The organism is Pseudomonas sp. GL_139_B, from assembly GCF_057834475.1.
Genome location: NZ_CM174403.1, coordinates 3629019 through 3744361, shown reverse-complemented (window position 1 = coordinate 3744361; position 115343 = coordinate 3629019). Strand labels below are relative to the sequence as shown.

Genomic DNA, 115343 nt, shown 5'->3' with positions numbered 1-115343 from the left:
GTAACTGTTGGTCGGCCGCTGGCTGCCACCAACACCCAAGTGACCATCGAGAAGCCTTGATCATGAACGCCTCGCAACGCGGTTTTACCTTGATCGAGGTTGTCGTGACGCTGGCCCTGATCGGCCTGCTGGCCGGTATGGCGGCGCCGCTGACCGAGACGGTGGTGCGCCGGGGCAAAGAGCAGGAGATGCGCACCGCGCTGTACCAGATTCGCGACGCCATCGACGCCTATAAACGTGCCTTTGACGCCGGTTATATCGAGAAAACGCTCAACAGCAGCGGTTATCCACCTAACCTTAAAGTACTGGTGGAAGGCGTGCGCGATGTGCGCAGCGCCAAAGGGGCCAAGTTCTACTTTCTGCGTCGTGTGCCTCATGACCCGCTGACCACGGTCAAGCGTGACGACGAGGGTGGCTGGGGCTTGCGCTCTTATGACAGTACGGCTCAAAACCCGCAGGAGGGTGAAGACGTCTTTGACGTTTACTCCAAGGCCCGCGGCAAGGGGCTCAATGGCATCGCCTACCGGGAGTGGTGAACTTATGCGTCGGGAAAAGGGGTTTACCCTGTTGGAACTGATGGTGGTCATGGCAATCATCGCGACGTTGATGACGATCGCCTTGCCTCGCTATTTCAACAGCCTCGAAACGTCGAAAGAAACCACGCTGCACCAGAGCCTTTCGGCCATGCGCGAAGCACTGGATCACTACTACGGCGACACCGGACGTTACCCCGATTCGCTCGATCAACTGGTTGAGCAGCGTTACCTGCGCAACGCGCCGATGGATCCGATTGCCGAGCGAAAAGACACCTGGGTGCTGGTCGCGCCACCGGATGGCGTGGCGGGCGGGGTGGCCGATATCAAAAGTGGAGCCACGGGGAGGGCGCGTGATGGCAGCCTTTATTCCGAGTGGTAAGCCAGCCGACGAGGCCGGGTTCACTTACCTGGGCGTGCTGTTTCTGATCGTGGTGATGGGCATGGGCCTGGCCAGTGCCGGCGAGTTGTGGTCAACCGCCTCGCGCCGTGATCGGGAACGTCAGTTGCTGTGGGTCGGCACCCAATACGCTCAAGCTCTTCGCAGCTATTACCGCAGTTCGCCAGGCTTGGCCCAGTACCCGAAAGAGCTGGCGGACCTGCTTCAGGACGAGCGTTTTCCATCGCCTAAACATCATCTGCGCCAGCTGTATCCGGACCCGATTGGCGGCGCAGAATGGACATTGATGCTCGGTTTCGACGGGCGTATCACCGGAATCCACAGCCCCTCCACCGAAATGCCGCTCAAGCAGATCGACTTCCCCAGCCAGTGGTCGGATTTTGCCGGTATGGCGAGCTATGCAGACTGGCAGTTCGTGGGGGAGAAGGCCTTCATCGATGGCGCGTCGGGGCCCAAGGCTCAGTCAGCAACGCCTGAGGCGTTAACGAAATGAACAGGCGCTGGTTGGCGGCTCTGCTCCTCACGTGCGTGGCGTCCTTCGCCAGTGCCGGTGAAGAGGACGAAATGCTCGGCTTCATTGTCGATGACACGATCTCGCACATCGGCCACGACTTTTACTACTCGTTCAGTGAACGCCTGCGCGCCACCAGCCCGATGGATTTCAACCTGGTGGTACGCGAACGACCTTCGGCCCGCTGGGGCAGCCTGGTGACCGTGGAATATCGGCAGAGACTGGTTTATCGGCGCTTCTTGCCGCCGAACACAGTGGACCTCCAGGACGATGCCTACCAGGCAGCCGACGCGGTTCGCGGACAGATTGCCCAGCAGAAGCTGGAAGCCTTGTTGCAAGACACTACGGACCTGGAGAGGGACGAATTATGAAAACAAAAATGTTCTTGCAGTGCACCGGCATTTTACTGCTGGGGCTTGGAAGCGCAGGCCTGACCCAGGCAACGGAGCTGGTTTACACGCCTATCAACCCCTCGTTCGGTGGCAACCCGTTGAACGGCACCTGGCTGCTCAACAACGCGCAGGCGCAAAACGACTTCGACGATCCAGACTTGAAAGACCGTACCGCGGTGGCCGGAACGTCAGCCCTGGAGCGGTTCACCAGTCAGTTGCAATCACGATTGTTGGGGCAAGTGTTGGACAACATATCCTCCGGCAACTCGGGGAGCCTTTCTACCGACGCTTTTATTGTCAACGTTGTTGACGATTCCGGTGCACTGACCATTGAAGTGACGGACCGATCGTCCGGTGAAGTGTCGGAAATCAAGGTGAACGGCCTGAACCCATGACGGGAAATTGGATGGATGGGGAATTAAGGACATGAAAAAAATAATAGCGCTAGGGCTGATGTTGGCGACATTGCAAGGTTGTGGTCTGCGCGAGCCGATGTCGGCCGAGCAGGACTCCAAAACTCCGACCCTGACACCACGGGCGTCGACCTACTACGACTTGCTGAACATGCCACGACCCAAGGGCCGGTTGATGGCGGTGGTGTACGGTTTTCGGGACCAGACCGGGCAATACAAACCGACCCCGGCCAGTTCGTTTTCGACCAGTGTGACCCAGGGCGCGGCGAGCATGCTGATGGATGCGATGCAGGCCAGCGGCTGGTTTGTGGTGCTGGAGCGCGAAGGGCTGCAGAACCTGCTGACCGAGCGCAAGATCATTCGCGCTTCGCAGAAAAAGCCCAATACACCGGTGAACATCCAGGGTGAACTGCCCCCGCTGCAAGCGGCGAACATGATGCTCGAAGGCGGGATCATTGCCTACGACACCAATGTGCGCAGTGGCGGGGAAGGGGCGCGCTATCTGGGGATCGATGTCGCCCGGGAATACCGGGTGGACCAGGTCACGGTCAATTTGCGGGCGGTGGATGTGCGCAGTGGTCAGGTGTTGGCCAACGTCATGACCAGCAAGACGATCTACTCGGTGAGCCGCAGTGCCGGGGTGTTCAAGTTTATCGAGTTCAAGAAGTTGCTGGAGGCGGAAGTCGGTTACACCACGAACGAGCCGGCCCAATTGTGCGTGTTGTCGGCTATCGAGGCGGCCGTTGGGCATTTGCTGGCGCAGGGGATTGAGCGGCAAATGTGGCAGGTAGCGGGGGATAATTCGCCTGGTAACAATGAGACGCTCGACCGTTATCTGACTCAGAACAAGGTGGTTCCTGAGGGTGGGGGTGAGGAGGAGTGAACCGAGGCGGCCTTCGGGCCGACCAATCTCCCTCAGATGTACACAGTCCACCTGTAGGAGCTGGCTTGCCAGCGAAGGCGGCCTGATAGCCGACCATACTCTCGCAGAGTGTGCATATCCATTCCTGCGGTAACGACGGCTGGCGGTTTCGCTCTTACAGCGAGTCCCTTTTGTCAAACGCCACAAAAGGAACCAAAAAGGCTCGCCCCGAGCGTCCGGCCCCTCGCTAAGGCTCGGCGTTCCTTCGCTCCGGTATCCATCCGGGGACACTGCCTTCCGGTCGGCTTCGCTTCGACCTACATGCAGCGTGTTCGACTGCGTCGAACGGCGCTACGCGCCACTCCCCGGATGAACACCTCCACTCAGCCTCCCGAAGGGGCGGGCAGATCAAGATCAAAAGCTGCAGGCGAGCTAACGCTCGGCCTGATGAGCGGTGAAGAGCGGCGGGTATACGCCGATCTATTGTAGGAGTCCGCCCAGCCTACGATGAGGCAGCGCTGTCGCGCAGAGAACATGCCGATAAATCGGCAAATAATTTATCTTTAAAATCAATGAGATAAATTTTGTTCTATAAGAGCTGGCTTGCCAGCGAAGGCGGCCTCACTGCCAACTCATTTCCAGCAGAATCAGACAAACAAAAAAACCGCGACCTTCCCCCAAAGGTCGCGGTTTTTTATGCCGCGCGATTATTGCTGTAGCACTGTTGCCTGGTTGCCATTACCGATTTGCTGCACGGTGGCCATTTGGGTCATGCCGCTTTGATCAACACTGGCAATGTTGCCGTTGCCGCCCTGGGTCACATAGGCCACGTTCATGCTGTCCGCCTGTTTGACGGTGATCGTGTTGTCGCTGCCATACAGCTGTGTGGTGTACGCCTGGTTGTCAGAGCCGGACTGGGTGAACTCGGTGCTGTTGCCAGAACCATTGCTGCTGCCTTGTGCCATGTTGGTGGTGCCGCGCTGGTCGGCGATGAGGATGTTGTCGCTGCCGTTCTGGTCGAAATACAGCTCGTTGTAGGAATCGGCCTGGGTGACCGTGGTTGTGTTGCCGGTGCCGGTCTGATGGGTTGTCATGAGTTGGCCAACGCCGTCCTGGGTGAAATTGGCGACGTTGTTTTTGCCGTTTTGATTGACGGTTGCAGTTTGAGTGCTGCCGAATTGGCCACCCGATTGCGGGCCTTTCCAGTTGCTGGCGTAGACTTTGTTTTCAGTACCGACGGAGCTGGCGTTGAGTACATGGCCATCGCCGCTTTGGTAGGTGAACTGCACGTTACCCTTGCCCTCTTGGTACAGCCCGAGGGTCGACCCGATGGACTCGTACTGGTCGGCATAGATTGCGTTGAGTCTGCCGACTTGCGTCACCGTCGCCTCGTTGCCTTGGCCGAAGCTCTGGTCGACTACGGTTTCGTTGGTATTTCCGTTCTGATGGATGGTGGCGTAGCTGACAAGCTGGGTGTCCTGCCAGACTTCGGTGCCGTTGCCATTGCCGACCTGGTCGATGGTCAGGGTGCCGCCCTCGCCGTTGCGCTGGTCGCCATAGGCATAGTTATTATTGCCATTCTGGTTGATGTCGATCTGGCCGCCAATTTGGAACACCTGTTCGGCGGTGCCGTAGTTGGTATTGCCGTGTTGGTTGATCGTCGCGTTGTTGCCGACGCCTATTTCCATTTGTTCGATGTTGGCTTTGTTTTCATTGCCTTGCTGGAAGGTCGTGGCGGTCGAGCCGTCCTGACTGTCCTGATAGACAAACGAGAAGTTGCCGTTGCCTTGCTGTTGTTGCAGTGCCTGGCTGCTACCTACGCCAATCGACTGGCTGGCATGACTGGTGTTATAGGTGCCGGTTTGTTGCTGGGTGATGGTGCTGCCGTTTTCGAACAGTTGCTCACCGTAGCCGGCGTTGTATTTGCCGTCCTGGGTCTGTTCGATGGTGCTGCTGGCGTTGTCTTGCACCGTCATCGCATCGTTGCCCGTTCCTGTTTGTTGTTGAGTGGACGTGCTGAAACTGGCGACGGTCTGTGTCACGTTGGCGATGTTGGCAGTGCCGTTCTGGTTCTGGTTGGACGTGCTGTCGTCGGCCATCGCCTGGGCACTGACCATGACCAGGATGGCGGCGGTAAGGGGTTTCAGTTTGAACATGATGGAACCTCCAAAGTGGTGCAGTGCTTAGCGATATTGTTTGACCGAGACACTCATGCCGTTTCCGGACTGGGTCACGGCGCTGGAAAGCCCCGTGCCGGCCTGGTCGATGCTGGCGTCGTTGTTATTGCCTTTCTGGGATATCTGCGCGCGGTTATGGCTGCCGGTTTGGGTGATGTCGGCGTTATTGCCGGAACCTTGCTGGTTGATCGATGCCATCAGGTCACTGCCTTGTTGCAGGATGTAGGCCTCTTGATTACTGCCCGACTGCACAATGGTGCCGAGCAACGACTGGCCGTTCTGTTGCAGCAGTGCCACGTTGGCCTGGCCGTTCTGGTCGATCAGCGCGTGCTGGCCAACCGGGGGAGTTAACTCTCCCAGGTCGCCACCGGGACCCAGGTCGTCGTTTTCCATCAAGTCATCGGCGCGCACACCCGCACTGCTGCAAAGCAGAAGCAGGCAGAGCAGGGTGGCGGTCGAAATTTTCATGGTTCAGTCCTTTGCGATGAGGCCGGCCCCACCCACCATCTTGGCGGGTGGGGCGGGGGCTCAGTTCGAGATCACCGGCACCGTGCGTACGGAGCCTTGGGACGAGCTGATGGTGGCGGTCGGGTTAACCGACGGGATCACCGTGGTGATGTTGTTCACCGTCAGCTTCCAGCGACCGGTCACCGGCACCGTGGTGGTGCCCAGGGTTTGCAGCCCGGTCGGGGTGGTCACCTTGATGGTGATGGTGTTGCCGGTGACCACCGATGAGGTGCCCGCAAAGTCCCAGGTGTAGCGGTTGTTGGAGCGAGCCGACACTGTCGCCGTGGTCACCGCGAAGGTTTCCGCAGCAGGTTTTGGCGAGACTTGCACCGTGACCGTCGCCGGCGTCGACTGGGCGCCGAAGCTGTCCCGGGCGGCATAGGTGAAGGTGGTGGTGAAGGCCGTGGTCACCGTGCCTGGTGGGGTGTAGGTGATGACGGTTCCGTCAGGGCTCAGGCTGACGGTGCCCTGATTGGCCGCCGGTGGGGTCAGGATGAAGGCGCTGAGCGGCACGTTGCCTTCCGGATCGGTGTCGTTGGCCAGCACGTTGATGGGAATCGCCACGCCCAGGGTCGTAACGGCATCGTTGACCGCAGTCGGTGGCCGGTTAGGCGCCACAGTGATGGTCACCGTCGCTGGCGTGGTCGAGGCCAGGCCTTTGGCGTCTTGAGCCTTGTAAGTGAAGGTAGTGGTCAGCGTTGTGTTCACGGTGGGTGGCGGGGTGTAGACCACCGCGGTTGTGCCGCTCAATGCCACAGTGCCTTGCCCGGCAGCCGGCGGGGTTAGCGCGGTGATGGTCAGTGGCGTGTTGCCGTCCGGGTCGTTGTCGTTGCTCAGCAAGTTAAGGGTGACCGGTACGCCGAAGCTGGTGCTGCCGGTGTCGGCGACGGCGATTGGCGCCTTGTTCTCGCCCGTGTCCGGTGCCTTGCCAACGACTATGACCGGCTCGGTGTCACTGCCGCCTGCGGCGGATTTAACCGTCACGGTGGCTGGTGGCTGGGGCAGGTCGGAGACGGTCAGGTTTTGGTCAATGCCAGACTTCGACAGACGTCCGTAGCCCTGAGCGACCATGTCCGGCACTGACACTTCGTCCGAGGAGGTGGCCTTTATCGTCAGGCTGTGTTTGCTCCAGTCGTAGCTAGCGGTCTGGATTTTCACCTGATCGGAGAGCTTGCTCGATACGGAGGTCGGGCGGGTATCGTCGTTCGGACCTTTGGCAGTTACCACGATCACCCGTGGCACGTTTCCATTGAACTGTCGCTGACCAAAGAATAAGCCGCTGCCGTTACCCGTCAGGTCAGTCAGGCATGGCGACGGGGTTGTGCCTGGCACGAGGGCAACGGTTTCGCGAAAGCACAGGGTCGAGGTGCTATCCGCCTTGGCAAAGATCTCGATCTGGGTGTTGTTTTGACCGCCTGAAGTGGTGCGGCGGTAGGTTGCGCGGTCAATGTCGACATGTTGTTGAGTGCGTTTGTCGAATACTTTCCCGGCCACCGTGAACAGAAAGGTATCGATTTTCCCGGGCGGCCCTTCAATGCGTACAAAGTTGTTGCCGGTGGGGCTGCCCGTGACTGTTTCGGGGGTGTTCGGATCACCGATAAAGGTTTCGACAGCGAGGGTGTCAGGGTTCAATTCGGTGTAGGGAGCCTTGGCACCGTGCAGGAATGGCCCGATTGCACCATTCAATGCGCCAGTGAAGTTGCCCGCTGCGCCGATGCCAACGTCTTTGGTGATGTTGATTGCTCGACGTCCCGGGGTTTTGACAGTCACTTTTTCCACGCCGTAAGGGTGGGTGATGGTGTAGTCCCCTGCGACGGGTACGTTCACACGGATGCGAATCCGCGCGAAGCTGATTTGATCACCATCGACAGGGTTACCGCCGCTAAATGCAGCCTCTATCCCGGCGACGTAAGCGTCCATGCCATAGCCTGCGACGGTAGGGATATTGGTCTCGGCGAGGAACCAGAAGGCTTCGTCCGGCCAGTTATCCGGGAACACCATTGGCTGGGTGTCGTCGAAAATGCCTGGTGTGGGCAGCAGGGTACACATGTAGGCCGGTGGTACGGTGGGAGGCACCACCCGCGAACTGGTGGCCCGGGATTGGCACAGTTCCATCGCCAGTGGCGACGGCAGAGCAGGCGGCGTTGCGGGAGGTTGCGCAGGCGGCGAAGAATCCGGGGTTTTCTCCTGATACCAGATCGGGAATTTCCCGCTGGCAAAGGTGTAGGGGCCAGGGTCTACAGCCCCGAGTTGCGCGAACGCGCTGCCCGACAGCGAGAGAGTCATTCCCAAGGCGTTGAGCGCCAGGCGTGGCCAATTGTTCATGATGCCTCCTGATGAGGATCTGGTCATGTGAGCGTTCATTGCGCGACAACCGGTGGTTTGGTGTCGCTGCCGGGCACGAGGACCACATCTTCTGTATCGGTGCCACCATTGGCTGACGTCACCGTGATCTTGGCTGGCGGAATCGGCGGTACGCCAGTTGAGAGGGTTTGCAGCGTACTCGTGCCGGCCGGGGTGCCGGGCGGGCTGCCACTCGGGGGCGGAATCGGGGTGCCAGCCAGGGTGCCGATGGCAACACCTGTGCTGGTCGTGCCAAGTGTGGCTTTGAGCGTCGGTGGCGACACTTCATCACTGCTCTTGGCCTCGATGGTCAGCTCCGAGGTTTTCAGGTTGTACTCGGCGCGGGAAATCACCACCAGGTCGGTCAGAGGAGGGTGCAGAACGGTTGGCGTACTGGTGGGGATGGCCAAGTGGTTGTCGGCGGTCAATTGCAAGGTATTTGGCAACGACGGGTTGGTCGGAGACTGTGCATACCAACTACCGGTGGAGTCGCCTTCGGTGAGGCCCAGCGCCGGACTATTGCTGTCCAGCGTCACCGTGGCTGGCGCGGGTGGGGCCAGGGCGAACACGTCCTGCTGGGCCACCACCGGATCGCCTGCTTTGCCCGTGCGCGAGTAGGTGCTGCGCTGGGTGATCATCGGCGTTGGCCGCACCACGGTCGATAATTTTCCGGATACAGCGAAGACGGACGTGCGTAAGTCCAGATTCTTTGGCCCTCCTTCAATGCGCACGAAATTGGTGTTGAAGGGGCTGCCGGTGACCGCCTCATTGAGGTTCGGATCACCGATGAACTGTTCGGCTGTGCCGGTCACCGGGTTTTTCTCGGTGTAGGGGCCGTTGACGCTACGCAGAAATGGGCCGATGTCACCTTTGAGCGCGCCGTCGTAGGTTTTCGGTGCGCCAATACCGATGTCCCGGGTCATGTTGATCGCCTTCCGGCCAGGCGTGTCGACGGTGAACACTTCGACGCCGTAAGGGTGGGTGATGATGTAGGTGCCCGCGTCAGGCACATCGACGCGAATGCGGATGCGGGCAAAGCTGATCTGGTCGCCCTCGGCGGGATCACCTCCGCTGAAAGCCGCTTCAATAGCTGAACCGTAGGACAGATTAATGCCACTAGGATCCGCGATGGCAGCGTCGGCGGTGAACCAGAACGCTTCGTCGGGGAAATTTTTCGGGAAATCCAGCGGTTGGTTATCGTCAAAAATACCGGGGGCTGGGAGCAGGGAGCACATATATGTCGGTGCGCCCGGTGTGCCAGGAACTCGAGAACTGACAGCCTTTGACAGGCACAGATCGAGGGTTCGACCATGGGTGTCTTGATACCATGCGGCGAAATTGCCGTTTTCGTGAAGATATTCTCCGGGGTCCACAGCAAACAATGCCGCTTGTGCAGCGCCTTGGGCCAGAGCGGTCACGATCAAAGCGATCGTGGTTTTTGACAGTAAAGGGTGCATGTGTATTCCCTCTATCAGAAGACCAGTCCCTTGGGAGCGAGTCAGTTGACAGGTCTTTTGGCAAATTCCGTACCAATCTTTGAAAACCGTCGGCACAGGCCCGCAGTGAAGGACTGTGGCATTGTTGCGGCTAAATCGCGGCGGGCGCCCAAACGGGCGACTGCCCCCAGTGTTGGGGATAGATGGGGGCGATGGGTCAGGCGGGGAAAAGTTGGGGGGGGGTAACACCGCAAACGGGGCAAACATCTGGCAGTGAGCTATAACCCTATAGGGGAAATCCGGGAACCACGTTCATGAATATTCAAGCAGCAGCCCTTCAAAAAGAAGAGGGTGGTATTCGCCTGAGTTCGCGCAAACAACCGTTCAATCTGCTGCGCTGGTTTTCGCTGATCAGCATGGCGGTGATCGGCACGGTCGCCGTGGCGCTGGGCGCAGTGTCCACGCGTTTTGTGATTACCGAGAGCGTGCAGCGCGATGCGTTGTTGACGTCGCAGTTCATTCAAGCGATTGCTTCAGCCGAGGTGCGCCATGTGTCCATTCCCCATGTGCGGACCATGGGCGAGTTGCTCGACCCGCGCAAAGACAAGGAATTTCCCGATGTCGATCCAATGGCCCGTGCCAGTGCCCGAGGTGAATTTCTCGACCATATCGAACATTTGCCCGATGTGATCCTGGCCAACATCTACTCCCCCGACCGCATGGTGATCTGGTCCACCAATCCGGAGTTGATGGGCACCACGATCCATGCCGACGATGATCTCGATCAGGCGTTTGGCTCCAGGTCTCCGGTGTCCGCCAGCTATCACAACGTGGACAAGGGGAAGATGGAGCAGAAATTCGTCACACCACCGGACTACATCTTTATCGAGAATTACATTCCGCTGTTCGACGCCGATGGCGATACCGTCACCGCGATGGTCGAGATCTACAAGGAACCCAAGGACTTGATCGAACGCATGGAGCGCGGCCTGGCAATGATCTGGCTGGCCACGGCCCTCGGGGGAGGGCTGATCTACCTGGGGCTGTACTGGATCGTGCGGCGGGCGGCGATTCTGTTGGCCACGCAACAAAGACAATTGATCACCAACGAAACCTTTGTCGCCCTCGGGGAGATGTCTTCGGCGGTTGCCCACAGTCTGCGTAACCCGTTGGCGACCATTCGCTCCAGTGCCGAACTGGCGCTTGAGTTCGACAGTGGCCCGGCCCACAAGAACATCAACGACATCATCGGTCAGGTCGATCGCATGTCGAAATGGGTCCGGGAATTGCTGCAATCCTTGCGACCGCTCAACGACGAAGCGGAGGCGGTGAACCTGGTCGCCTGCTTGCATGACAGTCTCCTGGCCTTCGAACATCAGATCGCCAAGGCCAGGATTCACGTGGTATTCGAGCCGAAGGAGACGCCGATGGTGCTGAGCCAACAGGTGCAGCTGACGCAGATCCTCAACAGTTTGATGGCCAATGCCCTGGAAGCCATGGACAAGGAGGGCACGCTGACCCTCACGCTGGAACCGATCGAACATGCAGGTACTTGTTTGATCGTCAGTGACACTGGCAAAGGCATGAATGAGGAGCAGCGCAACATGGCGTTCCGCCCGTTTTTTACCACCAAACAGGGTGGGCTGGGCGTCGGGCTGGTGCTGGTGAAGCGCATCATGGAGCGTTTTGGTGGTGCGGTGATCCTGGACAGCCGCGAAGGCGAGGGCACTACCGTCCGTTTGTCGTTTAAACGAGTTCCCTGAAAATGGGTGCGAACTTTCCCCGCTAGCGGGTGTCAAGCCCCAGTCATTTTTACCGGGGTATGGCACATTGATGTTGATAAGCCATTGTTTTGCTGGGTGTTAATAATTTCGTATAAAACTGTTACAAATTGGCGAGGTCCTTGCAAATCCCACATCACCCCCTTCACGCATTCGAGGCGGTTGATGATGGACAGAAAAACGCGTTATCCCTACAAGTGGATTGGCTTGTTGACGCCACTGAGCGTCCTTCTGACGATGACGCTGAGCACAGCGAGTCTGCGTGCCAGTCCAATCGATGACGAGCGACAGCCTGAACCGTCCGACCCTTCGGCTTATCAAGACGCACCGGCGGATGAACCGGCCGCCCTGAACTCCATTTTGAGCATGCCGGAGGCCAACGAAGACTCCTTCGATTTGCCCGATGGCGTCAAAGGCACCCGTAACATCACGCGGCAGGAGAACGTCCTGCCGCCGTCGGCGCAAACCAGTTTCAATTACCCCACTAATGGCAAACCGAGCCCGTTGTATGGTGCTCAGCCATTCACTCAGCAGCTCGTGCTGTTTGAAGAGTTCGGCCCGGAAAAACTCGACCCCACCACGCCGCCGTCACCGTTGAGTTTTCCGCCAGCGGCGGTTGGCCCGTTGCCACAGCAAGACCCGACGAATGCGGCTCGCAGTGCGCCACCGAGCGCAGCACTCGATGCCTTCATGCGTCAACCGGGGCTGACACCGTTCCCCAGTCAGTACTCCAACGTGGTGGACCGCAACCCGTGGCAGGCGCAGATCGAGGTGTTCCTCAACCGCCACATCGGCTCCTCTGCCGAAGGCCGTCCGCCAGGAAAGGGCTGGTCGCATCAGCGCTGGAACGAGTTCTACCCGCAAATGGCCTACAAAACCGTGCAAACCGGAGCAAGGCTCAATACGGGGTGGCGCGACAGCCATCAGATGCACGGTTATGCCGTGGGTGAGTTCGGGCCCGGTGGCCTGTATCACAACGTGGCCGGTATTCCGGCAACGGAGGGTACTTCCAAAGGCGTTGATGCGAGATTCCACCCGAACATGCCGGTGCAAAATCACAATTCGGTGTGGACCTTCGACGGGACCTTGCCGCCTAAACTGTTGATGGTGCGTTACGGCCAGCCGACGTTGATGCGCCACTACAACGGCTTGCCAATCGACCCGTCCGCCAACATGGGTTTTGGTTTGCACACCATCACGACCCATGAGCACAACGGTCACGGCCCGGCGGAAAGCGATGGTTATGCCAACGCGTTTTTCTTCCCCGGGCAGTATTACGACTATCGCTGGCCGATCCAGCTGGCCGGTTACGACACCATCAACACTGACGCAAAGGATCCACGCGCGGCGTTCCCTTGCGCACCGGGTGAAACCCTGTGGACCAACGATATGAGCCCGAGCCGCAAAACCTGCGAGAACGGCACGATCAAGATCCGTGGCGACTGGCGCGAAACCATGAGCACCCACTGGTTCCATGACCACATGCTCGATTTCACCGCGCAGAACGTCTACAAGGGCAACGCGGCGATGATGAACTACTACAGCGCCCTGGACCGTGGTAACGAGTCGGTGAACGACGGCGTCAACCTGCGTTTCCCTAGCGGCAGTGCCTTGCCGTGGGGTAACCGCGACTACGACGTCAACCTGGTTGTGGCCGACAAGGCCTGGGATCAGAACGGTCAGCTGTGGTTCAACCCGTTCAACACCGACGGCTTCCTGGGCGACCAGGTGATGGTCAACTGGCAATGGAAACCGACCCTGGATGTGCGCGCTCGCAGCTACCGGTTCCGCATTCTCAACGGCTCGGTGTCGCGTTACTACAAACTGGCGCTTGTGCGTGAAATCAAAGGCACCAGCGGCGAGTTCCAGGGCCCTAAAGGTTCGGGTGTGTCCTATGCCCGCGTGCCGTTCCACATGATCGCCAATGACGGCAACATCATGGAGCACAGCGTGCCATTCGACGGCACCATGGACCTGGACGGCGACGGCGATCTTCAGAACCACAACGCCATTCTGCCGACCCAGGGCATTGCCGAGCGTTTCGACATCATCGTCAACTTCGCGAAAAACGGCATCAAGCCTGGCGACAAGGTGTTCTTCGTCAACCTGTTGGTGCATGAGGATGGTAAAGGCCCGAAAGATCCTGTCTCGCTGGCGGACGTGCTGTCGGAGAAATACCTGGCCGTGATCAAGCAAGGCAGCAAGGGCCCGCAGTGGGACAAGGGTGATCCGGCGGTGGGCAAAATCCTGCAACTCAACGTCAAGGCGTATACCGGTCAAGACCTCGCCATGGACCCTGCACTGTACGAACCGGCCAAACCGGGCAAGCCCGTAGGCTTGGTGATGATCCCTCTGAAGCTTCATCGCGACAATCCGGCTGACCAGGCGCTGTTGGCCAAGGCTCGGCACCGGACCTTCGTCTTCGGCCGCTCCGACGGTACCGATGAAGCGCCGTGGACAGTCAAGACCGATGGCGGCTTCGGCTACCATATGGACCCGCGTCGTTTGAACGCCGCGACCCAACTGGCCAACGGTCCAACGGATGCAGGGTCTACCGGTTACGGCACCCTGGAAGTCTGGAACATCAAGCTTGGCGGCAGTGGCTGGAGCCACCCGGTGCATGTGCACTTCGAGGAGGGAATCATCCTCAGTCGTGGCGGCAAGGCACCACCAGAGTGGGAAAAATGGGCGCGTAAGGACGTGTACCGCATCGGTTCGGAAAAAGACGGTCTGGACAACGTCGAGATGGCAATCAACTTCCGCGAGTTTGCCGGGACCTACATGGAGCACTGTCACAACACCCAGCATGAAGACAACTCAATGCTGCTGCGTTGGGACATTGAGAAACCCGGGCAATTCCAGTTGATGCCAACACCGCTGCCTAGCTGGGATGGTGTGCGCTACGTCAACTCCGCCGCACTGCCAACCTACACCACTGGTGACGGCTTCGGCCCTAAAGTGCCGGTTAAATGAAACGCCGCGAGGGAGCCGACATGAACATGAGCATGAACATGAACATTAAAACGCCGCGCTCCCGCGCCTTGGGCATGCACCTGATATTGGTACTGGTCAGCTGTCTGCTGGCCAGTCAGGTACTGCTGGCCCATGAAGGTGTGTTGTCGCCGACGCAGGAGTCGGCGACACCCTGGGGCGGCGATTATTTCCCCAACACCCTGCTGACCGATCAGGACGGTCAGCAGGTGCATTTTTTCGATGACTTGATCAAGGACAAGGTGGTGGTGATCAACTTCATCTTCACCTCGTGCAGTGACTCCTGCCCACTGGAAACCGCGCGCCTGCGTCAGGTGCAAAAGCTGCTCGGCGACCGGGTTGGCCAGGACATCTTTTTCTACTCCATCAGCATCGACCCGTTGAGCGACACACCCGAAGTGCTCAAGGCCTATGCCCAACGGTTCCAGGTCGGGCCGGGCTGGAAATTCCTCACCGGGGAGTTTGCTGATGTCACCGAGTTGCGCAAGAAACTCGGGCTATTCATTGAAGGCGTCGACAATGGACGCAGCAAAGATCACAACCTGAGCCTGATCGTCGGCAACCAGAGCACCGGTCGCTGGATGAAAGCCTCACCGTTCGAGAACCCGTGGATTCTCGCCGATCAGCTGGCCAACACCTTGCAGAACTGGAAAAAAGCCAGCACGGGGGAAAGCTACGCCAACGCTCCTGAAATTCGTCCGCCCAGCAATGGCGAAGAACTGTTTCGCACCCGCTGCGCGTCGTGCCACAGCCTGGGCCCGATGGACGGGCAGGGCATCGGCATGCGCAGCATCGGCCCGGACCTGATCGGCGTGACCCGCCAACGCGCCCCGGCCTGGCTCAATCGCTGGATTCGTGAGCCGGACAAGATGCTGAAGGAAAAAGACCCGATTGCCGTGGAGCTGTTTGAACGTTTCGACAAAATCCCGATGCCCAACCTGCGTCTGGATGAGAAATCCGCGCAATCGATTATGGAATTTTTGCAGGAAGAAACTGACCGTCAGCAACCGTTGCAAGCGGCGCAGGCACAATAGCGGCGAAATAATATCATTGGGTCAGAGACAGGCGCGTTCAATGCCACCTACACTGAACCGTAACATGGCTGAACAGGCTTGAAGCGAGCATTCAGGACAACCCTATGCCGACACTAGAACAACAAGAACCGGAGCCGGCCACGCCGGCAGCAAAAGGCCAGAAGCGGATGGGACAATTCAATCTGCTGCGTTGGTTTTCCCTGGGCAGCTTTCTCATCATCGCCGCCGTCGCGTCGGGGCTTGGCTATATTTCCACGCGTTTCGTCGTCACCGAGAGCATCGAGCGCGATTCGATGCTGACTGCGCAATTCATTCAGGCCATTGGTGCTGCCGAAATTCGTCATGCCACGATCAGCCCGGACAGAACCATGGGCGAAATGCTCGATCCGCGCCTGGACAACGCATATCCGGACGTGTCCCCGGGAGCCCGCGCGGCTGCGCGCATTGAATTTCTCGATCATGTGGAGCATCTGCCGGACATTTTGCTGGCGACGGTGTACGCGCTGGATCGGACCGTGGTCTGGTCGACGAACCCGGAGCTGATCGGCACGCGTATCGAAGGCGACGATGAGCTGGACGAATCGTTTGAAATGAAAGAAGCGGTGTCCACCAGCTACCACGAGATCGACGAAGAGCGCCCCGAACAGAGACTGCTGCGCGAGCCGGAATACCTGTTCATCGAAAACTACATCCCGATGTTCAATGCCGACAAAAGCAAAGTGGTCGCCATGGTCGAGATCTACAAGGAGCCGGTGGACCTGGTAGCGCGTATCCAGCGTGGTTTCAAGGCGATCTGGCTGGCGACGGTGCTCGGCGGTCTGGTCATTTACCTCGGGTTGTTCTGGATTGTGCGCCAGGCCGCGATGTTGCTGAAGAGCCAGCAAAAACAATTGATTACCAATGAAACCTTCGTTGCCCTGGGGGAAATGTCATCGGCGGTCGCGCACAGTTTGCGCAATCCGCTGGCCAATATTCGCTCCAGCGCCGAGCTGGCCCAGGACGTCGCCAGCCAGAGTGCGCAGAAGAACATCGGCGACATCATCAATCAGGTTGATCGCATGTCGCGCTGGGTTCGGGAGTTGCTGGTGTCGTTGCGGCCCATGAATGACGACTATGAAACGGTCGACCTGGTGCTGGCCATTGATGACACCCTGAGTGCTTTCGATGCCCTGATAAAGCGTTCGAACGTGGAGGTGCACTTCACGCCTAAAACTTGTCCACCGGTCGTCAGCCAACAGGTGCTGTTGACGCAAATACTCAATAGCCTGTTTGCCAACGCCCTGGAAGCGATGCCCAAGGGTGGCCACCTGACGATTGATATCGAACAGCCTCACGACGGCCATGTGCGCATGATCCTCACTGACACCGGCAAAGGCATGAACAAACAGCAGCAACAGATGGTCTTCAAGCCGTTTTTCACCACCAAACAAGGAGGGTTAGGCGTAGGCCTGGCCCTGGTCAAACGAATAATGGAGCGTTTCGAAGGCTCGGTTGAACTGACCAGCCAAGAGCAGGAAGGAACCCGCGTCTGTCTCAACTTTAGAGTGGCAACGGGAGGGGAATATGGAGCGCAGCATATTGCTGGTCGAGGATGACGAAATACTCGCCGAAAATATTCAGACCTACCTGGAGCGCAAAGACTTCGAGGTAACGGTCTGTCACTCTGCTGAAGATGCACTGGAGCAATTAAGTACGTTCGCCCCTGACGTGGTGCTGACCGACAACTCGTTGCCGGGCATGAGTGGTCACGATCTGATCCAGAAGCTGCGCGTCAGCGCGCCGGACCTGAAAGTGATCATGATGACGGGCTATGGCAATGTCGAAGATGCCGTGGTGGCGATGAAAGAGGGCGCTTTTCACTACGTCACTAAACCGGTGGCGTTGCCCGAACTCAAGCTGTTGCTGGACAAGGCGCTGGCGACCGATCGCATGGAACGCACGTTGTCGTTTTATCAGGAACGTGAGGCGCAGAAGTCCGGCGTGCAGGCGTTGATCGGCGAATCGGCGCCGATGAACTACCTTAAAAATACCATCGCCCAGTTGCTCGACGCCGAGCGACGCATGGCCAACACCGACTTGCCACCCGTGCTGGTAGAAGGTGAAACCGGCACCGGTAAAGAATTGGTGGCCCGGGCGCTGCACTTCGACGGCCCGCGCAGCAAAGGACCGTTCATTGAGTTCAACTGCGCATCGATCCCCTCAAACCTCGTGGAGTCGGAACTGTTCGGTCACGAGAAAGGCGCCTTTACCGACGCCAAGGACCGCCGTGTCGGCCTGGTGGAAGCGGCCGATGGCGGTACGCTGTTTCTCGATGAAATCGGTGAGATGGACTTGCTGTTACAAGCCAAGCTGCTGAAGCTGCTGGAAGACCGCACCATCCGTCGAGTCGGGTCGGTGAAGGAGCGCAAGGTCGATCTGCGTGTGATCAGCGCCACCAACTGCAATCTTGAACAAATGGTCCAGCAGGGCAAGTTTCGCCGTGACCTGTTCTTCCGTCTGCGGATCATTTCCATCAAGGTGCCGCGCCTGTATGCCCGCGGCGAAGACATCCTGCTATTGGCCCGGCATTTCCTTGGGGCCCACGGCAAACGCTATGGCAAGCCAAACCTGCATTTCAGCGATCAGGCTGAAGAACTGCTGCTCAGCTACAGTTGGCCGGGCAACGTGCGTGAATTGCGCAATATGCTTGAGCAAACGGTACTGCTGGCCCAGAGCGATACCATCGCCGTTCACCAGTTAAACGTTTGCCTGAGCCTGGTGGATGACCCACCGATGTATCAGCATGAGCCTCAACACCACGAGCCGCGCCCGATCTACAACGGCAGCGAGTCGATGAACCTGCCCGAAGTCGAGCGCGATATGGTGCGCAAGATGCTCGACAAGACCGACTGGAACGTGACCAAGTCCGCTCGGCTGTTGGGCCTGAGCCGTGATATGTTGCGCTACCGGATCGAGAAACTCGGCCTGGCACGCCCGGATAAACGCCAATGGTAGGTTTATTGCAGCATGGGGCGCTGATGGCTCAGGCATTCGAGTGTGCAGGTCGGGTCGAGGACTTCCTCGTTCACGTACACCCCGTGCTCGGCATCGTACGTGCGGATGAACACCCGAACGGAGGCATCGGCGAGTGTCGGTAATTGGGAATCGTAGAACACGTGCTCGCTTGAAATCGGTATGAATTCCTGGGGCGAGGTCGGGATATACGAACCTGGCGGTACGATGCTCATGGAAGGTGGAACGGGGTGGGCGAAGGGTTGGTCGGCCCCGTAATAGTTGAATTCACTGCTGTAATCGGTGGTCGGCGTCATGCGGTCGTCTGCGTGGGCGGCGCTTGCAACAATCAGGCAAGCAGTGAATAGCAGCGTCAGATCGGTTTTTTTCATGGCAACACCTGCATCATCGGTTTTCGCGCAATTCCCCAAGGCCATTAACTATAGCTGTCGTATGGGCACGCGTTCGCCGTGCCCGATTTACAAGATTCCAACAGGTGTTTTTTGCAGGCTGATCTAGACTCGTGCCGGTTAGACAAGATCCGAATCTGGAGCGTGCAATGGAAATGCCGACAAAAGAAACAGCCATCGCCAGCAACCGCGAGGCGTGGAACGATTCCGCCCGACACCACAAAGACACCCGCGAATGGCACGAGATTTTGAGCGCCGTGGGGCAGAGAAATTTCTCCTGCCTGGATGCGACGTTGACCGGTGTGCTGGAGCAGGTGGGCGTTGTTGGCAAGGACGTGGTGCAACTGGGCTGCAACAACGGCCGCGAAAGTCTCTCGCTGTATGCATTGGGTGCCCATAGCGTGGTGGGCGTCGATCAGTCCGCAGCGTTTCTTGATCAGGCCCGGGAATTGGCATCGCACTCGGCTTATACACCCGAGTTCATCGAGGCGGACATTCATCATTTGCCGGGTGCGATGCACAATCGTTTCGACGTAGCCCTGATCACCATCGGCGTCTTGAACTGGATGCCGGACATCGGCGAGTTCATGCGTCACGTCGCGTCGACCCTCAAACCTGGCGGCGCGCTGGTGGTATACGAAACCCACCCGTTCCTGGAAATGTTCGACCCCGAGTCAGCTGATCCTTACCGCCCGGACAGTTCGTATTTTCGCAGCGAGCCATTCGTGCAGAACCAGCCGATCGTCTACGAAGGCAAGGTCGAACAACAGGCCGCCGCGTCTTACTGGTTCGTCCACACCCTGGGCGACATTTTCGCCGGCGCCCTCGACGCCGGATTGCACATCAGCCACTTCAAGGAATACCCGCACTCCAACCGAGAGGAGCTGTATGACCGGTATGAGCGGCAGGCGGCGCAGTTGCCGATGTGTTTTACGTTGGTGGTGACGCGCTAAGAAACGTATTGCTACTTCTGGCCCCTTCGCGAGCAAGCTCACTCCCACATTTTTGATTTTCATGAGACGCAGTTTTTGTGGCCGCCGAGGATCCCTGCAGGAGCGGGCTTTCCCTAATGCCGATCAGTTAAGGTATTGAACGCCGCAATCCCTGTGGGAGTGAGCCTGCTCGCGATGGCGGTGGTACAGTCAACACTTGCGTTGCCTGTCAATCCGCCATCGCGATCAGGTATTGCGTCTTAACTAATCGGCATTAGGGCTTGCCCGCGAAAGCGGCATCACTGACGCCGCTGTATTCAAGTGAACATCAAGCCCACCGGCTCGCGACTGGACTCGCCGCGCAAACCGGATCAGATCGCGCTCCATCCACATCAGTTCCCAATGGAAAAACACATAGCGCTTCCACAGCGACTCCACAACAGTGTGGTTTTTTATTCCAGAATCGCCTCTGCTCGCTCGCTGTAAGACTTGCCCACCCCGTTGTAAGAGACTCGTTGCACCCCCGGCAAACGCTGGTCCAACAGTGCGCTCAACGACTCGCCATGATCGAGATAGGCATCGCCAAAATCGGCGCCGAGCTGGTTAGGGTGCGCGACGATCTCCAGCAGCCCATCGGTCGGTGGCGCAGCATTGCGCAGGTCCACCGGGGTGCACACGTAGTTAGCAGTGGCGCCGGCCAGGTGAGTTAAACGCCGATTGAGCAGTTCCTTGAACAGGCGCTTTGGCAGGCTCAGGTTTTGCCCCAGATTGCGCGCCAGCCGTACCGGCACCCCTTGGTGGGCGGCGAAGCGGGCGACGATTTCCGCGATGGGCCAGATGTTGTGCACGTGTTGGTGAGAGTCCAGATGGCTCGGTCGCACGCCGTTGTCCAGGCAGCGTTGCCATTGCGCTTTGAGCTCTTCGAGCACCGCACCACGGTCTCGGCGACTGAGCCAGAGGCGGCGGCGGGACAGGTTGAGGTCGAACATGCCGGTGTTGTTGCAGAAGGTGCTTCGACCCAGAATCGACTGGCTCAAGGGGCGCCCGTACGTGAGGTTGAAGTGCAGCCCGATCCGGCCTTCGAGTATCGGGTGCCGGGCCATGACACACGCCGCTTCGAAGGCCGGCATATTGGCCATGGCGGTAGCGGAGCTGATGACTCCCGCCTGAAAAGCCCCCAGGATCACTGCGTTTTCGCAGGCACTGAGGCCGAAATCGTCAGCGTTGACTATGACTTGGTGAGGCATGTTCGTTCTCCACGATTTTTGTTGTCGGCTCGCCCGCTTTGGCGAGGGGCGTTATGACAGGCGCGGATTTGGCCGCCGCGCCCCAGATAAACGCCACTGCATCTCCTTGATCGTCCAGGTGCATGTGCCCGGTGTAACCCTCGCGGGCCAGTTCGGCCATGGTCTCTACGCGGTCACCGAAGTGTCGGGTGAAAGCCACGGCGTTTTGCGCGGTGATGGTTTCCATGCGCAACGGCGGGTAGGACACTGAGTGTGTGCGGCGGCACTGGGCTGACCAGATCGCGCTCCATCCACAATAGTTCCTGGTGGAAAAAAAGTAGGGCTTCCACACTTTTTTAATCGATCACCGCCATCGTCAGGCAGGCACCGAGCATCACCGTAGCCGTCAGGCGAAGCGCCAGCGGCGTAACCTTGTCGATGCCTGCTTCCTGTTGCAACAGGCGTTTCTCCCAAAAACCCAACACTGACAACGAACGCCGAACCGGTGGCAGGACTCCATGGTGATGCTAAAGTGATAGCAGGCATTGCTCCATCCTGCCCGAAGTCTATAAATTTGGTTGTCGGTGGTTTATCACAAGCAGGAGTGGTTTGGCGGTAACGCGGACTGAATCGCGACTTCATTGAGCGCGAGGGGCAGCAAATGAGATCTAAATATGATTTTTGAGCCCAATACTAGTCGTTCCGTTCTTCAGCGAAGAAGCAGTACCAGTATCGTTATCCAGGCCGGGCTCGATTGTGTCACGGTGACCGGTGTCGCGTGGTACCTGATCAACTATCACATCGGCGTTATATCGCAGGCCTATGTCATCATGGTCCTGTTGCTACTGGGGGCGTTGGCCGTCGTATACGATCACTATGCTATTTACCGAAGCAATGTCGGCTTCGCTGTCAAAACTTTTAAGCTTCTCAAGGCATGGACGGCCGTTTTTTGTTTTCTTGTTGCCATGGCCTTTCTTACCAAGCAAAGTGAGCAGTACTCGCGTTTGTTGGTGGGTGAGTTGTTTGTTATCGGGTATTTCGCGCAGTTGCTTTTGCACCTCGCAACACGCGAAGTCCAGAAAAAGTTCCTGGCCCATCCGGCTCATAGGAACAACGCACTTATTATTGGCAAGGGAGAGCTGGCCAACTTTCTTTACCAGAAAATCAGCAATAACCCCTGGCTGAGTGAGCAGGTGGTTGGGGCAGTGTTGATCGGGACGGATGAAGATCATGTGGAAGACAGTTCAAAAAATCCACATCGCTTACCCATACTGGGCCATATCTCCGACCTGGATGAGCTAGTTGTTCAGCACTCCATTCGTACCGTCTATTTTGTTACGCCACTGGATGGTCCGCAGGTTATCAAAGACGTTTATTTAAAGCTGTTTGATAAGCACATCGCCGTAAACTGGGTGCCGGATATTTTTTCACTACGCTTGATCAATCACAGCGTACGTGAAATTGCCGGGATTCCCGTGCTGACCCTTTCTGAAACTCCGCTGATGGGGATGCGGCTGCTTCTGAAGAACCTTGAAGATAGAGTCCTGGCCTTTCTCATCTTGCTGATTGCATCACCGTTGCTGGCGGTAGTCGCCATTGCCATCAAGCTCGACAGCCCTGGACCGGTGTTCTTTCGACAAAAACGCATGGGGTGGAGTGGCGACTCGTTTCGTATCTGGAAATTCCGAAGCATGGTCGTCCATCAACCGGAAGATGGCATCGTCAAACAGGCTGAAAAGAACGATCCGCGCACTACCAGGGTGGGCGCCTTTATTCGCAAAACCAGCCTGGATGAACTGCCGCAGTTGTTCAACGTGTTGATGGGGGAAATGTCCCTGGTGGGGCCTCGCCCCCACGCCATTGCGCACGATGCGCAGTACTCACCCGACATCGCGGACTATTTTGCCCGTCACAACATCAAGCCAGGGATCACAGGCCTGGCTCAAGTACGTGGCTTTCGTGGTGAAACGAGAGATATAGAACAGATGATTCGGCGGGTTGATTCGGACATTGAATACATCAACAACTGGTCGCTCTGGCTCGATTTCGTCATTCTTCTGCGCACTGTGCTTGCCTTCTCCGGCAAGCATGCCTACTAGTCGATACCGAGGGGCGCGATAAAAGCGGGCAAGTGAGAGCACCCGCTAAGGAGTGGCCCTTCTGTAGATAAGCATACGCAGCAAGAACATCGGATTACCAACCACATAGCGACTGAATAATCGTTTTGGCTCCTGTATCAGCCTGAACACCCATTCACAACCGAGACGACGCACCCATTTCGGCGCCCGATCAACTTTGCCACCCAGAAAGTCGAGGATAGCCCCACCGCAGACAATCAGACATGGCACACCGCTGGCGGCTAGCCTGGTAGCTACGACCTCTTGTTTGGGCATGCCCATTCCCAGCACAACCAATTCTGGCTGCCAGCACCTGGCAAGGTTTACATAGGCATCCGCTTCAGCAAAACCATGGTGCGCAGACACTACATTTACCGCAAATAGCGCTTCACTTCGTTTCACCGCATTAGCTAGAAAAGCCTCTTCAGTGCCCCAAAATGCCACGCGTCGTCCTTTGAACGCAGCCAGCAATTTGGGAATAAAATCCGTGCCATTCATATTTAATCCCGGGGCCAGTCCGAGACGGCGAAACAGCATGGCCATGCCGCTGCCGTCTCGCAGTAGAACGTCAGCAGACAGCAACGCCTCGTAGTATTGATTGTTACCCGACACAAGGTTCATGGCGTGCGCATTGACGAACCCAAGCACTGTTGTTGTGTCAAACCTGGACAAATCATCAATCAAATCCTGTTCATCGCCAACATCGCTGACCAGCCTGAGTTTCGGGACAATCGTTTTCCAGTTGTCCTGCCAGGTAAGAGCACGCATCACGTGTCATCTCGCTTCGAACGCACCCACTCAACCTGGCGCTTGATTAAAAATCCCAGGTACAGGGGTATTTTTTTCAACGCGTAGAACGGCGCATACAACAAGGTAGAAAAAGATATGATCCCCCGACCAAATTGGTTCCATGCCAGCAAGACTGTCACAGCCAAGATGGCCAGCCCGGTAGAAGCTATCAAGGAGGGTGCCAGGGCACCAAAGAACACAAACATAAACCAGGACAGGCTAAACGCCGCTCCCAGTATCAGGGTCAGTAAGGCCAGCGGCGGCACCAACAAATCCAGCGTCAGGGCCAAAAGACTCCAGTTGCCCCGACTAATAGACTCCATGATCAACTTTGGCGTATCACCGAGAAGTACCCCCAGGTGACCATGTTCCCAACGCTTTCGCTGGATACTTAAACCTTCCTCACTGCGTGGAAAATAACTGGTCACCAAAGCGTCTGGGCAAAATAAAGGTGGTTTGCCGCGTCGGCAGAAATCCAGGCCCATCTTCAGATCTTCGACGATATGCCCACTGGCCAAATTGATTAAAGGCAGATCCCGCCAAACGAATGCCATGCCTGCGCCCATTAACTGACAGGGCAAACCAAGCCGAGCCCACCCTTTGGGCCGCACCAGGTTTTTCACACACCAGGCAAACTCGGCAAGCCGCACTTTTAGCCCGGCGCCTTCTGGAGCACGCATCAGATAAAGTGATTGAGTAGGCCGCCCAGATTCGATGCAACGCACTGCCAGCCTTTCAATAGCGCCCTCGGCCACCTGACAGTCGGCATCAACAATGATAAGGACGTCCGGCGCGTTACTCGTCAAATGACGCACGCCAAAGTCCAGCGCATAGCCCTTGCCGCGCTGCTGATCATTGCTGCGCTCAACCACCTCGGCGCCCGAAGCGCGGGCGTGCTCGGCTGTGTCGTCAGAGCAGTTGTCCGCCACCACCAACAGGCGATCGCCAGCAAGCAACTGCGGCCGAATACTATTTAACGTTGCGACGATGATCGATGATTCATTGTGTGCAGGCACCAACACCGCCACTCGTGGCCGCGATCCTTGTTTCGACGCAGGCGACCGCACAGTCAGGCAGGCCAACAACACCTGGATGAACAGCACCAGCACCGGCAAAAGGACGAGTATCAACAGTGCACTGAACAGCCAACTGAACAACGTGATCATGTTTGGCCCTTGAACAATTTCGCCAATTTGGTCGTTTCGGTATCAATGTCGTGCCGCTCCAGCACTCGCTGATAGGCGGCGTCGCCCATGCGCTGCAACACTTCAGCAGGTTGCGCGAGGCAGTCTGCGAGCGCTGCGGCCAAGTCCTCAGCCGCGCCGGCGGGGAACAACCAACCGTTCTCACCTTGGCGCACCAACTCGGGAATACCCGCCACATAAGTCGTAAGTACTGGCCGGCGCAGGGCCATGGCTTCCATGATGACCACAGGCAAGCCCTCGGCGAAACTCGGCAGCACCAGGGCCCGTGCCGCAAGAATTTCCTCTCGCACCTGCGCACTGCTAATCCAGCCGGTGATACGAACCTGAGCCTCTAAACCATACTGCGCAATCAGGGCTTCAATTTCTTCACGCAGTTCCCCATCGCCGGCCAACACTATTTCAAACTTTACGGATTGCGCTGCCAGAATACGGGCGGCCTCCAGTAACAACAATGGCCCCTTTTGTTCACTCAAGCGCCCCACAAAAACCAACCGGGGGGCAGCCGGTGAAGCAACTGCCGGTACATCGTGAAAGGCTCGTTCCAGGCCACAATGCACCACTTTGACTTTTGCCCAGTGCGCATGAGGCACCCAGCGAAACAGCTGGCTGCGTCCATAAGAGCTGATGGCCACGACAAAAACCGAGCGCTGAACTTTCTCGCCCAAATGAATAAACTGCGGTTTGTCGAACTCTTCAGGACCGTGCACGGTAAAGCTATAGGCGGGCCCGCCAAGAGCATTGGCCAGCATCACCACTTCGGTTGAGTTAGTGCCGAAATGCGCATGCACATGCTCGGCACCGAATGCTTCTAACCAAGACAGCAAGCGGCAAGCCTCGAACAAATAGATCAAATGGTACGGCAAGGGGCGATCGGCATGTCGGCCCATGCGTAGCGCCAACCAGAGCGCCGATAAAAAGCGCCGCGGCTTGGCGCGCAGCACCTGGAAGACAGGTACCAACAGGTCTTTGACTCCACCCTGGAGCACATAAAGGGTTTTATCGCGTTCCGACACATCCTCCGCGTCCACCAATTCGGCATCCCAGCCACGCAGCGCAATGCGCTGCACTTCCAAGCCCTGGCGTTCTAACGCCAGAATCTCGCGGCGGATGAAGCTATGGCTGACCTTGGGATATTGATTGATGAAATAAGCGATACGCATAGGAACCAAGCTTCGATGTCGTTGCGGTGAATTATTACTGCAGGCGAACCCACAGGCGTACGGTGATCACGAACGTCAATGTGCTAAATAGCTGCCTATCAACACCTTATCTATTGCTGTAAATGTGTCATCTAGAAGCTCATAGCGCCTGCGGTACATGGCGCGCTTTTTTGAAGGAATAGAGTCAAGCGGCTTCCTGGATGAAGCCAGGGGGATCTCAAAAAAATCTTCGCGCTCTGAAGGTGTCGCCCCATGCTCCAACCAGATCGAATCATAATTTGCCGCAAGCTCTTGAGCTTTTTCAGCGCCGAAATACGGATGACGATGATGGCGATACCCATCCCCTACCGCATATATTTTTCCAACACCAATATTCATTGAAATGTATTTAATAGTCTCAATCAGAAAACTTCTTGGCCGAAGGCCTTCAAAATCTTTTGTAAGCTCCCGGTAAATTGCCAAGGACTTATCACTCTCAATCCCTTTGTGTATCCCTTGAACTGCACCGATGAAAATACAAAGCTCAATCTCGGTGTGGCACAACGTGAAGGCTATTGATGCAACGCGCAAATTTCCCTGGAACAAGTTCAGTACCAGCTCTCCTTCGCGCATAAACCATACGGGACGATCCAGAACCAAGGAGCAATCGGCCGACCACTCTGACAAATCACTCAAGATAAAGCGGTCATTGCGCCCGAAAAGCAAAAACTGTGGACAGCTTTTTGTGACCACTTCGTAATGTGAGGCTAATACGTTAAGCCTGACCTGGGAGTCCCAATTTCTACTAATGTAAGGCCAATGAACAACACCGATACAGTCGGCCCCCAGCTTCTCAAGTCCGGACTTTCCCAGCGCGTTTGACATGCGTAACAGAAATAATTTCAGCCTGGACCAGTTTATCCCGACCAATATCAGGAGCTTCAGCTTGTTTTTCAACGCTCTGACGGAATATCCAGCATGTAAAGAAAGCACGCTTTTCAGTACTAGCCAAAAACTCATAAAAGTCTCACTTGTATTCGATCAACGCCGATTTACCGATGCCGAATCTGTCCAATAGAAACTTGACTTGCCCAAGCAACTCAGGAAATTTCCCCAGCACGAGAAAGAAAGCCAGCAACCAGTTTTCGCGCACGGATCTATCGCCCCGACGAGCCAGACGCGCTACCTGCAATGGATAAACCAGCAGCAAAAGCAGCCCAAGCCACCCCAGCATCAAGCCCGTAATGATAGTCGCCAATGGAATCCCCAAGCCCCAAAACCAGGCCCGCCGCGACTCGCGCCGCCAGTGTTGTTCCGGTGCATTTCCATGCAGAAATGCGCCCTCGGCAAACGCGTAGCCGCCTCGCAGAGTACGCCGCCACCATTGGCCAAAACGAGTCATGGCCGCATCATGCAAGGTCATGTCGCTATCCAGGCGCCAGACCTTCCATCCATTCGCACGTAGACGCAGACACAACTCGGGTTCTTCCCCGGCAATCAGCTCCGGTCGAAAACCCGACACAGTGGCGAAAGCGTCGGCCCTGATCAGCGCATCACCACCACAAGCCTTGGTCTCACCTAGCGGGGTATCCCATTCGAGATCGCACATTAAGTTGTAAATCGAGCGCTGTGGAAATCGTTCGCGCCGCCGCCCACAGACCACCGCAACCTGAGGATTTTCATCAAGAAAGGCCTGCGCCCGAGGCAGCCAGCCTTCGACCACCTCGCAATCACCATCGACAAACTGAACATAACGTAACGTCGGCATTAAACGCCGCACACACGCAAAGCCTTCGTTACGCGCGCGCGCAGCCGTAAAGGGGACCGTTATATCCAACTCGACCACTTCGACCCCAAGCTTCAGCGCCATCGGCACAGAACCATCCGTTGACCCTGAGTCGACATACACTGCCTTCTGCGCCACACCGACCAGCGAAGAAAGACAACGCTCAAGCCGTCGACCTTCGTTACGACCGATAACTACAACACCCATACCAGTGGCCATTGAGTTCATGAGCGTTCCTTTGTTTCTGTGCGCTTCCTTTTCTTGATAGTTGCAGGCACACCCACGGCAATCGAGTCGTCGGGTACATCTATGAGCACCACGGCATTGGCACCGATCACAACATTATTGCCAATGCGAATATTGCCCAGTACCTTGGCCCCGGCGCCGATATCAACATTGTTGCCTATCACCGGGGCAATGGGCTCATCCACATTTTTTAGCCCCACCACCACGCCGTTGCGGATGCGGCAATCGTCGCCGAACTGCGCATAGCCACTGATCACGATTCCACCGAAATGATCGATAACAAAGTTACGGCCGACCACAACCTCACACGGCAGTTCGATACCCGTCACGATCTGCACAAACTTGAATAGTACTTTGTATATAAAAGAGAACAGCTTGCGTAACAACGCCGGACGCACGCCGTAGCGCCAGCGTCCAAAGCGATAAACCAGCATCACCCAGAAGCCCTGAGCCGCCCAATCCCCACTGTATGCACGCAAGTCGGCACGTATGAATTCGAACATAAAAGATCTACCGTGTTGGTTGGCTGGCGAGACGGGTTTCACGCAACAATGTCCAAGTAACTTTAGTATGCTGCCAGCACGCCTGGATAGACGCCCAATCACGGCCTTTCAATAGAGCCTTGAGCGCCAGAATTAGATCCCCAAGGCTCACCAGTGCCATATGAAAAGCCAACCCCGCCAGGCCGTGGTGTTTGCGAAAGTACAACAGCTCACTTTCGATCTGAAACTTGGTAAGTTGACGGCTGGTCGAATTGAGCTTGTCAACAGATTTGGCACTTTCTCCACCGATATGCACCACCGTGGTATGCGGGTAATAAATCACTTTCCAACCAGCCTGTTTAACGCGTTTGCAGTGGTCAACTTCTTCGTAGTAAAGAAAGTAGCGCGGATCGAACAAGCCAATCTGGTCGATGACTTCACTGCGGATTAGGTAGTAGCACCCAGGCACCCAGTCGCACTCACGTACCGACTCATGATCCCAAGCCATGTCGTCGACCTTTTTCACCCCAGGGAAAAAGCGACCGAGTCCTGTTCGCGCAATGAAGACATTCAACGGAGTCGGAAAATACCGGCAGGACGGTTGTAAGTCTCCTTCTCGCCCAACTAACCGAACACCCAGGACACCGCAGTCCGGATGCGCTTCCATGTATTCGAGGGTCAAGCTCAGGGTGTCGGCGGCAATAAAGGCATCGGTATTAAGGAGTAACGCGTATTGACCTTGCAGGTGCTCGATTAATTGATTGTTGGCCCGGCCAAAGCCGATATTTTTATCATTGACCACTTGCAATGCCTCTGGACAAATGTTTGCCAGGCACTCGAGCGAATTATCGGAAGAGGCATTGTCTACCACCAAATAGCGTGTGCGATCCGCACTGTTTGTTTGTCTTAATGCATTAAACATCGGCTGCAACAGAGCCGCTGTATTATAGTTAACGACTAGCACATCAAGGGAAACATTAACCATTTGATTCCCCACGCAAAACGTGCTGCACTCTCATTGCTATAAGCTTCGGTTGCAGGCTCAACCATGGCGATAAATCAACTGACGGCATTACAACTACCCCGGATTCAATGGCACGCACGAAAGGAACTATAGTCGCATTTGGCCATTGCGCTAGCCGCGCTACGCAGGCAAGCAGACAATCGGATTTTCATCGGGAACGCTTGCCCGACTTCACAATCAGTGCCGCCACACTGCGCCACGAACTGATGTCAAAAGGCATGTGCGTCAGTGCTCGGATTCCCAATGCTATGGCGTCCAATTTATTACCGCTTTGATGAGTACGCCATGCAGACCCCATTAGCATCCCCCCTATCTGTTTCGCTGCACTACTAGCACTGTCGGCGCTACCATCGGGAATTGTTGGCGGCTGCTCGCGCTGAAGATCATCTTGGCCATACAACTTGCGCTGAACTTGAAACTGTCTGGCCATATCCTCGAAGAAAATACGCTTTGAATTGTTTTGTGTATGCGTTATCGACGCTTCATGTAATCTGTATTCGTAGGCTATTCGAGGTAAGTACATGACTCGACCGGAATTGGCTAAGCGCAGCTGATAGTCGATGTCCTCACCCGTCTCAAAATAGGGTCTGAATCCGCCGACCCGATCAATTGCACTTTTGCGAACTGCATAGGTGCAAAAATGCGTTCTCGTGCACCCTAAATTGAGCTCCTCAGTGATATCTTCGCCGATTTCACCGGTCTCTAGCTGGGTGAGGAGTAGCCCTGATTCATCTAGTGCAGTAAATCCCCCACACACAGCCGCATAATCTTGATTGTTGTCAAGCCACGTTACTTGATGGTCGATTCGGCTAACCGGGTAAAGATCATCTGCATCGCAGCGCATGACGATGTCTCCCCGTGCCAACGCCAGGCCGATGTTTAAGGCTGCGGCAATGCCTTTGCCCGGTCCATCTACGACTTGGATTCGCTCATCCTTGATATTCAACACCAATTCCAATGAGCGGTCGGTAGACTTATCGTTGATGACAACGACTTCTAAGCTAATGGTAACTTCGCGCAATATTGACGTCAGTGCCTGAACAACGAATGGGGCTGCATTGCGCATGGGAACAAGTACGCTAACCTTCGGGACAGTGTTAGTTTTCAAATTAGGTTCTTCCCCTGCGGTTCAAGTGATTTCAATATTGAAACAAGCAGCAGGTTCCATCCTTCGATTGAAACGGCTGGAGTATGACAGCCTCCCATTCGTAGCAAAGATGCCATCATCTGCTGCCGACTATTCCATGCGCCCCTGCCATATTGAACTCCAAATTGCTTTTGCAAGGCACGATTACTCCCCGGGCTTGAGTGTAGGCCAACCATCTTCTCTACGGGCTGTCTTCGTAGCTCCGGGGAATGAGCTCCAATGCATACGATGCGTAGAATCACCAAGATCCTGGCGCTTGCCAGACTCATTGTGAACAGCACTTGTGCTTCGAGGCGCTGCTCATCCATTTTCGTAGGGCTTCCGTTCATCTGATTGACGGCTTGGATTTTGAATTGTTCGGAATGAATTGGGTACTCAACGAAAAGTACATGGTAGTGAAAGAATTGAGAATAATAGTTATTAACGTGACAGGACAACGTGAGATTTGTTTTCAAAATCAACGCTAACTTTCTAAAAGATAACAATAAAGCCATTTGTGGCAGTAATGATTTGCAGGTTTACCGGAATCCGGGTTGTTTCATGGGAAACAGTCCATCCGCCAATAACGGAGTCATTTGTCGTGTCGATATTTTGACGGTGTTCGACGTGTTTTTTATTTCTGCGTATTGTCGTGACGAGCTATTGACGTGATGGCTATGTGCTTATACGCTCAATTTAGCCTAGTGAAGATCTCCTCCGTCCGACAATTGAAATAACCTCCTGTGCAGGAAGGCTGTGCTATGCGCCCACCACTTTTCCTTCAGTTATTACTGCTAGTGATGCTCTTTAACGGCGCGGCTGTTTTTAATGCTCAGGCGACCAGTTTTTCCAATGAAAATAGGCACATAAGCAAATCTTGTGATGCTTTAAGTGCTGCGGTTGACGGGGTTCTTGAAGCACATTCGGGTAGCGAGCTACTTATTTTTGGAGGCACCCTTGGCGTGCACTCGTTGATCAGCGATCTCTATTCCGCCGGCACTCAAACTGCCCAACTCAGCAGTGTCATTCATGAGACGGACTCAACGAAAGGTGTCAATGTTTCGCCCTTTGACGGCTTAGTGGCGGCGGTAACCATTGATCAGGTGATGGTTGACCACAATGTCCGGGAGACAGGTTTGACCGGCACATCGAATCAGCCGAAAGGCGTAGCGCCTTCTGCTCTTGCATGGCTATTTTCTTCTGCGTTATTTGGTTTTGTTGTCGTAGCCAATCGACGAAAAGTGTAATTTCTGTCTTCATTTTTCGGCGATGCCAGTCTGACGGTAATTTTTTTGTCGTTCGAATATAGGCATTTCAAATTCGATTGATTGAAGTAAACGTCGACTGGTTTTCTGACAAAAGCACGCAAAGGGGGAATAGCTGTGGCTGGCGGTGTTTCAGTTGAACAGGATTTTCGGTCGACCATGAGGCAGTTAATTTGACGTGGAAAAGCCATCGGGGACTTGTTTAGATGCAAACCATTGTTAAATATTAAAATTTCGCTCTCTGAGGCCATGCTAAATGAAATTTACAGCCGATAAGCTCGATGCCGGTGCTGTCTTAAGGTTTCGTTGGCACGAAATGGGGGAGAGTGATTTGACTCCGTTTTTGTGTGAGACTCCTTGCACGGCTGCTTAGGCGGAGGGATCCCAATGTTGCGTTTTTTGTTATCTGCACTCTGTGCGCTGGTTGTTTGGCCCAGCATCACCAGCGCCAACGAAAAAACCTCGGCTTACCTGCTAAATCCCGGGGATGTCATTCTTGTTTCCGTTTGGCGCGAGGAGACTCTAAAAGAGGAAGTGCATGTACTTCCCGATGGCAGCATCACTTTTCCGCTGGTGGGGCGAGTTGCGGTTGCGGGGCTTGATTCCACGGCAGTCGAAAAAATAATTGCCAAAAAGCTCGAAGAGTTCATACCCGATGCGAACGTGAGCGTTGTCGTCAGCGACCCCAAGGGCAATATAGTCTACGCGCAGGGCAAAGTGCTGAAACCCGGTTCAGTGCAGTTGGCAGGTCCAACGGCAGTACTGCAAGTGTTGAGTCTGGCGGGTGGGCTCGACAAATTCGCGGACAAAGACGCCATAAAAATTGTGCGCAACAAACAGGTACTGCCCGTCCATTACAACGATTTGATCTCCGGGCGTGATATGTCCACCAACTATGAACTCCAAGCCGGCGATACGCTGGTCGTGCCTTGATTTTGCGCGAGGTATTGGGGTTTAACGTGCTTGTACTGCGAAGGACCGGGCTTGCGACGGCGATCTTTATTTTGCCGTGTTCAGGGGCGGCCTATGCTGCCACCTGGCAATCAGCAATCGCTCTGCCAACGACTGTAGAACACGATAGCAATCCACTGCTTGTTGGGACCAACGAGAAGGCGGTAACTCGCACGATTATCGCTCCCGATGTGAGCTTCGTCGGGACTTCCGACCAGGATCAGTTGAATATCGGTCTCGGATTGAACATCGTGCGCTCGTCTGATACATCCGTCGTTAGCAACCGTGAAGACCCCAAACTGCTTCTAGGGTGGCAACGTGAAACCGAAAAAGGAGCGTATGGACTTACGGCGAGCTATGTCGAGACCTCGACGCTCTCCAGTGTGGTCCAGGAAACGGGGGTGATTGCCGCCGATGGTACGCAAAAGCAATATTCGTTGGGCGGCAATTGGCGCACCGCGCTTAGCGAACGAAGTACCTTGGTCAATGAGACTGAATACTCAGACTTCAAATACGATATTAATTCGCTGACCAGCTATGACGAGCTTTCGAACCGCCTGAGCTTGAATTATGACTGGAGCGAACGCGTCGTACTCGTCACGCGTTTCTCAGCGAGTCGCTATGAGCCTGAGTCGGGCTCCGGGCTTGTATCCTCAAACAGCTACACTCCCACTGTCGGTTTTAACTTTAAAATCTCCGAGCAGCTGGAGGGGGCCGTGTACGCTGGTGTCAACCAGGTAACGGGTACGGATAGCAATCCCACAGGCCAAGGCGGGTTCACGTTGCACTATGCCGGCGAACGCTTTGACACAACGCTCGACGCCAGTCGCAGTACGATCGCCAATGGCGATGGCGGGTTCGTCGAGAGCGATAATCTGCGGGGTACATGGAGTTATTCCATCGACGAACTCAGTCGTACCGGTCTGGATGCCTCATGGCAAAAAAACAAAGGCGATACGTCCAATACCCTGCGAAATATCAATGTCTGGGCCAGTCGAGAGCTCTCACCTTTTTGGGTAGCGCGCCTATTCTTCACTTACAAACAACGCCAGGAAGATGGTGTGCCGGATGCCAGCGCTAACATCGTCGGCTTGGCCTTGACCTATAGTTACTTCGAACTCTGAAAATTCAGCTTTGTGAGAACTATGGCCTCTGAATACGAAATGTCGGTCAACGACTACATCGCAATCATCAAGCATCGAGCCGTGTTGGTGACCGTGACTATCGCGGCAATACTCGGGGTGAGTGTCTTGGCCGCGATGTCCATCCCTCCCGTCTATGAGTCGTCCAGTACTATTCTGGTTGAGTCCCAGCAGATCTCGCCAGACCTGGTTGCGGCAAACAATAATACCTTTGCCGATGAGCGCATCGAAGTCATTCGCCAGCGCGTGATGACCCGCGAGCACCTGCAAGAGATCATCGACAAATACAATTTGTTTCCTTCGCAAGGCCAGCAGTTGAGCGTCACCGAGAAAATCGATGAAATGCGCAATGCGATTGCCGTTTCCCTCGTCAGTGCTGCCGTCAAGGGGCGCGGAGAGGTGACCATTGCGTTCCGCGTTGGCTTTGAACACCGGCAACCAGAGATCGCCAACAACGTAGCCAACGAGCTGGCGACACTGTTTCTGAATGAAAACATCAAGCAGCGCACCGAAAGAGCCAGTGAGACGACGGAGTTCCTGACGCAGGAGGCAGACAAACTCAGGGTTGAACTGGAAACCCTGGAGAACCGGCTGGCGGACTTCAAGCAGGCTCACAGCAACGCGCTGCCTGAGCATCAGAAATTGCGTATGGATATGCTGTCGCGCGCCGAAACCGAGCTTAAGGAAGTCGACCGCGACTATAAGGCTGCCCGTGAGGAATTGCGCTTCAATGAGTTGGAGGTTTCTGCCGCCAGTGCCGGAGTCACGACCAAACCCGGGGCGTATGGTGCGACAGCCGAGAAGCCGCAGGATCTGGGTAGCCTCAAGGCGGAGTACACCAGATTGCTGTCGATCTACACGCCAGCTCACCCTGATGTGCGCGCCGTCAAACGCAAAATTGCTGCACTTGAGGCTGCCCAGGGTAGCGGGGCAGGTGCAGTGAGCCCGGTGAGTCTGGATGTTGCCAAGGCGCAGGCCCGGGTCGCGGCTTCAGAAGCGCGCATCAAGTCGTTGGCCGATCAGAAGCGGGAAACACTCGGCAAAATAGAAGCCTACGAGGCGCAGATTCTTGAGACGCCGCAAGTCGAGCGCGGTATGGTCACGCTGATGCGTGATCATGAAAACGCTCGTAAAAAATATGAGGAGATTCGCACTAAGGAAATGGGGGCGAAAATTTCAGAAAGCCTGGAACAGGAAAACAAGGCCGAGCGTTTTGTTCTTCTTGAGTCGCCGCTGATGCCCGAGAAGCCAGTCAGGCCCAACCGTAAGAAAGTGGTTGCCATGGGCTTTGTGCTCGCCCCGGTAGGCGCTGGAGCATTGGTCATGCTGCTGGAGATGCTGAATCAGCGCGTGCGTGGTGTTGAGGCGCTGGCCAGTGTGCTGGGTCGACGCGTATTGGGCACCATTCCCTACATTCACACCAAGGCGGAACTCGCACACCACAAGCGGTTGCGAAAGCTTCTGATCCTCTTTGGATTTGTGTTGATCGCGTGCCTATTGATCCTCGTGCACTTTTTCTACATGCCGGTGGACCAGATGGTATTCAAGGCTCTGGCGCGGTTTCGATAAGGTATACAGTCATGGAAATCAAGTCAGCGAGCGATAAAGCCGAGCAACAGCCTTCGTCAAGTCTCGTGATCACAACGGCGGGGCAGTCTCCAGCGCTCAATGCCCTCAGTTATGTGCAAACCAAGGTTGTACCTTTGCGGGCAGACCACCTTGAGCGTCATCGCATTGTGGCTTACAACAAAAATTCGAGTATGAGCGGGGCTTTCGATTTGCTGCGCACGCAGGTTTTGAAAGCTATGGAGGAAAATGGCTGGCGCACGCTTGCCATCACCTCACCGACCCCGGACTCAGGTAAAACGGTAGTGGCGATCAACCTGGCGATGAGCATCGCGCATCACACCACCAAGACGGCGTTGCTGGTGGACTTCGACTTGCGTCGTCCGATGGTGGGGGTCTGCCTGGGACTTCCGATGGAAAAGTCGCTCAATGAATTGCTCGCCGATGAAGCTGAGCTGCAGGACGTGCTGGTCAATCCGACCTTGCCGCGATTTGTAGTCCTGCCGACACGCGAGCCGATTCCTCTCTCGGCAGAGGTGCTGTCATCACCCGCGGTGAGCTATTTGATTAGCGATCTTCGCGAGCGCTACGACTCTCGTATTGTGATTTTCGACTTGCCACCGGTGTTGAGTTCGGACGAGGTGATTACGGTCTTGCCTAAATTCGATTGCGTCCTGCTTGTGGTCGCCAACGGCATGAACAGCAAGAAAGAGATCGAGGAAAGCCTGCATCACCTGGCGACAGCCAATCTGATCGGCACAGTGCTAAACAAAGCCGAGCCCCAAAACCGCTCTTACTATTAGTCGTACTGCGTGCGCCTATAGCGCTCGGTTTTCACCAGCACCGACGTTCAATTCCAAGGATACTTCTGCTCCCAGATCCAGGCGTGCGCCACTATCTGTTCTAGTGAGGAAAATCGCGGTTGCCAGCCAAGCAATGTATTGGCCCTCCGGGAATCAGCCACCAGGCGAGGCGGATCCCCGGCCCGTCGCGGCGCTTCGCTCACGCAAATATTTTTCCCGGTCACATAGCGCGCGGTTTCAATCACTTGCTGTACAGAGAAACCCTGGCCGTTGCCGAGGTTGAACGCCGTGCTTGCACCTCCATCGTGCAAGTAGTCGACGGCAAGCGCGTGAGCCGCAACGAGATCGACAACGTGGACATAGTCGCGAATGCAGGTACCGTCAGGCGTGTCGTAATCACGGCCATAGACGGTGATTGATGGGCGCCTGCCAGAGGCCGCTTGCAGGATCAGTGGTAACAGGTGTGTTTCCGGTTCATGACGTTCACCCAGCTGTCCTTCAGGGTCTGCACCGGCGGCGTTAAAGTAGCGCAGGCAGACAGATTTGAGCCCGTATGCGCGGTCGAAGTCTTCAAGCACCTGCTCCACCATCCACTTGCTGCGACCATAGGGACTGATCGCAGCCTTGGGATGCTCCTCATCGACAGGTACATACACCGGGTCGCCATAGACGGCGGCGCTCGAGGAAAAAATGAAGTTTTTAACGCTGGCGCGAACCATGGCTTTTAGCAGCGTCAGGGTAGCGCAAACGTTATTTTGATAGTACTTGGCAGGTTCAGTGACGGACTCGCCCACCTGTGTAAAAGAGGCGAAGTGGAACACAGCATCAAAGTGGTGTTCCGCAAACAGGGCGTCCAGCGCTTGCTCGTTGGCAATGTCCAGTTCGACCAGTTTTGCGCCCATCAACGCGCCGCGATGGCCTGTTGAAAAGTTATCGGCCACCACCAGTTCGTGACAGGCGCCCATTAGCTGCTTGACCATGTGAGAGCCAATATAGCCCGCGCCACCAACAACCAAAAATTTCATACCGATCTCCGCTTCCCTGGACACTATTGCTGTGCAAGCACCGATTGAAACGTCAGTGCGATCCGGCTGAATATCGCGTTAAAAGATAAGTTGGCTATTGAGTCTCCGATGCGCTGGATGATGATTTGTTGGCAGGGCTTGGCTGCGTGTTGCTTGAGGCTGTGGCTTGAGTGGCGTCTTTTTTCAAAAACAACCAGTTCGACGCCTGTAGGCCGTCGAACTTGATTGTATAGCGGCCATCACGGTAGGTAGCAGGCAGTTTTTTCATTTGCCCAAGAGTGCCGTGGGTGAACAGTGTCAAGTATTGCGGCGCCTGTATGGTCAGCGTTCCTTCGAGGGGCTCTACATAAAAAGGTGTTTTACCATCGTCCTGGGGGACGGCGCGGGTACCCAGCGAAATCATTAAATCCTGCGATAGGCTCACAGGCGCGGCGTCCAGGCTTTGCACTACCACACTGGCATAAGCCGTCTTCACTTGAACCTGGATGGCACCAAGGCTGATCGACTCGCCGCCGATCCAGCCGGTGGCGGCCTGGGTGCGCGGCGTATTGATGGTGTAGATGCCTTGTTTCCAGTTGCGTTTGAGCTCGCCCGTATCTGTCGTGGACTCGTCGGCATTGGCATCTAGTAGCGACTGGTTAGGGTCGTGATACTCCTGCGCATTGCCTGCGATAACGCTCTGTTGCAACCAGGGCAATTCTGGTGTCTGTGGCATGGCAATTTGCAGCTTGCCTTTCTCCATCGCAGTACGCAGCAGAGCAGAGTTAGTCGGTGTGATCAGTTGGTTGAACAGGGTGTCTGGCGTCGGAGCGAAGATATAGGTCGTGCTGGCTTCGCGAACATCAGCGCGGCGATAGAGCAAAGCGGCGGCAGGCATTGTGGCCAGCAGTGCGGGGTCGTTATAGGCGTGCCAATTGCTGGCAGTCATCCATTCCCCGGATAGCGGTTCCTGACTGTAGGCAAATTGCATCAACGCATCCCAGCCTTGGTGGCTGGCGGTGCCGGCGATATACAGTGGCAGCGAGTGGCGGTCGGGTGTCGGGAAGGGTTCATTGTTCCACTCGGTGACGGTCAGAGGTTTGCCCGTGACTTGGCCGGCAGCGATCCAGTTGATTAAGCCGTCGCTGGTGAGCGGGTTTTTCTCCAGCTGCCCATGGCCGCCGTAGCTGTGGGCGTCGATTACGTCGCCGGAAGTAAGGGCCGGCAGGGAGCTGAGGCCTTCACCGCCCCAGGTACTGGTTGTGGCGATAGGGACCTTCACTCCCACATCACGTAGGTACTGAATCATGTCTACGTCGAAACGTCGTTCCAAATCATTGAGGAACAGTTTGGAGGGCCCGTGCTCCCAGGAGCGCCAGGTTTTGCTGGACGATAGATTGTGCTGGTTGGCAAACGCTGCGGCTTCGGCCATGTAAATCTTGTTGTGCTTTGGAACGTTCTTGTCGGGTAGCAGGGCATTACCAAAGTGATGGGTAATGTCATTTTCGTTGGTAATCAATATTGCGGCGATCGCCGGATCGTCTTTGTAGGCGAGGCCGGTATAGGGGTTTACATGGGTCAAATAGGCTTTGGCAAAACGCTTCATCGCCTGTTGAATGGTGATATTTACGTAGGCGTAGCCCTTGAGATCGGCGTGGTTACTGCTGTTCTTTGGCATTTCTTCGAAGCCATAAATGTTGTCTTTTGCAGTAAGGGATCGCTCGACGTGCATATCGAGCCATACATAAATGCCCTCGTCTTTGAGGCACTTTATCCACCAGTCAATTTTTCTCAGCGACTCCGGGTTAAGTGTTTGGGTGTCCTGCGTGAGGTTAGGGTCGCCAAAAATGTTGGGACTGACCCATGGTGAGTCATGGTGGTGTAGTCGCAGGAGATTGAAACCAAGTGCGGACAGGCGTTTAGCCTGCTGCTTGATTTCATCGTCTGGCGTGCGGAACAACGCGTAAGACGTGATGTTGGTACCCCAGAAGCGCGCCGGGGTGTTGTCGGCGAATCGCAGTTGCTCGCCGGACGCTTTGACGAAACCGCGCTTGCCTGCTGGTTTTTCGTCAGCGTTGAGAAAGGACAGATCGACCGGTGAGGTTTTCCAATCAAGCTTGTCACTAGGCCAGCTCTTTGGGTCCGCCAGACCGAAGCGTTCGGTAGTGGTGGGGCCAAGTGCCACATCGCCCGATATGCTTAAGGTAGCTTTGAAATTCTGATGACCGGGCTTGATCGTGTTTTTGTAGAAAAAAGCACGCACTTCAGATCGACTACCCGGTTCAAAGTACACACTCGCCAGCCCAGGTTCAAAACGCATCTCGATGTGCCGCCCTTGTGCATTCCCCCATGACCAGCCTCTGTTGTCTGGGAGTAAAACCGGCTCGCCCATTTCTCCCGAGAAAAGGGCAGGGTCGAACTTGAAGACGATACCCCCACCCATGACGTTCAACTTCGTGCTATGCGCATTTAGGGCAAAATCCCAAATCAGTTGCTGCTCGCTTTCTTTCTGGATTTTCGTAGCCAGGTCGAAATCCAGTGCTTTGTTCTGGCCTGAGAGGGAGTATCTGTAGGGGGCGTCTATCTTGAACTCGGTTGGAAAACTCACCCAGCCCCAGTTGCCCTCAAAGAAGGTGAATGAAGAGGAAACAACGGGACTGCCGCCGTGGATCAGAACTGGCAGGCCATTTTGATCATCGACACTTACGATCCAGCCTGACGCCCAGGCGCTATACGGCCAAATTACAAAAGACAAAAGAACCGGAACCAGCAAACGGGTGCGGCGAAAAAATTTGGCCATGGGGCTACCGGAGTTGGAGACTGGCACCGGCACTCGCAGTGGCGGCGGTCGAGGAGTGTTTGAGCCTGCGCACCATCTGAGCATAAGCAACGCCTAGTCCGGCCACCGACCAGTACACCACGGGGATCACTGTAATACTGCTAACGGTAATGATAGTGATCAATATCCCGGCCAGGGCTGCCAGGAGCGCGCGTCCAAGTCGACATGCCTCTTCGTCTTTGTTGGGGAACGAACGCATTGCCTTGCGGATGCTGAACAGTACAGTGACAAAAAAAGCCACGAACAGCGTCAACCCAACCAGTCCAAACGACAGCGCTACGCCGATATAGGTGTTTACGATATCGATGATTCCGTCGCCCTGAATCATGGATTGCATTTCTGGTGTGTTGCGGTAATCAAAGGAGCCCAACCACAGGTTGCGCTGGATAACGATCAATGCGTTGTCAATCAAGCGCTGTCGGTATGTAATGTTTTCTACATCTACAGTGCCGATGAACGGTAGCAGATCAAGCACCTTTGTCCCGCCAGGCACAATAGCCAGCAGGGGAAGGGTAAGGACTCCGGCGATCGCCAGTAGCATCAGGCGTTTAAAAGCGCTCCGGCCGGTTGCGATGAACACTGTGATCATTGTGGCTGCGCCAATCCAAGGGCCTCGCGATAGGGGGGCAATCAGTCCACCTGCGAGCAGGAGCGCACCCAAGAGTTGCTGAAATCGGCTGCGTACATCCTTTTGCAAGAACAGGTAAAAACCTATCGCTACACTGATGACAAATCCCAGCGCAATGGCTTGGCCGGTGGTGGCGCTGGCACGCAGTGAGCCTCCACGGCTCAAGTAGCCAGACATTTCCCAGTGTATGCCCAAGGCGTCGATCAGCGCGTTGTAGAGCAGCCAATTGCGAGTAAATTCGAAGAGACCAATCAGTGACAGCACCATGGCGGCGAGTACAAAACCCAACAGGGCGTCCTTGAAGTCGCTGAGTTTCTTGAGGCCCCGACTGGCGACGTAGTAAGGCAAAAAAACATCGATGAACAGGTATAGCGTCTGGCGCAATGTGTCGGTGACCGTGGTTTCGCGCAGGTAAATCAGACTCGTCAGTAGCAGGTTGGCCGCTAACAACTTATCAGGCCAGGTGCGTCCGAAAGTGGCGGTGTCTGTTTGCCTGCGTAGCGCGAAAAAAGCGGGAAGCAACACGCACAATGCCAGCAGACGAAGATGGCTAAGGGCAAAAAAATAATTGATCAGGCCCAAGCCTGGAATTTCTGCCGGAGCCGGTGGGATGAGAAACAGCAGGATAAAAAACAGCGCTACGGGGTTGCGTTCGCTTTTTCGTGCGAAGGTCAAAACGATGGCAGCAATACCTGCATAAACCCAGAAACTGTGCGAAACAAAGGCCAGTATCGTCAACACGAACCAAAGATTGCGGCGACGAGTGAAATCACGATCAGCCATCAGGTCGGCTGCTGATCGACGTGCGAGCGCAAAAACGATGCCGGCAATAACCAGAATGGGAATTAACGCGCGAAGGTGCTCAGGCATAGGTTTTTGGGCTTATGATTGATGAGCGACTAGTGGAATGGCCAAATGCGACTATAGTACCTTTCGTGTCATTGAGTCCGGGGTAGTTGTAATGCCTTCAGTTGATTTATCGCCGTCGTTGAGCCTAAGCAAGCGTGCGATATCTGCTGGGGCATGGAATCTGGGGGCCCTTGTTACCTCTCAAGCCATTCGATTGGGTGGCAACCTGGTGATGGCGCGGCTGCTAATGCCGGAAATGTTTGGCATCATGGCCATCGCCACCACCGTGTCGCTGGTTCTGCACTTGCTGTCCGATGTCGGCTTGCGCCAGAACATCATCCAAAGTCCAAATGGCGACGATCCGGTGTTCCTTAATACGGTGTGGACCGTGCAGATTGTGCGCGGAGTCGTCCTTTTTGCGTCGACACTTCTCATCGCAGGCTTCGCCTGGTTAGCGCAAACCCTCAACCTGTGGTCGATCAACTCCACCTATGCCGCACCGGAGTTGCCCATGGTGTTGGCACTCACCGGTTTCTCGGCAATCCTCTATGGTTTTCAGTCGACGAAAGTGGACTTGGCAGTGCGCGCTTTCCAGCAAAAGAAAGTGGTGTTCGCCGATTTTGCAGCTCAGCTTGCAGGCCTTCTGGTCTTGCTGACCGTCGGTTACTTCACCCGGTCTATCTGGTCGCTGGTGGCAGCAGGTCTAGTAGCAGCGTTGGTCAGCACTCTGCTGGGGCATTTCTGGTTTGAGGGGCCGTCCAACCGTCTACTGTGGGACCGTTCTGCGCTCAAAGAGTTGGTCGTTTTCGGCCGATGGATGCTGTTGTCTTCGGCAGTGGGCGTACTGGCCATGTACGGTGATCGCATCTGGTTCGGCGGCAGCATGTCCGCCACCGAAATGGGTGTCTACTCTATTGCCGTGTTGATTTTGGGCGCTCTTCAAACTGGAATGCAAAGGTTGGTCGGGGCCGTGGCCCTGCCGGTATTCAGTGAAGCCTCAAGAACACATGACACCGCACGGCTACACGCTTTGTATTACCGCTTCAAATTGGGGTTCGATCTGGCCTCGCTGTTTTTCTGTGGACTGTTCTGGACCGGCAGTCCGCTGCTGATCAGCATCTTGTACGATCAGCGGTATGCCCAGGCCGGCCATATGCTGGCCATTCTTTCACTTTCTTTTTTCACAATGCGCTTCACCGTGGCGCATCAAGTCTGGCTTGCCTTGGGACTCACAAAATACCAAGCCATGGACAACATCATTCGCGTAGTCTCCTTATGGGTGCTACTGCCCCTTATGCTGGCGATTGGCGGAGTCGAATATGCGATTTGGGGCGTCGCCTTGCATGCGTTTCCTACGCTCATTCTGGTTTTTTATGTCAATTGCCGTTTGGGGTTGTTCAATCTCAAGCGCGAACTTGTTGTGCTGCCAATGCTGGCGGTGGGGGCTTTGTGCGGGGAGTTGTTGTCGAGTCTTGCTCAGGCTTTGATTTGATCGATTTCTCTTGTCGTTTTCAAAGTTGTGGCTCGGCGCCGCCATTGGGGTATTGATGAAGGCCTGCAAAATTGTGGCCTTGATGCGTAGTTGAAATTTCCAACTCAATCTTGATGTGGGGGAGCTTTGAATCATGAGAGCACCTGATTTTAAAACCTCTGTGATGGGTCGCAGAGGCTTCCTTCAGGCGTTTGCCCTGTTGAGCCTTGGGGGGCTCATGTTTGGTGTTTCCAAAGCCGTTGCTCGGCCTTCTATGGTTAAGTCTGACTTTGTTGTCATCAATGGATGGGTACTGCCTGCCCAGTATTTTCGGTAAATACAGACATGATCAAAGACTACCAATCGCAGAAAGAACTCCGCGACTCCTATGATTTCTGCATTGTAGGGGGGGGGCCAGCTGGCATTACGCTGGCCTTGGGTTTGGCCGGCAATGGCCGCCGGGTGGTAGTTGTCGAGGGCGGTGGACACGAATATTCACAGAACTCGCAGAGCCTCTACAAGTGCCCATCATCAGGGCTTGACGTCTACGCCGAGGAAACGCGCCTGCGGTATCTTGGCGGCACCTCCAATCATTGGGCCGGGCGATGCCGTCCCTTCGAGCGGTCTGACTTTACCATAGGCCCTCCGGTGCATTTACCCGGTTGGCCCATTGCGTTTTCCGAGATCGAACGTTATCTGCCAGCGGCCATGGATATCGTGGATCTTCCGTCACACTCTGAATTCAAAGCCATCAATGCGACTTTGGATAACACCGACTTTGAGGCTGATCGTTTCTTACTAAGCCCACCGACACGCTTTGCACAAAAATATGCCAAGGAACTCAATGAGACCGAAGGGCTTGATGTGTTCATCAATTGCAACTGTGTCGATCTTGAGTTTGATAACAAGACCGGCAGCATTGCGGCCATAGTCGTGTCGGACTATGAGCTGCATCGGGAGCGAGTCATTGCCAAACAATTCATTCTGGCGACGGGCGCAATCGAGAATGCCAGGCACCTTCTCAATAGTGAGTCTCTGGTCACTGGCGGTATCGTAAGCAACGATGGTTTCGTCGGTAGATGTTTCATGGAGCACCTGAACGTAGAACTGGGTACCTTCATCTTGAAAGACGGGCAGGGAACAGATTCTCGCCAGTACTTCACGACAGATACATTCGTGATTGCAAACAGCTCGGGCAAAGGGAACGTGACTGCCTCGCTTGTATCTGAAGTGAAGTCCTATGGGCGAATGGCCGCCATCAAGGGCTTTTTCGAGAACCTCATCTGCGAAGCAGGAGAGGAGCATAAGATTGAATTTATCACCAAGTTCAATTGCCCCGGGGATGGAGTAATCGGCACGTTGATTGAACAGTTTCCCAACCCGAACAGCCGCGTGACCTTACTCAAGGATCGAGATGCGTTAGGGATGAGGAAGCCAACGGTTCATTGGGAACTAAGCCCTGCGGACCGTAATACCATCAAGTCTATAGGGCTCGAAGTGGCGAAATGTTTTGCTGAAGCTGGACTGGGTTTTGTCAAGCTAGAAACGTGCGTTTATGACATGGACTTGCCACTGAAGGTCAGTCCCCATGCACATCATATGGGGACCACACGGATGGCAACTTCGCCTGAGTTTGGAGTTGTTGACGAGAACTGCAAAGTGTTTGGTGTAGCGAATCTTCACGTTGCAGGCAGTAGTGTTTTTTCTACAGGTGGTGCCAGCAACCCGACAATGCCGCTTTTGCAACTAACTCTAAGGCTGGTTGAACATTTGAATAGTATGAGCTAGTGCGCCTGAGGCGGAACATTGGCTTTTTCCTGTTTGATGCTCGTCGAGAGGTGGCTCGATATCACGTCAATTGACTGGGTGTGTGTTGGATCTTAATAGACAGCCTCTGATTTTCAGGGGGAGGATGTTCTAATGAAAGTGGTTTTTGTATTGCCTGTAGCGAGCATGGCTGGCGGGATTCGCGTCGTTGCAATTTACGCCAAGGCATTATCTGACGCTGGACATGATGTGACACTTGTTTCCTTGCCATCGCCTCCCATTCCGCTGCGCAGAAAAGTAAAACGTTTCATAACGGGTAAGGGTTGGCCGAAAAACAAGAAAATCTCATCTCATTTAGACGGCCTTGGCCTTGATCACCGAGTGATAGAAAAATATAGGCCGATTTTGGATTCGGATGTTCCAGATGCAGATGTTGTCATTGCGACGTGGTGGGAAACAGCTGAGTGGGTAAATTCTCTAAGTCGGTCCAAGGGTGTAAAAGTGTATTTTGTGCAAGCGCATGAAACTTTCACTTTTTGCCCGATCGATAGAGTCATGGCAACCTATAAAATGCCTTTGCATAAAATAACCATTTCTAAATGGTTGGTAGATGTCATGCGTGTGGAGTATGGCGACTCGAATGTTTCTTTGGTGTTGAACGGTGTCGATCATCGGCAATTTTTTTCCGCGCCAAGGGGGAAACAGCAGCGCCCAACCATCGGCTTCTTGTACCATGAAGCGCCATTAAAGGGCTTTGATGTTGCGCTCGAGATTGTATCTTTGCTAGAGGAAAAATTCCCGTCGCTTCGAGTTATAACGTTTGGAAGTTCTCCACCCAGTGATTTGTTTAAGTTGCCAGCAAGACTTGAGTTTCATCTTGCCCCCGATCAAGAGCGTATTCGTGATCTTTATGCTCAATGTGATGTCTGGCTTTCAGCAAGCCGGAGTGAAGGTTTTAACCTGATGGCGATGGAAGCAATGGCCTGTAGGGTTCCGGTAGTTTCAACACGTACGGGATGGCCGCTGGAGGCAATATCTTGTTTCGAAAACGGTGTGCTGGCAGATATTGATGATCGTGTTGCCTTGGCTCGTGCTGTTGAGCAGATTTTGATTATGGATGAGTTGAAGTGGCGTGCGATTTCAGAGAAGGCCTATAAAACTGTGGCTTTAAGTTCTTGGGAAAACTCTGCAAAATTATTTGAAGCTACTCTTTGTAATGCGTGTGCGAACTGTTCGTCTTAGTAAGGCGCTTTCCGCGTTGAGGTCGAACTCACAACATGATCGACATCAGTGGAAAGAGGGAGGAGGCAGGAATGAGTGGAATCGCCATTGATGATAAGCATCGCCTCGCCCTAGTTGATGCATTACGATGCTTTGCAGCCCTTTGGGTGGTTCTGTTTCATTTGTCCGAGGGGAAACATATTCCAACCCTTCTAGCGGCAATACCGGGCTGGTTGAAATACATGGTTTTTGACGCTGGTCACTTGGGCGTGCCTGTTTTTTTCGTATTAAGCGGGATCGTGATGGCGGTCACAACATTTACCGTGCCGATGCATACTGCGAACGCCAGGAATTTTGTGGCACGCCGTTTAGTGCGGCTTGCTCCGCCATACTATGTTGCCGTTGCACTGGGTGTGCTTGTGATTGTCGCAAAGCATACTTCAGGGCAAGACGGGATTGAAATTCCTGGTGTCACGGACATTCTCGCGCACTTGGTGTTTCTTCAAGGTGTCCTTGGCATCGAAAACATCATAACGGTGTTTTGGACACTTTGTATTGAGGTGCAGTTTTATATCGTATTTGCCGTACTACTTTGGCTATCTGAACAAGTCAGAGGCGGCAAGGCTATGCAGGCGCGAAATATTGCGATTTGGGTCAGTGCATTGTTGGCGCTACTTTGGCCTGTCGGGCTTATTCATTCTATTGGTTGGCAAGGTGGATTTATCGCGTTCTGGTTCAGTTTCATGGCAGGGGTGCTGTGTGCTCAGATACTTAGAGGCTCGAAGCAAAACCGATATGTTGCCGTTGGGTACTGTACATTAGTCCTCTTCATCGGCGCGGCCAGTCAAAACTCATTTACAATAGCTGTCGGATTGACGGGTCTTTTGTTTTGTTTTTTGGTTAGCGGTACTTTGGCTCTTGGTTTTTTGTCCAGCTATCCTGTACAAAAAATTAGCTTGATATCCTACAGTCTCTATTTATTTCATCCCCCGGTAATAGGAACATTTATGCGCCTTTTCCGGCGCATCATGCCGACCGGCTTAACTTCGGACCTATTAGCGGCTGTCCTTGCAGTGGCGGCCTGCATCGCATTTTCAGCCATCACATACATACTGATCGAACGACCCGCAATCGCATGGAGTAGGCGCATCAGGTTTAAACGCACTGAAGCCGCCGTGCTCAATTAGACGTACGCTACTTTCATCATGGTGCGTTCGCGCTCACGCTTCTTAAACGGGTTTGCCCATGCTCCAGGTCCAAGGCGTCTTCAAAAGCTACGCCACCCCGCAAGGTCCACTGCCGGTGCTGCTAGGCGTCGACCTGACCCTGAAACCTGGCAGCAGCATGGCGCTGATGGGCGAGTCGGGCAGCGGCAAAAGCACTTTGCTGCACTTGATTGCGGGGCTGGACAAGGTCGACCGGGGCAGCATCCGCAGCGCTGAATATCGGCTGGAGCAAATGACCGAAGCGCAATTGGCTCACTGGCGGCGCACCGAAATCGGCCTGGTGTTTCAACAGTTCAACCTGATCGGCAGCTTGCGGGTCGAGGACAATCTGGCCTTTCAGGCGCGGCTGGCCGGTCGCCATGATCCGCGCTGGCAGGCGCATCTGGTGCAGCGATTGGGCTTGAGTGATGTGCTGCAGCGCTATCCGGAGCAACTGTCCGGCGGCCAACAGCAGCGAGTTGCGTTGGGGCGCGCGCTGGCGTCAAAGCCGAAACTGCTACTGGCCGACGAACCCACCGGCAGCCTCGATGAAGCCACCAGCGACGAGGTGCTGAAGCTGCTCCTGGAATTGCTCGACGACACGCCGACCACATTGTTGATGGTCACTCACAGCCCACGGGTTGCTGCGCGACTGGCGGAAAAAGTGGTGTTGCACGGTGGTCGTCTGGCCGGCACGGACGAGCGCTGAGGTGCGGGTTTTTCGCGAGACACTACGGGCACTGCTCAGTCATTGGTGGCAGCACCCGGTGCAATTTTTCAGCGTACTGACCGGGCTCTGGCTCGCTACCAGTTTGCTGACCGGCGTACAGGCGTTGAACAGTCAGGCACGGGAAAGCTATGCCCGAGCCAGTCAGTTGATCGGCGGCGAACCGCAGGCCAGCCTCAGTGCGCCCGGTGGCGGGACGTTTTCTCAGGCGTTGTTTGTCGACTTGCGCCGTGCCGGTTGGCCGGTGTCGCCGGTGCTGCAAGGTCGAGTCATCCTCAAGGGCCATGAAGAGCAGCGCTTGCAGCTGATGGGCATCGAGCCGGTGTCGCTGCCGGCCGGTTCCTCGGTGGCGAGGCAGACGTTGCCGATGGCGCAGATTGTCGAGTTCTTCAGTGCGCCGGGCAGCACCTGGATTTCACCGCAGACGTTGCAGTCTTTGGGGTTGCGCGAAGGTGAACGGCCGACCAGTTTGAGCGGTGTGCCATTACCACCGCTGCACGTTCAAACCGACATGGCCCCCGGCGTGCTGCTGGTGGATATCGGCTTCGCTCAGCAGATTCTCGGTCTGCCGGATCAACTGTCGCGCCTGCTGTTACCCAAAGATTTCAGCGCCTCTTTGCCCGACACGATCAAGGATCAACTCCAGCTCAAGAGCAGCGGTGAAGAGAACAACCTCGCACGCCTGACCGAGAGTTTTCACTTGAACCTCGACGCCTTGGGTTTTTTGTCCTTCGTGGTCGGCCTATTCATCGTCCATGCGGCCATCGGTCTGGCGTTGGAACAACGCCGGGGACTGCTGCGAACCCTGCGCGCTTGTGGCGTCAGTGCGCGAATGCTCATCACATGCCTGGCGGTAGAACTAGGCGGTTTGGCGCTGATGGGTGGCCTCGCCGGCGTGGTCAGCGGCTACCTGTTGGCCAGTGTGCTGTTGCCGGACGTCGCCGCCAGCCTGCGCGGTTTGTACGGCGCCGAAGTGGCGGGGCAGTTGAGCCTCAGCCCGTGGTGGTGGCTAAGCGGTATCGGCCTGAGTTTGCTCGGTGCATTGCTGGCCGGCGCCAACAGTCTGCTGCGCGCGGCGCGTTTGCCGTTGCTGGCACTGGCCGATCCGCAAGCGTGGCATCAGGCTCACGCGCGCTGGCTGCGGCGCCAGGGTTGGGTGGCGGCGACGGCGGCGGTGATTGCGCTAAGCGCCTTGATCTGGGGCGACAGCCTGGCCAGTGGATTTGTGTTGATGGCGACGCTGTTGCTCGGCGCCGCATTGGTGCTGCCCGTGGTACTCAATGCCGTGCTCAACCTCGTCTTGCAGCGCAGTCATTCAGTGCTCGGCCAGTGGTTTGTCGCCGATTGCCGGCAGCAATTGCCGGCCCTGAGCCTGGCCTTGATGGCACTGCTGTTGGCACTGGCGGCCAACATCGGCGCCGGCAGCATGACCGCCGGCTTTCGCCAGACCTTCAGCAACTGGCTCGAACAGCGCCTGACCGCCGAGCTTTACCTCAATCCGCAAACTCCGCTTCAGTCCCGCGAGATGTACACCTGGCTCAAACAGCAGCCGCAAGTCTCGGCGGTTCTGCCCAACTGGCAAGTGTTGATCCAGCTGCAAGGTTGGCCGGCGGACATTTTTGGTGTGATTGATCACCCAACCTATCGCCAGCACTGGCCATTGCTGGAGGCCTTGGACGACAACCCATGGGACCAACTGGCCAAGGACGACGCGCTGATGCTCAGCGAACAACTGGCCCGACGACTCAAGGTGCGCCTCGGCGATCACCTGACGATTCCCACGCCGGGCGGCCCGTGGTCGCCGCGCATCGTCGGTATCTACGCTGACTACGGCAACCCCAAGGGTCATCTGCTGGTCAACGTCAGCCACCTGCTGCTCGGCTGGCCACAACTGGCGCCCAATCGGTTTAATCTGCGCATTGAGCCGGCATCGATCCCCTCGTTCGTCAGCGCATTACAGGCACGCTTCGCGCTCGACGACAGCCGCATCGTCGATCAGGCGCGGCTCAAGGGCTGGTCGACGCAAGTCTTCGAACGCACCTTCGCCGCCACGGCCGCGCTCAACAGCCTGACCCTCTGTGTAGCGGGCGTTGCATTGTTCATCAGCCTGCTGACCCAAAGCCAAAGCCGCCTCGGGCAGCTGGCGCCGTTGTGGGCGCTGGGCGTGACGCGCCAGCAATTGATGCTGCTCAACCTCGGGCAAACCTGGTTGCTGGCGGTGTTGACGCTGGTGCTGGCAATGCCGCTGGGAATCGCGCTGGCGTGGTGCCTGGATGCGGTGATCAATGTGCAGGCGTTCGGCTGGCGGCTGCCGTTGCGCGTCTTTCCGCTGCAACTGTTGCAGTTGATGGGGTTGGCGTTGTTCGCGACGTTACTGGCGTCGGCGTGGCCGTTGTACTCGCTGTATCGAACGCGACCGGCGGACCTGCTGAGGACGTTTGCTCATGAGGATTAAACTCGGTTTGCTACTGGTGATTGTGTTGAGTGGTTGCGACAACTCGGCGCCTGTTGAGAAAGGCTTCGCCGGTCTGGGGCGCGAGGCGGCAGCGTTTACGCCGGTGGTGCCCGGTCGGGTGTTCAGCTTCCCGGCGGATCATGGCCCGCATGACGGTTTTCGCATCGAATGGTGGTACGTCACCGCCAACCTCAAAGACGAGCAGGGCCGTGAATTCGGCGTGCAATGGACGTTGTTTCGCAGCGCCTTGAAAGTAGCGCCCGAGGTGGACGGCTGGGGCAATCAGACGATCTGGCTGGGGCACGCGGCCGTGACGTCGGCGACGGTGCATCATGCGGCCGAACGCTACGCCCGTGGTGGCGTCGGTCAGGCGGGTGTGAGTCTGGCGCCGTTCAATGCCTGGATCGATGACTGGCGCTTCAGCAGTCACAGTTCCGACCTTTTTTCGGATGTTCAACTCAGGGCGCGGGACAAGGAGTTCGGCTACCAACTACACCTGACCGCCACCCGTCCGCTGGTGCTTCAGGGCGATAAAGGTTTTAGCCAGAAATCCGAACAAGGCCAGGCATCGTATTACTACAGCCAACCGTTTTTTCAGGCCCGTGGCTCGCTGGAAATCGATGGCAAGACCTATCAAGTCAGGGGCCCGGCCTGGCTCGACCGCGAATGGAGCAGCCAGCCGCTGACCGCCAACCAGACCGGTTGGGACTGGTTTTCCCTGCACCTGGACAGCGGCGAACAGGTGATGCTTTACCGCATGCGCAACAAGCACGGCGAGCCTTACCTCACTGGCACCTGGATCGACGCCGAGGGGCAGACTCAACCGCTGCACGCCGACGACATTCGCCTCACACCGCAGGACACCGCCAGCGTCGCGGGCCGTTCAATGCCGGTGCGCTGGTCAATCAAAATCCCCGGCAAGCACTTCGACATTACCCTCGACGCCCTCAATCCTAACGCGTGGATGGATTTACGCATTCCGTATTGGGAAGGGCCGGTGCAACTGAGCGGCAGCCATGCGGGGAGGGGCTATCTGGAAATGACCGGTTACTGAGTTGGAACTCTCGGCAGATCGACGTTCTCCTACGTTAACCAACCCGTTCACAGGAGCCCGCCATGAGCGACGACCTCAAACCGCCAGACCTTGCCTCATGGCAACGCCTGTTCGACGATAAAGCCTACTGGCATCAATCCCCCGACGCCCATTATGCCGAACTGCTGCGGGTGGCTGACGACTTGCTGGGGCAGGGTGCCATCGACCTAGAACAGTGGCAGGACTTGAACGCCAAGGTCGAGCAATCGCACAAAGACTCGCCCGCCGTGAACGTCGCCCACGAAGTTGAAGATCCGCAGGCCTGAGGAGGCCCCGACGAACGCGAAAGTGATGCCCTGCGTGCTACTTGGCTGACCTGGCGCAAGGAAAGTGAAAAAAGCACCGAGAACGACGAACCTGACGCAAAAGAAACTGCAAAAACTTCTTGAGGAGCGTCTATGCTCATTGGCACACACCGCGCTGACGCCTGAGCCAGAGCGGTCTGTTGTCATTTATTACCAAGGAATGTATTGCCTATGAAACTCCACGCACTGACCAAAGCCATCACCCTCGCTACCTTGCTGTCTGCTGTCAGCCTTGGCGCCATGGCCGAGGAGATTCCGCTGTCTGCTGACGTGGTAGCGGATCAAATGACCGCAACAGTTGTCTCGGTCGACGCCGCGAAACATCAAGTCGTCCTTAAAGGGCCAGAAGGTAACGAGACCTCTATCCAACTGACTGACAAGGCGAAAAATCTCGGCAAGTTGAAAGCTGGCGATGAGGTCGACATTGAAGTGGCTCACGCCCTCGTAGTCGCCCTCGATACCGACGTCGACAAAGGCCTGCCAGGCACCGCCGAACGCACGGGCGAAGCTCGCGCCGCTCCAGGTAGCGACAAACCGGCCGGCGAAGCTTACCGTCAGGTTCAGGTTAAGCTGAAAATCACCCACATCGACCTGAAGAAACATCAGGTAACCTTCGAAGGTCCGAAGGGTAATTCCAAAACGGTTGACGTCAAAAAACCAGAAATTCAAGCCAAACTCAAAAATCTGAAAGTTGGGCAAAGCGTAATCGTCACCTACACCGATGTTCTGAAAGTGACCAGTAAAGCCAAAAGCTGAGGATTGACGGCATAGACTGATTGTTCTTGTATAACTTTTTTGTACAAGAACAATCAGATTTAATGTTCTGGTTAGTGAGTTTTTGTGAGAGGCGGAATAGTATTTCGACTGACATTTACTTAAACATTATGTATATAAATTCATATTCGTCTCGCGGACATATTCGCAATCTTCTATTAAAATCTACTTGTTCGCCCAGTGTCAGGGCTCTTTACCAGTGCATGGATTGCCGAGGCCATTGCACTGGGCGGACACCTTCTAGAAATAGTGAAAACGAATACAAAAGACGGGCGATCATAGGATCGCCCGTCTTTTTCGGCCTGTACGTATAAGTCAGCCAGCTTTCCTTGCAGACCGGACAGTTTTATATCAATCATTTTTCCATTTTAATTTCGCAGGGCAAGAGGTGATTGCTTAGTTTGTTTCAAGGACTGGCCTCATCTTAATGTTGCAAAATAATTTGCCTGTATCAGTCTCGCCGACTTCGATTCCATTAGCATAAAAAACCCATGCTGAGACTTGGCGGGTTTATCAACACATCGACCAGCAGAGCTGGCCGATGCTTGAGACGGTCGGCCTGATTTAGGCGACCGGCAGGCGCCAGTCATCGGAACCCGAAGTCCCGGATACTTCGTGGGTCCAGGTGATTTTGCGGTAGGTGAACTGCACTTCTTCCAGGTGCGTGAAGTGCGAGTTCGACGGGTCCTGGCAGTTGTGCATTTTGTTGTTGATGGCGACGATGATGGCGTCTTCCAGTTTGGTGGTGTAGTAGTGCTCTTGGGTACCTTGAGCCGAAGTGCGGTACCACTGGATAACGATTTCGCTCATGCGCTCGCCGGAAGTCAGAGCGGCTTGCAGCAGTGGCGAGGACTTGTCGTAGACCTTGGTGATGACCACTGGCTTGTGAACGCGCTGACCGGTTGGTTGGCCGGATTGCGGATCACGCGGGATGATCACGTCGTGGCTGAAAGCCTGAACCATAACCTGGTCTTCGTGACCTTCCTGGTAGGTGTTGCCAACCGAGTCGGCGGTGAACGCGCCGGCAGTGATCAAACCTTGTTTCTCGCCAGTAACGGACATGTACGCTGGTGTAGCCATGGATGTGCTCCTTGCTAAAAAATTAAGAGTGCCCGGGAGGCGGTATCGCCCGGTGGGTGCCTGAGTGTTATCAAGGTCCGTGCCATAAACAATTAAATCCATATAGATCAATTGGTTGTCGGTTATTTTTGACCATTGAAAGGTGTGTCGACGAATAACCCTGAGGAATGTGCGCAAGAACTTGCACACCGATGCGCAACGTTTTGCGCACTCGGCTGGAGGGCCTGCCCGGCCGGGCGATCAGTGTCCAGGTGGGACCTTTCTGTAGGATGGGTGCGCAACTTCTTGCGCATAACGGCCTTGCGCCACCCGTTAAAGGCGCCTGACATCCGGTGCAACGAATGGGCCGGCTGCAGGGTCCATAAACACAGCGCCGTCGAGCGTCCGAACAACCCTGAACCGGAGTGAGAACGACATGAAAATCCTGATGGTTTTAACGTCCCACGATCAATTGGGTGATACGGGTAAGAAAACCGGCTTCTGGCTGGAAGAATTCGCCGCGCCGTATTTCGCCTTCAAGGACGCCGGAGCTCAACTGACCCTGGCCTCGCCCAAGGGCGGTCAACCGCCGCTGGACCCCAAAAGTGACGAGCCGGACGCGCAAACCGAGGCGACGGATCGGTTTAATAAAGACCCTGCCGCTAAATCTGCATTGGCCTCTACTGCGCTGCTGAACAGTGTGAGAGTCGAAGATTACGATGCGGTTTTCTATCCGGGCGGCCATGGTCCACTGTGGGATTTGGCCGAAGACACCTTTTCAATCGCTCTGGTCGAGGCGTTTATCAAGGCAGGAAAACCGGTCGCGGCGGTCTGCCATGCTCCGGGTGTGTTGCGTCACGTCAAAGGCGCGGATGGCCAGCCGTTGGTTAAAGGCAAGCGCGTGACGGGCTTCACCAACTCGGAGGAAGAAGCGGTGCAATTGACGAACGTCGTGCCGTTTCTGGTGGAGGACATGCTCAAGGAGAAGGGCGGGGTTTACTCCAAGGGCGACGATTGGGCGAGCTATGTACTCACGGACGGATTATTGATCACCGGTCAGAACCCGGCGTCGTCCGAAGCGGCCGCCGAGGCGTTGCTGATCAAACTCCGCTAAGCCTGTAGCCGCTGGCAAAGCCTGTGGGAGCGAGCCTGCTCGCGATTGCGGTGTATCAGGCAACACAGCTGTCGACTGACACTCCGTCATCGCGAGCAGGCTCACTCCCACAGGCGGCGCCAGCTGCTACACGTTCGCGTTAGATTGCGTGGCCCAACGCGGCATAGCATTCCTCAACCGAACGCCGCTGCGTCTCGGCATACAAACCCAACTCATCAATCGTCGTTCGCCCGAGCGCCTGCTCAAACGCCTGCTGGTTCGAATGCACGCCATAGTGAGTTTGCGCCGCGTCCCCCAGGTTCGACTGGAAAATCCCCGCTGCGCTCACCGGTAGAAAATCCTCATACACCAGCGGTTCAACCCGCAAATAGCCGCCGTCGAGCAAATCCTCCAGTGACACCGAATTCAGCGCATCCGCCGCCAAGCCTTTTTCCGTCACGAAGTAGCGAAAGTACGCCAGTTCCTGTCGGCGCATGCCTTCGTAGGTGTCAGGAAATTCGCCAAAGTGCTGCCCCATCAGCGCGTTGTAGCGTGAGGCATTGGCTTCGTTGGGGAAGTCGTTTAACTCGTCCCGTGCGGCATTGAGCAAGCGGTCGTACAGCGCCCGACCTTTAGGCGTCAGCGCGGCGCCACGTTGTTCGATTTCGCCGAAGCGCGCGCTGTGACTGCCACGGGTTTCAGCTTGATCGGTAAAGGCAACCGGCTCGTCCAGCGCCTTGAAACTGGTCTGGCGCAGCAGGATCGGGCACTGACGGCGAGGTGGGCCTTCGATCACCGCTTTGGGGGTGATGCCGTGGGCCGGCATTTGTGCCTGGACGATGTCGATGTCCAGTGTGCGCGGCGTCAGGTGGTTGATGTGCGGGCCTTTGAAGGCCACGACGTCGGCGATCAGGCGATGCTGGGCGCTGAGTTTCTGATATTGCTCGCCAGTGACGGTGGCGCTGTGGTGCCAGCGGAAGGTTTCCAGCGCCTGTTCGACAAAGAGCTGCGCTTCGTCTTCGGTAAGACCGCCCTCGGTTTCAGCGCGCTCGATCAAGGTCAGTGCTGCCGGGGTAAAGATCTGGCGTTTATCCAGTACCGACTGAGCGAACGCGCGCAGTTCCAGGTCTTCGATCAGTTCCAGGCGCAGCAGTGAGGTGAACACGCGAAACGGGCTGACCTGCAACGCCGCTTCGTGCACCGCGCGAAACGCCGTGGAATGCACCGGCACGCCGGCCGGGGTCAGGTCGTAATACCCCACCGGTTGCATGCCCATCACCGCGAACAAACGGGCGAGGGTGGCCAGTTCAGTGGCGGTGCCAACGCGAATCGCACCGTGGCGCTCCAGGTCCAGGCGCTCGATTTCGCCGGTGCTGTTCAACTGACGGGCGATCTGCGGGTCGTTGTCCAGCACGTATTGGTTGGTCTGCTCCACCAACTCCATCAGCGCGCCGTACAACGGCACTTCTTCGCGGTACATGTCGGACATCGCTTTTGAGAAGCGTTGGCGGATCAGGTCAGGGCTGACGAAGCGGGGCTGGTTCATGAAAAAAATTCCTGGCGCGGGGACGTAAAGGATGGGCGAAAAGATCGCAGCCTTCAGCGCCGCCGACAAACGAAGATTCTTACGAACTTCATTCTCCCCAGGACTGCATCTCCGCCGGCCCGCACCGAACGCAGCCTCGCGCTGCTCGGCAGCTGCTACAGACGCGGTAGTTACAGGTGGGAGCGGCTTTCGGTGCGCAAAGATCCCAGAAACTCCCGATACAGTCGCGCAGCATTCGCCGGCTCTTCGACCATCGGCATGTGCCCTATGTGATCCCAGATATGCACCCGCAGATCGACGATGCCTTTGCTCCAGACCGCCACACTGCTGACGTCGATCAAACGGTCCTTGTGCCCCCACAGCAACAGCGCCGGGCACTTGATGTCGGCCAGTTTCGGCTCCATCGGCGGGCTGGCGCGAAAATCGTTGAAGATTTCTTCCAGTTCATCACGGCTTTGCTCGTAGCGATGGGCAACGGCGTCCAGCACCACGCGGGGCACCCATGGCGGTTCGGCCATGGTCATGGCGTAAAAGTGTCGAAACTCTTCCCGTGAGTGAATCAGAAACGGGTTGTGACCCTTGGCCAAATGCCGCTCCAGATCACTGGCCTCGGGGGCAGTAACCCCGGCCGGGTCGATCAGCGCCACGGAGGCGATCCGGTCCGGATACGTGGCCGCCAGCCACGCGGCGATGTAACCGCCCATAGAGTTGCCGATCACATGCACCTTCTCGACCCCGCAGACATCCAGCAACTGGATCATACGCTTGGCTTGCAGCGGGATGTCATAGCCGCCGCCGGCCTTGAAGCCGGTTTCGCCATGCCCGGCAATGTCCGGAATGATGACCCGATAATTGCCGACAAAGTGCCGGGCAAAGCGCAGCCACAGGTTTTTGTCGGCGCTGTAGCCGTGCAGCATCAGTACGCTGCTGGACGCCTCATACGGCCCGCCTTGCCAGGTCGAGACGGTCATCTCGTTAATGGGCACGACGATTTTGTGCAGCCGATACAGCCTGGCTTCAATGGCCATGTTCAAGTCATACAGCCAATAACCAATGGCCGGATAGTTCAACCAGCTCCAGGCCACGATAACCGCGATAATGACAACGAATAGAAGCATCGGATGACTTCCTTCAACGTGATCAGGACATGATGTGGTCGGCGGGTTTCAAGGCCCGAGTCAATCGGTGATAGCTGAAACTGAACCCCGGAAACATGGCAATCACATGACCGCTCTTGCTTTGGTACCAACTGTGGCACCCTCCGGACTTCCATACGGTGCGCTCCATTTCACGGTGGATCATTTCAGTGTAGGTACGTTCCGCTTCGGCGCGTACTTCAATGCTGCGTAAACCTTGGGCTTTCAACGTACGGATGCAGTCGAGGATGTAATTCATCTGCGACTCGATGATGAACAGCGCCGAAGTATGGCCAATGCCGGTGTTGGGGCCGGTGACGATGAACAGGTTCGGGAATTCAGGCAGGCTGGTGCCCAGATAGGCCCGAGGATACTGCGCCCAGACGTCCTTGAGTTGCGTGCCGTGTTTGCCGGTGACCGGGTAGGAAATCACCCCGTCGGTGGCGTCGTAACCGGTGGACCAGACGAGCAGGTCGAGGTCGATGTGCTGACCGTCCTGAGTGACGATGCCGGTTTCATCGATGGACGCTACGCCGTGCTCGCGGCTGTGCAGGGTCACGTTGCTGCGGCCGAGCGTCGGGTACAGGGTGCTGGAGACAATCACCCGCTTGCAGCCGATGGTGAAGTCCGGCGTCAGTTTTTTGCGTAATTCGGGGTCTGGCACCTGGCGCTTGAGGAAGCGCAGGGCGTGTTGCTGGACCATGTGGATCGCCGGTTTCGAGTATTTGAAGGCAATCACCCGGGTTTCGAACTGCCAGTAGATCATCCAGCGCAGCAGTTTGTAGGCCGGTTTCAGGCCCAGCAGCCAGCGCTGGAAGGGGCCAAATGCGCGGTCGGCCCTTGGCAGCACCCAATGCGGCGTGCGTTGAAACACGTGCAGGTGCTCGACGTCCGGGGCAATGGCCGGAATGACCTGCGCGGCACTGGCACCACTGCCGATGATGGCCACGCGTTTTTGCCGGTAATCGTAGGCATGGTCCCAGTTGTTAGTGTGAAAGGTCTTGCCCTGAAAGCGTTCCATGCCCTCGAAGTGCGGGACGACCGGCTGGCTCAACGGCCCCGTCGCGTTAATCAGAAACTGCGCGTAAAACGTGCCTTTGGTGCCGGTGTGCACTGCCCAGCGTTTGCTGGCGTCATCCCATTCGATCCGTTCGACATTGGCTTCCAGTTCCACCTTGTCGCGCAGGCCGAAGTGTTCCACCACGTACTGGGTGTAGCGGTGCAGTTCCGCCTGTTCGGCGAACATTTGCGTCCAGCGATAGGGTGCAAAGGACAGCGAATACAGCGGCGAGGGCACATCCACCGCCGCGCCGGGGTAGGTGTTCTGGCACCAGGTGCCGCCGAAAAAGTCCCGCCGTTCCAGCAGGCAAAAATCGTCGATGCCGGCCTTGAGCAAATTGATCGCCGCGCACTGACCGCCAAATCCGCTGCCGATGATCAACACTTGAAAAGTCTGCATGGGCCTCCTTTTTTATGGTTATTTATTGAACCCTCCCTTCATGTATAGCCAAACATTGACGATTCGCGTGCTGGCAATACCTTGGTATTCAAGCCGCTCGCCGGTGATGGCTATTTAACGTCGCCCTGATAGACTCTCAACGCATCTGCAACCCGGTGTTATCAAGTTCCATTCAGTGACGCAGAGGCCCTATGGAAAATTCGGGAGGAAAAGGACTTTCATTGGCCAGGAGGCTCTATGCATCGCGAACCTTGGGCCTGGCCTTGGGATTGTTGTGCGTGAGTGCGGCGATGTACCCACTCGACCCGGCACCGTGGGTGTGGGGGCTGATGGTGTTCAACGGCGTGTTCTGGCCGCACATTGCCCATCAGTGGGCGCGACGGGCCAAGGTGCCGTTTCACGCCGAGCACCGCAACATCCTGGTGGATGCCTTTCTCGGCGGTTTCTGGGTGGCGGCCATGCAATTCAATCCGCTACCCAGCGCTGCAACGCTGTCAATGATGGCCATGAACAATGTCGCCATCGGCGGCTTGCGTTTCCTGTTAGTAGGCTTCGTCGCGCAGATTCTCGGGATGGGGGTTGGAGGGCTGGTGTTTACTCCTGCCTTCATCCCGTCGACGACGCCGTTGCAAATGTTCGCCTGCATGCCCCTGCTGATCGTGTATCCCTTGACGTTAGGCTGGCTCTGCTTTCGTCAGGCCACCACCCTTGGCCGGCAAAAGCGCGAGTTGCTGGCCCTGAGCCGCACCGACAGCCTGACCGGCCTGTTGAACCATGGCGCCTGGAAGGACCAACTGGAAGTCGAATTCCAGCGTTGCCAACGCGAGCGGGGCGGGGCGATTGCACTGATCGACATCGACCATTTCAAAATCATCAATGACACCTACGGCCATGTCGCCGGGGACATTGTGTTGCGCCAGCTGAGCAAGATGCTCAAGCAGAACCTGCGTGCCACCGATGTTGCCGGGCGTTATGGCGGCGACGAGTTCTGCGTGATCCTGCCCGACATGCCGTTGAACGGCGCCGCCGCAACGATGGAAGCCTTGCGCGACCGTTTTGCCACGTTAGGTTACGAGCAGAGTCCAGGCTTGCAAGTCAGTTTGAGCATTGGTCTGGCAGCGTTTGACCCGACGCATACCGACGCTACCTTATGGCTCAACGATGCGGATCAGGCGTTGTATGAAGCCAAGACCACTGGGCGCAATCGAGTGATCTGCCACATCAATGGCAAGCCGTATCACGAAATACTCGACTCGGTCTGATCCTTCACCGCCAATCCCCTGCGGGAGTGAGCCTGCTCGCTCCCTCGGGGTCTTTGAGTATTCTTCACATCGGATTTCGGTGGCTGTTGCCGTCGACCAGCCGGGCAATCACTCAGAGACCGACGTCCGGCAACTGCGGACGGTTCGCCAGGGCTTTGGCCATGATCTGTTCGACGAATACCCGATCCGCTTCCGGCAGGGCCAGGCGTGGCGGACGGGTCAGCGCGCTGCCGCGCCCGGCAATGGCTTCACACAGTTTGATGCACTGCACCAGGTCGGCACGGGCATCCAGGTGCAGGATCGGCATCAGCCATTCGTAGATCGGCATGGCTTCGGCGAAACGCCCGGCCTTGGCCAGACGGAAGATGGTTTCGCCTTCTTTCGGGAACACGTTGGACATGCCCGAGACCCAGCCTTCGGCACCGACGGCGATGCTTTCCAGCACCACGTCATCCAGGCCGGCGAACAGCACGAAACGGTCGCCAACTTCATTGCGCACGTCGATGAAACGGCGGGTGTCGCCGGAGGAATCCTTGAAGCACACCACGTTGTCGCAGTCGGCCAAGGAGATCAGAATGTCCGGGGTGACGTCGTTTTTGTAGATCGGTGGATTGTTGTAGACCATCAACGGCACGTCTGCATGCTTGGCCACGTAGCGATAGTGCTCGGCGGTTTCAAAGGGTTTGGAGCTGTAGACCAGCGCAGGCATCAGCATCACGCCATCGACGCCAACCTTGCGCACGGCGTTGGCCACCTTGGCCGCTTGCACGCTGGTGAATTCGGCGACGCCACAAATCACCGGCACCCGGCCGCGAGAAGCATCGACGGCGACTTCGGTGACGGCGATTTTTTCTTCGGCGGTCAGCGAGGTGTTTTCACCTACCGAACCACACACCACCAGGCCCGACACACCATCGCGGATCAGGTTGGAAATCACCTGATGGGTTTTATCCAGGTTGATGGTGAAGTCTTCGTTGAATTGAGTGGTCACTGCGGGGAAGACGCCACTCCAGTTAATACGTTTGCTCATTTGTTGCCTCCGGATTGTTAATTGTATTTCGTATACGATATTTAAAATGAAAAGATTCGGCCAGTGCTATTTCGGGTTTTTCAGGGGATTTGCTGGCCGTTGGTCCGAGTGGTCCCGGATCAAGCACCCGGCCAGGTATCAGATAAGCGATAGCCCTGTGGCCATGGATCGCTCGGATCGAGCAGCAATTGGTGGGTGCCGGTGATCCACGCCCGCCCGGAAATGCACGGGTAGATGGCGGGGCGGCCGGCCACTTCGGTCAGCGAGTCAATGCGGCAGTGGAACTCGGAACCGATGATCGAACGACCGATAAAACGTTCGCCAACCTGCATCAAGCCCTTGGCCTGCAACACCGCCATGCGCGCCGAGCAGCCGGTGCCGGTGGGGGAGCGGTCGATTTTGCCAGGTTGAATCACCACCGCGTTCGCCCCTGTGGCGATACCGTTCTCATGGACGATGGGCGCTGCGATCTGGCAGAAGGAAATGTGCGACCACTCGGGATTTAGCGGATGAACGAAGCCTAGTTGTTCGTTGGCGGCTCGGGTGATTTTCAGTCCTGCCGCCACCAGATCGGCAGCCTCGTCCGGGCTGATTGAAAATCCCAGCCCCTCGGCATCGGCGATCACGAAACTGTCGCCGCCATAGGCGGTATCCACCTTGAGCGAGCCGAGCCCTTCGACTTCGATCCATGCGTCGAGGCGATCAGCGAAGGATGGCACGTTTTTGATTTCGACCCGTTCGACTTTGCCGTCACGGCAATCGGCAACCGCCTCGATCAGTCCTCCGGGGGCCTCCAGCACCATTCGGGTTTGCGGCTCGGTCATCGGCAGGATGCCGCTGTCGAGCAACACAGTGGCCACGCACAATGAGTTTGAGCCGGACATCGGTGGGGTGTCCGCCGGCTCCATGATGATCCAGGCCATCTGCGCCCGCGGGTCCTTGGCCGGCACCAGCAGGTTGACGTGGCGAAACACGCCGCCACGCGGTTCGTTGAGCACGAAGTTGCGCAGGGTTTCGTCCTTGGCGATCCAGCGCGATTGTTCCCACACGGTCGCGCCGGGTGGTGGGGCGACGCCGCCGACGATCACGTCGCCGACTTCGCCTTCGGCGTGGCAGCTGACCACGTGAATTATTTTTGATGAACGCATGGTTTGTTCCTTGTTTTGTCTGTTAGGGCCCCTTCGCGAGCAGGCTCGCTCCCACAGGGGGGGGCTTGAAATCTCAGTCAACGCAGATCCATTGTGGGAGTGAGCCTGCTCGCGATGGGGCCATCAGCTACTTCACCGATTTGAGAAACGCCGCAGTCTCCGCATGCACCGGATTGCCAATCACCTGATCCGGCGACCCAATCTCATGCACCAGCCCATTGCGAAAGAACGCCACCCGGTCGGACACATCGCGGGCAAAGCGGATCTCGTGGGTCACCAGCACCATGGTCATGCCGTCCTCGGCGAGCATGCGCATGGTGTCCAGCACCTCACCCACCAGCTGCGGGTCGAGGGCGGAAGTGGCTTCGTCGAACAGCATGTAGTCCGGTGACATCGCCAGCGCGCGGGCGATGGCCATGCGTTGCTGTTGACCGCCGGACAGCTTGCCGGGAAAGGTCTTGAGCTTGTCGCCCAGACCGACGTGGGTCAGTTGTTGCACCGCCAGTTCCTCGGCTTCGGCTTTGCTTTTGCCCAGCACTTTGCGCGGGGCGAGCATGACGTTTTCCAGCACCGTCAGGTGTGGAAAGGCATTCCATTGCTGGAACACGATGCCGATCTTTTGCCGCAATCGGTTGAGATCGGTGGCGTTGTGATGAACCTCGACCCCGTCCACGCGGATGTTGCCTTTCTGGATCGGCTCCAGACCGTTGATGCACATCAACAGGGTGGATTTACCGGAACCGGAGCCGCCGATGATCGACACCACCTCACCCTTGTTCACGGTCAGGTTCACGCCCTTGACCACTTCGAGGTTGCCGAACGATTTGTGTACGTTATCGATCTCAATCATTTTCCTGCCACCTTCTTTCCAGACGAGCGCCGAGGCGTGCAACCACCAGGCTCATGACGTAGTAGATAAGGCCCGCGATGCACAGCACCAGCAACGGCTCCTGGATGCGGGTTACGATGGTTTGCGAGGCGCGCAGCAGTTCGACGATGCCGATCCACATCACCAGCGCGGTGTCTTTCATCACACCGAGCACCAGGTTCAGCCAGCCGGGGAAGGCTACTCGCGTGGCCATTGGCAGGACGATCCATCGCAGGTCCTGCAGGAAACTCAGGCCCAGTGAACGGCTGGCCCGACGTACCGTGAAGGGCACCGCCAACACGCCGCCGCGCACGATTTCGGTGAAGTACGCGGCGGTGTACACGCCGAGCACGATGCAGCCGACGCTGAAGGCGCTGATGTTCAAGCCGACAATGCTTTTGAGTGAGTTGAACAGCACGAACTGAATCAACAACGGTACGCTGCGAAACACGTCCAGCACCCAGGCCAGCGGCAAACTGGCCCGTGGCAACAAGGCCCGCAGCAAGCCGAACAGCAGCCCGGCGATGGAGCCGAGGATGATCGACCAGAACGTCAATTGCAGCGTGACCCAGGCGCCGTTGAGTAGAAACATCAGGTCATTCGAGGAAAAACCGGTGGCAAACATGAACAGCTCCTCAGTAACGGAACAACCGCCAGGCCATCAGCCGGGCTGTCGCGACGATCGTCTTGGCAATCGCGTAATACAGCACTGCCGCAATCGCGAAATACTCGAAGGTGCGGAAGGTTTTGACGTTGTAGTCCTGGGTCACCCCGGTCAGGTCATTGTTCAGCCCGACGATCACCCCCAGCGACGTCATCAGCACCGCCCAGACCATTTGGTTGGTCAGCGGGTAGAACACGATGCGTAGCAACTGCGGGACGATGATCATGCGGTAGGTCTGAAAGGCGCTCATGCCCAGTGACCGTGCGGCGCGCACCTGGGTTTGGGGCACGGCCTTGAGCCCGCCGCGAAAGTTTTCCGCCAGGTAACCCGCGTTGTTGAATGTGATCCCCGCCAGCAGCGCAAGCCACGAGCTGACGTGCAGTCCGAGCGAGCCGAGGCCGAAGTAGAGGATGTAGATCTGGAACAACGACGGCGTGTTGCGGGCAATCGATACCCAGCCGTTGCCGATACCACGCAGCAGCGGTTTTTTGCTTTCGCGTATCACCGTCAAGGCCAGGGCGATGAGGACGCCGAAGATCATTGACAGCGCCGCGGTCTCGAAGGTGACCACGGCGCCGGCGAGCATATCCGGCAAGGCGCGCAGGGCTGAGCGCCATTGGAAGGTGTAGTCAAACATGCGCGGGGCTCTCCAGTTGGGCAGCGGGTTGCAGCCAGGCCGGCAGACGTCCGCTGGCAATGGCGGTGCACGCGGTATCGACACACTCGGCAAGACTGGCGAAATGCACCTTGCGACCCACCAGTCCAGGTGCGTAGTGGGCGTACTTGCCCGAGTTGGTCATCAGCGTGGTCGCGGCGGGTGGAATCACCGGTTCGCCGAGCATGCACCAGCAGGTGTCGGTGACCAGGGTGGCGCCGAAGGCCTCGATCACCGCGATATGCCCGGCCTGACGCGCCTGCTCCAGCACCGCACGGCCGCAGGTGATAGCGAGTACGACGTCTGGGTGTTTGTGCCGACCCCGGCACAGCCTCGCCAGATGAGCGAATTCGCTGAGGGAAAAATGCGGGTTGCCCAGCGACACCACATCCACCCGGTGGTCACAGGCACTGTTGAGCTCGCGCCAACTCACCAGCAGGTCGTTCAGGCGGATTTTTTCCACGGGTAGGGCGACATTCGGTTCCACCACGCTGGCCGGATCAATCGCCTCCGGTGTGACCCCGGCAATATGAAACAGCGGCGCCGCCGAAGTGGTGGCAAACGCTGCGCCGAACGCTTTGAGATCGTCCAGGCTCGGCTGGCGGTGTTCCAGGCCCAGTACCAGCGGCACACGGCTGCCGGCCAGCGCACCGATGTGATAACCGAGCAACGGGTAAAAGGCATCGTCCAGTTCACCGAGTACCGGCAACTCGATCTGCAACCGGGCCTTGCGTTGTGCGTCCAGATGGCAGCCGATCAGCGGGGCGCGGCCGGTGAGGGCGATGCAGATGTCGAGGTAGTCCGGGTACTTCTGTGTGCGTGCGCCGAGCACGCTGTTGGCGTACACCACGGCATTGGATTCGGCCCAGACAATCTGCTCGCCTGCCTTGGGCGCACTGTCGAGCAGATAGGGCGCGCAGGTGAAGCTCAGTTGTGCGCCCATCGCCATATAGGCATCGCCCAAGGCACTGGCCGGCTCGCCGAGGGTCGGGTCAATGCCCAATTCGCGCCAGCGACGCTGGTCCACGGAAATCGAATTGAGGGTGGTGGGCACCCGCACTTTGGCCCCCCATTCCACCAACTGTTGGGCAAAGCGCAGGCTTGCCGGTCCCGTGTAGATACAACCATCAATGTGCGCCTGAGTGACAGCCACCAGACGTCGGGCCCCTTGCAGCTCGGCCATGCGCAGAACAATGTGCATGGCCATTTTCGCAGCCTGTCCATACTGACCGTCGAGCAGCGCCCGATCAAATTCGGTGAGCTCGATTGAAGCGCGACTATCGGTGCTCGATAAAGGTTTGTCGAGTGCCTGCCAGGTATCCTCAGGCAGGTACTCGAACAGGCTCAGCGTGGTGCCATCAACCCGGGCGAAGGCCTGATCGCGCAAGGTCGTGAAGGCCTCCTGGCCGATGCAGAGCACCGGCAGGGAACGGGCAAAAACAGTCTGCGCCACCAGCACGCCGAGGGTCAGGATCTCATCCGGTTCGGCCAGCACCAGTGCCGCCGGTGCATGGCGGTTGCTGATCAGTTCCATCAACACACTGCTGCCGGTGCATGAACCGCGTCCGCTAGGAATCGCCAGCACACGCCCCGCCAGGTATTCGCCGCTGAGTGGATGGTGGCGATCGATAACCTCACCACTGCAGGAGTCAACTCCGCCCCAGAAACTCAGCCCGACATCGGCGAACAGCAGAGGACCTTGAGCAGCGCCGGCGAGCAGGCTGCGACCGGTCAGAGAAACGGACCTAGGCATGCCAGACACCTTAGTAATAAACCTGTGGCACGGTCAGGTTAGCCGGCGAGATATCGGTGCCGACCCATTTGACGAACAGCTCCTTGTAACGACCGGTGCGCACCTGTTGGTTGACGAACAGGTTGAGGTAGTTGAGCAGGCCATACTCGTTGCGTTTGGCGCCGAGGGACACGTAGTCGATGACGTACGGGGCATTACCGGCGACTTTCAGGTTTTTGTATTTACCCGATTTGAGGGTGGCGGCGGCGACGGTGTTGGTGACCACGGTGGCGTCAATGTGGCCCTGGGCAACGGCCAGCAGGGTGTCGTTTTGCGACTGATAGGCACGGAAGCTGCCGCTGCCCCAATTTTTCACGTCTTTTTCCAGGGCGATGGCCTCATAGGTGCCGCTGGTATTGCCCACGGGTTTGCCTTTGAGGTCGTCGAAGCCGTTGATGCCGGTATCGTCGCGTGTCAACACCACCATTTGAAAAGCGAAGTAGGGCACGGTAAGGCCGACGGTCTTTGCCCGTTCGAGGGTGTCGGACGTAGAGGCGACGATCACGTCGGCGCGTCCGGAGACCAGCGCCGGAATGCGGTCCGGGAATGGCGTCTCAACCACTTCAGCCTCGACTCCTAGGATCTTCGCCAGGTCGCGGCAATAGTCCACATCGAAACCGGCCGGGTTGTTACCGGCATCGCGGAAACCCATCGGTGGGAAGTCCAGGGTGACGGCGCAGCGCAGCTTGCCTGAACCGATGATGTCATCGAGCTTGTCGGCCTGGGCGTTGGCGACAAAAAGGGTACTGAGAACAGCGCTGAGGGCTACGGCAAATGCTGGGTTTTTCATAGAGGCCTCGTTCGTGTGAAGTGCTGTTAAATATCGTATTGAGGATTTCGTATACGATATTAACAATAGCAATCAACGTGCCGATTTCCAGTCTTTGAGGTGAAGTATTGGGTAGGCCTTGAAGTAGGGGGCTTGGGGCGACATGACCGGGGTAGCAGTGCCCAGGGGGGGGGCGTGGGCCCCAGGGGCTGGTGTTACGTATGGGAGCAATGGGAAGTGCCCTTTTAAGGAACACCGATTGACGAAAAATGGATGAGAAGCCCGTCAATCCCTTCCCGCATAACAGATGCCGGTCCATCTACAATGGCCTCCTGCACAGGGGTCAAAAGGTCTTTCCCAAAGAGAACTGGAATACTTGCGTTTCGGCGTTACCGGGTGTTCGAATCGGCAGCGCCAAGTTGAATGACAGCGGCCCCAGTGCGCTGAACCAGGTCACGCCAACCCCCAGCGAGCTTGCCATCTGGTTCAGATCTATGCCGTTACACCCTTGAGTGGTGCTCAAATTACACGTGTTCGAATAGACACTGCCCGCGTCCCAGAACACCGAAGTGCGTACGGATTTAGTGTCTTTGATGAAGGGCATCGGAAACAGGTATTCCACGCCGCCGGAGATGAGTACATTGCCGCCCAAGGCGTCGGTGTCCCGATCGGAATAATAGGCTTGACCGGCACTGGCATACGTCCCGGTGGCGGGGGTGTTGCGCGGACCCAAGGTGCCGTTTTTGAAACCGCGAACTGACCCTTCGCCACCTGCCGTGTAGTTTTCATAGAACGGCAAGCCATCGGTTGAGCCGTAGCTATTGCCATAGCCGAGATTGGTATGGAAGCGCAGTGAGGTGGCAGTGCTGACCGGCAGAAAGGTCTGCCCGGTGTAATTGATCTTGTAGAAGCTCAAGTCGCTTCCCGGCACCGTCACCGTAAGACTCAGGTTCTGTGAATGGCCGCGAGTGGCCAGCACACTTCGGTTCAGGGTCGACTCCGACCAGCCGAGACTGGCCTTGAAGTTGGTGAACTCCTTGCCCTCGCGCTGGATAAAGTCGTAGATCTCATCCGCGCTATAGGTGCCAGGTTCGATGCTGTCATGTTGTGCCATCAGGCCAAACGTCACACGCGAAGTCTCATTGAGGGGGTAGCCAAACGACGTTCCGGCACCAAAGCTGTTGATGGAATAGTACGAGGCGCCGTTACCGTAGTATTTATCGTAGTCGGTGTGGTTGTAGAACAGGTCGTAGCCCAGGCTCACTCCATCCGAAGTGAAGTAGGGATCGACAAAGCCGAAGTTGTACTTGCTTTGATATTCACTGCGGGTCAAGCCGATGCTGACCTTGTTACCGGTACCCAGGAAGTTGTTCTGAGTGATCGAACCACCGAGGATCAGGCCGGCGCTTTGTGCGAAGCCGATACTGGCAGTGATCGAACCGGAAGCCTGTTCTTCAACGCCGTAGTTCACGTCAACCTGGTCATCGACACCTGGCACAGCCGGGGTTTCGACGTTGACTTCTTTGAAGAAGCCCAGGCGCTCAAGGCGCGTCTTGGATTGATCGATCAGGTAGGTCGAAGCCCAGCCGCCTTCCATCTGGCGCATTTCACGGCGCAGCACTTCGTCTTCGGACTTGGTGTTGCCACGGAAGTTGATACGGTTAACGTAAGCCCGTTTACCCGGATCCACTGCGAAGGTGATATCAACGGTGTGGTCTTCATTATGGGGCTGAGGCACGCCATTGACGTTGGCGAAGGTGTAACCCTCGTTACCCAGACGGCGGGTGATCAATTCCGATGTGGTGGTCATCAGCTTGCGCGAGAACACCTGGCCTTTCTGGACCAGCAGCAGGGACTTGATCTGATCTTCAGGGACTTTCAGGTCACCGCTCAGCTTGACGTCACGAACGGTGTACTTCTCACCTTCGTTGACGTTGACCGTGATGTAGACGTGTTTCTTGTCCGGTGTGATGGACACCTGGGTCGAAGCGATATCCATATTGATATAGCCACGGTCCAGGTAATAGGAACGCAGACGCTCCAGGTCACCGGAAAGCTTTTCACGCGCGTACTTGTCATCATTCTTGAAGAACGACAGCCAGTTGGTGGTCTTCAGTTCGAACAGGTCGATCAGGTCTTCTTCAGGGAAGACGGTGTTACCCACCACGTTGATGTGCTGGATAGCCGCAACGGTGCCTTCGTTGATGTTGACCTTCAACCCGACGCGGTTACGCGGCTGCGGCACCACTTCAGTGTCGACCGTGGCGGAGTAGCGACCCTGGGCGACGTATTGGCGCTGCAGTTCGTTACGCACACCTTCGAGGGTGGCCCGCTGAAAGATCTCGCCTTCAGCCAGACCGGATTGTTTGAGGCCTTTCATCAGGTCTTCAGTAGAAATCGCCTTGTTACCTTCGATCTCGATACTGGCGACCGACGGGCGCTCGACTACCGTGATGACCAGGACGTTGCCATCGCGGCCCAGCTGGATATCTTGAAAGAACCCGGTTTTGAACAAAGCACGAGTGGATTCCACCAGGCGACGATCATCCGCCTGTTCACCGACGTTCAACGGCAAAGCACCAAAGACGCTACCCGCGGAGACCCGCTGGAGGCCATTGACGCGAATGTCGGAGATTTTGAAGCCTTGGGCGTGCACAAGTGTGGCATTGAGCAACAGCGCGACCGAGCAGAGAAGGTGCGAAAAAGTCATCAAGTTGTTCCAGGATACATCGACATGCAGCACAGGCACGCCTGGATAACTCGCCGTAGACGGGTCACCGCACAGGGGCCAGGCTGGTGGATATCAAGCATAAAAGCGCGGGATGTTTGGTGCGGTTAACCTAGTGTCAAGTTAGGTAAAGGTTGGACTGACGCGATGACGGTGCGCGGTGCAATAGAGATAATGCGACGATCTTCATTCAAGAGCCCGCCATGATCTCTGTATTGCTAGTCGACGATGACCAGGAACTGACGGCAATGCTCTGCCAATACCTGGAGCGAGAAAGTTTTGAGGCGACTGCCGTGCACACCGGCGAGGAGGGCGAACACCACGCGCTTTCGGGTCGTTATGGCATTGTGGTGCTGGATGTGATGTTGCCGAGACTGTCAGGTATCGAGGTTCTCAGGCGTATCCGGGCCAGCAGCCAGGTGCCCGTGGTTTTGCTCACGGCTCGTGGCGACAATATCGACAGGATCACCGGCCTGGAACTCGGCGCCGATGACTACGTGCCCAAGCCCAGCTCTCCGGGTGAACTGGTAGCGCGTTTGCGGGCGATCATGCGTCGGGTGCGATCGATGAGCCAGCCAGCCATGGAAGTCATCAAGAGCGGCACTCTGACCTTGTGGCCGGGCAAGCGTCAGGCTCAGTGGCATGGGCGTGAGCTGGGCCTGACCAGTACCGAGTTCAGCTTGCTCGAAGAATTGGCCCGACGGGCAGGACAAGTGGTGAGCAAACAGGAGCTGTCGCTCAATGCCTTGGGGCATCCGTTGACCCGCTATGACCGGCGCATCGATGTGCACATCAGCAGCATTCGCCAAAAACTGGGGCCGCGTCCCGACACCAGCGCATGGATTCAGAGTGTGCGTGGCCTCGGTTATCTGTTGATTGCGGAATGATGAGGCCAAGCCGCTTGTACTGGAAACTGTTCCTGGCGTTCTGGCTGGCTACCAGCCTTACCTTCTTTGTCGGGCTGGGCATTCTGATACTGGAAAACTTCCACCCCGGCGATCCTCATCTGGAGGCTGTCCTGGTCAGTGAGGAACAGCTACTGCAGCAATTTGGCATCGAATCGGGCAGGCAACTCCTGGCGGTGTGGAAGCATCCGCCTGGTCAGGCCATTGGCGTATATGACGTTGCTGGCCAGTTGCTGGCCGGCTCACCGGTATCGCAACCGACTTATGAGCGCTCGATCATCAGTAAAGAGGGGGTCACACTTTCGCTCAGGTCCTCTCTTTCTCCTGGTCTTGACGATAATGGCAGGCCCGGGCGTTTGACTCCGCTGATCGTCGGCACTGTGATGAGTGCGCTGTTTAGCGGGTACCTGGCCTACTACCTGGCTTGGCCGTTGGCCTACTTGCGTCGGGCGATGAGCGATGTCGCGCAGGGGCACTTCGATACCCGGGTCAAACCGATGATGGGCAGGCGCCGCGATGAAATCGTCGACCTGGCCGAGGACTGTGACCGAATGGCCAACCAGTTGAAATTACTGGTGGAGGCTCAGCAGCATCTGTTGCACGACATCTCCCACGAACTACGTTCACCGTTGACGCGCATGCAGGCCGCCATTGGGCTGTTGCATCAGGTCCCTACACGCCTGGAAATGATCGAGCGCATCGAGCGTGAGTCGGTACGCATGGATACGCTGATCGAAGCCCTGCTGACCCTGGCGCGCTTGCAGGGCCGACCCGAGAGTTTCGAGTGTGAATCACTGGATGTCATCGAGTTGTTGGCGGAAATCGTCGAGGACGCCCAATTCGAGGCGCAGATAAAAAATTGTCGGGTCAGCCTGCACGCCTGTCCGGCCTTCGTCAGCCGTGTCAACGGCGAGCTGTTGTATCGGTGCTTCGAGAACATCATTCGCAATGCAGTGCGTCATACCCGATCGGTGAGTACAGTGCGGGTCTGCGCCGCGGTCGATCTGCCCACACAAAGCCTGACCGTACAAATTATCGATCAAGGGCCAGGAGTTGACAGCAGCAGACTACAGAGAATTTTCCATCCCTTCGAGCGTGGTATCGGCGAGCACAGCGGCGGTTTCGGCCTGGGACTGGCAATCGCCTCCAGGGCGGTAGAGGTGCATGGCGGCACTATTGCGGCGTACAACGAGCCGTCCGGTGGGTTGATCATGGCTATTCGTTTGCCTCATCGGGCTTGATCTTTACACGAAATTACATTGCCTTGACCGCCCTGTACGCACTGAATCAGTAGACTTCTCACTGACGCTTACTCAGCGTTGCTGATGTTCTGAGTTATGCCATTGAGGGGAGGTGGGCATGTTTCTGGTTCATAAAAAGGGCTACGTATCCGGGCAGAAAATCGTGGACGGGCTGGTACCCTATGATTTCTTCTGCGAAGACAATCCGGATATCAACCTGTTTGTATTCACGGGTTCTGCCACACCGGGCAAGACGGTCAAGGAACAGACGCTTTGGGGGTTTACCCGCCTGGAACGTTTTGAGGCGCTGAGCCACACCTTGGTGGCGAACAAAAGGAACGACGGGTGGTTTCAAAGTGTGAGCATTCTCACCGGACCAACCCGCAACGGTACTCAGGCTGTGAAGTTTCAGCGGGTACTGAAAATTATCAAGCATGCCGTTGCATTGGGCCGTACTGCGACCCAAACGGATTATGAGATCCGCACCGCTGAAGGTGACACCTACTTCACTCGTCGTCCCACTGCATTGGATACGGCACAATCGGTCATCTATGCAGCAGATCAATAACCTGCCCGCGTCTACCATCAACCACGCCGCGTCATAAAAAACCGAAAAGCCTCAGTGTCAGACAGGCTCATGAAAATGTTATAGGTTCAGTGTTGATTGTCGCGATACTGACTCGGCGACAAACTGGTCAGTGCGCGGAACTGTCGGCTGAAAGCACTGTGGTCGGTGTAACCGCAGCGCAGGGCGATTTCGGTGACGGGCAGGTCGGTGTGCAATAACAAGCGTGAACCCTCTTCCAGGCGCGCCTTGTGAATCATCTGCCGCGGCGTGAGCTGGAACACCCGTTTGCAATGACGCTCCAGTTGCGCGACGGAGTAGCCGCCAATGGCCGTCAATTCAGAGAGGCTGATGGGACGCGCGAAGTGGCTGCGGATATGCGCATCCACGGCGGCGAGCTTCAGGTACGCGGGGTGAGTGGATTGGGGCGTTGGCAAATCCCGGGAGATACCCGCCAGGCCAACAATGTGACCCTGTTCGTCGTGAAGGGCCAGTTTGTGGGTCAGGCACCAGATCGGCTGGTTGCCGAAATACAGGTGCAGCTCCAGTTGGTCGGCCAGCACACGGCCGCTGGATAACACCCGTCGATCCTGTTCGGTGTACAGAGGCCCGAAGTTTTCCGGGAAGACACTCTCTGCGGTGAGCCCCAGCAATTGCTCGCTGTGTTTCAAACCGCAACGCCGCGCCAGCGTCTGGTTGACGAAGACGTAGCGGGCATCGCGATCCTTGATGAAAAACACCACGTCCGACAGGGTGTCGAGCAGCGGCGCGATCGGCTGAAGATTGCTTAACAGCGTCGGCAGGTCGCAGGGTTTGAACGTGGTGAGTGAGGGGTACATAGCGCTGGGAGATCCGAGGGCGACCTGCGGATCATAGAGGCTCGGCCGCATGACCGAAACCCCGGGCACGATCATCACGCTGGCGGGGTGTCGTCCAGGCACATCAACGTCTCGATCCGCGCCGGGCTGTACGGTGGGCGCGGCGCCGAGGGTTGCCAGCCAAACAAATGCTCAACCGCGGCGCCACACACACGGCCCTGACAGGCACCCATGCCACAGCGGCTGGCGAGCTTGGCCGCGCGCCAGTCGCTGTGTTCGGTCAGTGCGGCGTAGGGCACGTCTTCGCAGCGACAGACAAGGGTGTCGGGGCGGGCCAGGGACTTTAGTTGCGGGTCGAGGGCGAAGGCCTGATTCAGTGCCTTGGCGAAACTCTGCCAGCGTGCCCGGCGTGGCCACCATTGGCGGGCTTGCTTCACATCACCGACGGCGCAATGCCCGGCAATCGCACCTTCAGCCAAGGCCAGTTCACTACCGCCGAACCCGGTGCATTCGCCCGCGGCGTAATGATCGGCGCGGTTGCTGGCCTGCCAGAGATCCACCGCCAACGCCTGTCCTTCGATGGCGTAACCCAGCGCCTGACCCAATTGGATGTTCGGGGTCAGGGCGAATCCACAGGCTAGCCGATCACATTCCAGTTCTTCGATTTTGCCTTGTTGTTGCAGGCGCACGCCTTCGAGTCGGTCAGTGCCAAGGGCCGCGATGACATGAGTGGCTGCACGGTAATGACGGTTGAACAAGCTGAACGATTGCAGCCATTTCGCAGGCCAGCGCGGCAATTGCATTGCGAAACCGGCGACAGACGCGAACGAAGCTTGTTCGGCGATGCGTAGCACCGTTGCCCCGTGTTTCTTCGCGGTAGCCGCACTGGCCAATAGGAGCGGGCCGCTTCCTGCGATCACCACGCGCTCATCGCGCACCGACAGTCCGGATTTGATCAGTGCCTGCAATCCCCCAGCGCCGGTGACCCCAGGCAGTGTCCAGCCGGGGAAGGGCAGCAACAACTCGCGGGCACCGGTGCACAGGATCAATTTGTCATAGCTGATCAGCCACCCGTGATCGTCGTCTTCGACCAGCAGTTGTTTCGGGCCGGGATTGGCGATCACCCGAGTGCCGGTGTGATGGCGGATATTGCTGTGGGACTGCAACCGCTCACGCAGCTGACGGGCCTGAACGGGGAGGCTGGCTTGAGGGCCGTCGCGCCAGATTTGGCCTCCCGCCAGCGGATTGTCGTCGAGCATGACAATCCGTGCGCCACTCGGTGCTGCTGCCAGTGCGGCGGCCATGCCGGCGGGGCCGGCACCGATGATCAACAGGTCGGTGTATTCGTTCATGGCTGTGTCTCAACCTGCATGCCGTCACGGCAGAGGGTCTGGCACGCCAGGCGACGACGACCGTCGATGGTCACTCGGCATTCCTGGCAAATGCCCATGCCGCACAGCGGTGCGCGCCGTTGACCGCTGACCGAAGTGCGACTGCAACCATTGCCGCCTAACGCCAGGGCCGCGGCGACGCTGGTACCGTCGGCGACCCTCAGGGCATGACCGTCGAGTATCAATTCAGGCATACACAGGTTCTCCGAGGAAACGTTGGGGCAGGTAGGGTTGCGCGGCCAGTGGCGGGGTTTCGTTGAACAGTTGCGCGACCAACAAATCGGCCGTGCCGGGAGCGGTGGTCACCCCCAGTCCTTCATGTCCGACCGCCAGCCATAAGCCTGGACGGCGCGGGTGCTGACCTACTAGCGGCAAGCCATCTGGGCTGGCGGCACGAAATCCGGTCCAGGCGCGGATGCCATTGAGCCGGGCCAGTCCCGGCATGTAATCGGCGGCACGCTTGAGCATTTTCCCCAACATCCAGCCTTCTACTTGCGGGTCGGTCGTGCCGAATTGCCGCGAGGCACCAATGAACAATTGCCCGGTCGGACGCGGCTGAATATTGCAGGCCACCGACGGGCCTTTGGCGTTATGGGCGCTGGTGACGTAACCCAGCTCGACGAGAGTGTGGTTCACGGTGGCGGGGTAGCGATCGGTGATCAGCAAGTGTCCTTTTTTGGGTTCGATGGGCAACTCAGGGCACAGTTCATTGGCCTGAACACCGTTGGCCAGCACCACTGCTTCTGCACTCAACCAATGGCCGTCATCGAGTCGTACCCGATGGCCATCGACCTCCATGACACGTGCCCGGCGCTGGCGGATGTTCGGCGTGTCGAGCATCCAGTTGGCCGTGGCGGGGGCATACAGAATGCCGTCACCCTTGATCAGCAGTCCCCCTTCGAGGCCCTCGCGTAGCTCCGGTTCGCGCTGACGCAAGGCACTGGCACCTAGCAGTTCACAAGCGATTCCCTGAGCCTGCAGGTTCAGGAATTTACTGTGGGCCACCGCCATTTCCTCGGCGTTGGCCGCCAGCCAGAGCGTGCCGTTGTTGCGGTAAGCGCAGCCGTCGGGCAAGTCCGGTGCATGCTCGCGCCAGCGCTGCAGGGAATAATCACTCAGGGCCAGTTCGGCCGGGTTGTCGTCGAGTACCAGCAAGTGGCCCATGCCCGCTGCCGTTGCGTTATGCAGGCCGGCATCGAGTACCAGCACCTGCAAGCCGCGACGGGCCAGCGCCTGGGCGCACGCCGCGCCGATGATGCCGGCTCCGATGACGATCACGTCGGCCACATGGCCCTGGCTCATGGGCGAATGCCCCAGGCGAACGGATCGTCCTGTTCAATGATCAAGCGGGCTTCGGCACTGATGAACGCGCGGCCACGGATGGTCGGGATGATGCGCTCACCCTGCCATTCGAAGGATCCTTCGAATTCGCTGCCAATCACACTGGCCTGACGCCAGCTCTGCCCTGGCTGCAGTTTGTCATCCGCCGCCATGCACGCCAGTTTCGCACTGGTGCCGGTGCCGCACGGTGAACGGTCGTAAGCCTTGCCAGGGCAGAGCACGAAGTTGCGGCTGTCGGCGTGATCGTCATCGGCGAACAGCTCGACATGATCGATCATGCCGCCGTCTTCACCCCGAATGCCCTGGGTTTCCAGCGCTTGCTGCACTGCGTAGGTATAAGCGGTCAGCGCCTCAAGGTTGTCACCGGAAACTCGCAGGCCGTGATCGGCGATCAGGAAAAACCAGTTGCCGCCCCAAGCGATATCGCCGGTGACCTGACCGATGCCAGGCACCTGCAATGCCAAATCCTTGCGATAACGATAGGCGGGGACATTGCGCACGCTGACCGAATGGTCGTCGTGCAGGGTGGCTTGTACCGTGCCCACCGGCGTCTCGATGCTGTGCACGCCGGGACCAATCTTGCTCATGTGCGCCAGAGACGTCACCAGGCCGATGGTGCCGTGGCCGCACATGCCCAGGTAACCGCTGTTGTTGAAAAAAATCACCCCGGCACAGGCGCTCGGGTCGACGGGTTCGCAGAGCAGGGCACCCACCAGCACATCACTGCCCCTCGGTTCCAGCACGCATGCCGCTCGCCATTGGTCATGCTGCTCGGCGAGGATTTTGCGCCGTTCAGCCATGCTGCCACGGCCCAGATCAGGAAAACCGGCGGTCACCAGACGAGTCGGTTCGCCCCCGGTGTGGGAGTCGATGACGCAGATGCTTTTCATGGGAGGGCCACGTCCATTCGGTTGAGTGAACCCTAGAGTGGCCCGAGGGGGCGGGTGCCGGCTTGATGGATTTAACCGGTGCCGATGACGAAATCGGCACAGCGATCAATGAGCGTGGGGCAGATGCTCAAAGAGGGTCTTGCAGACCCCCGCAATGTGCTCATCCAACAGCTTCACCGCCAGCTCCACATCTGCGGCACGGCAGGCCGCCAGAATCTCGCGGTGCTCGTGATCGGCGCGCTCCTTGCCGGCGGACAGGCTCATCTGCATGCGCAGATAACGCTCCAGTTTGTCGTTGACCGAACGAATCAGACTCACCAGAAACGGCCGCTGCGCCGGCTCGTAAAGACAGGAATGCAATTCCCAGTTGAGCTCGGCCCAGCGACCTACGTCGTCTTCGCCGATGAACTCCTGGCAGATGCTCTCGGCACGGGCGAAGGTCTGTTCGGTCATGTTGGGAATGGCCAGGCGCAACACCTTGTCTTCCAGCAACATGCGCACTTCGAACATCTGCGCCAGTTCCGCATCGGAAATCCGCGTGACCATTGCGCCTCGATTGCGCTGGAACATCACCAGGCCTTCGGCCTCCAGTCGCTTGAGGGCCTCGCGCACCGGAATTTTGCTGACGTTGAACTGACGGGCAATGTCGTCCTGGCGAATCGGTTCATCCTCGGCAAAATGTCCGGCGACGATCGCGTCTCGCAGATGGCGGGTGATGATTTCCGACGTCGAAGGTGTATTGCCAAGGTCGGGTGCGTTGAGTTTGGGTAGGTTCACGTCGGCGGTCGTTTGGAGTGAGATAGCGCTAGGGTATACGAAATTCTTTAGCTGATCTCTCTCGCCATTGCGGGATGGTCGGATAGTGCGACAGTGCATTGATCTACACTGCACTGTGGTGGGTTCCAGAGGACAAAAGGGACCGTTTCATTCGGGTTATCTGGCACATGAGGCGCCGTTCACACCATGAAAATCTTTATCTCAACAGCGATATTACTGGCCAGCGCCCTTGCTAACGCCGCCACCCCGCCGAGCGCAGCGAATAATCTTTCCCAGCAATATCCCAAAGCCCAGCAGGCCTGTTTGAAAGCCGTGGCAAAAGCGACCGGAGTTGCCCAGGACAAGCTGAAGGTAACTGATGTGTTGTTTGCTGAGGCGGGCATTGGTGTGGAAATAAAAGTACCTGATGCCGATGCGCCGTGGTCGTGCCTGTCGGATGAAAAGGGCAAGGTGCAGGGCGTGGGTTACTCGGGGTCTGGAGGGAGGTTGTAGGTTTACTGTCCCATGCAGGCTATCCATTGCAACTGAGGCGGGTTGGCGTGGTCTTACCGCTGGCGCCGGGTACCGAAGTACCGGCGCAGCGGCAGTTTTACTGCCAGGTTCTAGTCTTGATCTACCGTGACTTCTTTCCAGCTGCTATCCGGATCAAAGAGCTTCATCGACTGCGCCAGCTTTTCACCATTGGGGCCCAAGTCTTTCTCGAACACCTGGCCTTCATGACTGATCATGAAACTCATCACACCGGTATCTGCGTATTTCGCCGGCCAGGCGATCAGTGCAAAACCTCGGCTCATCTTGTCACCGATGAGGTAGCTGTAGGCGCCACCCGGTGCCGAAGGGCCTTGGCCAGTCAGGATGCGGAAGTAGTAACCATGCCAGGGTTCTCCGGCAATGGTGTTGCCGAAGGAGGGACCCAACGGGCTGATCTGACCGCTATCGTCGTCTGCCCAATAAAGTCCATCGTGCTTGCCGGGGGCGCTGTAGATATTCTGCGCATACTCAAGGGCGCCGTCACCGTCACGATCCACTGACGCATAATCCATCTGGGCGTCGTGATAGGCCCGCGCCGATTGCAAGGCGGCGAGTTCGTTGCGGCCAATTCGACGTGCTCGAATTTCAGCACTGCCGGCCTTGATGTCGAAGTGCCAACCGTTTGTGCCTTTTACGATGGGAATAGGCATTGGCCAGTTGTTGGTTCCGACCGACAGGATCGCCTTGCCGTCGCTGGTTTTTTCAATGTGGTTTTGCTCGTGGTACAGCTTCAAAAACGCATCGGCATCTTTGCGCTCCGAGCCTTCGCGAGGGATGTAACTGCGCCATTCTTTACCCAGTAGCTCTGTCAGGCGTTCATTGTTGGCCTGTTTCGTACCCAATGCTTCGACGAACGCTTGAGCGGCCTTTTCGGGCGTTGCAAACTCCTCATGTGCCATGACCATGCAGGACCACGCAACGCCTGCCGTTATCGCCAAGGACCGAAGAAGCAAGCCCATGAGTACCTTCACTCGAGGAATATTATTCAACGACGGCCACCCCTTTGACTTTGACGCGCTGGTGGATTGGACGGCCGACTGACCTGCTTGCCGGCTGATCGTGAGGCATTGGGACGCTGGGCAGAGGCCTGGCTGGCCCGGCCACGATTGGCTTGTGCGTTGACTTGGGACGGTGAGCGCGCGCCAGCGAATGCATTGTTGCGGGCACTGCCCTTGTTGGCGGCCTGCGTGGTCGGCCGGCTTTTCGTGGTTTGGCGCGCCTGCGCGTTACCCTGGCGCTGTTTGGCATCAGCGGTCTGTTTCCTGGGTTGCTGATTGTCGCGAGTGTTTCTGTCAGTGCCCTGGCCTCTGTTAGAAGCCTGCTGCCTGTCAGTTGCACTTTGTCTTTCAGCCGCCCTCTGTCTATTGGCTGCATTTTGTCTGGCCGCATCCCTGTCTGTACCACCTTGTGCCCGATTGTTGTCCACGCCTCTGGCCTGGGCATCGCGCGCTTGATCACGGGCTTCGCGGTTGGTGGTAGCAGGTCGTTCGATACCAGCCCTGTCCATCGAACCACGGGCATTTTCACGCTGCTGGGCTCGCTGAGGAGTATCCCCTCGATAGGCTTCACGCTGATTGGCACCGTTGAGTTGACGACCGTATTGTTCGCGACTTCTGGCGTCGCGATAGGGAACACCATTGCGATGCGCAGAGTTATGTTGGAACTTGTTCTGATTAACGTTGATTCGGTTGTTACCGTTGATGTTGTTGTAGCGTTCGACATCGATGTCGACGTCGTTATTACCCCAGTCACAATCACCCCACAACGAACCGACGATAGCCACCCCCGCACCAAACGCCAGACCGGTCAACAAGGCCTGACCGGGGTAATAAGCTGGCGGCGGTGGGTAGTACGCGGGAGGTGAAGCAGGATAAGGCCAGGTGCCGTAGGTCGTTGTCGGGTTATAAGTGGGGACGTATACAACCTGTGGATCGGCGGGCTGAATAATGATGGTGCTGGCCGGGGCCGGGGCCGGGGCCACCGCTGGTGACGTGGCTGCCGGTGCTGGATGATTCTGAATCGTCACGTTCTGATATTGGTTGCTTTCCAGATTACCTGCTGCTTGCGCTTGATGACGCAAGCGTTGCACTGCTGCCATGAGATCGTCGGGCTGCGCCAGGAAGGCATCACCCAGGCGTTGTACCGCCACAGGATCCTGTCCCAGCGTGGCCAACACCTGCGGGAAGGCGACGAGCGCCTGTACACTCGGATCCCAAGGCTTGTTCTGCACTTGTTTGACTGCATCGTCGCCCTTGGCATTCGGGTTGGCTTTAGACCAGGCGACTGCCTCGGTGAATTCCCCGGGATACGTACTGGCCATCAGTATCTGTGCCAGCAGTGGATCCGGGTACAGCGCAATGGGCGCCAGCATTTGATCCAGCTGTTCCTGGGTAAACACGGCATCTTTAAGCGTTGTACTGGCGGGCGCTGGCACGGCAGTGGTCGTGCTTGAAGCTGCCATTGCTGCCTGCGATACGCAGAAAGTTCCGCTCAAAATAAGGACAGCTGACAACGTGTAGAGTGATGGAATGCGCATTGCATCTCCATGTGGTCAGGCAAGTTTGGAATGAGTGGATCAATGCCAGGCTGGTGAGGTCCGACTTTGCTAACCCCAGACCCCTGCTTCGATGCCGCTCCATAAGCGTAGCAAACAAAAAATTTCTGCCATTTATTTACGTTCATTCAATTCGCACCAGACGCTCAAACCAACACCATTCAGTTCGTAGGCCTCGTCATCACAGGGCACTGGCATCGATTTCGTGCTCGTCTGCAAATGCCATGAGTACTTCCAGATCGAGCACGTCCAGCTTGATCCGGGCAATAAAGGCAGAGAAGGCGAGGTTGGCGGCGAGCAGGCGCAGATCGCTGGCCCAGGCTGGAACATAGACCGGCCCCTGGAGCCAGCCAGATTCGAACAGTGGCGCCAGGCGTACGGTGTCAACCAGGCTGAGGCGCCCGGCAAACAAATGGCCGACCAGTTCCGGCCGGTTGTCGCGGATTGCGATGCGCAGCAGGGTATGCACGCCGATCAAGCCAGTCAGGTAAGCGGCATCCTTGGTAAACGCCGACCCGCCGTGCAGGTCGGCGCCGCGGAACACCCGCTGGGTGGAGCGAAACGACTCCTCTTGCGATTGGCCGGCGGCCAGAAAGCCTTCGAATACCTGAATAAAATCGGCGCCTTCCAACGCTTGCTGGACGGCGAGCACGCGCAAGGCGAGGCGACGCAAGCGGTTGATGTCCATGCTGCCGGTGAACAGCTCGGCCAAGGTGGCAATACCCTCCTGAGTCTGTGTCGTGCGTGGCGCCCCAAGGCCGAGGCTTTTGAGATTGGGTTGGCGCGCGCCGTTTTGTGCCGTGGCGATATGCACGAACGCCTCGTGCTGCAGTAGCTGATTCTTGTCCAATTCAGTGAACTGCGCGCTGGCGCGCAGACGGATACGGCTTGCCCCGGCGATGGCCTTGGCGGCCAGGGTCGGATCGAGCACGACCGTGATCCGCCCCTCGCCGAAGAAACGGTCCAGTTCAGGCTGCATCCAGGCGGCAAAGGCCTCGGCCGGGATCTCGGCCGGGCTCGGTGGAATCCGGGCACTGCCCAGAAGGGCGTCGGTGGTGTTGAGGAAGAACCGGGCGGCGTCGAGCATGCTCAGGTGGAGGCGTGGGTAATAGAAATCCGGGCGCCGATACAGCGCTGATGAATAGTCCGTAAAGGCGGGAGTGCCAATAGCCCCCAGCAGGCGTCCGGCCGTGGCATAGCTTCGCGCTGTCATGGCGAGGTAGTTCCCGGCAGGATGCGCCTCATCACAATGGTCGACAAAGGATTCCAGCGCGGCGATGTCGGCGCTGTGGTCACGCGGACGCAGTTCGACGTTCGGCAACTGTGCATGCCCGTTACGCCAATTCGCGAGGAAGGCTTCTTCGACGCCATCGGGCCAAGCCAAGGCATCCAATACGCGGATTCTGCGGGCCAGACCGGGCAGGGCGGCATCGAGTTCAGACAGCGGCATGGCGCCCACGGGAATCTCCAGGTGGATGAGACTTGTCTTCAAAAGCTTAGTCGTTGCTGATGTAATGCGTTGTAACAGGTCAGGGAGGCTGCTGGCGGGAGATTGATGCGGACAGGCAAGGCAGGCATTTGCGTGCTAACAGTTATAGAGACCGCTTCGCAGGCGTCGTTGCAGACGTCGCGCACGATGTCGGCGACAAATTTTTTTGTCACTACAATAAAGTGACAATCGAAGAAGAGCACCGCCTGATAGCGCTGTGCTATGGCCTATGAAACCTGCACCACACGAGTATTCCTCAGCGAGGTAGGACGCATGCCAAACAACGCAGGACAGAAGCGGGCTCGAATACTCGACCCTGTCGACCGTGTCACAGAGGTCATCTTCGGCCTGCTCATGGCGATGACCTTCACTGGGACAATCAGCGTGGCAACATCGGGCCAGGAGGCGGAACGTACCATGATGTTCGCCGCACTCGGTTGCAATCTGGCCTGGGGTCTTGCAGACGCGGTGATGTATCTACTGCGAGCCTTGATCGATCGCACGCGCAAATACACGTTATACGAGAAGCTCGGCGGGGCGGACGCGGCCACCGGCCAGGCGCTCGTGGCGGGTGCACTACCATCGCATCTGGCGGCAGCAGCCAAGACCGAGACCCTGGAATTGCTGCGCAGTCGCTTGGTCGAGTACCCGGCCACGTCAGTAAAGTCGGGTCTCGGCTGGGATGATTTCAAAGGTGCACTGGGCGTTTTCCTGTTGGTAGTGGCATCAACCTTTCCACTCGTGGTGCCTTTCATCTTGCTCGAAGACACGGCGCTCGCGGTTCGTCTCTCTAATGTGGTCGGGCTCGTGGTGCTGTTCATCGCGGGTTGGATACTGGCGCGATACGCAGGCGCAAAGCCCTGGCAAGGAGGGATTGCGATGGCGGTCACCGGCGCGGTGTTGATCGTAGCGATCGTCGCGCTCGGCGGATGAAGAGCAGAGGAGGGCACGGCAATTCTGCCGCTGCCTCTAAGCCATTACGCGCTGTACGCCAAGGGGTTACAGTTCTATGAGCGATTCGAATTCTGTACCTTCCGCCCCGGAACCGGGTCGTATTGCACATCGGGTAGCAGGCGCCGATCAGAAGAGCTGGCGCCGCTGGCTGCCGGGGCTGAACACGCTGCTCACCTATCAAATAGCCTGGTTGCGAAATGACATCGTCGCCGGACTCGTCCTGACCACCATGCTGGTGCCAGTGGGTATCGCCTACGCGGTGGCTTCGGGCGTACCCGGCATCTACGGTCTCTACGCGACGATCATTCCGTTACTGGCTTATGCGTTATTCGGGCCGAGCCGGATTTTGGTACTGGGGCCGGATTCCTCACTGGCGGCCGTCATCCTCGCCGTGATCCTGCCGCTGTCGGGTGGCGACCCGTATCGCGCCGTCGCCCTGGCGGGAATGATGGCGATTGTGTCGGGGGTGGTCTGTATCCTGGCCGGCATAGCGCGCTTGGGTTTCATCACGGAACTGCTCTCCAAACCGATCCGCTACGGATACATGAACGGTATCGCGCTGACCGTACTGATCAGCCAATTGCCCAAGTTTTTCGGCTTCAAGATCGAGTCAGCCGGACCGCTGAGAAACATGTGGGCGATTATCACTGCGGTGCTGGACGGAAAAACCAACTGGGTCACGTTCGCGGTCGGCGCTGCCACGTTGGTGGTCATCCTGTTGCTCAAGGGGCACAAACGCATTCCGGGTATTTTGATTGCCGTGGCAGGCGCAACCATCGCCGTCGGTGTGCTGGACCTTGCCTCGAAATACGGAATATCGGTCCTGGGCGAGCTTCCGCAAGGCATGCCTGCGTTCGCCATTCCCTGGATCACTCAAGCCGATATTGTCCCGGTCCTGATCGGCGGCTTTGCTGTTGCGCTCGTTTCGTTCGCCGACACCAGCGTGCTCTCTCGTGTCTATGCGGCACGTTCGCGCACTTACGTTGATCCGAACCAGGAAATGGTGGGACTCGGCGTCGCCAATCTGGCGGCCGGGTTTTTCCAGGGGTTTCCAATCAGCAGCAGTTCGTCACGGACTCCGGTGGCCGAGGCCGCAGGCGCCAAAACCCAATTGTCCGGTGTCGTCGGAGCGCTGGCGGTGGCCTTGCTGCTATTGGTGGCGCCGAACCTGTTGCAGGACCTGCCCAACAGCGCGCTGGCGGCGGTGGTGATTGCATCGGCCATCGGTTTGATCGAGATCACGGATCTGCGACGCATCTATCGCATTCAGCAGTGGGAGTTCTGGCTGTCCATCGCCTGCACCGTCGGCGTCGCTGTGTTTGGTGCGATCGAGGGGATTGCCCTGGCCATCGTGCTTGCGGTGATTGAATTCCTGTGGGATGGCTGGCGGCCGTACTCCACGGTGTTGGGGCGTGTCGATGACCTTCAGGGCTACCATGACATCAAGCGTTTTCCTGAAGCACGACTCCTTCCCGGCCTGGTCCTTTTCCGCTGGGACGCGCCTTTGTTTTTCGCCAACGCCGAGTTGTTCAATGAGCGGGTGCTGGACGCGGTGGCCACGTCCCCTACGCCGGTACGCTGGGTGGTCGTTGCGGCGGAACCTATGACCAGTGTGGACGTGACCTCTGCCGACATGTTGGCCGAACTGGACGAAACCTTGCGCGCGGCGGGCATCGAGTTATGCCTGGCCGAGATGAAAGACCCGGTCAAGGACAAACTGAAACGATTCGGGCTTTTCACGCAGTTTGGCGAAACCGCGTTTTTTCCGACGCTAGGCACCGCGGTCAACAGTTACCTCGCGAACTATCCTGTGGAGGGGGCCAAACGGCAGGATGAGTATCAGTAAGGCGATAGAGATGCAGAGTTTTGACGACTTTCATTGACCTGACCGCCTTGCAGGAATGCCTGGGTGGTCCTATCGTCAGATTTCAGGCGCCACAAAAGTTTTGTGGCGTGTGACTGAACAATGCAAGAGCAATGACCCCTGAACATCTTCGGTGAGCGTACTGATGGGCGAGCAAGCCGACTGAGTTTTTGAATTGGAGGAACACCATGATTCGCAAGCACTTCTTGATGGCCCTGGCGACACTGGTTGTCGCTGCGAGTGTGCAGTGCGTCTCGGTACCGGCTTACGCGACCGAGCAGGGATCACAACGGCGTGAAGCACGGGATACGAGGCAAACAGGGCGCTCCGACGCACGGCAAACCAAGCACGATTGCAGAAAGGACAATGACAAGAGCAATGCAGCCTGTCGCCAGGACAAGCGCAGTAGCAAGCAAGAAACACGCAGCAACGCTCGGGACATCAAATATTGATCGTTAACATAATTCCCGCTCCCGTCCGCTTGGCAACAGGCCAAAGTGCGGACGCTGTACGCCCGAGATAATGTATTGGCAGCGCTAGGCTCCTAGCACACAGGCTTTGATTTGCGCGGTCTCATCGGCACTGAACGGTCGTGAAACGTTGCGAATAAAGTAGCGGCATCGGATGCCGATTGCGCCTGAAAAATTGCGTCGACGGCCGCCACCAGCGCAATCAGATCGTTCACCGACTGGTCGCGTTCGGCTGGTGAGCGCTTCTCGTGTTCCGACTTCCGTTGCAGTTCATCCACTACGACGTGCCGGCTTTCATCCTTCCAGTGAAACTTGAAGACATCCTTGAACAGTGGGCACAGTTCCTCGAACGGTGCGATGCTCTGTACGTCGTGCCCTGGAATTCACAGACAGAAGCGGACCCTGGGAGCCTCAACCGTGCGGCAGAGAAACCCCCGCCGCTACTCAAGCAGCTGATCGATCAACACCGCGTTGGTATAGATCAAGCTGCCATCGCTCGAACGGTGCCCGACCAGATGAAACTGGCCGCGGTCTTCGTGCAAATAGACACGCATTTGGCAGTCGGACAAAGGGGCGTATCCCTCGGGCATGATCAATTCCATCGAGTCCATATCGACATCGACCATGGCTTCAGGCTCATGGGTTTTCTGCAAGCGCTCTTCGGCCGCCTCCAGACGGAGATGGAGAGGTCCGTCGACGTAGAAATGGACTTCGCCCATCGGGGTGGATTTTTGGGTGCCGCTGGTTTTGCACCAGCCTTCGATCGTCAGGGCACTCATGACGAAACCTCCCATGTGGTTTGCTGGACTCTGTAGCTATCGTTCCTGTTTCTTACGTTTGACGACTATACAAGGGCAGGGTTCGTCCGTTGGGGCTGCTTCTGGCGGATCTCTGCCGTCTGTCATCAGAAATTAAGTATAGCTGGCAACCGGAACGCCCTTGCCAACCTCACGGTACAAGCCGATGGCTCTATACTTCTTACAGACTTTACCGCCCGTATGGGTGGTATTTGTCTGCCCTGCTTGGACGTCAGTGGCGATGCTTTTGCATCGCCAATGAACAACAGGAATAGGATGAAGAGGAAATGGCAATAGCAATTGTCTTGATACTAATCGTTATTGCATCAGTGCTATTCCACATACTAGCGCCCTGGCATGCGACACCGGCAGCTTCCAACTGGGGTTCCATAGACACCACCCTGTTTCTCACCTTGATCATTAGCGGAATATTTTTCATTGCCATCACAGTATTTATGGCTGTAGCGGTGATGCGGTATCGTCACAAAGAGGGGGCCCGGGCGGCCTACCAGCCAGAAAATAAAAAGTTGGAAGCATGGCTAATTATCGTTACCTCGGTGGGTATTGCCGGGATGTTGGCGCCAGGTCTGGTTGTTTACAACGATTTTATCCGGGTGCCAAAAAATGCTTACGAACTTGAAGTGGTCGCCCAGCAGTGGCAGTGGGCCTTTCGTTTTCCCGGTCAAGACGGAAAACTGGGAAAATCGGATGTTAAGTTTATTGATTCCACCAATCCCCTCGGCCTTGATCCCAAGGATCCTGCAGGGCAGGACGATGTGCTTGTCATAAATAATGAAGTTCACCTTCCGCTCGATCGGCCAGTGAAAGTTCTACTGCGCTCTAAAGATGTTCTGCACGATTTCTATGTGCCGCAAATTCGCAGCAAGATGGATATGGTGCCAGGGATGGTGTCGTATTTTTGGTTTACGCCGACTAAAACCGGAACATATGAAACCCTGTGCGCTGAATACTGTGGTGTAGGTCATTACAATATGCGCGGTCATATGATCGTGGAAGAACAGGGCGTCTTCGATCAATGGCTAAAAGGCCAACCGACTTTTGCGCAAACATTAACGACCGTTGCCAAGCCCAGTCGGGACAGCGTGCTGGAAAAAGGTCGCCAGTTGGTCGAAAAGCTCGGCTGCAGTGCCTGCCATAGCCAGGATGGCACAGCCAGTCTCGGTCCGGGATGGAAGGGACTGTATGGCCGCACTGAACAACTTGCCGATGGCACTCGTGTGCTGGTCGATGAGGCCTACCTGAAAGAGTCGATTCTCGAACCTAAGGCCCGATTGGTACAGGGCTACCCGCCGATCATGGTGACCTATACTCTCAATGACGATGAACTAGGCGCACTCGTCGCCCTGATCAAATCACTGGGTGCCGCGCAGCAAGACAATGAACCTTCTGCCAGCGAAGCGTCGGGCCCAGGTGACGACCTGGCGGCGCAGGGACAGCGGCTGGCCGGGTCGTTTGGCTGTCTGGCCTGCCACAGCGTCGATGGCACCAAGGGCATCGGCCCCAGTTGGCAGGGCCTGTATGGCAAGACAGAAACGCTTGCCGACGGTACGAGTATCAAGGTCGATGAGGGCTATATAAAAGAATCGGTGCTTAATCCCAGCGCCAAAATCGTCAAGGGCTATGCGGCCGTCATGCCGGTCTTTGCTCCGAGTGACCAGGAATTGAACGCACTGATCGCCTTTATCAAATCCAAAGCGAATGCCGACGCCGATGCGAGCAAGGCGGAGCCAGGGAAGTAGCCGTAAAGCAGCCAGGAATGCACCGAAACTTCGACAGGAGGATGACGTGATGGCCTATGCGGAGCAAGCCGAAACAGAAGCACTGCACGAACCCAAAAGTTTCCTGACCAAATATATCTGGAGTCAGGACCACAAGGTCATAGCTGTTCAATATTCCTTGACGGCTCTGTTCGTGGGTCTTATCGCGGTGGTGTTGTCCGACTTGATGCGCATGCAGATAGGCTTCCCTGGTAGTTTGGCGTTCATGGATGCCAGTACTTATTATCAGGCGATGACCATGCACGGCATGATCATGGTCATTTACTTACTGACGGCGTTGTTTCTGGGTGGTTTCGGCAACTATCTGATCCCGCTGATGGTGGGCGCCCGCGACATGGTCTTCCCCTATGTCAACATGCTGAGTTACTGGTTCTACCTGCTAGCGGTCCTGGTATTGCTCTCCAGTTTCTTTGTTCCGGGCGGCCCCACCGGGTCGGGCTGGACGCTTTATCCGCCACAGTCCATTTCACAGGGGACACCGGGCGTCGAGTGGGGCATCGTCCTGATGCTCGTCTCACTGGCGATTTTTATTGTCGCAGCCACCATGGGTGGCTTGAATTACGTCACCACGGTGTTGCAGGCGCGCACGCACGGCATGACTTTGTTTCGCATGCCGCTCTCGGTTTGGGGAATCTTCATGGCCTCGATCATGGCCTTGTTGGCCTTCCCGGCGTTGTTTGTCAGCGCGGTCATGATGCTATTCGACAAGCTGTTGGGCACCAGCTTCTTTATGCCGGCGATGATCTCGCTCGGGCAGCAGCTCGATCACCAGGGTGGTAGCCCAATATTGTTCCAGCACCTGTTCTGGTTCTTCGGCCACCCGGAGGTCTACATCGTTGCTCTCCCTGCGTTTGGTCTGGTCTCCGACTTGATCAGCACGCATGCGCGTAAAAATATCTTCGGTTATCGAATGATGGTGTGGGCCATCATTGCGATTGGCGTACTCAGCTTTGTGGTCTGGGCGCACCATATGTATGTCAGCGGGATGAACCCCTACTTTGGCTTTTTCTTCGCGTTTACCACCTTGATCATCGCGGTGCCGACCGCACTGAAAGTCTACAACTGGGTCCTGACCCTGTGGCGGGGCGATATCCATCTGACCGTGCCGATGCTGTTTGCCCTGGCCTTTATCGTCACCTTCCTGGTCGGCGGTCTGACCGGGTTGTTTCTCGGCAATGTGATCGTGGATATTCCGCTCTCGGACACCTATTTCGTCGTAGCGCATTTTCATATGGTCATGGGGGTTGCACCGGTACTGGTGGTGTTCGGCGGCATTTATCATTGGTTTCCGAAAGTGACCGGGCGCATGTGGAATGACACCCTGGGCAAGCTGCATTTCTGGATTACCTTTCTGGGCACCTACGCCATTTTTTTTCCCATGCACTACTTGGGATTCCAGGGCATGCCACGCCGTTACTATGCCTATGAAAACTACGCGTTCATCCCGCAGTCGGCCCATGATTTGAATGCTTTCATTACGGTGGTCGCATTGATCGTCGGGGTTTCCCAACTGCTGTTCCTGTTCAACCTGGCCTGGAGTGTATTTAAGGGCAAGCCCGCAGGCAGTAATCCCTGGGGGGCGGCCAGTCTGGAATGGCAAACGCCGAACACCCCGCCGATACACGGTAACTGGGGCGCGAAGCTGCCGGTCGTGCATCGATGGGCCTATGACTACAGTGTGCCGGGGATAGAGCAGGATTTCGTACCGCAAACGGTCTCCGCCGAAGAGCTGGAGCACATGCGGCAACTGAGTGCGGGAGCCAAGATAGCGGACGTTAAAACATGAGCAGGTTGCTATTGAGAAACGCCGACGGCGCAGGCCCCGGCGGCAGTTGGAATCGCGATCCCGGGGATGCTCAGTCCGCCGAGGGTGCCGATAGAAGCCAAATCGCAAGAGTGGGCCTGCGCTTGTTTCTGGCGGTGGTGAGTTCGTTATTTTTTCTCTTCCTGATCGCCTTTATTGCCCGTTCACAAATGGCCGACTGGCGGCCCCTGACGGAGCCCTTGGCGCCGTTAGCCAATCTCTGGCAGTTATGGCTGAATTCGGCTTTTCTGGTATTCAGTTGCATCGCATTGCAGTGGTCGTGTATGGCCGCCCGACGGGAGCGACGGGGTGCAACAGTCATTGGTTTTGCATTGGGAGGCGTGTTTGCCATGGCCTTTCTGGCGGGACAACTCTGGGTCTGGCAGCAGTTTGTCGCCTGGGGCTACTTTGTTGCCAGCAATCCGGCCAACAGTTTCTTCTACCTGTTGACCGGCATGCATGGCATCCACCTGCTGGGCGGGCTGATAGCCTGGGGCATCATCGTTGCTAAATTCCTACATCGCGTGCCGTTGCCGCAACTGCGCGTCGGCGTAGAGCTTTGTACCCTCTATTGGCACTACTTGCTGGGTCTTTGGTTCGTGCTATTCGCTTTGCTGGCCAGCACGCCGCAAACCTATGACGCGATCGCCAGATTCTGCGGCCTGAGGTGAAAAGCCATGGCATCGCACCCACTTGCCCCAGGCGAATCCAGTTCATCCAATCCACCAGACTCTCTGCCTGCACCGGGATGGCAAGGTATCGCCAGCGATTGGTCCTCGGATAGAGAGGCCTTCAAGCAGGTCCCTTGGGGCAAGGCGATGATGTGGATATTCCTGCTCAGCGACACTTTTATATTCACCTGTTTTTTAACCGGCTATATGTCGGTACGCATGACCATCACCACGGCTTGGCCAAACCCCAGTGAAGTGTTCGCATTGACGATCGGCGGTAAAGAAATCCCGCTTATTCTGATCGCGATCATGACCTTTGTGCTGATCAGTAGCAGCGGCACCATGGCCATGGCCGTTAACTTCGCCTATCGCCGTGATCGCGCGAAAACCACGGCCCTGATGCTGGCGACCGCTGCCTTGGGTGTGACCTTCGTCAGCATGCAGGCTTTTGAATGGAGCAAGCTCATCGCAGAAGGGGTACGTCCCTGGGGAAATCCCATGGGCGCAGCACAATTTGGTGCCTGCTTTTTCATGATTACCGGTTTTCACGGACTACATGTGTCAATCGGCGCCATCTACCTCAGCATTGTGGCGATAAAAGTATTGCGGGGCGATTATGAGCGCTCCGGAAACTATCAGAACGTCGAGATAGCCGGGCTTTACTGGCACTTCGTGGATTTGGTGTGGGTGTTTATTTTTGCTTTCTTCTATTTATGGTAGAGGAGCACGGGTGATGGCACATGCTCAGAGTCAGCAACATCCAATCAGTTTGTACCTGAAAATCTGGGGGCTGTTATTCGTCCTCAGTACGCTGTCGTACCTTGTCGACTATTTCCATTTCCATGGCTACCTTCGGTGGTCCCTGATTATCACTTTCATGTTGTTGAAGGCAGGTTTAATTGTCTCCATCTTCATGCATATGGCCTGGGAGCGGTTGGCCATGGTCTACGCCATATTGGTGCCACCTTTGTGTTTGCTGGTGCTCGTCGGACTGATGGCCACCGAGGCAGACTATGTTTTCCTCAGCCGGGTCATTTTCTTTGGCCAATAAGCAGCTTTCGGATGGCCCTGAGTCTCCGGGAGTTAACCTGATATCACTCGTTTGAACTGATGCCATTTGTGCTGACAGGCGACAGTCCAGTGGGGGGCTGCCGTTCCCGTGCCGGCGATCTTGAGCCTTGGATGATGTCCGATTACCTGGTCCAATGCCAATTCTTGATTCGGTTCAACATCCACGAAGAAGATATGTTTGCCCTCTTTTACTGCCTGCTTGAAATTGCGGAAGTGAGTGTTCGGCACCTGGAAGCCAAAAAAGCCGCCTTCCCAGATGCAGAAGCCCAAAATAACAATGGCAAGGAAGATAAAAGGCATCCAGCCTGCGGGGGATTCGGTCCAGCCCAGCCAATAGGCGCCACCCAGGACCAGTGCTGCGAGTGGCACACCGATCACCGCACCAATCTCACCAGAGTGAACAGCATCTTGTTCCATTAACGAGTTAACCTCGTGGAGGTGATGTTGTTCAACATCAGCAACTTTTTCACTGAGCACATGAATCTGTTCGGAATTGATGCCGCTGGCTTCCAATTCATATTCAACGGTTTCGAGATCGTTGAGATTGTCACTGATGTAATAGTGTCGATTCATGCCACACCTCCCATCTCGTGTTAGCTGTAGACCTCCTCTGTCCGGCAGCGGTTAACAAGATTTGCAATCGGTATCTGTACCGTGGCGAAGGTTGCACACTTCATGCAATCTGAACGAAGTATAGCACTCGCTATCATGCGGACCGGTCGGCATCAGGGCTTGGCGCACCCCGAAGAATTCTGCACCGCTGCATCGCCAGCAAATTAGCCCAACGAGCTCGAAACGCGCCCAGAGTCCGGACGATCCCTGTGCGCCGCCTAGTTGATCTGCACGATGACTGGACCTTCCGTTACGATCGGCGGGTTCGCGTGGATATTCGAGGTATTTTTCTGAATCCAGTCACGCGCGACTTTCAAGCTCGCATCACTGCCGGCCTTGTCCGTGCAAACAGTCACCGCCGTACCACCATCACCCGTATTCAGCAGTGTGTAGCTTACGAGGCCAGGCACCGTCCGCAAGGTAGCTTCGATGTCGACGTTACGCTCTTCTAAAAGCTCGAAAAGCTGCTTTGCTCCAGCACCCAGGTAGGTTCTTATAACTGCATACATGATCGTCTCCTCTGGGAGTACCGTCCTGATGCCAACCCGGATCCGTTGAGGGTCGCAATCACTCAGGTTTCAGTTCGCCCTGATTTATTAAGCTTAGCCAAACGCTGGCGACAATCGAAATGCAACGACCACCGGCCAGTGCCGGGGATGCAGCGGTCGGCAGGACGCTAGCGGAGGGAGAAAAAAGGAAAGTTCTGTAACGGTCAACTGTGGATGAACGTCCAGAGATCGGTATTCAGTTTGTCGATAGCTGCTTTAAAGTCCTTGATGGTGATTGCCTGCTTGTCGTTCTCCAGCGGGGTGCCGAATACCTTGCGCACCACTTTGACGACGGTCTGATGGGTTCTCGCGTCGATGAACTCGGCTTCGATGTACAGGTTGGTGTCTTGATCCCGGTGACCGGTGGCGGCCTGTGTCGCTCCGACAACGGCCGCGATCGGCATAATTTCATACCACTTCATGCCTTCGTTCGAAGCGCTGACACCAGTGATTGCCGCACGCAGGACCAAGGGGTGTGACCCGGCCGGTGCCGCGGCCGCGCTAGACGCCCTCCGGTATTTTTGGCCCAGTATGCTTTTGGCTTTCCTCGACATGTAGTTCTGCAACTCGGCGAGCGTCTGCTGATTGACCCGCTCATTGGGTTTCGGCGCGGGATAAAATTCCAGCGTTCTGAATGCAATGGTGTCATAAGCATTCGGGTTCCATGACGGGCTCACCCAGCGCATGGTCTTTTCACCTGTGGCGGTGGTCACCTCTTCCAGGTTGTTGTAGTTGGACAGGAACCCGGAGTACTGCTCGCGCTCAGTGACTTGGGAGGTGCAAGCGCCGAGCAGCAGGCAGGCCAGAGCGACGCCAACAAACAGTTTATGGGCCAAGGTCATAGTGGGTTCACTCCACGATTAAGTCGGTGTCCTCGTCCAGAGCATAGGTCGCTCGCGGGGTAATGTCGCTCTTCGTGATGAATAGAAAACGCCCGGTTGAACCGGGCGTTTTTGCTCAAAACTTCACCTTGATCCCAAGTATGCCTTCATAGCTTCGGCTGTCTTCGCCAAAGGCTTTCTGATAGCCAAGCGAGCCAGTGACGGTGGTACGTTCATCAACCTGATAGTCGACGCCCAGATTAAGTTCGCCCCATGTGCCGCTCATGTCGGTGCCGAAGGGAACATAGCCGTCGGCGGAAGAAAACTCGGTCTTGGCGCTGCCTTTGAACTCGTGCCAGACGCTCGGGCGAATCCATCCGTTGGTGCGATGTACCTTGCCTTTGTCGTCCTCGCGGAACCAGTCCTTGTCGATACGCACACCAAGGCGGCCAGTCAGGGAGTCCACATCCTCGAAGCGCACCTGGGCGGCGGCGTCATGGCTGTTGTCGATCCGGACTTTGCTGACGATCACCTGGGCTTGTGGCTCGACGTGCAGGTTTTTGTCTTTTTCGGCATGGAACGGGTAGCCGCCTTCCAGGGAGGCGGTGACCCCGCGGCCGCGGGTCTTGAGCGCGTCCATGTCGTTGGGGGTTGCCTTGATGTCGAAGCGGTTGAACTGAAGCACGCCGTCCAGGTACCACCCTTCAGGGCCGAAGTGCGTCCAATAGCCACCAACACCGTAGGCGTGCAGCAGGTCGTCCCCAGCGTTGGCGCCATCACTGTGCTCAATGCTGCCGGCGATGCGGCCGATGTTCAGCGACAGGCCAGCCTGGTCAGTACTGCCATCGACGTCTTCGTTACGGTACAGATCGGCACCGACCTGGAAAGCCTGAATCCGGTAGTCGGAGCGTACGTTATCGCCCAGTTCGTCATTGCCCTTGCGATGGATCAACCGGCCCCAGCCCAGGCTGGGGCCGTAGCTGTCGACTGCTTCCGCAGGCAATGCGTCGGTGGCCAGTCGGCGTTCTTCGCCGACGCGTTCATGCAGGGTATCGACCATGGCATGGCTGTAGTGCAGGAGCATCGAAGGCAGAGCGCGGTACAGCGAGGTTTCCGCGCGGTAGTTGGGCACTTGCCGGACTGGCGCGAGCGGTTGCTGCGGTTGCACCACCGGTACCAACGGATTGGACGGAGTAATCGGGGTTACTGGAACCTGCGGGTCAATCGGGACGACCGGCACCACTGGTTCAACTGGTTCAACTGGGTCAACCGGATCGGCGTCTCGGGTCGAACGCAAGTACCAGGCTTGGGTGTTGCTGCCATCCTGGCTGGCGCGGTGCAGGCTGTATTCGTAAGGGCCGGCCTTGACCCTGCTGAGCAGGCGGAACGCATCGGGCGTGGTGGTCGCACCGTTGACTGCATCGACCACCAGGATGCCATTACCTTGGGTCACGGCACCGGGCCCCCCCGCATTCTTGATCAGCAGATTGCTGTTGCCGTCGGCCTTGCCGCCGTTCACCACCAGTTTGTCGGAGGGTGAGCCGTCGGTGTAAAGGTAAGTGTTCAGCGCGAAGGTGCCGTTGGCGCCATGATAGTCGTTGACCGTCAGATTCTTGAATTGCCCGCCCAGCGGCGCGCTGAAGTCGATCAGGCTGGACTCATTGCGCAGGGTACCCAGATTCGATTCTCCGGTCAGGTTCCACAGGCTGGTATCGCGCAAATTGACGGTGGAGTGGCTGTCGCCAGCAGTACGGGCCGAGCCGTTGAGTACCGAGCCAGCCACATCGATATTGGCATTGCCGGCGCTGGCCAGCGAGCGGCCGACACCTTGCCACAGGCCAGTGCCCATATCAGGCACCTGGCTGCCATCGCTGGCCAGTGCGCGGTCGACATTCAACCACTGACCGCTGCCACCCACGATGCTGTCGTTCAACTTGATATCGGCCACGCCGGCGACGGCAACGGTCGCGCCCTCCCGGTTGTGCAGCACGCTATTGTCCACGTTTGCCTGACCTTTGAGGGCGTCGGTGCCTTGGCTGTACAGCGCCGCAGCCTGGCCGCCATCGGCATTGATGGTGCTGTGGGTGACGTCCAGCACGCCACCGTTTTTGGCCACCAGAGCATGGGCCAGGTCACCGTGGGTGTTAACCGCGACCTGGTCGAGTTGCACGCCGGCCTGGTTGTTGGCCAGCACGCCGAGAGCGCTGTCGCCGTGGGTGCTGACGGCGCTGTTGCTGGCGCTAAGCTGTGCCCCGGATTCTGCTTGCAGGCCATGGGACAACTGGCCTCGGGTGGTGAGCGTGGAATCGATCAATTCGAGGGTGGCGGTAGCGGTTTGGTACTGACGGCTGACCAGTGCGCCAGCGGCCTGTTGACCCAGGGTTTCGACACTCACGTTGCGGGCAGTCAGACTCACTTGGCCGGGTTTGAGTGTACCGATGCCGGCGTACAGGCCCGTCGAGTATTGCCCCGCGGTTTTCACCGTCAGCCCCTCCAGCCGCATGCTGCCGCCATCATCCACCGCAGCTCCATAGGCTTGGCTGCCGAGGGTCTGCACGCTGGTGCCATACGCATTGAGCTGGGCACCTTCGTTACGCGAGACCAGGGCGTGGGGGAAGGTCAGGTTCGATTGCACCGGCGAACCGTTGCCACTGGTGGTGACCGATCCACCGTACAAGGTAATGGTCGAACCGGTATCCGCCACAACACCCATGGCATTGTCATCACCCGAGGTCCGGACGGTCAGGTTGCGGGCGATCACCGTTGAGCTGCCGGCACTGAGCCCGGCCGAGTAATTGCCTTGTGTGTCGATCAGGCCGTTGTTGAGTTCCAGGTCGGCACCGGCGAGGGCCCGTACGCCATAGCTGGTTTTTTGTGTGGTACGCACTTCGCTGTCGTTCAGGCGCAGGCGCGAGCCTTGGCCTTCAACCAGCGCGCCGATACCCCAGGGGCCGACTGCATTGGCCGCAGGGTCGAGACGGATGTCGCTGCTGCTCACTTCGACACTGGCACCACCGTTGACATAAACGCCATGGGCGCGGGCACCACCGACGTCGATGCTGCTACCGGTAACGGTGGCCCGGGAACCATTGCCTTCGGCGCTGACGCCGTGGCTGAAGGTTCCCTGGCTCGACAACTCGCTGCCCACGATGCTCACGGCACCGCCATCCATGGCGCGGGCAGCCGAGGCGAAATCAGCGACGCTGCCAGCGCCTTTGAGCGCTACGCTGCCTTGGTTCAACGTGACCTTGCTGCCACTGCCTTCGGCACGTATACCGCCGATGTAATTTCCGATTGCGCTGGAGCGGACAGCATCGGCCAAGATGCTGGCACCACCCAGTGCGTGCAGCACGGCGGTGCTGGAGGTGCTGGTCGCGGCACCGGTACTGGTGAGCTCGCTGCGCTCAAGCTGGATGTTTGCACCCGCTTCGGCGCGGGCACCGCTGGCAGAGACGGCACTGCTGCGTACCGTAACGTCGGCCGCATCGATCCGGCTACCACTGCCGCTGGCCAACAACCCGTGGCTGATGCTCAGGGTTTTCTCACCCAGCGGTGCCGAAGCATTGCTGATAGACGCGCCACTGGTGCTGACTTGCGTACCTTGACCCAGCTGGATACGGGCGCCGTCTCGCGCCCAGGCACCGACCGCGCCTTTACCGGCAGTCGTAATGGAACCGTTGTTGAGGGAGATCTGACTGTTGTTACCCGTCGCCAGCAGGCCATGGCCATACACCGCGCTGCCGGTATCCAGAGTGGCCGCGTCGAGGTCAATACGCGCACCGTTCTCGGCACGGGCGGCGTTGGCCTGGGCACCACTGGTGGTGACGCTGATCTGGCTGGCGCTAATCTGGCTACCCACGCCGTCGGCCTTCAGGCCATGGCTGCCGGTGGTTGGGCTGTTGGCACCACTGGTCGTGAGGGTGCTGCCCTGGCCGAGCGTGATTTTTCCGCCGTCCTGGGCGAGCGCAGCGATCGAGCCCTTGGATTGGGTGCTGACCGAACCACCGAGGAAGTCGATGCGGCTGCCCGTGCCCGAGGCCACCAGCCCTTGGTTGTTCAGGCCGTTAACGCCACCACCGAGGGTGAGGGCGCTGTCGCGCAGCGATACTTGACCACCCGCCTGCGCACTGACCCCCGTCATGTTGTTCGCGGTGATGATGGCCCCATTTGTAGCCTTCGGAACCAGGTTGACGGTTACCCCCGTGCCGCTCAACTGGCCGCCGTCCCGTGCCAGCAGCGCTGTTTGCTCATGGGCATTGGCGGCGGTCAGTGCTGTGCTGTTGACGGTACCGCGCTCGAAGCCGACGCTGCTTGCCGCTTGCGCCAACACTCCTATGGTACGGGTTGCACTCAGGTTGACGGTGGCGTCGTCATGGGCGCCAACGTTGGCAATGCCAATACCATTGGCGCTGGTAACTACCAGCGGGGCGGGTGCGCCCAGCAATTGTCTGGCGAAAACCTGCGGTGCCTGCTCACCGGCGCGCATGGCGATCAGAAGGTACGACGGGGCAGCGATGGCAGCGGCAGAGGAGGATGGGGCAAAGTCGTCGGCGGAAAGCTCAACGGCATTCTCCTCGGCTTCGGCTTCTGTCACGCAGAAGGCGAAAACACCGGCCAAAAGCAGGCTGATGGCACACCCCAGGCGGGTACGTTGAAAGGCCGGATGGGTGGATGGTTTATTGTTGGAAGTGGTCATGGCAGCCTCGCGGGCGCTGGAAAGTAGATGCCAGCAGTCTGCTCGTCGGGGATGGCCGGGGATGTCGGAGCCGTTTCAACGTGGTTGTAGGAGTGACTCTCTATTGTTGCCCTGGTCTATGCTTGGGCACAGGAACCGACTCATAGGGAAAAACACATGGGCACTGTGCTGCTCGTGGACCATCTGCCCATCGTTCGCAATGGTCTGCGGGCGTTGCTTGAGCGTGCAGGCCATACCGTGCTGGCCGAAGTCGACAATGGCCAGGATGCGCTGATGCAATGCCGCCAGTTGCACCCGGATATGGTGATCATCGAGTTGTTGGTCCCGCGTCTGGGCGGTCTGGATCTGCTGCGCCGGCTACGGGCCAGCCACGAAGGCATCCAGTTGCTGGTCTATAGCGTCCAGGAGGCCAGTCTCTACGCCACCCGTTCGCTACAAGCCGGGGCGGATGCCTATGTCAGCAAAACCGACGCCGTGACAGAACTGGAAAGTGCGCTTCTGGCGCTCAGCCATGGGCGCCGTTATTTTCCGCGTGAAGTCGCCCGTCAGGACGCCCAAAGCATGCGCGGTGAGGGTGAGAGCGAACTGGAGCAACTGTCTGGACGCGAACTCACGGTTTTGCAGATGCTCAGCCAAGGGCTCAACAACAAAGACATCGCCGAGCAATTGAGCCTCAGCTACAAAACGGTGAGTACCTACAAAGCGCGCCTGCATCAGAAACTCAAGGTCAGCAGTGATTTCCAGTTGCTGGAAGTGGCCCGTACGTTTGGCTTGGTCGCGGGTGAAGAGCCCAGCGTGGGGCAGGAGTCCATCCTCGATCCGCAACTGCTGCGTGAGTACGATTTGTTGCGTGCGTTGCTCGATTCGGCGCCATATCCAATGTTTGTGCGCGATCTGGAAGGACGCCTGCTGATGTGTAATCGCCGTTACCTGGCTTACACAGGTGAAAGCTTCGAGAACATTCGCGGCACTACGCTTGCGCAGGCCATGTGGCTTCCGGCGCAGATGCGCCAGCCCTCACAAATGCGTTTGCGCGAAGCGGTCATCCGCGAAGAACCCTTCGTGGCTGAAGTCGTTGTTGAGTACGACGGGATACCGATCGCCATGCATATCTGGTGTACACCTTTTCGTAACGAGGCGGGCAATCTGGTCGCCCTGTTCGGTGGCATGCGCGATCTTACTGAGCGCGACAGGCTGCTCACCACATTGCGTCACGAAGGTGCCGAAGCGCGTTACGAGAGTCACCTGAAAAGCTCCACGCTGGCGGCGGTCAGCCAGGAGTTGAAGGTGAAAATAGAGGCGATGCAGAAAGGCCTCAAGGCTGTGCTGTTGTCAGACGTCGACCACCCTGAACGCATTCTGAACGAGCTGACCCCGCACCTCGACAGCATGCGCCATTCCCTGGCCAGGCTCGACGACTGGATAATGCTGGATGCGCACGATCAGGAGGCACAGCGTGAGGCCCATAACCTGGGAGTGCTGACTGAAGAATTGCTCGGGCCGATACGCCAGCAGCTCGAATCAAAGGGCTGTCAGTTGAATCTTGGGCCGGGCCTGCAGGCCTTGAAAAGCGCCTGGATCGATGTCCGACATTACCGGCAATTGCTGGAAAGCCTGTTTGCCTACCTGTTGCAGGGAACATCGCCACCTGGAATTTCTTTGGTTCTGACGACGCGCATCCTGCCTCGTGGTTTTCTACGCCTGAGTCTTGAATTGTCGCCTTGGCATGAGCCGGGCGAGGAGGCCCCATCAGCCCAGTTGGCGTATGCCAGCATCCAGCGCCTGGTGCTAGTGCTGCAAGGCAAGGTGCAGACCGAGGCCAGTGCGGATGGCGAGGCGCTTGTGTGGCGCCTTGACCTGGATCTGCCACAAGACTTGGGCTCCTCACAATAGGGATGTTTTACAACTTGATCCAGGTCGCCTTCAGCTCGGTGTACTTGTCGAACGCATGCAACGATTTGTCGCGACCGTTACCCGATTGCTTGAAGCCACCGAATGGCGCGGTCATGTCGCCGCCAGCATACTGGTTGATCCAGACGCTACCGGCGCGCAACGCCTTGGCGGCCAGGTGGGCTTTGGAGATATCGGCGGTCCATACCGCAGCGGCCAGGCCATACGGGGTGTCGTTGGCGATATTGATGGCCTCTTCGACGGTGTCGAAGGTTATCACCGAAAGCACTGGGCCGAAGATCTCTTCCTGGGCGATTTTCATGGCATTGCTGACGCCGTCGAAAATGGTTGGCTCGACGTAGGTGCCACCGGTTTCCTGCAGCGTGCGCTTGCCACCGACCAGCAGCTTGGCGCCGTCGTTGTGGCCGGCCTCGATGTACGACAGCACGGTGTTCATCTGCTGGGTATCGACCAGAGCTCCGACATTGGTGTCCGGGTCCAGCGGATTGCCCGGCTTCCAGCCCTTGAGGGCTTCGACCACCATGGGCAGGAGCTTGTCCTTGATCGAACGCTCCACCAGCAGACGCGAGCCGGCGGTGCAGACTTCTCCCTGATTGAAGGCAATGGCGCTGGCCGCCGATTCGGCCGCAGCCTGCAGGTCCGCAGCATCGGCGAAGACGATGTTCGGGCTCTTGCCGCCAGCTTCCAGCCAGACGCGCTTCATGTTCGACTCGCCGGAGTAGATCATCAGTTGCTTGGCGATCTTGGTGGAACCGGTGAACACCAGGGTATCGACGTCCATGTGCAGGGCCAGGGCCTTGCCGACGGTATGGCCGTAACCTGGCAGCACGTTCAGCACGCCAGCCGGTATACCGGCTTCAATGGCCAGTTGGGCGATACGGATGGCGGTCAGCGGCGATTTTTCCGAAGGCTTGAGAATCACCGAGTTACCGGTCGACAGCGCCGGGCCCAGCTTCCAGCAGGCCATCATCAGCGGGAAGTTCCATGGCACGATGGCGGCAACCACACCGACCGGCTCGCGCGTCACCAAGCCAAGCTGGTCATGGGGGGTGGCCGCGACTTCGTCGTAAATCTTGTCGATGGCCTCGCCGCTCCAGCTCAGCGCTTGTGCCGCACCCGGAACGTCGATGTTCAGCGAGTCGCTGATCGGCTTGCCCATGTCCAGGGTTTCCAGCAGCGCCAGTTCTTCGACGTGCTGCTCAAGCAGGTTGGCAAAGCGGATCATGGTCGCCTTGCGTTTGGCCGGCGTCAGGCGCGACCAGACACCGGAGTTGAAGGTGCTGCGGGCACTTTCCACGGCGTGTTCTGCGTCGATAGCATCGCAACTGGCGATATGCGCCAGGTGGCGTCCGTCGACCGGGCTGATGCACTCGAACGTGGCATTCGACACTGCGGCGGTGTACTCACCATTGATGAAGGCACGGCCTTCGATTTTCAGGTCCTGGGCACGTTGTTCCCAGTCAGCACGAGTGAGGTCAAACATGGCGAATCTCCTTGTTTTTGTCGATAGTCGAAGACAGCGGCTTTTGGCCGGGAACGCGAAATCGAGGTATCGATCCACGCTTAATCAAGGCGCACGCCACTCCCGTCAGGGTCAGTGCCAAGGCGGTAAAGTCGCGTACGCCGATGGGTTCGCTGAGCATCGCGGCACCGGCGAGCACACCCACGACAGGGGTCAGCAAGGTGCTGATGGAGGCCGTGGCAGGGGGCAGCCTTTGGAGGGCCGAGAACCAGGCGATATAGCAGATCCCCATCGGCACCAGTGTCATGTAGATGAACACTGACCAACCCACCGGCGTGACTTTTGCCAGGTCAGGGCTTTCTATTAGCCAGCCATAGACAAGCATTGGCAAGCTGCCAATCCCCAGTTGCCATACCGCACTGGCCAGTGGGAGCAGCGTCGGCGCTTTCAACGCTACCGTCGCCAGCGCAAACAGGACCGCAGCCGCCAGGGCAAAGAAAACGCCAGGCGCTTTGCTCATGTCGAGGGAAGCATTCTCTGCACTGAACAGCGTCAGTACACCCCCGATGCACAGTCCCAGCCCCAGCAGGCTCGCCGGGGACGGACGACGGCCTGTGATTGGCCAGGCCAGCAGAACGGCCCAGACGGGCATGGTATAGACCAGTTGCGCGCCCTGACCTGCGCTGAGCCATTGCATCGACAGCGTCGAAAAACCCATCCAGATGCTGACATTGAAGAAGGCTGATACCACCAGCCGTCGGTATTGATCTCTGGGTACGCTGAGCGACTGACCGCAGAGTGTCGCAACCACCGCCATGGACAGCGAGGCGCAAAGGCCGGCGCCGCCGCGTGAGAACAGCGGGGTGCATTCTTGGAGCAGGAGTTTCATAGCCGGCCAGTTGAGCCCCCACCCGATTGAAGTCACGAGCAGGCAGAGCAGGCCAAGGTGTGCGGATCTGGACTTCATAAGGCGCGGGATACCCAGCGGTAGGTCAACACGTGCGCCACCAAGGCGCACGGTCGAGCATTGCCAAAGAACATGAGCCGAGCAGCACTGACAGGAACTACACGGCCACGCGTGTTAGTCGAAGCCGATGTTGATCTGTTGGCCAAGTACGGTATCCAGTTGCGCAACCAGCCAATCGATCTCATCTCGCGCGAGGATCAGCGGGGGAGACAGCTGAATGAGCGGAGTGCCCTCATGGTCAACGGCGACGCGACACAGCAAACCGGACTTGAACAGCGCCGGCGCAAGGCGTGTGGCGACAAATTCCGTGGAAGGCACAGCGCAATTCCAGCTGCGGCTGGCTTTGTCGGTCACCAGTTCCAGGGAGTAGTGGTAACCGTCGCCACGCACGTCGCCGACAATGGCATGTGCTTTGAGTGCTTCGAGCTTCGCACGGAAATAGTCCTGATTGCGCCGCACATTTTCGAGAACGTTTTCGCGTTCCATGATCTCGATGTTGGCAAGGGCCGCGGCACATGCAGCCGGGTGACCGCCATAGGTCAGGCCATGCAGAAACATCTTCTGCGGACCGTTCAGGATGGGCTCCATGACGGCATCACTGGTGATCATTCCGCCCAGCGGTATATGGCCTGAAGCGATACCTTTGGCGAACGTGATGATGTCCGGCTTGATGCCGTAGCGGGTTGAACCGAACCATTCGCCGAGGCGGCCAAAGCCGCAGATAACTTCGTCGGCGACCAGGAGCACGGCGTATTTATCGCACAGGTGGCGTAAACCTTCGGCATAGCCAGCAGGCGGTGTCAGGCTGCCGCCAGCATTTTGCAGGGGTTCGATGAATATCGCCGCAACGGTGTCAGGCCCTTCCTGAATGATCAATGATTCGATTTCATCGAGCAGAAACGCCGTAAATTGCGCTTCGCTTTCGCCTTCCGGGCGTTTGTAGCGCTTGGTGTTGGAAACATGCCGAACACCGGGCAACAAGGGTTCAAAGGTTTTACGGAAGTTGGTCATGCCGTTTAGTGACAGCGCGCCATAGCTGGTGCCATGGTAGGACACGCGTCGGGCGATGAACTTGGTTTTGGCGTGGTCGCCTCGGGCCAGGTGATATTGCCGGACCAATTTCATCGCCGACTCATTGGATTCCGAGCCGCTTGAGGTGAAAAAAACCCGGTTCATTTCTGGCGGAGCCAGCGCTGCCACTTTCGCCGCTAGGCGAATGGCCGGCTCGTGGGCATAGCTCCAGTTACTGAAGTAAGGGAGCTGGCTCATTTGACGTTTTACCGCTTCGCCAATTTCTGCCCCATGGCTGTAGCCGACATTCACGCAGAACAGGCCCGCCAACCCGTCGAGATAACGGTTGCCGGATTCATCCCAGACCCAACAGCCTTCGCCACGGCTCATGATGGTGAGTGGGGTGTTGTCGTAATACGCGGCGTGGGTGAAGTGCAGTAGTAAATGCTTCTTCGCCAAGGCCTGAAGTTCATCCGTTTTGCTGGATGGAGCGATAACGTTCTCAAGGATAGTCATGGTGCGAGCCTCTATGCGGATTTGTGCAGCGCCCGGGTATGGGTGCAGTCATTGAATGCGTGTTCGTCGTCGTGTTGATGCAATTGAGGGGTGGGGCGGCGAAAGCCTTTGGTCAACCAGAGCAGATAGAGCAGGCCGCCACTGAGCCAGGCCAGACCCACTTCGAACGTGGTAGAGGAAAGGCTGGTCCAAAGCCACAGGGTCAGAATCAGGCCGACCAAGGGGATCAAGCCGTAGCGCAGAAGCGTCAGTGGTCCACGCAGTCCTTTGTCCCAGAGGTAGTGCTTGACCACGGAGAGGTTGACGAAAGAGAAGGCGGTCAGCGCGCCAAAACTGATCATGGTCGAGGCCAGGTCCAGGCTGATCACCAAGGCAGTCAGCGACACCAGGCTCACTACCAGGGTGGCTGAAACAGGTGTGCCGAATCGCTTGCTGGTCAGGCCGAAGATGCGCTTGGGCAACACACCATCACGGCCCATGGCAAAGAGAATGCGTGAGACGCTGGCTTGCGAAGCCATCGCGCAGGCGAAACACCCGGCGACGTAGATAGCCGTGAAAAACGCCGACATCAGCGACCCGCCCACTTGTTGCATCACCTGCAGGCTCGCCGAGTCGGCGTCCTTGAATGCATGCCAGTCCGGGAATACCAGGTGGCCGACGTAGGCAATCACTATGAACAGAAAACCACTGAGCAAGGTGCACAGCATGATGGCGCGTGGGAGGTTGCGCGTTGGGTTTCGGGTTTCTTCGGACAGCGTCGAGACCGCATCAAAACCCAGGAAGGACAGGCAGAGCGTTGCGGCACCGCTGAACAGCCCTTGATAGTCCATATCAGGACTGAAGAAAGGTTGGGTCAAAGATACCGTCGGTGAGTGGGTAATCGAGACAACAGCGACTGCAATGAAGACGGCGATGAAGACGACCTGAGCACTGATCAGGGCGAAATTGACTTTGGCCAGCAGCTTGATGCCCAAAACGTTCAGCACCAGTACAGCCAGGATACTGGCGACGATCCACACCGACATGGGCACGCCAGGAAAGTACTGGGCCATGTAAATGCCGATGACCAAGTAGCAGATCATTGGCATGAACAGGTAGTCGAGCAGCAGTGCCCAACCGACCATGAAGCCGATTTTGCCACCGAAGGATTGACTGGCATAGGCGTACGCCGAGCCGGCATAGGGGAGGGAAGCGGCCATGCGTCCGTAACTGTAAGCGGTGAACAACATGGTAATCAGGGTGACAACGTAAGCGGCGGGCAGGTGCCCGGAAGTTGTCTGGGTGACCAGGCCATACGTCGTGAAGACGGTCAGCGGTACCATGTAGGCCAGGCCAAACAGGACGAGTGAAGGTAACCCCAGGACGCGTGCCATGCGTCGTGAAGAGGTCGCATTTGCGGGGGAGTCGTGCAAGCCGAGCGTGCTGGAGAAATCATCGAGGGCTGAGCCCTTTGCGGCTATCTCATTCATGCTTCTTATTCCTGTACGTGGTTAGGGTCCAACGAACGGGCGGCGTCTAGGGTCGCCTTATGCACGTTCATTCTCTGGGCGACCCAGCGAGTGAAGTCAGAGTCAATGAGGACAAAACAGGGGATAAATCCGGACAATAGAGTTCGCTGGTGGAGCTCGTCGACAAGCCGTTTTTTTTGTGCATGAACCCTGCGGGCACGAGGAGGCCAAGTGATCCGCGAGTCTCACTTGGCAATCGGTGAACGTTAAGTCGGCGATGGCATCTTGAGGAGTAAAAGCGAGCGCAGGCGTGATCAACTGACTGTCTGGTGACGGTATTGGCTGGGCGATAAACCGGTCCAACGGCGAAAGGCATGGCGGAAACTCGCGATATCGCTATAGCCGAGGAGTTCCGCGATTTCCGCAATTTTCATCCCGTCGAGCAGCAGTTCCTCGGCCCGCTTCTGGCGTGCCTCGTCGAGCAATTGCTGGAAAGAAATATTGATCGACTTCAGACGCCGCCGCAGCGTCCGTTCAGTGAGGAAAAAATGCTCGGCCACGCGCCCCAGTGTGTTGAATTCACTTAGGTCCCGTGTCAGCAGTTCGCGAATCTGCGCGATGAGGCTCTTGGAGGCCTTGGCGGTCCAATCGCGCTCCATGTCCAGGCACTGCTGGTAGAGCGCCTCGCCGCTGACGGCATTGGCCAATGGCCCACGCTTGCGAAATAACGGGGTGGGGAACGTGATGGCGTTTTCCGTAGCCCCATAACTCACGCTACAACCAAACAGCTCGGCGCAGAAATCATGATGTGACGGGTAGTTGTGTTGCAGCGAAACGTCCATCGGTTGTACCGGGTGCCCGGCAAGGTCTCCGACTATCACCATGATCGCAGCGAGCAGCATGTCCGTGCATAGAGGTTGGAGGAGTTTCGAGTAGTTGTAATCACCAATGACGATCACCGTCCTGTCGCCTTCCTCTCGCGTCGAGACGGTAAAGTACAGGCCCATCAATAGCGGGAAGGTGCTCAAGCAATTGATGGCATCCTGAATCGTTTCGCTGACCAGCATTGTGTAGCCCGGCAAACCGAAACAGGAAACATGCAGGCGTCGTCCGATCTCAAGCCCTACCGTCGCATCACCACTGAGCGCCATGAGGTTCTCGAATACTTTCAGCTCTTGCTCTCGGGTAACGCTGGTGGAAGGGGAATGCAGGCGCTCCACCGGTAAATGACAGTCTCGTAGAACGGCTTCGACACTGAGGCCCCGCTGCCGAGCAAGATCGACGGCCAATGCGATGACATGCGTCGTTGCGGGTATCTGTCCGGGATGTACGGATTGCAGGAACAGACGTGTTTCATTCTCCTGTTTGAGCAAAGGGTATTGAGCGGTTACACAACGGCCTTTGAAGCACGTATCAGAGGAAGAAGTCAGTAGTCGTGAATGTTGCATGAATGCCCCACGAGCGGATTGCCAATATTGGCAAACCGGGTTGGTAGCTTGCCGAATTCCCGGGCTCTTCAGTCGGAAACAGTAAGTTCGAACTGTTTCCGACTGAAGGGATGCAGTAAGGCAAAGCAATTTCTACACCATAAATTGATGCGTTCAGCGATGCCGTGGATTAGCAGCCTTGCCCGGTCACTGAACAGGATGGCGCCGTCTGTTTGGTATCAATACGTTCTGCTGCATTTTTCAGCGCTGCATCCAGGCGCGCCAGTGCGGCTTCGTAGTTCATGAAACCGCTGAGCACCGGAATTATTTTCTTGTCGGGAAGTTCCAGCAAAATGGCGGGGTAACCACTGACACCGATTTTTGCGACTTCGTCGAACTCCTGCTGGGCGGCCCTGGCGGAATCATTGCTGCGTAATTCCTTCACGAACGTATCAAAGTCAATCCCGAATGATTGAACAATCGACTTATAGGTGTGTTCATCCTGGAGATCTTTACCCTGAAGGTAATACGCTTCCTGAATGGCTGTGGCATGGGCCAGTGAGGCGTCTGGCTGATAACGGCGAAGTACCGCCATAGCTCGGGCAGGTGTGCTGGAGTCAACGATCCATTGACTTGCTTGCATGTTGCGCAGCTGTGCCAGGTAAGGCTCGCCGAACGAGCACCCCGACATCGCAGTGATGCGCTGATGCAGACCTAATGGATCGGCAAAGCTGGAAAAAAGCTGGGCCAGGCGAATTTTTCCATTGATCATTCCCGGGCTTAGCGTAACCAGGGATGCCCGCTCTTCGAGCGTCTTGGCAATTTGTTGTGCGACTGCGCTGAAGCCATAGCACCAGCAGCAGTACGGATCCGTCACATAGATAATGTTCAGCTTCATTTTCTATCCTTTAAAGGGAGTACCTGGTGCGGTACTCCCTGTTGGCGAGTCTTATTTCAAGGTGGTGACGACGTTTACCGGGTTCGCCAGCGTGTCGCGAATCGGCGAGCGGGCTTGCAAGCGGGCGATCAGGTTTTGGATATCGGCCTTAGGCGTACCTGGGCTGTCCACCGAAACATCGACGCGGATTTGCTGGGCACCCGGCCGAACGTTACTGTCGATGCCAAGAAATCCACTGAGGTTGACGTCGAACTCGAGTTCAACTTCGATATTTTTCAGCGCGATACCCGCTTCCGATGCCAGCGCAGCCAGGGTGACGGCATAGCACCCGGCCAATCCTTTCATTACATATTCCGCCGGGCTGATGGCCGTGTCGCTGCCCAACAGAGAAGTGGGTTCATCGCTGCTGAGTTTGAATTTGCCAGCGCGCGATTCATCTTTTTGCCCGGCCTGGACAATAGTTCCAGTTTGCGAGTTCAGACGAAGTCCGCCAGCAGATTGACCCGCCAGGCTAAAAGTGACGTGGCCTAACGTTGGATTATTTTTAACCGCTACAATAGTTTCCGACAGCGCTTGCGGGTCCAGGTAGGGTGCTTTGATCATGATGGATCTCCAGGGGTAGGGCGGCTTGAGACGTGCGAAGCCGCAAAACGTAATAACGATTTGTTGTGTGTGTTGAAGCGTTTGCAGGTTTCAGATTTTTGTTTGTTGCTGAGACTATGGCGTCATTGAACACATCGCCTTGCAAGAAAGTTCGTCTTCCTGGATAAGCTGACGAATCTGTTTCTTGTCTACCTTGCCAACGGCTGTACGGGGCAGGGCATCAACAAAAAACCAGCTCGACGGCACCCAGAAGCGGGCCACTCTTTCCCTCAGCCAGACTTCAAGTCGGGAAGTATCTGGAGTGCAGCCTTTCTTCAGTACCAGCACCGCCGCGGGGCGCTCTTGCCATCGGGCATCGGGAATCGCAACGACCGCTACATCCTGTACGTCAGGATGCCGCCTGATGGCTTCTTCAAGTGCCAGCGACGGAATCCACTCGCCGCCCGACTTGATGGCATCCTTGGCTCGGTCTGAAAGGGCAATGAAACCTTCGCTATCGACTGTTCCCAGATCACCGGTCTTCAGCCATCCATCCTGAAACTGGCTCAGGTCCTCGCTGCCAAGGTATTGGCCTGTCACCCAGGCGCCGCGGATTTGCAGTTCACCGACGGTGACGCCATCGCTTGGCAAGAGATTCCCTTCGAGATCTGCCACACGTACTTCCAATCCGCAGACGATTCGGCCCAGGACATTGGTTTGACGGCAGGCCTCTTCAGGTGAGTTGGCCTGGCCAGCAGCTTGACTGATGGCGGACATCGAAGAGGTCTCGGTCATGCCCCAGGCCTGGACCATTCTGATGCCCATTTCACCGTAGGTATCGCTCAGCTGCCTGGGCACCTGCGCGCCCCCGCAGGCGATCGTCTGCAGTGCGCCTAACTGGTACCGGCCGTGTGAACGCAGTAATGACAACACGTCGGACCAGATCGTCGGAACGCCAGCGGCTATCGTCGGCGCCGCCATGTCGATCAGCGTCAGCAGATCCGTGGCATGCAGTGAATGTGACGGCAGCACTAGGTCAGCACCTGCCATCAGTGCTGCGAAGGGTAGCCCCCATCCATTGACGTGGTAAAAAGGGACCGCGGGCAGCAGCCTACTGGAGCTGCCCAAGGCCAGTGAGTTGGCGGTGCACAAGCTGAGTGCCTGCAGCCACAATGAGCGGTGGCTGTAAGCTACCCCTTTTGGCACACCGGTAGTGCCTCCGGTAAAACACAGGATGGCAGCGCTATGTTCATCGATATCGGGCCAATCAATCTGAGGCTCGCCTTCACCCAGAAGCGTCTCATAAGCCACCACCTCACACGGAAGCCTGACCGTTTCTGGCAAAAAATCGCTGCCAATGACAATGACCAGGCGCAAGTTTTCCAGGCGATGGGCAATGCGGCAGAACGGCACAAGGTTGGGCGTGTCGACAATGAACACTTCATCGCCGGCATGCGTGGCCATATAGATCAATTGATCGTCATGCATGCGCACGTTCAGCGTGTGAAGCACGCAACCACTGGCCGGGATACCCAGATAGGCTTCCAGATGTTCCTGAGTGGAGCCGGCAAAAGTACCAACGACAGTGCCTGCCCCGAACCCGCGTTTTGCCAGGGCATTGCCGAGTTTTCCGGCGCGTTGTGCAAATGCTGAAAAGGTGATTTGGTTGAGTTGGCAATTGCTCCTGGATATCAACCTAGAGTGACCGTTGACGTTATGTGCATGGCGAAGCAGCAACGGTAGACCTAACTGGGCGGTCTGCATGGTACTGAGCATGAGCATCTCCTGCGACGGAGTGCTGATCGCCTCCGTGTTCGCTTATTATTTTTGTGGATGACTACATTTACAGCCTGTCGCAAAACGATACAGCGTGAGGATAAAACTGAAGCCACGTTCCATGGTTGGCAGAATGATTTCATGTCATGGAACGTGAACTTCAGTCATGACGCCAACGGGTCAAGTTGGCGCTAAAGTTTCCCGTAACGGGAATCTCGCCAGTTAAGTGCTTCCCGCAAACCTTGGGTTTTAACGCGTTCGCCAAACTCCGCTTTCTCAGGGGAGTAAGCCGCATTGAGGGTCGCGGCCACATCGAGGTTGGCCATGACTGCTTGTCTCAACCCCATGGCTTCATACGCTCGGGTCAAGGCGATTTTGGTCATGCGTAATGTGATGGCCGGTGTCAGGGCAATTTTTCTGGCCAGTTTCTCGACAGTTGCTTCGAGGTCTTCTACCGCGACGACATAATTGATCATGCCCATCGCTTCGGCGGCCTGGGCCGATACGACATCGCCGGTCAGCAGCAGCTCGTTGGTTTTTTTCTGCCCGATCAAAAAGGGCATCAACAGCGTCACGGGGCCCGAGCCAAAGCGGATTTCGGGCTCGCCGAACTGGGCGCGCTCAGTGGCAATGACCATGTCGCAGGCCATGGCGATTTCGCAGGCCCCGGCCAGGCACCAGCCATCCACTGCGGCAATGGTCGGTTTGGTGCAGGCCCATATGGCCATCGACAGATCGACATTTCGGGTCAGTGCTTTATGCCAGTCTTCGGGGCTGGAGATGCCCTCGGCGACTTCTTCGGCAATATCGTAGCCGACGGAAAAGGCTTTCCCGGTGCCGCGCAGCACAATGATCCGAACTTCATCATTGGCTTCAAGTCGGCGCAAGGTTTCCCGCAACTCGATGACGACGGCAGACGACAGAGCGTTCAGTTTGTCTGGACGATTAATCGTCACCCAGGCGGTGCTGTCACGAAGCTCGGTCAATACCACGGAATTATTATTCATTGCTTTCTCCGCTGTTGGTTTGTATTTCGACATTGTGATTACTGCAAATCTCGGGCCACTGGTGACGTTGTTCAGTTCTGCAGGTCTACCACCAGGCGTCCCCGTATCTGGCCGTCCAGGAGTCTTTGGGCCATGGGAATGATTTCTTTGAGCGTGACGGTCTGAGTGATTTCCGCCAGCAGGGCCCTATCAAGATCCCGGTCCAGTCGGGCCCAGGCGGCAATACGGTCCGGCCGTGGGCGCATGACGCTGTCGATGCCTGCCAAGGTGACACCGCGAAGAATGAAGGGCGCCACGGTGGCGGGAAAATCCATGCCCTGGGCCAGCCCGCATGCGGCCACGACTCCGCCATAGCGCGTGGCGGCGCAGGCATTGGCCAGGGTATGGCTGCCCACCGAATCGATGACACCTGCCCAACGTTCCTTGACCATCGGCTTGCCGGGTTCACTAAGACTGGCGCGGTCGATGATTTCACTCGCCCCTAGGCGCTTGAGATAATCCGACTCCTGTGGGCGTCCAGTGGAGGCGACGACCCGGTAGCCCAGGCTACTCAACAGGGCGATTGCAAAGCTTCCGACACCGCCGTTGGCACCCGTGACCAGCACTTCACCGCCCGGTGCAACACCGTGCCGCTCCAGCGCCATGACACAAAGCATGGCCGTGTATCCCGCCGTGCCAATGGCCATGGTTTCTGCCGCGCTGAAACCGCGAGGAAGAGGAATCAGCCACTCGCCGTTGAGCCTGGCCTTTTGTGCCAGGCCACCCCAATGGGCCTCTCCCACGCCCCAACCATTTAACAGGACTTGGTCTCCGGGTACGTAGTCAGGGTGGTCGCTGTGCTCGACCGTTCCCGCAAAGTCTATTCCCGGTACCATCGGAAACTTGCGGACGACCGGACCTTTGCCGGTGATGGCCAGTGCATCTTTATAGTTGAGGGTGCTGTAGTGAACCCGTACGGTCACATCACCGTCAGGCAGCTGTGAGTCCTGAAGTTGGCGTAAATCGACCCGGTAGCCGGCAGCGTCTTTATCAATGAAAACAGTATCGAACATCTTCTTCCCCTTTTAGACCGATCGTCTATTAAAAAACAAGAAAAAATCTACCTGGCCATTACCGTCAGAAAACCTCGCAGGAAAGTGCTCAGAGGAACTGTATCGCCGGTCAGGCGTGCACGTAATACCGCTCCCTCCCAGCCGATCCAGAAGAAGGCGGCCAGTTCATCACAGTCAGCATCCGGCGCGAGCTCTCCCTGCATTTTGGCTGCTTGCAAACAGGTACTCAGCCGTTCTTCCCAGGAGAGAAGCACGTTGTTCAAGCGCTCCTTGAAGCCGGCAGGAAGCACCGTGACCTCTTGCCCGAGGTTGCCCACCAGACAACCGCGTTTGAATTCATATTTGGCCATGCCCCGTTTGGCGTCTTCCACGAAAGCGGCTATTCGTTGTGTCGGCGCAAGCTCTTCGTTCAGGAAATGTCGATCCAAGCGCTTGGCGAAATACGTTGCATAGTTGTCGAGAACGGCATAGCCAAAAGCTTCTTTATTCTCGAAGTAATAGTAAAAAGAACCTTTGGGCACTTTCTCCTGTGCCAGCAGTGTTTCAATGCCGGTGCTCATGAAGCCCTGTTCGGTGAGCAAGGCAGTACCGCTGCGAATCAACGCATTCTTTGTATCCGGGTTATCGCGGGGAGTGCTGGTTGGGCGTCCGCGGCGTTTGGGTAAGTTCGTCATGAGGTGAATATAGACCGAGTGGCTATTAATGCAACGCAAATTTTCTGGTTTTTTTCAATGCAAGTGGCATGGGGGGGGCGTATGCACTTGTTGCGCTCGCAAGCCTATGAAAACTAAGACTAAATTAGACCTGATTCAGACAGCCGGCTTTCACCCTGATCCTGCCAGTGAGGGTTAGGTATTGCACTGACCTGCAGGCACGGACTTGCCCGCGAACGCTTCTGGCCGTTTTGTGCCTGTGGTCAAGGCCCGAAATCCACAATCCAAAGCTGACGTTCAGCAACGGGAACGCCACTTGGGTAGATTAGGCTGAGAAAGAGGGGCGAACGCCAAGAAGCGGCTTCGGCTTGAATGAATTGTTTGGCCGCGTCCTCGCGGTACGTGCCATCGGAATGCCTGGCCCAACCAGATTTGTAAATGCCGGTGGTGTTTGAGCTACATGGATCAGCTCTCAGAGCAAATGATTGAGTCGTCACTGGACTCGGCAGCCAGCTTCAATCGGTCAGCTTTACTAATGTATTTAGACTTGCTTGCCGGCGCCAATTTGGCACTGGCCTTTTTGGCGTGAGCCTTTAATAACTGCTGTATTTTTTTACGACGATTCATGTTTTCTGCTCAGCGTGTGAGTTCTTGAAGTGAATAGGCGTAAATTTTAAACCAGATCCCAGTGGCGCGCTCTTGGTGCATTGTCGATTTGGCAGCCATCGTTTCGAGGGCGCTGATGGACGCATTGGAAAGGGTACGGGCCAATGTTACTCAGTCGTGCAGATCTGCCGCTGCTTCCAGGTGGTCAATGTGCTTGAAACGCTCGACCAGAAAATCGATCAATCTGCGCACCCGGGCTGAAACTGATTATTCTAAGCCGCCACTCGCAACGTGCGAGAGAAGCGGCTCCACCGACGAACTGACAGTCAGGATCGCTGGCTAGCCGACACCCAATCGGCGGCACGTTCGGCGATCATGATCGAAGCGGCGTTGGTGTTACCGCCAATCAGCGTCGGCATGATCGAGGCATCTACCACGCGAAGCCCCTCGATCCCATGCACACGCAATTGGCTGTCCACCACGGCATGTTCGTCGACGCCCATTTTGCAGGTGCCGACCGGGTGATAAATGGTGTCAGTGCGCTGGCGCAAAAGCTCGATCAGCTGTTCGTCACCGTATAACCCTTCGCTGTACATATCCTTCAGACCGTAGCGTGCCATTGGGGCTTGCCAGATAATCTCCCGGGCCATTCGGTATCCGGTGAGCAGGGTCTCCACATCATCGTCATGCCCCAGAATGTTGGGGTCGATACGCGGTGGGGCGCTCGGGTCATTCGATTGCAGGCCGACGCTGCCGACGCTCTTGGGGCGCAACACGCAGACGTGGCAACTGAAACCATGGCCCCAGTGCAATTTGCGGTTGTGGTCGTCAATCATCGCGATTACCGAGTGCAACTGGATATCCGGGCGGGCAAGGCTGGCGTCGGTTTTCAGGAAAGCCCCACCTTCGGCGAAGTTGCTGACGAAAGGGCCGCGTCGATGCCGGACATAGTCGATAAACGCCTTGCCCATCCTCGCGCCGCCGCGCAGGGAGACGCCCATCAAGGAGGTGTCGTGACTCTTGTAGCTGAGCACGACATCCGGATGGTCTCGCAGGTTCTGCCCGACACCGGGAAGTTCGTGTTGCACCGGTATGCCCTGTGGTTTGAGTTCCGCTTGCGGGCCAATCCCCGAGAGCATCAACAAGTGCGGGCTGCCAAAGCATCCGGCACTGAGCAGTACCTCTTGTCGGGCCTTGATGGTCTGGCGGTTGCCCTTGATGCGCAGCTCCACGCCGACGGCTTTCTTCCCTTCCAATACGATGCGTTCGGCGGCGACAGAGGTCAGCACGG

General features: G+C 57.1%; 98 protein-coding genes and 2 pseudogenes (2 of these 100 cut by a window edge). 42 read left to right on the top strand and 58 right to left on the bottom strand.

All coding sequences use genetic code 11. The features are described from left to right. The 7 genes in view from AC3ISI_RS16970 to AC3ISI_RS16940 are tightly spaced (at most 31 nt apart) and all read left to right on the top strand, a layout consistent with a single transcriptional unit that may run on beyond the window. Positions 1-60, top strand: the end of a protein-coding gene (locus AC3ISI_RS16970) for a secretin N-terminal domain-containing protein (protein ID WP_489332971.1). It extends 1887 nt beyond the left edge of the window; the window shows 60 of its 1947 coding nt (coding positions 1888-1947); its start codon lies beyond the left edge, outside the window; it ends in the stop codon at positions 58-60. Positions 61-62: 2 nt separating this feature from the next. Continuing rightward, positions 63-536, top strand: a complete 474-nt coding sequence (locus AC3ISI_RS16965; protein ID WP_489332970.1) for a type II secretion system protein — start codon at positions 63-65, stop codon at positions 534-536. A gap of 4 nt (positions 537-540) precedes the next feature. Next, on the top strand, positions 541-915 hold the full coding sequence (locus AC3ISI_RS16960) for a type II secretion system protein (RefSeq protein ID WP_489332969.1): 375 nt from the start codon (positions 541-543) through the stop codon (positions 913-915). Next, positions 890-1426: a type II secretion system protein gene (locus tag AC3ISI_RS16955; RefSeq protein ID WP_489332968.1), complete on the top strand. Its 537-nt coding sequence runs from the start codon at positions 890-892 to the stop codon at positions 1424-1426. The genes AC3ISI_RS16960 and AC3ISI_RS16955 overlap by 26 nt, the downstream gene beginning before the upstream one ends. Next, positions 1423-1815, top strand: a complete 393-nt coding sequence (gene csgE / locus AC3ISI_RS16950; RefSeq protein ID WP_489332967.1) for a curli production assembly/transport protein CsgE — start codon at positions 1423-1425, stop codon at positions 1813-1815. Before AC3ISI_RS16955 ends, csgE begins: the two co-directional genes overlap by 4 nt. Continuing rightward, complete coding sequence (locus AC3ISI_RS16945) at positions 1812-2231, top strand: curli assembly protein CsgF (protein ID WP_489332966.1); 420 nt, start codon at positions 1812-1814, stop codon at positions 2229-2231. Before csgE ends, AC3ISI_RS16945 begins: the two co-directional genes overlap by 4 nt. Positions 2232-2262: 31 nt before the next feature. Next, complete coding sequence (locus tag AC3ISI_RS16940) at positions 2263-3132, top strand: CsgG/HfaB family protein (RefSeq protein ID WP_489332965.1); 870 nt, start codon at positions 2263-2265, stop codon at positions 3130-3132. 686 nt (positions 3133-3818) lie between these two features. Here AC3ISI_RS16940 and AC3ISI_RS16935 read toward each other — a convergent pair. From AC3ISI_RS16935 to AC3ISI_RS16920, 4 genes are read right to left on the bottom strand one after another with little or no spacing between them, the layout of a single operon-like run. Further along, a complete protein-coding gene (locus tag AC3ISI_RS16935) occupies positions 3819-5267 on the bottom strand; it encodes a curlin (RefSeq protein WP_489332964.1) in 1449 nt (482 codons plus the stop codon). A gap of 27 nt (positions 5268-5294) precedes the next feature. Continuing rightward, a complete protein-coding gene (locus tag AC3ISI_RS16930; protein WP_489332963.1) occupies positions 5295-5756 on the bottom strand; it encodes a curlin in 462 nt (153 codons plus the stop codon). A gap of 60 nt (positions 5757-5816) precedes the next feature. Then, entirely contained in the window at positions 5817-8120 is a 2304-nt protein-coding gene (locus AC3ISI_RS16925; RefSeq protein WP_489332962.1) for an Ig-like domain-containing protein, read from the bottom strand. 35 nt (positions 8121-8155) lie between these two features. Then, positions 8156-9595 carry a hypothetical protein gene (locus AC3ISI_RS16920; protein WP_489332961.1) on the bottom strand — a complete coding sequence of 480 codons (1440 nt, stop codon included), beginning with the start codon at positions 9593-9595 and terminating at the stop codon, positions 8156-8158. A 293-nt stretch (positions 9596-9888) separates the two neighbouring features. Here AC3ISI_RS16920 and AC3ISI_RS16915 point away from each other — a divergent pair, with 293 nt between their 5' ends. From AC3ISI_RS16915 to AC3ISI_RS16895, 5 genes are all read left to right on the top strand, one after another. After that, positions 9889-11337, top strand: coding sequence for a sensor histidine kinase (locus AC3ISI_RS16915; RefSeq protein WP_489332960.1), 1449 nt, complete (start codon positions 9889-9891; stop codon positions 11335-11337). Between the two features lie 186 nt (positions 11338-11523). Beyond that, positions 11524-14328: a multicopper oxidase domain-containing protein gene (locus AC3ISI_RS16910; RefSeq protein ID WP_489337738.1), complete on the top strand. Its 2805-nt coding sequence runs from the start codon at positions 11524-11526 to the stop codon at positions 14326-14328. A 38-nt stretch (positions 14329-14366) separates the two neighbouring features. Beyond that, complete coding sequence (locus AC3ISI_RS16905) at positions 14367-15380, top strand: SCO family protein (protein WP_489332959.1); 1014 nt, start codon at positions 14367-14369, stop codon at positions 15378-15380. 104 nt (positions 15381-15484) lie between these two features. After that, the gene (locus AC3ISI_RS16900) at positions 15485-16975 is read left to right on the top strand and encodes a sensor histidine kinase (RefSeq protein WP_489332958.1); all 1491 of its coding nucleotides are present in this window, start codon (positions 15485-15487) and stop codon (positions 16973-16975) included. Continuing rightward, the gene (locus tag AC3ISI_RS16895) at positions 16944-18374 is read left to right on the top strand and encodes a sigma-54-dependent transcriptional regulator (RefSeq protein WP_489332957.1); all 1431 of its coding nucleotides are present in this window, start codon (positions 16944-16946) and stop codon (positions 18372-18374) included. The genes AC3ISI_RS16900 and AC3ISI_RS16895 overlap by 32 nt, the downstream gene beginning before the upstream one ends. Before the next feature lie 2 nt (positions 18375-18376). Here AC3ISI_RS16895 and AC3ISI_RS16890 read toward each other — a convergent pair whose 3' ends face one another. Continuing rightward, on the bottom strand, positions 18377-18763 hold the full coding sequence (locus AC3ISI_RS16890) for a hypothetical protein (protein WP_489332956.1): 387 nt from the start codon (positions 18761-18763) through the stop codon (positions 18377-18379). Between the two features lie 167 nt (positions 18764-18930). On the opposite strand from AC3ISI_RS16890, the gene AC3ISI_RS16885 reads away from it, so the two are divergent. Next, positions 18931-19734, top strand: coding sequence for a class I SAM-dependent methyltransferase (locus AC3ISI_RS16885; RefSeq protein ID WP_489332955.1), 804 nt, complete (start codon positions 18931-18933; stop codon positions 19732-19734). A gap of 431 nt (positions 19735-20165) precedes the next feature. Here the strand turns inward: AC3ISI_RS16885 and AC3ISI_RS16880 are convergent, their stop codons facing one another. Together AC3ISI_RS16880 and AC3ISI_RS16875 are read right to left on the bottom strand one after the other, a co-directional pair. Further along, positions 20166-20960, bottom strand: coding sequence for a ChbG/HpnK family deacetylase (locus tag AC3ISI_RS16880; protein WP_489332954.1), 795 nt, complete (start codon positions 20958-20960; stop codon positions 20166-20168). 73 nt (positions 20961-21033) lie between these two features. Continuing rightward, positions 21034-21300 (bottom strand): annotated as a pseudogene (locus AC3ISI_RS16875) (N-acetyltransferase); the annotation flags it as partial. Between the two features lie 313 nt (positions 21301-21613). On the opposite strand from AC3ISI_RS16875, the gene AC3ISI_RS16870 reads away from it, so the two are divergent. Beyond that, on the top strand, positions 21614-23038 hold the full coding sequence (locus AC3ISI_RS16870) for an undecaprenyl-phosphate glucose phosphotransferase (protein ID WP_489332953.1): 1425 nt from the start codon (positions 21614-21616) through the stop codon (positions 23036-23038). Between the two features lie 45 nt (positions 23039-23083). Here AC3ISI_RS16870 and AC3ISI_RS16865 read toward each other — a convergent pair whose 3' ends face one another. The 8 genes from AC3ISI_RS16865 to AC3ISI_RS16830 form a co-directional block, all read right to left on the bottom strand. Then, complete coding sequence (locus AC3ISI_RS16865; RefSeq protein ID WP_489332952.1) at positions 23084-23824, bottom strand: WecB/TagA/CpsF family glycosyltransferase; 741 nt, start codon at positions 23822-23824, stop codon at positions 23084-23086. Then, positions 23824-25011 carry a glycosyltransferase family 2 protein gene (locus AC3ISI_RS16860; RefSeq protein ID WP_489332951.1) on the bottom strand — a complete coding sequence of 396 codons (1188 nt, stop codon included), beginning with the start codon at positions 25009-25011 and terminating at the stop codon, positions 23824-23826. Before AC3ISI_RS16860 ends, AC3ISI_RS16865 begins: the two co-directional genes overlap by 1 nt. Next, positions 25008-26210 (bottom strand): glycosyltransferase, encoded by a 1203-nt coding sequence (locus AC3ISI_RS16855; RefSeq protein ID WP_489332950.1) that lies wholly within the window; start codon positions 26208-26210, stop codon positions 25008-25010. Before AC3ISI_RS16855 ends, AC3ISI_RS16860 begins: the two co-directional genes overlap by 4 nt. Positions 26211-26285: 75 nt before the next feature. Continuing rightward, positions 26286-27209, bottom strand: a complete 924-nt coding sequence (locus tag AC3ISI_RS16850) for a DUF535 family protein (RefSeq protein WP_489332949.1) — start codon at positions 27207-27209, stop codon at positions 26286-26288. Positions 27210-27216: 7 nt separating this feature from the next. Then, on the bottom strand, positions 27217-28194 hold the full coding sequence (locus AC3ISI_RS16845; protein WP_489337736.1) for a glycosyltransferase family 2 protein: 978 nt from the start codon (positions 28192-28194) through the stop codon (positions 27217-27219). Positions 28195-28199: 5 nt separating this feature from the next. Beyond that, positions 28200-28724, bottom strand: coding sequence for a serine O-acetyltransferase (locus tag AC3ISI_RS16840; RefSeq protein ID WP_489332948.1), 525 nt, complete (start codon positions 28722-28724; stop codon positions 28200-28202). Between the two features lie 7 nt (positions 28725-28731). Continuing rightward, positions 28732-29688: a glycosyltransferase family 2 protein gene (locus tag AC3ISI_RS16835; RefSeq protein ID WP_489332947.1), complete on the bottom strand. Its 957-nt coding sequence runs from the start codon at positions 29686-29688 to the stop codon at positions 28732-28734. Positions 29689-29875: 187 nt separating this feature from the next. Continuing rightward, complete coding sequence (locus AC3ISI_RS16830; RefSeq protein ID WP_489332946.1) at positions 29876-30835, bottom strand: glycosyltransferase family 2 protein; 960 nt, start codon at positions 30833-30835, stop codon at positions 29876-29878. A 779-nt stretch (positions 30836-31614) separates the two neighbouring features. On the opposite strand from AC3ISI_RS16830, the gene AC3ISI_RS16825 reads away from it, so the two are divergent. From AC3ISI_RS16825 to AC3ISI_RS16805, 5 genes are all read left to right on the top strand, one after another. After that, positions 31615-32100 carry a hypothetical protein gene (locus AC3ISI_RS16825; protein WP_489332945.1) on the top strand — a complete coding sequence of 162 codons (486 nt, stop codon included), beginning with the start codon at positions 31615-31617 and terminating at the stop codon, positions 32098-32100. A gap of 405 nt (positions 32101-32505) precedes the next feature. Next, on the top strand, positions 32506-33051 hold the full coding sequence (locus tag AC3ISI_RS16820; protein ID WP_489332944.1) for a polysaccharide biosynthesis/export family protein: 546 nt from the start codon (positions 32506-32508) through the stop codon (positions 33049-33051). Between the two features lie 26 nt (positions 33052-33077). Then, positions 33078-34193: a porin family protein gene (locus tag AC3ISI_RS16815; RefSeq protein WP_489337735.1), complete on the top strand. Its 1116-nt coding sequence runs from the start codon at positions 33078-33080 to the stop codon at positions 34191-34193. Positions 34194-34214: 21 nt separating this feature from the next. Next, on the top strand, positions 34215-35780 hold the full coding sequence (locus AC3ISI_RS16810; protein ID WP_489332943.1) for a GumC family protein: 1566 nt from the start codon (positions 34215-34217) through the stop codon (positions 35778-35780). An 11-nt stretch (positions 35781-35791) separates the two neighbouring features. Continuing rightward, positions 35792-36580 (top strand): CpsD/CapB family tyrosine-protein kinase, encoded by a 789-nt coding sequence (locus tag AC3ISI_RS16805; protein WP_489332942.1) that lies wholly within the window; start codon positions 35792-35794, stop codon positions 36578-36580. 47 nt (positions 36581-36627) lie between these two features. Here the strand turns inward: AC3ISI_RS16805 and galE are convergent, their stop codons facing one another. The 3 genes from galE to AC3ISI_RS16790 form a co-directional block, all read right to left on the bottom strand. Next, on the bottom strand, positions 36628-37605 hold the full coding sequence (gene galE, locus AC3ISI_RS16800) for a UDP-glucose 4-epimerase GalE (protein ID WP_489332941.1): 978 nt from the start codon (positions 37603-37605) through the stop codon (positions 36628-36630). A gap of 94 nt (positions 37606-37699) precedes the next feature. After that, on the bottom strand, positions 37700-40384 hold the full coding sequence (locus AC3ISI_RS16795) for a glycoside hydrolase 5 family protein (protein ID WP_489332940.1): 2685 nt from the start codon (positions 40382-40384) through the stop codon (positions 37700-37702). 4 nt (positions 40385-40388) lie between these two features. Further along, positions 40389-41921, bottom strand: a complete 1533-nt coding sequence (locus AC3ISI_RS16790) for an O-antigen ligase family protein (protein ID WP_489332939.1) — start codon at positions 41919-41921, stop codon at positions 40389-40391. A gap of 91 nt (positions 41922-42012) precedes the next feature. On the opposite strand from AC3ISI_RS16790, the gene AC3ISI_RS16785 reads away from it, so the two are divergent. The 9 genes from AC3ISI_RS16785 to AC3ISI_RS16745 all read left to right on the top strand — a co-directional run bounded on the left by AC3ISI_RS16785 (position 42013) and on the right by AC3ISI_RS16745 (position 52900). Then, positions 42013-43392, top strand: coding sequence for an oligosaccharide flippase family protein (locus AC3ISI_RS16785; protein WP_489332938.1), 1380 nt, complete (start codon positions 42013-42015; stop codon positions 43390-43392). Positions 43393-43716: 324 nt separating this feature from the next. Further along, positions 43717-45159, top strand: a complete 1443-nt coding sequence (locus AC3ISI_RS16780) for a GMC oxidoreductase (protein ID WP_489332937.1) — start codon at positions 43717-43719, stop codon at positions 45157-45159. 132 nt (positions 45160-45291) lie between these two features. Continuing rightward, the gene (locus AC3ISI_RS16775; protein ID WP_489332936.1) at positions 45292-46380 is read left to right on the top strand and encodes a glycosyltransferase family 4 protein; all 1089 of its coding nucleotides are present in this window, start codon (positions 45292-45294) and stop codon (positions 46378-46380) included. 71 nt (positions 46381-46451) lie between these two features. Then, complete coding sequence (locus AC3ISI_RS16770; RefSeq protein WP_489332935.1) at positions 46452-47546, top strand: acyltransferase family protein; 1095 nt, start codon at positions 46452-46454, stop codon at positions 47544-47546. A 58-nt stretch (positions 47547-47604) separates the two neighbouring features. Beyond that, positions 47605-48273, top strand: coding sequence for an ABC transporter ATP-binding protein (locus AC3ISI_RS16765; RefSeq protein WP_489332934.1), 669 nt, complete (start codon positions 47605-47607; stop codon positions 48271-48273). 1 nt (position 48274) lies between these two features. Next, the gene (locus tag AC3ISI_RS16760) at positions 48275-50746 is read left to right on the top strand and encodes an ABC transporter permease (RefSeq protein ID WP_489332933.1); all 2472 of its coding nucleotides are present in this window, start codon (positions 48275-48277) and stop codon (positions 50744-50746) included. Beyond that, positions 50736-51800: a lipocalin-like domain-containing protein gene (locus tag AC3ISI_RS16755; RefSeq protein ID WP_489332932.1), complete on the top strand. Its 1065-nt coding sequence runs from the start codon at positions 50736-50738 to the stop codon at positions 51798-51800. The genes AC3ISI_RS16760 and AC3ISI_RS16755 overlap by 11 nt, the downstream gene beginning before the upstream one ends. A gap of 62 nt (positions 51801-51862) precedes the next feature. Beyond that, positions 51863-52105, top strand: a complete 243-nt coding sequence (locus AC3ISI_RS16750) for a hypothetical protein (protein WP_489332931.1) — start codon at positions 51863-51865, stop codon at positions 52103-52105. 210 nt (positions 52106-52315) lie between these two features. Next, positions 52316-52900, top strand: coding sequence for a hypothetical protein (locus AC3ISI_RS16745; protein WP_489332930.1), 585 nt, complete (start codon positions 52316-52318; stop codon positions 52898-52900). Between the two features lie 582 nt (positions 52901-53482). Here the strand turns inward: AC3ISI_RS16745 and AC3ISI_RS16740 are convergent. After that, positions 53483-53998 carry an Hcp family type VI secretion system effector gene (locus AC3ISI_RS16740; RefSeq protein ID WP_007948242.1) on the bottom strand — a complete coding sequence of 172 codons (516 nt, stop codon included), beginning with the start codon at positions 53996-53998 and terminating at the stop codon, positions 53483-53485. A gap of 415 nt (positions 53999-54413) precedes the next feature. Here AC3ISI_RS16740 and AC3ISI_RS16735 point away from each other — a divergent pair, with 415 nt between their 5' ends. Further along, positions 54414-55091, top strand: a complete 678-nt coding sequence (locus tag AC3ISI_RS16735; protein ID WP_489332929.1) for a type 1 glutamine amidotransferase domain-containing protein — start codon at positions 54414-54416, stop codon at positions 55089-55091. A gap of 139 nt (positions 55092-55230) precedes the next feature. On the opposite strand, the gene hglS is transcribed toward AC3ISI_RS16735, so the two are convergent. The 3 genes from hglS to AC3ISI_RS16720 all read right to left on the bottom strand — a co-directional run bounded on the left by hglS (position 55231) and on the right by AC3ISI_RS16720 (position 59211). Beyond that, on the bottom strand, positions 55231-56616 hold the full coding sequence (hglS, locus tag AC3ISI_RS16730; protein ID WP_489332928.1) for a 2-oxoadipate dioxygenase/decarboxylase HglS: 1386 nt from the start codon (positions 56614-56616) through the stop codon (positions 55231-55233). Positions 56617-56786: 170 nt separating this feature from the next. Then, complete coding sequence (locus tag AC3ISI_RS16725) at positions 56787-57734, bottom strand: alpha/beta fold hydrolase (RefSeq protein WP_489332927.1); 948 nt, start codon at positions 57732-57734, stop codon at positions 56787-56789. 22 nt (positions 57735-57756) lie between these two features. Beyond that, complete coding sequence (locus AC3ISI_RS16720) at positions 57757-59211, bottom strand: flavin-containing monooxygenase (protein ID WP_489332926.1); 1455 nt, start codon at positions 59209-59211, stop codon at positions 57757-57759. A gap of 191 nt (positions 59212-59402) precedes the next feature. Here AC3ISI_RS16720 and AC3ISI_RS16715 point away from each other — a divergent pair, with 191 nt between their 5' ends. Continuing rightward, positions 59403-60473 (top strand): diguanylate cyclase, encoded by a 1071-nt coding sequence (locus AC3ISI_RS16715; protein WP_489332925.1) that lies wholly within the window; start codon positions 59403-59405, stop codon positions 60471-60473. Positions 60474-60585: 112 nt separating this feature from the next. Here AC3ISI_RS16715 and AC3ISI_RS16710 read toward each other — a convergent pair whose 3' ends face one another. The 8 genes from AC3ISI_RS16710 to bamA form a co-directional block, all read right to left on the bottom strand. Next, on the bottom strand, positions 60586-61503 hold the full coding sequence (locus tag AC3ISI_RS16710) for a dihydrodipicolinate synthase family protein (protein ID WP_489332924.1): 918 nt from the start codon (positions 61501-61503) through the stop codon (positions 60586-60588). 119 nt (positions 61504-61622) lie between these two features. Then, positions 61623-62651: a trans-3-hydroxy-L-proline dehydratase gene (locus AC3ISI_RS16705; protein ID WP_489332923.1), complete on the bottom strand. Its 1029-nt coding sequence runs from the start codon at positions 62649-62651 to the stop codon at positions 61623-61625. Between the two features lie 127 nt (positions 62652-62778). Next, on the bottom strand, positions 62779-63501 hold the full coding sequence (locus AC3ISI_RS16700) for an amino acid ABC transporter ATP-binding protein (protein ID WP_489332922.1): 723 nt from the start codon (positions 63499-63501) through the stop codon (positions 62779-62781). Then, positions 63494-64144 (bottom strand): amino acid ABC transporter permease, encoded by a 651-nt coding sequence (locus AC3ISI_RS16695; protein ID WP_027924790.1) that lies wholly within the window; start codon positions 64142-64144, stop codon positions 63494-63496. Before AC3ISI_RS16695 ends, AC3ISI_RS16700 begins: the two co-directional genes overlap by 8 nt. Before the next feature lie 10 nt (positions 64145-64154). Then, positions 64155-64820: an amino acid ABC transporter permease gene (locus AC3ISI_RS16690; RefSeq protein WP_489332921.1), complete on the bottom strand. Its 666-nt coding sequence runs from the start codon at positions 64818-64820 to the stop codon at positions 64155-64157. Continuing rightward, positions 64813-66591 carry a cis-3-hydroxy-L-proline dehydratase gene (gene lhpI, locus AC3ISI_RS16685; protein ID WP_489332920.1) on the bottom strand — a complete coding sequence of 593 codons (1779 nt, stop codon included), beginning with the start codon at positions 66589-66591 and terminating at the stop codon, positions 64813-64815. Before lhpI ends, AC3ISI_RS16690 begins: the two co-directional genes overlap by 8 nt. A gap of 10 nt (positions 66592-66601) precedes the next feature. Continuing rightward, a complete protein-coding gene (locus AC3ISI_RS16680) occupies positions 66602-67420 on the bottom strand; it encodes an ABC transporter substrate-binding protein (RefSeq protein WP_489332919.1) in 819 nt (272 codons plus the stop codon). Between the two features lie 322 nt (positions 67421-67742). Continuing rightward, positions 67743-70109, bottom strand: coding sequence for an outer membrane protein assembly factor BamA (gene bamA, locus AC3ISI_RS16675; RefSeq protein ID WP_489332918.1), 2367 nt, complete (start codon positions 70107-70109; stop codon positions 67743-67745). A 221-nt stretch (positions 70110-70330) separates the two neighbouring features. Here bamA and AC3ISI_RS16670 point away from each other — a divergent pair, with 221 nt between their 5' ends. The 3 genes from AC3ISI_RS16670 (at position 70331) to AC3ISI_RS16660 (ending at position 72841) form a co-directional block, all read left to right on the top strand. Further along, a complete protein-coding gene (locus tag AC3ISI_RS16670; protein WP_489332917.1) occupies positions 70331-71014 on the top strand; it encodes a response regulator in 684 nt (227 codons plus the stop codon). Further along, positions 71011-72273, top strand: a complete 1263-nt coding sequence (locus tag AC3ISI_RS16665) for a HAMP domain-containing sensor histidine kinase (RefSeq protein WP_489332916.1) — start codon at positions 71011-71013, stop codon at positions 72271-72273. Before AC3ISI_RS16670 ends, AC3ISI_RS16665 begins: the two co-directional genes overlap by 4 nt. 118 nt (positions 72274-72391) lie before the next feature. Next, positions 72392-72841 carry a hypothetical protein gene (locus AC3ISI_RS16660; protein ID WP_489332915.1) on the top strand — a complete coding sequence of 150 codons (450 nt, stop codon included), beginning with the start codon at positions 72392-72394 and terminating at the stop codon, positions 72839-72841. 86 nt (positions 72842-72927) lie between these two features. Here AC3ISI_RS16660 and AC3ISI_RS16655 read toward each other — a convergent pair whose 3' ends face one another. The 6 genes from AC3ISI_RS16655 to AC3ISI_RS16630 all read right to left on the bottom strand — a co-directional run bounded on the left by AC3ISI_RS16655 (position 72928) and on the right by AC3ISI_RS16630 (position 78055). After that, positions 72928-73677, bottom strand: coding sequence for a PAS domain-containing protein (locus AC3ISI_RS16655; protein WP_489332914.1), 750 nt, complete (start codon positions 73675-73677; stop codon positions 72928-72930). A gap of 74 nt (positions 73678-73751) precedes the next feature. Further along, the gene (locus AC3ISI_RS16650; protein WP_489332913.1) at positions 73752-75008 is read right to left on the bottom strand and encodes an FAD-dependent oxidoreductase; all 1257 of its coding nucleotides are present in this window, start codon (positions 75006-75008) and stop codon (positions 73752-73754) included. Then, positions 75005-75241 (bottom strand): (2Fe-2S)-binding protein, encoded by a 237-nt coding sequence (locus AC3ISI_RS16645; RefSeq protein ID WP_489332912.1) that lies wholly within the window; start codon positions 75239-75241, stop codon positions 75005-75007. Before AC3ISI_RS16645 ends, AC3ISI_RS16650 begins: the two co-directional genes overlap by 4 nt. Further along, entirely contained in the window at positions 75234-76349 is a 1116-nt protein-coding gene (locus tag AC3ISI_RS16640; protein WP_489332911.1) for an NAD(P)/FAD-dependent oxidoreductase, read from the bottom strand. The genes AC3ISI_RS16645 and AC3ISI_RS16640 overlap by 8 nt, the downstream gene beginning before the upstream one ends. Further along, on the bottom strand, positions 76346-77278 hold the full coding sequence (locus AC3ISI_RS16635; RefSeq protein ID WP_489332910.1) for a 4-hydroxyproline epimerase: 933 nt from the start codon (positions 77276-77278) through the stop codon (positions 76346-76348). Before AC3ISI_RS16635 ends, AC3ISI_RS16640 begins: the two co-directional genes overlap by 4 nt. 105 nt (positions 77279-77383) lie before the next feature. Beyond that, on the bottom strand, positions 77384-78055 hold the full coding sequence (locus tag AC3ISI_RS16630) for a GntR family transcriptional regulator (protein ID WP_489332909.1): 672 nt from the start codon (positions 78053-78055) through the stop codon (positions 77384-77386). A gap of 186 nt (positions 78056-78241) precedes the next feature. On the opposite strand from AC3ISI_RS16630, the gene AC3ISI_RS16625 reads away from it, so the two are divergent. Next, positions 78242-78547, top strand: coding sequence for a hypothetical protein (locus AC3ISI_RS16625; RefSeq protein ID WP_489332908.1), 306 nt, complete (start codon positions 78242-78244; stop codon positions 78545-78547). 110 nt (positions 78548-78657) lie between these two features. Here the strand turns inward: AC3ISI_RS16625 and AC3ISI_RS16620 are convergent, their stop codons facing one another. The 3 genes from AC3ISI_RS16620 to AC3ISI_RS16610 form a co-directional block, all read right to left on the bottom strand. After that, positions 78658-79545 (bottom strand): DUF2950 domain-containing protein, encoded by an 888-nt coding sequence (locus AC3ISI_RS16620; RefSeq protein WP_489332907.1) that lies wholly within the window; start codon positions 79543-79545, stop codon positions 78658-78660. A 26-nt stretch (positions 79546-79571) separates the two neighbouring features. Then, positions 79572-81122, bottom strand: a complete 1551-nt coding sequence (locus AC3ISI_RS16615; RefSeq protein WP_489332906.1) for a DUF3300 domain-containing protein — start codon at positions 81120-81122, stop codon at positions 79572-79574. A 199-nt stretch (positions 81123-81321) separates the two neighbouring features. After that, a complete protein-coding gene (locus AC3ISI_RS16610; protein ID WP_489337734.1) occupies positions 81322-82599 on the bottom strand; it encodes a peptidase MATCAP family protein in 1278 nt (425 codons plus the stop codon). Positions 82600-82902: 303 nt separating this feature from the next. Here AC3ISI_RS16610 and AC3ISI_RS16605 point away from each other — a divergent pair, with 303 nt between their 5' ends. Then, positions 82903-83562 (top strand): hypothetical protein, encoded by a 660-nt coding sequence (locus AC3ISI_RS16605; protein ID WP_489337733.1) that lies wholly within the window; start codon positions 82903-82905, stop codon positions 83560-83562. Positions 83563-83638: 76 nt separating this feature from the next. Next, positions 83639-85429: a SulP family inorganic anion transporter gene (locus tag AC3ISI_RS16600; protein WP_489332905.1), complete on the top strand. Its 1791-nt coding sequence runs from the start codon at positions 83639-83641 to the stop codon at positions 85427-85429. Positions 85430-85986: 557 nt separating this feature from the next. Here the strand turns inward: AC3ISI_RS16600 and AC3ISI_RS16595 are convergent. Continuing rightward, positions 85987-86291, bottom strand: a pseudogene (locus AC3ISI_RS16595) (hypothetical protein); the annotation flags it as partial. A 66-nt stretch (positions 86292-86357) separates the two neighbouring features. After that, the gene (locus tag AC3ISI_RS16590; protein WP_489332904.1) at positions 86358-86696 is read right to left on the bottom strand and encodes a hypothetical protein; all 339 of its coding nucleotides are present in this window, start codon (positions 86694-86696) and stop codon (positions 86358-86360) included. Positions 86697-87001: 305 nt separating this feature from the next. Here AC3ISI_RS16590 and AC3ISI_RS16585 point away from each other — a divergent pair, with 305 nt between their 5' ends. From AC3ISI_RS16585 to AC3ISI_RS16565, 5 genes are read left to right on the top strand one after another with little or no spacing between them, the layout of a single operon-like run. After that, positions 87002-88474 carry a cytochrome c oxidase subunit II gene (locus AC3ISI_RS16585; RefSeq protein WP_489332903.1) on the top strand — a complete coding sequence of 491 codons (1473 nt, stop codon included), beginning with the start codon at positions 87002-87004 and terminating at the stop codon, positions 88472-88474. Positions 88475-88523: 49 nt separating this feature from the next. Further along, positions 88524-90299 (top strand): cytochrome c oxidase subunit I, encoded by a 1776-nt coding sequence (gene ctaD, locus AC3ISI_RS16580; RefSeq protein WP_489337732.1) that lies wholly within the window; start codon positions 88524-88526, stop codon positions 90297-90299. After that, entirely contained in the window at positions 90296-90988 is a 693-nt protein-coding gene (locus tag AC3ISI_RS16575; protein WP_489332902.1) for a cytochrome c oxidase subunit 3, read from the top strand. The genes ctaD and AC3ISI_RS16575 overlap by 4 nt, the downstream gene beginning before the upstream one ends. 6 nt (positions 90989-90994) lie before the next feature. Then, positions 90995-91708, top strand: coding sequence for a heme-copper oxidase subunit III family protein (locus tag AC3ISI_RS16570; RefSeq protein ID WP_489332901.1), 714 nt, complete (start codon positions 90995-90997; stop codon positions 91706-91708). Positions 91709-91721: 13 nt separating this feature from the next. Then, complete coding sequence (locus AC3ISI_RS16565) at positions 91722-92039, top strand: cytochrome C oxidase subunit IV family protein (protein ID WP_489332900.1); 318 nt, start codon at positions 91722-91724, stop codon at positions 92037-92039. Positions 92040-92071: 32 nt separating this feature from the next. Here the strand turns inward: AC3ISI_RS16565 and AC3ISI_RS16560 are convergent, their stop codons facing one another. The 4 genes from AC3ISI_RS16560 to AC3ISI_RS16545 form a co-directional block, all read right to left on the bottom strand. Beyond that, a complete protein-coding gene (locus AC3ISI_RS16560; RefSeq protein ID WP_489332899.1) occupies positions 92072-92632 on the bottom strand; it encodes a magnesium transporter in 561 nt (186 codons plus the stop codon). 257 nt (positions 92633-92889) lie between these two features. After that, a complete protein-coding gene (locus AC3ISI_RS16555) occupies positions 92890-93180 on the bottom strand; it encodes a hypothetical protein (RefSeq protein WP_489332898.1) in 291 nt (96 codons plus the stop codon). 203 nt (positions 93181-93383) lie between these two features. After that, positions 93384-94061 carry a DUF3313 domain-containing protein gene (locus AC3ISI_RS16550; RefSeq protein ID WP_489332897.1) on the bottom strand — a complete coding sequence of 226 codons (678 nt, stop codon included), beginning with the start codon at positions 94059-94061 and terminating at the stop codon, positions 93384-93386. Between the two features lie 115 nt (positions 94062-94176). Next, the gene (locus tag AC3ISI_RS16545; RefSeq protein WP_489332896.1) at positions 94177-98736 is read right to left on the bottom strand and encodes an autotransporter outer membrane beta-barrel domain-containing protein; all 4560 of its coding nucleotides are present in this window, start codon (positions 98734-98736) and stop codon (positions 94177-94179) included. A gap of 156 nt (positions 98737-98892) precedes the next feature. On the opposite strand from AC3ISI_RS16545, the gene AC3ISI_RS16540 reads away from it, so the two are divergent. Then, entirely contained in the window at positions 98893-100629 is a 1737-nt protein-coding gene (locus tag AC3ISI_RS16540; RefSeq protein WP_489332895.1) for a response regulator, read from the top strand. Between the two features lie 7 nt (positions 100630-100636). On the opposite strand, the gene AC3ISI_RS16535 is transcribed toward AC3ISI_RS16540, so the two are convergent. From AC3ISI_RS16535 to AC3ISI_RS16475, 13 genes are all read right to left on the bottom strand, one after another. After that, positions 100637-102130 carry an aldehyde dehydrogenase gene (locus AC3ISI_RS16535; protein ID WP_489332894.1) on the bottom strand — a complete coding sequence of 498 codons (1494 nt, stop codon included), beginning with the start codon at positions 102128-102130 and terminating at the stop codon, positions 100637-100639. After that, positions 102123-103076, bottom strand: coding sequence for a DMT family transporter (locus tag AC3ISI_RS16530; protein ID WP_489332893.1), 954 nt, complete (start codon positions 103074-103076; stop codon positions 102123-102125). The genes AC3ISI_RS16535 and AC3ISI_RS16530 overlap by 8 nt, the downstream gene beginning before the upstream one ends. Before the next feature lie 114 nt (positions 103077-103190). Further along, a complete protein-coding gene (locus AC3ISI_RS16525; RefSeq protein WP_489332892.1) occupies positions 103191-104603 on the bottom strand; it encodes an aspartate aminotransferase family protein in 1413 nt (470 codons plus the stop codon). A gap of 11 nt (positions 104604-104614) precedes the next feature. Next, on the bottom strand, positions 104615-106072 hold the full coding sequence (locus AC3ISI_RS16520) for an APC family permease (protein WP_489332891.1): 1458 nt from the start codon (positions 106070-106072) through the stop codon (positions 104615-104617). A gap of 293 nt (positions 106073-106365) precedes the next feature. Then, entirely contained in the window at positions 106366-107499 is a 1134-nt protein-coding gene (locus AC3ISI_RS16515) for an AraC family transcriptional regulator (protein ID WP_489332890.1), read from the bottom strand. Positions 107500-107668: 169 nt separating this feature from the next. Next, positions 107669-108376, bottom strand: a complete 708-nt coding sequence (locus AC3ISI_RS16510) for a DsbA family protein (RefSeq protein ID WP_489332889.1) — start codon at positions 108374-108376, stop codon at positions 107669-107671. A 51-nt stretch (positions 108377-108427) separates the two neighbouring features. Continuing rightward, positions 108428-108979, bottom strand: a complete 552-nt coding sequence (locus AC3ISI_RS16505) for an OsmC family protein (protein WP_489332888.1) — start codon at positions 108977-108979, stop codon at positions 108428-108430. Positions 108980-109093: 114 nt separating this feature from the next. Continuing rightward, positions 109094-110734: a long-chain-fatty-acid--CoA ligase gene (locus tag AC3ISI_RS16500; RefSeq protein ID WP_489332887.1), complete on the bottom strand. Its 1641-nt coding sequence runs from the start codon at positions 110732-110734 to the stop codon at positions 109094-109096. 191 nt (positions 110735-110925) lie between these two features. Then, on the bottom strand, positions 110926-111741 hold the full coding sequence (locus AC3ISI_RS16495; RefSeq protein WP_489332886.1) for an enoyl-CoA hydratase/isomerase family protein: 816 nt from the start codon (positions 111739-111741) through the stop codon (positions 110926-110928). A 71-nt stretch (positions 111742-111812) separates the two neighbouring features. Next, complete coding sequence (gene acuI, locus AC3ISI_RS16490) at positions 111813-112793, bottom strand: acrylyl-CoA reductase (NADPH) (RefSeq protein ID WP_489332885.1); 981 nt, start codon at positions 112791-112793, stop codon at positions 111813-111815. Between the two features lie 47 nt (positions 112794-112840). After that, positions 112841-113467, bottom strand: coding sequence for an acrylate utilization transcriptional regulator AcuR (gene acuR / locus AC3ISI_RS16485; RefSeq protein ID WP_489332884.1), 627 nt, complete (start codon positions 113465-113467; stop codon positions 112841-112843). A gap of 444 nt (positions 113468-113911) precedes the next feature. After that, positions 113912-114073, bottom strand: a complete 162-nt coding sequence (locus tag AC3ISI_RS16480) for a DUF2986 domain-containing protein (protein ID WP_489332883.1) — start codon at positions 114071-114073, stop codon at positions 113912-113914. A gap of 305 nt (positions 114074-114378) precedes the next feature. Beyond that, a protein-coding gene (locus tag AC3ISI_RS16475) for a GMC family oxidoreductase (protein ID WP_489332882.1) crosses the window boundary here: on the bottom strand, positions 114379-115343 show its 3' portion. Its footprint extends 628 nt past the window's final position; only the last 965 of its 1593 coding nucleotides appear in the window; the start codon falls outside the window, past its right edge; its stop codon occupies positions 114379-114381.

Bases quoted from the DNA above. Each gene is read 5' to 3' on its own strand.
- AC3ISI_RS16965 (WP_489332970.1), top strand. From the start codon at position 63: ATGAACGCCTCGCAACGCGGTTTTACCTTGATCGAGGTTGTCGTGACG.
- AC3ISI_RS16960 (WP_489332969.1), top strand. From the start codon at position 541: ATGCGTCGGGAAAAGGGGTTTACCCTGTTGGAACTGATGGTGGTCATG.
- AC3ISI_RS16955 (WP_489332968.1), top strand. From the start codon at position 890: ATGGCAGCCTTTATTCCGAGTGGTAAGCCAGCCGACGAGGCCGGGTTC.
- csgE (WP_489332967.1), top strand. From the start codon at position 1,423: ATGAACAGGCGCTGGTTGGCGGCTCTGCTCCTCACGTGCGTGGCGTCC.
- AC3ISI_RS16945 (WP_489332966.1), top strand. From the start codon at position 1,812: ATGAAAACAAAAATGTTCTTGCAGTGCACCGGCATTTTACTGCTGGGG.
- AC3ISI_RS16940 (WP_489332965.1), top strand. From the start codon at position 2,263: ATGAAAAAAATAATAGCGCTAGGGCTGATGTTGGCGACATTGCAAGGT.
- AC3ISI_RS16935 (WP_489332964.1), bottom strand. From the start codon at position 5,267: ATGTTCAAACTGAAACCCCTTACCGCCGCCATCCTGGTCATGGTCAGT.
- AC3ISI_RS16930 (WP_489332963.1), bottom strand. From the start codon at position 5,756: ATGAAAATTTCGACCGCCACCCTGCTCTGCCTGCTTCTGCTTTGCAGC.
- AC3ISI_RS16925 (WP_489332962.1), bottom strand. From the start codon at position 8,120: ATGAACAATTGGCCACGCCTGGCGCTCAACGCCTTGGGAATGACTCTC.
- AC3ISI_RS16920 (WP_489332961.1), bottom strand. From the start codon at position 9,595: ATGCACCCTTTACTGTCAAAAACCACGATCGCTTTGATCGTGACCGCT.
- AC3ISI_RS16915 (WP_489332960.1), top strand. From the start codon at position 9,889: ATGAATATTCAAGCAGCAGCCCTTCAAAAAGAAGAGGGTGGTATTCGC.
- AC3ISI_RS16910 (WP_489337738.1), top strand. From the start codon at position 11,524: ATGGACAGAAAAACGCGTTATCCCTACAAGTGGATTGGCTTGTTGACG.
- AC3ISI_RS16905 (WP_489332959.1), top strand. From the start codon at position 14,367: ATGAACATTAAAACGCCGCGCTCCCGCGCCTTGGGCATGCACCTGATA.
- AC3ISI_RS16900 (WP_489332958.1), top strand. From the start codon at position 15,485: ATGCCGACACTAGAACAACAAGAACCGGAGCCGGCCACGCCGGCAGCA.
- AC3ISI_RS16895 (WP_489332957.1), top strand. From the start codon at position 16,944: ATGGAGCGCAGCATATTGCTGGTCGAGGATGACGAAATACTCGCCGAA.
- AC3ISI_RS16890 (WP_489332956.1), bottom strand. From the start codon at position 18,763: ATGAAAAAAACCGATCTGACGCTGCTATTCACTGCTTGCCTGATTGTT.
- AC3ISI_RS16885 (WP_489332955.1), top strand. From the start codon at position 18,931: ATGGAAATGCCGACAAAAGAAACAGCCATCGCCAGCAACCGCGAGGCG.
- AC3ISI_RS16880 (WP_489332954.1), bottom strand. From the start codon at position 20,960: ATGCCTCACCAAGTCATAGTCAACGCTGACGATTTCGGCCTCAGTGCC.
- AC3ISI_RS16870 (WP_489332953.1), top strand. From the start codon at position 21,614: ATGATTTTTGAGCCCAATACTAGTCGTTCCGTTCTTCAGCGAAGAAGC.
- AC3ISI_RS16865 (WP_489332952.1), bottom strand. From the start codon at position 23,824: ATGCGTGCTCTTACCTGGCAGGACAACTGGAAAACGATTGTCCCGAAA.
- AC3ISI_RS16860 (WP_489332951.1), bottom strand. From the start codon at position 25,011: ATGATCACGTTGTTCAGTTGGCTGTTCAGTGCACTGTTGATACTCGTC.
- AC3ISI_RS16855 (WP_489332950.1), bottom strand. From the start codon at position 26,210: ATGCGTATCGCTTATTTCATCAATCAATATCCCAAGGTCAGCCATAGC.
- AC3ISI_RS16850 (WP_489332949.1), bottom strand. From the start codon at position 27,209: ATGAGTTTTTGGCTAGTACTGAAAAGCGTGCTTTCTTTACATGCTGGA.
- AC3ISI_RS16845 (WP_489337736.1), bottom strand. From the start codon at position 28,194: ATGGCCACTGGTATGGGTGTTGTAGTTATCGGTCGTAACGAAGGTCGA.
- AC3ISI_RS16840 (WP_489332948.1), bottom strand. From the start codon at position 28,724: ATGTTCGAATTCATACGTGCCGACTTGCGTGCATACAGTGGGGATTGG.
- AC3ISI_RS16835 (WP_489332947.1), bottom strand. From the start codon at position 29,688: ATGGTTAATGTTTCCCTTGATGTGCTAGTCGTTAACTATAATACAGCG.
- AC3ISI_RS16825 (WP_489332945.1), top strand. From the start codon at position 31,615: ATGCGCCCACCACTTTTCCTTCAGTTATTACTGCTAGTGATGCTCTTT.
- AC3ISI_RS16820 (WP_489332944.1), top strand. From the start codon at position 32,506: ATGTTGCGTTTTTTGTTATCTGCACTCTGTGCGCTGGTTGTTTGGCCC.
- AC3ISI_RS16810 (WP_489332943.1), top strand. From the start codon at position 34,215: ATGGCCTCTGAATACGAAATGTCGGTCAACGACTACATCGCAATCATC.
- AC3ISI_RS16805 (WP_489332942.1), top strand. From the start codon at position 35,792: ATGGAAATCAAGTCAGCGAGCGATAAAGCCGAGCAACAGCCTTCGTCA.
- galE (WP_489332941.1), bottom strand. From the start codon at position 37,605: ATGAAATTTTTGGTTGTTGGTGGCGCGGGCTATATTGGCTCTCACATG.
- AC3ISI_RS16795 (WP_489332940.1), bottom strand. From the start codon at position 40,384: ATGGCCAAATTTTTTCGCCGCACCCGTTTGCTGGTTCCGGTTCTTTTG.
- AC3ISI_RS16790 (WP_489332939.1), bottom strand. From the start codon at position 41,921: ATGCCTGAGCACCTTCGCGCGTTAATTCCCATTCTGGTTATTGCCGGC.
- AC3ISI_RS16785 (WP_489332938.1), top strand. From the start codon at position 42,013: ATGCCTTCAGTTGATTTATCGCCGTCGTTGAGCCTAAGCAAGCGTGCG.
- AC3ISI_RS16780 (WP_489332937.1), top strand. From the start codon at position 43,717: ATGATCAAAGACTACCAATCGCAGAAAGAACTCCGCGACTCCTATGAT.
- AC3ISI_RS16775 (WP_489332936.1), top strand. From the start codon at position 45,292: ATGAAAGTGGTTTTTGTATTGCCTGTAGCGAGCATGGCTGGCGGGATT.
- AC3ISI_RS16770 (WP_489332935.1), top strand. From the start codon at position 46,452: ATGAGTGGAATCGCCATTGATGATAAGCATCGCCTCGCCCTAGTTGAT.
- AC3ISI_RS16765 (WP_489332934.1), top strand. From the start codon at position 47,605: ATGCTCCAGGTCCAAGGCGTCTTCAAAAGCTACGCCACCCCGCAAGGT.
- AC3ISI_RS16755 (WP_489332932.1), top strand. From the start codon at position 50,736: ATGAGGATTAAACTCGGTTTGCTACTGGTGATTGTGTTGAGTGGTTGC.
- AC3ISI_RS16750 (WP_489332931.1), top strand. From the start codon at position 51,863: ATGAGCGACGACCTCAAACCGCCAGACCTTGCCTCATGGCAACGCCTG.
- AC3ISI_RS16745 (WP_489332930.1), top strand. From the start codon at position 52,316: ATGAAACTCCACGCACTGACCAAAGCCATCACCCTCGCTACCTTGCTG.
- AC3ISI_RS16740 (WP_007948242.1), bottom strand. From the start codon at position 53,998: ATGGCTACACCAGCGTACATGTCCGTTACTGGCGAGAAACAAGGTTTG.
- AC3ISI_RS16735 (WP_489332929.1), top strand. From the start codon at position 54,414: ATGAAAATCCTGATGGTTTTAACGTCCCACGATCAATTGGGTGATACG.
- hglS (WP_489332928.1), bottom strand. From the start codon at position 56,616: ATGAACCAGCCCCGCTTCGTCAGCCCTGACCTGATCCGCCAACGCTTC.
- AC3ISI_RS16725 (WP_489332927.1), bottom strand. From the start codon at position 57,734: ATGCTTCTATTCGTTGTCATTATCGCGGTTATCGTGGCCTGGAGCTGG.
- AC3ISI_RS16720 (WP_489332926.1), bottom strand. From the start codon at position 59,211: ATGCAGACTTTTCAAGTGTTGATCATCGGCAGCGGATTTGGCGGTCAG.
- AC3ISI_RS16715 (WP_489332925.1), top strand. From the start codon at position 59,403: ATGGAAAATTCGGGAGGAAAAGGACTTTCATTGGCCAGGAGGCTCTAT.
- AC3ISI_RS16710 (WP_489332924.1), bottom strand. From the start codon at position 61,503: ATGAGCAAACGTATTAACTGGAGTGGCGTCTTCCCCGCAGTGACCACT.
- AC3ISI_RS16705 (WP_489332923.1), bottom strand. From the start codon at position 62,651: ATGCGTTCATCAAAAATAATTCACGTGGTCAGCTGCCACGCCGAAGGC.
- AC3ISI_RS16700 (WP_489332922.1), bottom strand. From the start codon at position 63,501: ATGATTGAGATCGATAACGTACACAAATCGTTCGGCAACCTCGAAGTG.
- AC3ISI_RS16695 (WP_027924790.1), bottom strand. From the start codon at position 64,144: ATGTTTGCCACCGGTTTTTCCTCGAATGACCTGATGTTTCTACTCAAC.
- AC3ISI_RS16690 (WP_489332921.1), bottom strand. From the start codon at position 64,820: ATGTTTGACTACACCTTCCAATGGCGCTCAGCCCTGCGCGCCTTGCCG.
- lhpI (WP_489332920.1), bottom strand. From the start codon at position 66,591: ATGCCTAGGTCCGTTTCTCTGACCGGTCGCAGCCTGCTCGCCGGCGCT.
- AC3ISI_RS16680 (WP_489332919.1), bottom strand. From the start codon at position 67,420: ATGAAAAACCCAGCATTTGCCGTAGCCCTCAGCGCTGTTCTCAGTACC.
- bamA (WP_489332918.1), bottom strand. From the start codon at position 70,109: ATGACTTTTTCGCACCTTCTCTGCTCGGTCGCGCTGTTGCTCAATGCC.
- AC3ISI_RS16670 (WP_489332917.1), top strand. From the start codon at position 70,331: ATGATCTCTGTATTGCTAGTCGACGATGACCAGGAACTGACGGCAATG.
- AC3ISI_RS16665 (WP_489332916.1), top strand. From the start codon at position 71,011: ATGATGAGGCCAAGCCGCTTGTACTGGAAACTGTTCCTGGCGTTCTGG.
- AC3ISI_RS16660 (WP_489332915.1), top strand. From the start codon at position 72,392: ATGTTTCTGGTTCATAAAAAGGGCTACGTATCCGGGCAGAAAATCGTG.
- AC3ISI_RS16655 (WP_489332914.1), bottom strand. From the start codon at position 73,677: ATGTACCCCTCACTCACCACGTTCAAACCCTGCGACCTGCCGACGCTG.
- AC3ISI_RS16650 (WP_489332913.1), bottom strand. From the start codon at position 75,008: ATGAACGAATACACCGACCTGTTGATCATCGGTGCCGGCCCCGCCGGC.
- AC3ISI_RS16645 (WP_489332912.1), bottom strand. From the start codon at position 75,241: ATGCCTGAATTGATACTCGACGGTCATGCCCTGAGGGTCGCCGACGGT.
- AC3ISI_RS16640 (WP_489332911.1), bottom strand. From the start codon at position 76,349: ATGAGCCAGGGCCATGTGGCCGACGTGATCGTCATCGGAGCCGGCATC.
- AC3ISI_RS16635 (WP_489332910.1), bottom strand. From the start codon at position 77,278: ATGAAAAGCATCTGCGTCATCGACTCCCACACCGGGGGCGAACCGACT.
- AC3ISI_RS16625 (WP_489332908.1), top strand. From the start codon at position 78,242: ATGAAAATCTTTATCTCAACAGCGATATTACTGGCCAGCGCCCTTGCT.
- AC3ISI_RS16620 (WP_489332907.1), bottom strand. From the start codon at position 79,545: ATGGGCTTGCTTCTTCGGTCCTTGGCGATAACGGCAGGCGTTGCGTGG.
- AC3ISI_RS16615 (WP_489332906.1), bottom strand. From the start codon at position 81,122: ATGCGCATTCCATCACTCTACACGTTGTCAGCTGTCCTTATTTTGAGC.
- AC3ISI_RS16605 (WP_489337733.1), top strand. From the start codon at position 82,903: ATGCCAAACAACGCAGGACAGAAGCGGGCTCGAATACTCGACCCTGTC.
- AC3ISI_RS16600 (WP_489332905.1), top strand. From the start codon at position 83,639: ATGAGCGATTCGAATTCTGTACCTTCCGCCCCGGAACCGGGTCGTATT.
- AC3ISI_RS16590 (WP_489332904.1), bottom strand. From the start codon at position 86,696: ATGAGTGCCCTGACGATCGAAGGCTGGTGCAAAACCAGCGGCACCCAA.
- AC3ISI_RS16585 (WP_489332903.1), top strand. From the start codon at position 87,002: ATGGCAATAGCAATTGTCTTGATACTAATCGTTATTGCATCAGTGCTA.
- ctaD (WP_489337732.1), top strand. From the start codon at position 88,524: ATGGCCTATGCGGAGCAAGCCGAAACAGAAGCACTGCACGAACCCAAA.
- AC3ISI_RS16575 (WP_489332902.1), top strand. From the start codon at position 90,296: ATGAGCAGGTTGCTATTGAGAAACGCCGACGGCGCAGGCCCCGGCGGC.
- AC3ISI_RS16570 (WP_489332901.1), top strand. From the start codon at position 90,995: ATGGCATCGCACCCACTTGCCCCAGGCGAATCCAGTTCATCCAATCCA.
- AC3ISI_RS16565 (WP_489332900.1), top strand. From the start codon at position 91,722: ATGGCACATGCTCAGAGTCAGCAACATCCAATCAGTTTGTACCTGAAA.
- AC3ISI_RS16560 (WP_489332899.1), bottom strand. From the start codon at position 92,632: ATGAATCGACACTATTACATCAGTGACAATCTCAACGATCTCGAAACC.
- AC3ISI_RS16555 (WP_489332898.1), bottom strand. From the start codon at position 93,180: ATGTATGCAGTTATAAGAACCTACCTGGGTGCTGGAGCAAAGCAGCTT.
- AC3ISI_RS16550 (WP_489332897.1), bottom strand. From the start codon at position 94,061: ATGACCTTGGCCCATAAACTGTTTGTTGGCGTCGCTCTGGCCTGCCTG.
- AC3ISI_RS16545 (WP_489332896.1), bottom strand. From the start codon at position 98,736: ATGACCACTTCCAACAATAAACCATCCACCCATCCGGCCTTTCAACGT.
- AC3ISI_RS16540 (WP_489332895.1), top strand. From the start codon at position 98,893: ATGGGCACTGTGCTGCTCGTGGACCATCTGCCCATCGTTCGCAATGGT.
- AC3ISI_RS16535 (WP_489332894.1), bottom strand. From the start codon at position 102,130: ATGTTTGACCTCACTCGTGCTGACTGGGAACAACGTGCCCAGGACCTG.
- AC3ISI_RS16530 (WP_489332893.1), bottom strand. From the start codon at position 103,076: ATGAAGTCCAGATCCGCACACCTTGGCCTGCTCTGCCTGCTCGTGACT.
- AC3ISI_RS16525 (WP_489332892.1), bottom strand. From the start codon at position 104,603: ATGACTATCCTTGAGAACGTTATCGCTCCATCCAGCAAAACGGATGAA.
- AC3ISI_RS16520 (WP_489332891.1), bottom strand. From the start codon at position 106,072: ATGAATGAGATAGCCGCAAAGGGCTCAGCCCTCGATGATTTCTCCAGC.
- AC3ISI_RS16515 (WP_489332890.1), bottom strand. From the start codon at position 107,499: ATGCAACATTCACGACTACTGACTTCTTCCTCTGATACGTGCTTCAAA.
- AC3ISI_RS16510 (WP_489332889.1), bottom strand. From the start codon at position 108,376: ATGAAGCTGAACATTATCTATGTGACGGATCCGTACTGCTGCTGGTGC.
- AC3ISI_RS16505 (WP_489332888.1), bottom strand. From the start codon at position 108,979: ATGATCAAAGCACCCTACCTGGACCCGCAAGCGCTGTCGGAAACTATT.
- AC3ISI_RS16500 (WP_489332887.1), bottom strand. From the start codon at position 110,734: ATGCTCAGTACCATGCAGACCGCCCAGTTAGGTCTACCGTTGCTGCTT.
- AC3ISI_RS16495 (WP_489332886.1), bottom strand. From the start codon at position 111,741: ATGAATAATAATTCCGTGGTATTGACCGAGCTTCGTGACAGCACCGCC.
- acuI (WP_489332885.1), bottom strand. From the start codon at position 112,793: ATGTTCGATACTGTTTTCATTGATAAAGACGCTGCCGGCTACCGGGTC.
- acuR (WP_489332884.1), bottom strand. From the start codon at position 113,467: ATGACGAACTTACCCAAACGCCGCGGACGCCCAACCAGCACTCCCCGC.
- AC3ISI_RS16480 (WP_489332883.1), bottom strand. From the start codon at position 114,073: ATGAATCGTCGTAAAAAAATACAGCAGTTATTAAAGGCTCACGCCAAA.